Source organism: Aquimarina algiphila (genome assembly GCF_007489275.1).
GTDB classification, from domain to species: Bacteria; Bacteroidota; Bacteroidia; order Flavobacteriales; family Flavobacteriaceae; genus Aquimarina; species Aquimarina algiphila.
The window spans coordinates 1-115,343 of record NZ_VLNR01000001.1; the positions used below are offsets into that span (position 1 = coordinate 1).

General features: G+C 31.9%; 103 protein-coding genes, 1 other RNA gene and 3 pseudogenes. 55 read left to right on the plus strand and 52 right to left on the minus strand.

Features of this window, described 5'->3' with window-relative positions; translation table 11 throughout:
* Positions 1-75 precede the first annotated feature (75 nt).
* From FOF46_RS00005 to FOF46_RS00025, 5 genes and pseudogenes are all read left to right on the plus strand, one after another.
* Positions 76-849 (plus strand): annotated as a pseudogene (locus FOF46_RS00005) (IS982 family transposase); the annotation flags it as partial.
* 7 nt (positions 850-856) lie between these two features.
* Positions 857-1,189, plus strand: a pseudogene (locus tag FOF46_RS00010) (transposase); the annotation flags it as partial.
* Between the two features lie 18 nt (positions 1,190-1,207).
* A pseudogene (locus FOF46_RS32425) lies at positions 1,208-1,354 on the plus strand (IS982 family transposase); the annotation flags it as partial.
* Positions 1,355-1,635: 281 nt separating this feature from the next.
* Positions 1,636-1,911 (plus strand): hypothetical protein, encoded by a 276-nt coding sequence (locus FOF46_RS00020; RefSeq protein WP_143915036.1) that lies wholly within the window; start codon positions 1,636-1,638, stop codon positions 1,909-1,911.
* Positions 1,912-1,914: 3 nt separating this feature from the next.
* Entirely contained in the window at positions 1,915-2,790 is an 876-nt protein-coding gene (locus FOF46_RS00025) for a hypothetical protein (protein WP_143915037.1), read from the plus strand.
* Between the two features lie 15 nt (positions 2,791-2,805).
* On the opposite strand, the gene FOF46_RS00030 is transcribed toward FOF46_RS00025, so the two are convergent.
* Positions 2,806-3,912: a hypothetical protein gene (locus FOF46_RS00030; RefSeq protein WP_143915038.1), complete on the minus strand. Its 1,107-nt coding sequence runs from the start codon at positions 3,910-3,912 to the stop codon at positions 2,806-2,808.
* Positions 3,913-4,035: 123 nt separating this feature from the next.
* Between FOF46_RS00030 and FOF46_RS00035 the strand changes: the two genes are divergently transcribed.
* Positions 4,036-5,298 carry a hypothetical protein gene (locus FOF46_RS00035; RefSeq protein WP_143915039.1) on the plus strand — a complete coding sequence of 421 codons (1,263 nt, stop codon included), beginning with the start codon at positions 4,036-4,038 and terminating at the stop codon, positions 5,296-5,298.
* 11 nt (positions 5,299-5,309) lie between these two features.
* Here the strand turns inward: FOF46_RS00035 and FOF46_RS00040 are convergent, their stop codons facing one another.
* On the minus strand, positions 5,310-5,879 hold the full coding sequence (locus tag FOF46_RS00040; RefSeq protein WP_143915040.1) for a hypothetical protein: 570 nt from the start codon (positions 5,877-5,879) through the stop codon (positions 5,310-5,312).
* Between the two features lie 152 nt (positions 5,880-6,031).
* Positions 6,032-6,376: a hypothetical protein gene (locus tag FOF46_RS00045; protein WP_143915041.1), complete on the minus strand. Its 345-nt coding sequence runs from the start codon at positions 6,374-6,376 to the stop codon at positions 6,032-6,034.
* Between the two features lie 100 nt (positions 6,377-6,476).
* On the opposite strand from FOF46_RS00045, the gene FOF46_RS00050 reads away from it, so the two are divergent.
* The gene (locus tag FOF46_RS00050; RefSeq protein WP_109437422.1) at positions 6,477-6,701 is read left to right on the plus strand and encodes a hypothetical protein; all 225 of its coding nucleotides are present in this window, start codon (positions 6,477-6,479) and stop codon (positions 6,699-6,701) included.
* 188 nt (positions 6,702-6,889) lie between these two features.
* Here the strand turns inward: FOF46_RS00050 and FOF46_RS00055 are convergent, their stop codons facing one another.
* Complete coding sequence (locus FOF46_RS00055; protein WP_167571708.1) at positions 6,890-8,212, minus strand: S41 family peptidase; 1,323 nt, start codon at positions 8,210-8,212, stop codon at positions 6,890-6,892.
* A gap of 134 nt (positions 8,213-8,346) precedes the next feature.
* Entirely contained in the window at positions 8,347-9,135 is a 789-nt protein-coding gene (locus tag FOF46_RS00060) for a helix-turn-helix transcriptional regulator (RefSeq protein WP_109437424.1), read from the minus strand.
* A 183-nt stretch (positions 9,136-9,318) separates the two neighbouring features.
* On the opposite strand from FOF46_RS00060, the gene FOF46_RS00065 reads away from it, so the two are divergent.
* Both FOF46_RS00065 and FOF46_RS00070 read left to right on the plus strand, forming a co-directional pair.
* Complete coding sequence (locus FOF46_RS00065; RefSeq protein ID WP_143915043.1) at positions 9,319-10,431, plus strand: hypothetical protein; 1,113 nt, start codon at positions 9,319-9,321, stop codon at positions 10,429-10,431.
* Positions 10,432-10,443: 12 nt separating this feature from the next.
* Complete coding sequence (locus FOF46_RS00070) at positions 10,444-11,508, plus strand: Ig-like domain-containing domain (RefSeq protein ID WP_143915044.1); 1,065 nt, start codon at positions 10,444-10,446, stop codon at positions 11,506-11,508.
* A gap of 21 nt (positions 11,509-11,529) precedes the next feature.
* Here FOF46_RS00070 and FOF46_RS00075 read toward each other — a convergent pair whose 3' ends face one another.
* The 3 genes from FOF46_RS00075 to FOF46_RS00085 are packed head-to-tail and all read right to left on the minus strand — an operon-like array spanning position 11,530 to position 14,627.
* Complete coding sequence (locus FOF46_RS00075) at positions 11,530-12,939, minus strand: leucine-rich repeat domain-containing protein (protein ID WP_143915045.1); 1,410 nt, start codon at positions 12,937-12,939, stop codon at positions 11,530-11,532.
* Positions 12,936-13,649: a LytR/AlgR family response regulator transcription factor gene (locus FOF46_RS00080; protein ID WP_143915046.1), complete on the minus strand. Its 714-nt coding sequence runs from the start codon at positions 13,647-13,649 to the stop codon at positions 12,936-12,938. The genes FOF46_RS00075 and FOF46_RS00080 overlap by 4 nt, the downstream gene beginning before the upstream one ends.
* Positions 13,650-14,627, minus strand: a complete 978-nt coding sequence (locus FOF46_RS00085) for a sensor histidine kinase (protein ID WP_109437429.1) — start codon at positions 14,625-14,627, stop codon at positions 13,650-13,652.
* 227 nt (positions 14,628-14,854) lie between these two features.
* Here FOF46_RS00085 and FOF46_RS00090 point away from each other — a divergent pair, with 227 nt between their 5' ends.
* The 3 genes from FOF46_RS00090 to FOF46_RS00100 are packed head-to-tail and all read left to right on the plus strand — an operon-like array spanning position 14,855 to position 18,626.
* Positions 14,855-16,177, plus strand: coding sequence for a serine hydrolase domain-containing protein (locus FOF46_RS00090; RefSeq protein WP_143915047.1), 1,323 nt, complete (start codon positions 14,855-14,857; stop codon positions 16,175-16,177).
* A gap of 33 nt (positions 16,178-16,210) precedes the next feature.
* A complete protein-coding gene (locus FOF46_RS00095; RefSeq protein WP_143915048.1) occupies positions 16,211-17,071 on the plus strand; it encodes an ABC transporter ATP-binding protein in 861 nt (286 codons plus the stop codon).
* Between the two features lie 7 nt (positions 17,072-17,078).
* Entirely contained in the window at positions 17,079-18,626 is a 1,548-nt protein-coding gene (locus FOF46_RS00100) for an ABC transporter permease (RefSeq protein ID WP_143915049.1), read from the plus strand.
* Between the two features lie 80 nt (positions 18,627-18,706).
* On the opposite strand, the gene FOF46_RS00105 is transcribed toward FOF46_RS00100, so the two are convergent.
* The gene (locus tag FOF46_RS00105; RefSeq protein ID WP_143915050.1) at positions 18,707-21,931 is read right to left on the minus strand and encodes a M14 family zinc carboxypeptidase; all 3,225 of its coding nucleotides are present in this window, start codon (positions 21,929-21,931) and stop codon (positions 18,707-18,709) included.
* A gap of 188 nt (positions 21,932-22,119) precedes the next feature.
* Positions 22,120-22,884, minus strand: coding sequence for an SDR family NAD(P)-dependent oxidoreductase (locus FOF46_RS00110; RefSeq protein WP_235010990.1), 765 nt, complete (start codon positions 22,882-22,884; stop codon positions 22,120-22,122).
* 287 nt (positions 22,885-23,171) lie between these two features.
* Here FOF46_RS00110 and FOF46_RS00115 point away from each other — a divergent pair, with 287 nt between their 5' ends.
* The gene (locus FOF46_RS00115; protein WP_143915051.1) at positions 23,172-24,695 is read left to right on the plus strand and encodes an aldehyde dehydrogenase family protein; all 1,524 of its coding nucleotides are present in this window, start codon (positions 23,172-23,174) and stop codon (positions 24,693-24,695) included.
* An 11-nt stretch (positions 24,696-24,706) separates the two neighbouring features.
* The gene (locus FOF46_RS00120; RefSeq protein WP_143915052.1) at positions 24,707-25,075 is read left to right on the plus strand and encodes a DUF779 domain-containing protein; all 369 of its coding nucleotides are present in this window, start codon (positions 24,707-24,709) and stop codon (positions 25,073-25,075) included.
* Here FOF46_RS00120 and FOF46_RS00125 read toward each other — a convergent pair.
* Positions 25,064-26,062 (minus strand): YceI family protein, encoded by a 999-nt coding sequence (locus FOF46_RS00125; RefSeq protein WP_143915053.1) that lies wholly within the window; start codon positions 26,060-26,062, stop codon positions 25,064-25,066. The two genes, FOF46_RS00120 and FOF46_RS00125, sit on opposite strands and share 12 nt — an antisense overlap.
* A 114-nt stretch (positions 26,063-26,176) precedes the next feature.
* On the opposite strand from FOF46_RS00125, the gene FOF46_RS00130 reads away from it, so the two are divergent.
* The gene (locus FOF46_RS00130; protein WP_109437438.1) at positions 26,177-27,061 is read left to right on the plus strand and encodes a winged helix-turn-helix domain-containing protein; all 885 of its coding nucleotides are present in this window, start codon (positions 26,177-26,179) and stop codon (positions 27,059-27,061) included.
* Positions 27,062-27,068: 7 nt separating this feature from the next.
* Here FOF46_RS00130 and FOF46_RS00135 read toward each other — a convergent pair whose 3' ends face one another.
* The 3 genes from FOF46_RS00135 to FOF46_RS00145 all read right to left on the minus strand — a co-directional run bounded on the left by FOF46_RS00135 (position 27,069) and on the right by FOF46_RS00145 (position 29,132).
* Positions 27,069-27,722, minus strand: coding sequence for a class I SAM-dependent methyltransferase (locus tag FOF46_RS00135; RefSeq protein WP_235010991.1), 654 nt, complete (start codon positions 27,720-27,722; stop codon positions 27,069-27,071).
* 143 nt (positions 27,723-27,865) lie between these two features.
* Complete coding sequence (locus FOF46_RS00140) at positions 27,866-28,264, minus strand: cupin domain-containing protein (RefSeq protein ID WP_109437439.1); 399 nt, start codon at positions 28,262-28,264, stop codon at positions 27,866-27,868.
* 22 nt (positions 28,265-28,286) lie between these two features.
* Positions 28,287-29,132: a sterol desaturase family protein gene (locus FOF46_RS00145; protein WP_143915129.1), complete on the minus strand. Its 846-nt coding sequence runs from the start codon at positions 29,130-29,132 to the stop codon at positions 28,287-28,289.
* A 182-nt stretch (positions 29,133-29,314) separates the two neighbouring features.
* Here FOF46_RS00145 and FOF46_RS00150 point away from each other — a divergent pair, with 182 nt between their 5' ends.
* Together FOF46_RS00150 and FOF46_RS00155 are read left to right on the plus strand one after the other, a co-directional pair.
* Positions 29,315-29,743, plus strand: coding sequence for an SRPBCC family protein (locus FOF46_RS00150; RefSeq protein WP_143915054.1), 429 nt, complete (start codon positions 29,315-29,317; stop codon positions 29,741-29,743).
* Positions 29,733-30,056: an ArsR/SmtB family transcription factor gene (locus FOF46_RS00155; protein ID WP_109437441.1), complete on the plus strand. Its 324-nt coding sequence runs from the start codon at positions 29,733-29,735 to the stop codon at positions 30,054-30,056. The genes FOF46_RS00150 and FOF46_RS00155 overlap by 11 nt, the downstream gene beginning before the upstream one ends.
* Before the next feature lie 8 nt (positions 30,057-30,064).
* On the opposite strand, the gene FOF46_RS00160 is transcribed toward FOF46_RS00155, so the two are convergent.
* The gene (locus tag FOF46_RS00160; protein WP_143915055.1) at positions 30,065-30,478 is read right to left on the minus strand and encodes a hypothetical protein; all 414 of its coding nucleotides are present in this window, start codon (positions 30,476-30,478) and stop codon (positions 30,065-30,067) included.
* A gap of 232 nt (positions 30,479-30,710) precedes the next feature.
* Between FOF46_RS00160 and FOF46_RS00165 the strand changes: the two genes are divergently transcribed.
* A complete protein-coding gene (locus tag FOF46_RS00165) occupies positions 30,711-31,139 on the plus strand; it encodes a hypothetical protein (protein ID WP_143915056.1) in 429 nt (142 codons plus the stop codon).
* Positions 31,140-31,332: 193 nt separating this feature from the next.
* The gene (locus tag FOF46_RS00170) at positions 31,333-32,511 is read left to right on the plus strand and encodes a M12 family metallopeptidase (protein WP_143915057.1); all 1,179 of its coding nucleotides are present in this window, start codon (positions 31,333-31,335) and stop codon (positions 32,509-32,511) included.
* A gap of 71 nt (positions 32,512-32,582) precedes the next feature.
* Here FOF46_RS00170 and FOF46_RS00175 read toward each other — a convergent pair whose 3' ends face one another.
* The 3 genes from FOF46_RS00175 to FOF46_RS00185 all read right to left on the minus strand — a co-directional run bounded on the left by FOF46_RS00175 (position 32,583) and on the right by FOF46_RS00185 (position 34,484).
* Positions 32,583-33,194: a hypothetical protein gene (locus FOF46_RS00175; RefSeq protein WP_143915058.1), complete on the minus strand. Its 612-nt coding sequence runs from the start codon at positions 33,192-33,194 to the stop codon at positions 32,583-32,585.
* Between the two features lie 5 nt (positions 33,195-33,199).
* Positions 33,200-33,688: an RNA polymerase sigma factor gene (locus tag FOF46_RS00180; protein ID WP_143915059.1), complete on the minus strand. Its 489-nt coding sequence runs from the start codon at positions 33,686-33,688 to the stop codon at positions 33,200-33,202.
* Between the two features lie 148 nt (positions 33,689-33,836).
* Positions 33,837-34,484 (minus strand): hypothetical protein, encoded by a 648-nt coding sequence (locus tag FOF46_RS00185; protein ID WP_143915060.1) that lies wholly within the window; start codon positions 34,482-34,484, stop codon positions 33,837-33,839.
* A gap of 572 nt (positions 34,485-35,056) precedes the next feature.
* Between FOF46_RS00185 and FOF46_RS00190 the strand changes: the two genes are divergently transcribed.
* Positions 35,057-36,313, plus strand: coding sequence for a response regulator (locus tag FOF46_RS00190; protein WP_143915061.1), 1,257 nt, complete (start codon positions 35,057-35,059; stop codon positions 36,311-36,313).
* Here FOF46_RS00190 and FOF46_RS00195 read toward each other — a convergent pair.
* Positions 36,306-37,271 carry a peptidoglycan DD-metalloendopeptidase family protein gene (locus tag FOF46_RS00195; protein ID WP_244299548.1) on the minus strand — a complete coding sequence of 322 codons (966 nt, stop codon included), beginning with the start codon at positions 37,269-37,271 and terminating at the stop codon, positions 36,306-36,308. The two genes, FOF46_RS00190 and FOF46_RS00195, sit on opposite strands and share 8 nt — an antisense overlap.
* Before the next feature lie 330 nt (positions 37,272-37,601).
* On the opposite strand from FOF46_RS00195, the gene FOF46_RS00200 reads away from it, so the two are divergent.
* Together FOF46_RS00200 and FOF46_RS00205 are read left to right on the plus strand one after the other, a co-directional pair.
* Positions 37,602-38,435 (plus strand): OmpA/MotB family protein, encoded by an 834-nt coding sequence (locus tag FOF46_RS00200; RefSeq protein WP_143915062.1) that lies wholly within the window; start codon positions 37,602-37,604, stop codon positions 38,433-38,435.
* A gap of 149 nt (positions 38,436-38,584) precedes the next feature.
* Positions 38,585-38,995, plus strand: a complete 411-nt coding sequence (locus tag FOF46_RS00205) for a DUF2541 family protein (RefSeq protein WP_109437451.1) — start codon at positions 38,585-38,587, stop codon at positions 38,993-38,995.
* 60 nt (positions 38,996-39,055) lie between these two features.
* Here the strand turns inward: FOF46_RS00205 and FOF46_RS00210 are convergent, their stop codons facing one another.
* On the minus strand, positions 39,056-40,270 hold the full coding sequence (locus FOF46_RS00210) for a class I SAM-dependent rRNA methyltransferase (protein ID WP_109437452.1): 1,215 nt from the start codon (positions 40,268-40,270) through the stop codon (positions 39,056-39,058).
* Between the two features lie 307 nt (positions 40,271-40,577).
* On the minus strand, positions 40,578-40,757 hold the full coding sequence (locus FOF46_RS00215; protein WP_143915063.1) for a hypothetical protein: 180 nt from the start codon (positions 40,755-40,757) through the stop codon (positions 40,578-40,580).
* A 632-nt stretch (positions 40,758-41,389) separates the two neighbouring features.
* On the opposite strand from FOF46_RS00215, the gene FOF46_RS00220 reads away from it, so the two are divergent.
* The 3 genes from FOF46_RS00220 to FOF46_RS00230 all read left to right on the plus strand — a co-directional run bounded on the left by FOF46_RS00220 (position 41,390) and on the right by FOF46_RS00230 (position 43,161).
* Positions 41,390-41,689, plus strand: a complete 300-nt coding sequence (locus FOF46_RS00220) for an ArsR/SmtB family transcription factor (protein WP_244299545.1) — start codon at positions 41,390-41,392, stop codon at positions 41,687-41,689.
* A gap of 68 nt (positions 41,690-41,757) precedes the next feature.
* Positions 41,758-42,357 (plus strand): short chain dehydrogenase, encoded by a 600-nt coding sequence (locus FOF46_RS00225; protein WP_143915064.1) that lies wholly within the window; start codon positions 41,758-41,760, stop codon positions 42,355-42,357.
* A gap of 18 nt (positions 42,358-42,375) precedes the next feature.
* A complete protein-coding gene (locus FOF46_RS00230) occupies positions 42,376-43,161 on the plus strand; it encodes a PhzF family phenazine biosynthesis protein (RefSeq protein ID WP_143915065.1) in 786 nt (261 codons plus the stop codon).
* Positions 43,162-43,193: 32 nt separating this feature from the next.
* Here FOF46_RS00230 and FOF46_RS00235 read toward each other — a convergent pair whose 3' ends face one another.
* Positions 43,194-44,711: a DEAD/DEAH box helicase gene (locus tag FOF46_RS00235; RefSeq protein WP_109437457.1), complete on the minus strand. Its 1,518-nt coding sequence runs from the start codon at positions 44,709-44,711 to the stop codon at positions 43,194-43,196.
* A gap of 176 nt (positions 44,712-44,887) precedes the next feature.
* On the opposite strand from FOF46_RS00235, the gene FOF46_RS00240 reads away from it, so the two are divergent.
* The 5 genes from FOF46_RS00240 to lpdA all read left to right on the plus strand — a co-directional run bounded on the left by FOF46_RS00240 (position 44,888) and on the right by lpdA (position 48,793).
* The gene (locus tag FOF46_RS00240; protein WP_143915066.1) at positions 44,888-45,757 is read left to right on the plus strand and encodes an alpha/beta fold hydrolase; all 870 of its coding nucleotides are present in this window, start codon (positions 44,888-44,890) and stop codon (positions 45,755-45,757) included.
* 74 nt (positions 45,758-45,831) lie between these two features.
* On the plus strand, positions 45,832-46,323 hold the full coding sequence (gene msrB, locus FOF46_RS00245) for a peptide-methionine (R)-S-oxide reductase MsrB (RefSeq protein WP_143915067.1): 492 nt from the start codon (positions 45,832-45,834) through the stop codon (positions 46,321-46,323).
* Positions 46,320-46,715, plus strand: coding sequence for a peptide-methionine (R)-S-oxide reductase MsrB (msrB, locus tag FOF46_RS00250; protein ID WP_109437460.1), 396 nt, complete (start codon positions 46,320-46,322; stop codon positions 46,713-46,715). The genes msrB (FOF46_RS00245) and msrB (FOF46_RS00250) overlap by 4 nt, the downstream gene beginning before the upstream one ends.
* Positions 46,716-46,743: 28 nt before the next feature.
* The gene (locus tag FOF46_RS00255; RefSeq protein ID WP_143915068.1) at positions 46,744-47,220 is read left to right on the plus strand and encodes a hypothetical protein; all 477 of its coding nucleotides are present in this window, start codon (positions 46,744-46,746) and stop codon (positions 47,218-47,220) included.
* A 181-nt stretch (positions 47,221-47,401) separates the two neighbouring features.
* Positions 47,402-48,793, plus strand: a complete 1,392-nt coding sequence (lpdA, locus tag FOF46_RS00260) for a dihydrolipoyl dehydrogenase (RefSeq protein WP_109437462.1) — start codon at positions 47,402-47,404, stop codon at positions 48,791-48,793.
* A gap of 75 nt (positions 48,794-48,868) precedes the next feature.
* On the opposite strand, the gene aroQ is transcribed toward lpdA, so the two are convergent.
* The 3 genes from aroQ to FOF46_RS00275 form a co-directional block, all read right to left on the minus strand.
* Entirely contained in the window at positions 48,869-49,279 is a 411-nt protein-coding gene (aroQ, locus tag FOF46_RS00265; RefSeq protein ID WP_109437463.1) for a type II 3-dehydroquinate dehydratase, read from the minus strand.
* Between the two features lies 1 nt (position 49,280).
* Positions 49,281-49,907: a porin family protein gene (locus FOF46_RS00270; protein ID WP_143915069.1), complete on the minus strand. Its 627-nt coding sequence runs from the start codon at positions 49,905-49,907 to the stop codon at positions 49,281-49,283.
* Positions 49,908-50,070: 163 nt separating this feature from the next.
* Positions 50,071-50,664: a porin family protein gene (locus tag FOF46_RS00275; RefSeq protein WP_109437465.1), complete on the minus strand. Its 594-nt coding sequence runs from the start codon at positions 50,662-50,664 to the stop codon at positions 50,071-50,073.
* Between the two features lie 333 nt (positions 50,665-50,997).
* Here FOF46_RS00275 and FOF46_RS00280 point away from each other — a divergent pair, with 333 nt between their 5' ends.
* From FOF46_RS00280 to FOF46_RS00290, 3 genes are read left to right on the plus strand one after another with little or no spacing between them, the layout of a single operon-like run.
* Positions 50,998-51,894, plus strand: a complete 897-nt coding sequence (locus FOF46_RS00280) for a site-specific tyrosine recombinase (protein ID WP_109437855.1) — start codon at positions 50,998-51,000, stop codon at positions 51,892-51,894.
* Positions 51,894-52,850: a hypothetical protein gene (locus FOF46_RS00285; protein ID WP_143915070.1), complete on the plus strand. Its 957-nt coding sequence runs from the start codon at positions 51,894-51,896 to the stop codon at positions 52,848-52,850. The genes FOF46_RS00280 and FOF46_RS00285 overlap by 1 nt, the downstream gene beginning before the upstream one ends.
* Positions 52,843-53,787, plus strand: a complete 945-nt coding sequence (locus FOF46_RS00290) for a leucine-rich repeat domain-containing protein (RefSeq protein WP_143915071.1) — start codon at positions 52,843-52,845, stop codon at positions 53,785-53,787. The genes FOF46_RS00285 and FOF46_RS00290 overlap by 8 nt, the downstream gene beginning before the upstream one ends.
* A gap of 81 nt (positions 53,788-53,868) precedes the next feature.
* Here FOF46_RS00290 and FOF46_RS00295 read toward each other — a convergent pair whose 3' ends face one another.
* Both FOF46_RS00295 and FOF46_RS00300 read right to left on the minus strand, forming a co-directional pair.
* On the minus strand, positions 53,869-54,750 hold the full coding sequence (locus FOF46_RS00295; RefSeq protein ID WP_143915072.1) for an anti-sigma factor: 882 nt from the start codon (positions 54,748-54,750) through the stop codon (positions 53,869-53,871).
* A gap of 126 nt (positions 54,751-54,876) precedes the next feature.
* Positions 54,877-56,409: an NAD(P)H-hydrate dehydratase gene (locus tag FOF46_RS00300; protein WP_143915073.1), complete on the minus strand. Its 1,533-nt coding sequence runs from the start codon at positions 56,407-56,409 to the stop codon at positions 54,877-54,879.
* 406 nt (positions 56,410-56,815) lie between these two features.
* Between FOF46_RS00300 and thrA the strand changes: the two genes are divergently transcribed.
* Genes thrA through thrC form a run of 4 tightly spaced genes read left to right on the plus strand, consistent with a single transcriptional unit; the run spans position 56,816 to position 61,868 of the window.
* Positions 56,816-59,260, plus strand: coding sequence for a bifunctional aspartate kinase/homoserine dehydrogenase I (gene thrA, locus FOF46_RS00305; protein ID WP_143915074.1), 2,445 nt, complete (start codon positions 56,816-56,818; stop codon positions 59,258-59,260).
* A 4-nt stretch (positions 59,261-59,264) separates the two neighbouring features.
* Positions 59,265-60,197, plus strand: coding sequence for a homoserine kinase (locus FOF46_RS00310; protein WP_109437856.1), 933 nt, complete (start codon positions 59,265-59,267; stop codon positions 60,195-60,197).
* Positions 60,194-60,556: a RidA family protein gene (locus tag FOF46_RS00315; protein ID WP_109437471.1), complete on the plus strand. Its 363-nt coding sequence runs from the start codon at positions 60,194-60,196 to the stop codon at positions 60,554-60,556. Before FOF46_RS00310 ends, FOF46_RS00315 begins: the two co-directional genes overlap by 4 nt.
* A gap of 22 nt (positions 60,557-60,578) precedes the next feature.
* The gene (gene thrC, locus FOF46_RS00320; RefSeq protein ID WP_143915075.1) at positions 60,579-61,868 is read left to right on the plus strand and encodes a threonine synthase; all 1,290 of its coding nucleotides are present in this window, start codon (positions 60,579-60,581) and stop codon (positions 61,866-61,868) included.
* Between the two features lie 41 nt (positions 61,869-61,909).
* Here thrC and FOF46_RS00325 read toward each other — a convergent pair whose 3' ends face one another.
* Positions 61,910-62,794 (minus strand): M28 family metallopeptidase, encoded by an 885-nt coding sequence (locus tag FOF46_RS00325; protein ID WP_109437473.1) that lies wholly within the window; start codon positions 62,792-62,794, stop codon positions 61,910-61,912.
* A 97-nt stretch (positions 62,795-62,891) separates the two neighbouring features.
* Here FOF46_RS00325 and FOF46_RS00330 point away from each other — a divergent pair, with 97 nt between their 5' ends.
* The 4 genes from FOF46_RS00330 to FOF46_RS00345 all read left to right on the plus strand — a co-directional run bounded on the left by FOF46_RS00330 (position 62,892) and on the right by FOF46_RS00345 (position 66,635).
* On the plus strand, positions 62,892-63,479 hold the full coding sequence (locus tag FOF46_RS00330) for a hypothetical protein (protein WP_143915076.1): 588 nt from the start codon (positions 62,892-62,894) through the stop codon (positions 63,477-63,479).
* A gap of 92 nt (positions 63,480-63,571) precedes the next feature.
* Positions 63,572-64,603, plus strand: coding sequence for a glutathione synthase (gshB, locus tag FOF46_RS00335; RefSeq protein ID WP_109437475.1), 1,032 nt, complete (start codon positions 63,572-63,574; stop codon positions 64,601-64,603).
* The gene (locus tag FOF46_RS00340; protein ID WP_143915077.1) at positions 64,596-65,426 is read left to right on the plus strand and encodes an N-formylglutamate amidohydrolase; all 831 of its coding nucleotides are present in this window, start codon (positions 64,596-64,598) and stop codon (positions 65,424-65,426) included. The genes gshB and FOF46_RS00340 overlap by 8 nt, the downstream gene beginning before the upstream one ends.
* A gap of 51 nt (positions 65,427-65,477) precedes the next feature.
* Positions 65,478-66,635 carry a peptidase MATCAP family protein gene (locus FOF46_RS00345; RefSeq protein ID WP_109437477.1) on the plus strand — a complete coding sequence of 386 codons (1,158 nt, stop codon included), beginning with the start codon at positions 65,478-65,480 and terminating at the stop codon, positions 66,633-66,635.
* A gap of 5 nt (positions 66,636-66,640) precedes the next feature.
* Here the strand turns inward: FOF46_RS00345 and FOF46_RS00350 are convergent, their stop codons facing one another.
* From FOF46_RS00350 to FOF46_RS00395, 10 genes are all read right to left on the minus strand, one after another.
* Positions 66,641-67,219, minus strand: a complete 579-nt coding sequence (locus FOF46_RS00350) for an NUDIX domain-containing protein (protein WP_109437478.1) — start codon at positions 67,217-67,219, stop codon at positions 66,641-66,643.
* Positions 67,220-67,361: 142 nt separating this feature from the next.
* Positions 67,362-68,663, minus strand: coding sequence for a M20/M25/M40 family metallo-hydrolase (locus FOF46_RS00355; protein ID WP_143915078.1), 1,302 nt, complete (start codon positions 68,661-68,663; stop codon positions 67,362-67,364).
* Positions 68,664-68,739: 76 nt separating this feature from the next.
* Positions 68,740-69,888 carry a hypothetical protein gene (locus tag FOF46_RS00360; RefSeq protein WP_208746735.1) on the minus strand — a complete coding sequence of 383 codons (1,149 nt, stop codon included), beginning with the start codon at positions 69,886-69,888 and terminating at the stop codon, positions 68,740-68,742.
* Between the two features lie 393 nt (positions 69,889-70,281).
* A complete protein-coding gene (locus FOF46_RS00365) occupies positions 70,282-71,736 on the minus strand; it encodes a hypothetical protein (RefSeq protein ID WP_143915080.1) in 1,455 nt (484 codons plus the stop codon).
* A gap of 94 nt (positions 71,737-71,830) precedes the next feature.
* On the minus strand, positions 71,831-73,270 hold the full coding sequence (locus tag FOF46_RS00370; RefSeq protein WP_143915081.1) for an IPT/TIG domain-containing protein: 1,440 nt from the start codon (positions 73,268-73,270) through the stop codon (positions 71,831-71,833).
* 45 nt (positions 73,271-73,315) lie between these two features.
* Positions 73,316-74,479, minus strand: coding sequence for a hypothetical protein (locus FOF46_RS00375; RefSeq protein WP_143915082.1), 1,164 nt, complete (start codon positions 74,477-74,479; stop codon positions 73,316-73,318).
* A gap of 17 nt (positions 74,480-74,496) precedes the next feature.
* Complete coding sequence (locus FOF46_RS00380; RefSeq protein WP_109437484.1) at positions 74,497-76,083, minus strand: SusD/RagB family nutrient-binding outer membrane lipoprotein; 1,587 nt, start codon at positions 76,081-76,083, stop codon at positions 74,497-74,499.
* 17 nt (positions 76,084-76,100) lie between these two features.
* Positions 76,101-79,565: a SusC/RagA family TonB-linked outer membrane protein gene (locus tag FOF46_RS00385; protein WP_109437485.1), complete on the minus strand. Its 3,465-nt coding sequence runs from the start codon at positions 79,563-79,565 to the stop codon at positions 76,101-76,103.
* A gap of 87 nt (positions 79,566-79,652) precedes the next feature.
* Complete coding sequence (locus FOF46_RS00390) at positions 79,653-80,630, minus strand: FecR family protein (RefSeq protein ID WP_109437486.1); 978 nt, start codon at positions 80,628-80,630, stop codon at positions 79,653-79,655.
* A gap of 80 nt (positions 80,631-80,710) precedes the next feature.
* On the minus strand, positions 80,711-81,283 hold the full coding sequence (locus FOF46_RS00395) for an RNA polymerase sigma-70 factor (RefSeq protein ID WP_143915083.1): 573 nt from the start codon (positions 81,281-81,283) through the stop codon (positions 80,711-80,713).
* Between the two features lie 334 nt (positions 81,284-81,617).
* Here FOF46_RS00395 and gcvT point away from each other — a divergent pair, with 334 nt between their 5' ends.
* From gcvT to FOF46_RS00410, 3 genes are all read left to right on the plus strand, one after another.
* Positions 81,618-82,700, plus strand: coding sequence for a glycine cleavage system aminomethyltransferase GcvT (gcvT, locus tag FOF46_RS00400; protein ID WP_143915084.1), 1,083 nt, complete (start codon positions 81,618-81,620; stop codon positions 82,698-82,700).
* A gap of 82 nt (positions 82,701-82,782) precedes the next feature.
* Positions 82,783-83,598: a sugar nucleotide-binding protein gene (locus FOF46_RS00405; RefSeq protein WP_109437489.1), complete on the plus strand. Its 816-nt coding sequence runs from the start codon at positions 82,783-82,785 to the stop codon at positions 83,596-83,598.
* 58 nt (positions 83,599-83,656) lie between these two features.
* Entirely contained in the window at positions 83,657-84,070 is a 414-nt protein-coding gene (locus tag FOF46_RS00410) for a thiol-disulfide oxidoreductase DCC family protein (RefSeq protein WP_143915085.1), read from the plus strand.
* A gap of 22 nt (positions 84,071-84,092) precedes the next feature.
* On the opposite strand, the gene FOF46_RS00415 is transcribed toward FOF46_RS00410, so the two are convergent.
* The gene (locus FOF46_RS00415; RefSeq protein WP_143915086.1) at positions 84,093-84,281 is read right to left on the minus strand and encodes a hypothetical protein; all 189 of its coding nucleotides are present in this window, start codon (positions 84,279-84,281) and stop codon (positions 84,093-84,095) included.
* 240 nt (positions 84,282-84,521) lie between these two features.
* Between FOF46_RS00415 and FOF46_RS00420 the strand changes: the two genes are divergently transcribed.
* Positions 84,522-86,396 carry a mucoidy inhibitor MuiA family protein gene (locus FOF46_RS00420; RefSeq protein WP_143915087.1) on the plus strand — a complete coding sequence of 625 codons (1,875 nt, stop codon included), beginning with the start codon at positions 84,522-84,524 and terminating at the stop codon, positions 86,394-86,396.
* Here the strand turns inward: FOF46_RS00420 and FOF46_RS00425 are convergent.
* Positions 86,393-86,800, minus strand: a complete 408-nt coding sequence (locus tag FOF46_RS00425; RefSeq protein WP_109437493.1) for a hypothetical protein — start codon at positions 86,798-86,800, stop codon at positions 86,393-86,395. The two genes, FOF46_RS00420 and FOF46_RS00425, sit on opposite strands and share 4 nt — an antisense overlap.
* 151 nt (positions 86,801-86,951) lie before the next feature.
* Between FOF46_RS00425 and FOF46_RS00430 the strand changes: the two genes are divergently transcribed.
* Entirely contained in the window at positions 86,952-87,548 is a 597-nt protein-coding gene (locus FOF46_RS00430; protein ID WP_200825135.1) for a serine protease, read from the plus strand.
* A gap of 18 nt (positions 87,549-87,566) precedes the next feature.
* Here the strand turns inward: FOF46_RS00430 and FOF46_RS00435 are convergent, their stop codons facing one another.
* Positions 87,567-89,012 carry a pyridoxal phosphate-dependent decarboxylase family protein gene (locus FOF46_RS00435; protein WP_143915088.1) on the minus strand — a complete coding sequence of 482 codons (1,446 nt, stop codon included), beginning with the start codon at positions 89,010-89,012 and terminating at the stop codon, positions 87,567-87,569.
* Between the two features lie 116 nt (positions 89,013-89,128).
* On the opposite strand from FOF46_RS00435, the gene FOF46_RS00440 reads away from it, so the two are divergent.
* Positions 89,129-90,010, plus strand: a complete 882-nt coding sequence (locus FOF46_RS00440; RefSeq protein WP_143915089.1) for a LysR substrate-binding domain-containing protein — start codon at positions 89,129-89,131, stop codon at positions 90,008-90,010.
* Here the strand turns inward: FOF46_RS00440 and FOF46_RS00445 are convergent, their stop codons facing one another.
* Positions 90,011-91,339 (minus strand): dicarboxylate/amino acid:cation symporter, encoded by a 1,329-nt coding sequence (locus tag FOF46_RS00445; RefSeq protein ID WP_109437496.1) that lies wholly within the window; start codon positions 91,337-91,339, stop codon positions 90,011-90,013.
* A gap of 111 nt (positions 91,340-91,450) precedes the next feature.
* The gene (gene aroC / locus FOF46_RS00450; protein WP_143915090.1) at positions 91,451-92,515 is read right to left on the minus strand and encodes a chorismate synthase; all 1,065 of its coding nucleotides are present in this window, start codon (positions 92,513-92,515) and stop codon (positions 91,451-91,453) included.
* A gap of 236 nt (positions 92,516-92,751) precedes the next feature.
* Here aroC and FOF46_RS31260 point away from each other — a divergent pair, with 236 nt between their 5' ends.
* Positions 92,752-92,892, plus strand: coding sequence for a hypothetical protein (locus FOF46_RS31260; protein WP_160114265.1), 141 nt, complete (start codon positions 92,752-92,754; stop codon positions 92,890-92,892).
* Positions 92,893-93,176: 284 nt separating this feature from the next.
* On the opposite strand, the gene FOF46_RS00455 is transcribed toward FOF46_RS31260, so the two are convergent.
* The 4 genes from FOF46_RS00455 to FOF46_RS00470 all read right to left on the minus strand — a co-directional run bounded on the left by FOF46_RS00455 (position 93,177) and on the right by FOF46_RS00470 (position 101,732).
* Positions 93,177-94,520 carry a GntP family permease gene (locus FOF46_RS00455; RefSeq protein WP_143915091.1) on the minus strand — a complete coding sequence of 448 codons (1,344 nt, stop codon included), beginning with the start codon at positions 94,518-94,520 and terminating at the stop codon, positions 93,177-93,179.
* Between the two features lie 5 nt (positions 94,521-94,525).
* Positions 94,526-96,445: an NADP-dependent phosphogluconate dehydrogenase gene (gene gndA, locus FOF46_RS00460; RefSeq protein ID WP_143915092.1), complete on the minus strand. Its 1,920-nt coding sequence runs from the start codon at positions 96,443-96,445 to the stop codon at positions 94,526-94,528.
* A 6-nt stretch (positions 96,446-96,451) separates the two neighbouring features.
* Complete coding sequence (gene bglX / locus FOF46_RS00465) at positions 96,452-98,719, minus strand: beta-glucosidase BglX (protein ID WP_143915093.1); 2,268 nt, start codon at positions 98,717-98,719, stop codon at positions 96,452-96,454.
* 295 nt (positions 98,720-99,014) lie between these two features.
* Positions 99,015-101,732, minus strand: a complete 2,718-nt coding sequence (locus FOF46_RS00470; RefSeq protein WP_143915094.1) for a carbohydrate-binding protein — start codon at positions 101,730-101,732, stop codon at positions 99,015-99,017.
* A gap of 293 nt (positions 101,733-102,025) precedes the next feature.
* Between FOF46_RS00470 and FOF46_RS00475 the strand changes: the two genes are divergently transcribed.
* Together FOF46_RS00475 and FOF46_RS00480 are read left to right on the plus strand one after the other, a co-directional pair.
* Positions 102,026-102,877, plus strand: coding sequence for a UDP-2,3-diacylglucosamine diphosphatase (locus FOF46_RS00475; protein ID WP_109437503.1), 852 nt, complete (start codon positions 102,026-102,028; stop codon positions 102,875-102,877).
* A gap of 133 nt (positions 102,878-103,010) precedes the next feature.
* Positions 103,011-103,595, plus strand: a complete 585-nt coding sequence (locus FOF46_RS00480) for a MiaE family protein (RefSeq protein WP_109437504.1) — start codon at positions 103,011-103,013, stop codon at positions 103,593-103,595.
* Between the two features lie 53 nt (positions 103,596-103,648).
* Here FOF46_RS00480 and FOF46_RS00485 read toward each other — a convergent pair whose 3' ends face one another.
* From FOF46_RS00485 to FOF46_RS00495, 3 genes are all read right to left on the minus strand, one after another.
* Positions 103,649-105,313 carry a serine hydrolase gene (locus FOF46_RS00485; RefSeq protein WP_143915095.1) on the minus strand — a complete coding sequence of 555 codons (1,665 nt, stop codon included), beginning with the start codon at positions 105,311-105,313 and terminating at the stop codon, positions 103,649-103,651.
* Positions 105,314-105,427: 114 nt separating this feature from the next.
* A complete protein-coding gene (locus FOF46_RS00490; RefSeq protein ID WP_143915096.1) occupies positions 105,428-108,349 on the minus strand; it encodes an FAD-binding and (Fe-S)-binding domain-containing protein in 2,922 nt (973 codons plus the stop codon).
* Positions 108,342-108,824, minus strand: coding sequence for an Lrp/AsnC family transcriptional regulator (locus FOF46_RS00495; RefSeq protein ID WP_109437507.1), 483 nt, complete (start codon positions 108,822-108,824; stop codon positions 108,342-108,344). The genes FOF46_RS00490 and FOF46_RS00495 overlap by 8 nt, the downstream gene beginning before the upstream one ends.
* A gap of 162 nt (positions 108,825-108,986) precedes the next feature.
* Here FOF46_RS00495 and FOF46_RS00500 point away from each other — a divergent pair, with 162 nt between their 5' ends.
* The gene (locus tag FOF46_RS00500; RefSeq protein WP_143915097.1) at positions 108,987-109,799 is read left to right on the plus strand and encodes a DUF1338 domain-containing protein; all 813 of its coding nucleotides are present in this window, start codon (positions 108,987-108,989) and stop codon (positions 109,797-109,799) included.
* A gap of 92 nt (positions 109,800-109,891) precedes the next feature.
* On the plus strand, positions 109,892-110,380 hold the full coding sequence (locus FOF46_RS00505; RefSeq protein ID WP_109437509.1) for a hypothetical protein: 489 nt from the start codon (positions 109,892-109,894) through the stop codon (positions 110,378-110,380).
* A 37-nt stretch (positions 110,381-110,417) separates the two neighbouring features.
* On the opposite strand, the gene bshA is transcribed toward FOF46_RS00505, so the two are convergent.
* Together bshA and rnpB are read right to left on the minus strand one after the other, a co-directional pair.
* A complete protein-coding gene (gene bshA / locus FOF46_RS00510; protein ID WP_109437510.1) occupies positions 110,418-111,545 on the minus strand; it encodes an N-acetyl-alpha-D-glucosaminyl L-malate synthase BshA in 1,128 nt (375 codons plus the stop codon).
* A 266-nt stretch (positions 111,546-111,811) separates the two neighbouring features.
* Positions 111,812-112,131: RNase P RNA component class A (rnpB, locus tag FOF46_RS00515), an RNA gene on the minus strand.
* Between the two features lie 127 nt (positions 112,132-112,258).
* Here rnpB and FOF46_RS00520 point away from each other — a divergent pair.
* The 3 genes from FOF46_RS00520 (at position 112,259) to FOF46_RS00530 (ending at position 115,287) form a co-directional block, all read left to right on the plus strand.
* On the plus strand, positions 112,259-114,055 hold the full coding sequence (locus FOF46_RS00520; protein WP_109437511.1) for a DNA polymerase III subunit gamma/tau: 1,797 nt from the start codon (positions 112,259-112,261) through the stop codon (positions 114,053-114,055).
* Positions 114,056-114,391: 336 nt separating this feature from the next.
* Entirely contained in the window at positions 114,392-114,583 is a 192-nt protein-coding gene (locus FOF46_RS00525) for a hypothetical protein (protein ID WP_109437512.1), read from the plus strand.
* 122 nt (positions 114,584-114,705) lie between these two features.
* Positions 114,706-115,287, plus strand: a complete 582-nt coding sequence (locus FOF46_RS00530; protein ID WP_143915098.1) for a MiaE family protein — start codon at positions 114,706-114,708, stop codon at positions 115,285-115,287.
* Positions 115,288-115,343: the final 56 nt, after the last annotated feature.

Below are 115,343 nucleotides of genomic sequence, written 5' to 3' on the forward strand. Positions count from 1 at the left end.
ACCCGTTGTGCATTTAGAAAAAGTTGCGCAAACTGCTAAAAGGCAGTAAATTGTAGTTACGACACTATAATTCATATGCACAACTTTCAAGCAAATTACGATAAAATACTCAAGGTTTTAAAAGGATTAGATTCAAAAATGGATTATTTACATCAAATACGTAAACCTAAATTGAGAGATAAAGAACTCATAGCTATTGATTTAACTTCAGAATATATGAGTATTGATAGTGAATGTCAACTTTTTAGAATATTGCCATCTAATTTATCTGCCAAAATCGAGCGAAGTGTTTACAATAGAAGAAAACGAAAATTATTTTGCTTTAGAGAATCACTTCGCAAAGAATTGGTGTTCACATTGAATCAGTTTGAACATTGTTATATTGTTGATAGCATGCCTTTGGAAGTCTGCAAATTATCAAGGAGTTCCAGAAGTAAAATCTGTAAAGAGCAAAATTATAGCTTACCTGAAAAAGGGTATTGTGCTAGCCAATCAAGCCATTATTATGGATACAAACTTCACGCTGTTTGTTCTGCACAAGGTGTTATAGAAAGTATGGACATTAGTCCTGCTTCTGTACACGATATCAATTATTTAAAAGACATAAAACATCAACTCAAGGATTGTTTACTGCTTGGTGATAGAGGGTATTTATCAGCAGAATATCAACTAAATCTATTTGAATCTCATAATATTAGGCTTAAAACTCCGATGCGTAAGAATCAAATTAATTACAAAGAACAACCCTATATTTTCAAGAAATCTAGAAAACGTATTGAAACATTGTTTTCTCAACTCTGTGATCAATTTATGATTCGAAGAAATTATGCGAAATCTTTTGAGGGATTTNCTCAAGGATTGTTTACTGCTTGGTGATAGAGGGTATTTATCAGCAGAATATCAACTAAATCTATTTGAATCTCATAATATTAGGCTTAAAACTCCGATGCGTAAGAATCAAATTAATTACAAAGAACAACCCTATATTTTCAAGAAATCTAGAAAACGTATTGAAACATTGTTTTCTCAACTCTGTGATCAATTTATGATTCGAAGAAATTATGCGAAATCTTTTGAGGGATTTAAAAATAGAATCTTATCAAAGATCACAGCAATGACCATTATTCAATATATCAATAGGTTTGAATTCAACAGAAATATAAACAACCTAAAAATTAATATTAACTAAATGCACAACGGGTTANAATTTATGATTCGAAGAAATTATGCGAAATCTTTTGAGTGATTTAAAAATAGAATCTTATCAAAGATCACAGCAATGACCATTATTCAATATATCAATAGGTTTGAATTCAACAGAAATATAAACAACCTAAAAATTAATATTAACTAAATGCACAACGGGTTAATATAAATATAGTATAGGATACTATTCGTTTTGATTGATTCATCTTGTATAAAATTAATATGATTACTTACTTTTATTGCGAATTCGCATTGATTTGACAAAGTGTTGTTAAAAAAGGTTACAAAATTGTTATTTAACACTTCGATAAATACATTATTTGTATTAATATGTATACCTTAAATATTCTCAACTCTTCAATAATACTAAGGGTTGATATATAAAAGTCATTTGCAAATGTTACTTTTGAAATATTAAAGAATAGCATTATGAAAAAGCCAACTCAATCAGAAATTTTTACAGATGTTAAAGACTTTGTTTCTAAATTCTCAAGGTTTCCTGTTCATAAATTGAAGGACAATTTTATATTAAAAAGTCACCCACTTAAAATGAATAATCCACAACTAATTAGTATGGCATTGGCACTAAGAGGGTATGTTAAAAATTTTGAACCTAATGCTACAATTTTAGCAACAGAAATAAAGAAAAGTAATTTAACCGTTGCTCTACTTTGTAATTTGATCAATAACAAAATAAACCACTAGGTTATGAAAAGTTATTTTATTCCAATTGTAGTAGTATTATGTGTATGTATTATTCCTGCGGACCTCCTTTCTCAAGATGATACTAAAAATTGGTTAGAGCGAAATAATATTAGCATTAGAAAAACTTTTGATGGTTCTGTTAATGAATATAAACCTGCTACGTTTAGTTTCTTTGAGAATCATAAATCAGATAATGATTTTATAAATGTAGATTTAGCTATTAAATTTGGCGAAATCGAGTTACTGGAACATACAAATTCTGTTTTATTGCTATATCCGGTAATAGAATGGCATAAGTCTTCTAATGAGGATAATGAAAATGATAAACTAAGTGCTGGTATTAATGCAGAGTATTATTTTGGTCAAAGTTTTACACTAAAACCTTATCTGTTATCCAATTTTGCATTTAAACGTAATCTTTTGGAAGATCATAATGAGCTAAGGTATGTGGGACAATTGTCATTTATTGGTGACCCAGAATATTCATATTTACCCGGAGTTACATGGCGTTTTAAAAATGATGAAGTAGATTATAAAGGGTTATACTTTCCATATTTTGGTTATGAATACAATGAAGTCCCTGATCTGGTTTCACAAGGAAAAACGGAAACATTCTCTGCCTTATTTGCACGATTATTTGTAGAATACTGGGCTTTACCACAATCTATACAGCTTATTTTTGACGGAACTTATAGAGGAGTTTTGGGCGATAGTTCTACCATAAAAAAAGAGCTTCCTTTAGTAAATCTTTCATTTAATTATTATCCAGGAAAACAGGAACATATCAGTATAGGTGTTACTTATAGAAATGGATATGCTCCTGATTTAAAATATGCCAAAATAGAAACTACCGCCATTAGTCTTAATGTGAAGTTTTAAATATAAAAATGAGTTTTATTTAATTGTAACCCCTTTTGGATTAGAGAATTTACCGGTAACTAACCAACCTCCAAAATCTTCAGATACCGCTAACAGCAGTGTATTTTCTCCTTTTTTTAGATCCAAATATATTGCATCAAACAATCCAACAGTTCCTAAATATCGATAGTCTCTGGATCTCCATCTATTGGTTCCTTTATAAATAGCATTATTATTCAAAATAGCAACCACCCTATCACTATATCCAAATTCAAATAATTTTACCTGGTCCTTATCCGATGTAAAGGTAATTTTTGCAAAAACAGTATTTCTCGGAGTTCCATCTCTTAAAATTACCTCTCTTGCAATATTAGCAGCGGTACCTTCTTCTACCTGAATCATTTTACCCCACTTTCTGGACTTAACAACCTTTGTTAAATTCGTAATATCATCTAACTGCTTTTCTTCAAAAATATCAGAAACTTGCCATTCTGGAACTAACCCTTCTATTGGTTTTCTTTTTATTGGTTTAAAATCTACAATGTCATATTCATTTTTATTAATTGTAAAATTTGCATAGTGCATAGCCGAAGCTCCTCCCCCCCCTATAGCAATTTCTCCTTCACGGGGTTCACGAATCAAATCCCAAGATAGATTCGGTTTTTTTGCATAATCCAAATATATCTGAGCTCTACGACCGTTAACTACTAGTTTTACATGTGTCCAACCGTCATAATTATAGTCATAGGGAAAAGAATATCTCGGTCCAAAATAGAGTTGCCAAGGCGAAACCCCATTAATAACTGGGGTAGCTTGATTTGCATCGGGTTTTCCTGGCAAATGAGCTCGTAGATAAAAAGATTCCATATTAGATCTATCTACTGCCCTAAAGCGAACTCCTGGGAACCCCTGACGTTCTGTGAGATACACATCAAATTCTATAGTCCCATTTAAAAATTTGGTGTCCTTGAGGTATGCTAAACCACGTTGAATATAAATAGCGTCTTTGCCTTTAAAATTCTCTAAGACATAAGACTGAGCATTAATTTCCCAATGTGTTGTATCAATAGGGATAATATTTTGTGATTTTGTAGTGTGAATACAAAGTGTGCTCAATAAAACGAAAGTGAATACCTTGATCATTAGATTTAATTTTTTGATTGAACTCAAAGTTCTAACCTATTACCAAATAAAGCAGAAACAAGTTCATTCAAATCGATTCAATGTTGTTCAAGTCGTATTTTTTGATGATTTTTGTTAGAGATTATGAATACATATCCAGAATATAAATTAGTACAGAAATGTCTCCTCGAAATTGAAGAAAATCTCGAATGGGGAAGTTCTGATGTTTGGCATAATGATGTATTTATTGAATTAAGCGAAACTATCCAACAACATACTCAAGTTCTTTTAAGTCCTACTACATTAAAACGAATTTGGGGTAAAGTGAGCTACAAAAGCGCACCTAGTATTAGTACCTTAAATACCCTTTCACAATTTGCCGGATATCTAAACTGGAGGGATTTTAAACATAAGAATGAAAGTCAAAAATCCTCATGGTTAGAAAAAAAAGTCTTGCAAAATATGGGGATTATTGCAACATCTGCGGCGGTTTTGACAATTGTATTTATTTCTTTTTATTCTATGATTGGATCTAATCAGAATACATCGAAAACAATTGACTTCACAAAAGTTGAATTTAGTAGCCGCCCCATAACTGATGGCTTACCTAACTCTGTAGTTTTTGATTTTAATTTAAATCATATTACATCAGACAGCATCTATATTCAACAGTTTTGGGATGTCACCAAGACTATTAAAATAAATCCAAAACAAGATCAGGCAACAGGAATCTATTACTACCCTGGTTATTTTGGGGCAAAACTTCTAGTTGATGGTAAAATTATAAAAGAACATGATTTATTTATTACCTCTCCTGGTTGGATTGGTACAATAGATTACAAGCCTGTTCCTAAATATATACAAAGTGATAATCTGTTTCATAGTAATTTGTCTTTTCCGAAATCTATTATTAAAGAAATTACAACCAGTACAGAACCTATTGTTTCTTCTTTTCATTTGGTAAAAGATTTTAAAGGTTCTTCTGGAGATAACTTATCTATAAAAACTTCAGTACGAAATGTATATAACGAAAAGTGGGCCATTTGTCAATCTTTAAAAATTGTAATTCTTGGAACGAACGGTGCTCTAGTCATCCCTTTTTCAATACCAGGATGTGTTTCTGATATCAACCTTATGCTTAATGATTTATACTTAAAAGGTAAGGAAAATGATCTTTCTGCGTTTGGCGTCGATTTATCAGAATTTAGAACAATACATATAGATATAAAAGAAAAACACGTAACTGTGTTAATAGACAATAAAAAAATCTATTCTGGACAGTATAATAAATCTATGGGGAATATTGTTGGTCTTCGATATCGGTTTTTGGGAGCTGGAGAAGTAGCTCATTTGAATGTAACAGAAAAACTCAATGAAGAAGTAATTCTTGATGAAAATTTTAAATAGTTAGATTACATTTATTTTTCTTTCCAACCCCAAGGTGCCTCGGGATTTTTGACTGGTTTTGTAATATCCATTACTACTCTAAAAACTCTTGGTGTTCCTAATCTTCTCAAATTATATGTGAATTTTGTATCATCTATAGTTATCCACCAAACATTTGTTGAAGCTTTAGGAATCATTTTTTGCGTGTCTTTATCTGCAGGAAATATCTGTATATCCTTTTGTCCAGGATTCGTTGTTATACCTCCATACTGAGTGATCTTATCTTCGGTACCATCTTGATGTCTATGATCATGTTTCAGCATAATTCGATCATTAATATGAGTTAATACCCAAGTTCTGGATTTATCTTCTCCTACAAAAAACGGTATTTTAATTACATCATTACTACATTGACGCACATGCATTATTAATTTTTTTCCTCCAAACTGGTCATCCTCTGCTGGTAATTCTAGAATGCCTTCAAATGATTTTCCACATAAATTCTGTAAAGAATTCCAAAATTGTTGAGAAGGATTATCATCCTGTGCTGTTAATGACATTAAACAACTTAAAAAAAGAAAAACAGAGAATACTTTAGACATATCAATACTAATTTGCAATAGTTAAGAAAGGTATAAACTTCTTTTTGAATTTAATCTAGAATTGTTAATGATAATTTTAGAAATATAAAAAAGGACCGTAATGTACGATCCTTTTTTATAAGTATAGGTAAGTTCAGGGTATTGATTAAATTTTATTCTCCTGCTAATATCACATAAGAGTTGGTAACGGGAGATATGCTATATTCTTTAACATTTTTAATATCCTTCAAATGTTTGTCAGCTTCTTTAAAAGCTGTTTCTAACGCACTTAATTTAGAATTTTTATTAACAACAATGGTCTTAGATAATACATTACCATTAGTATACTCTATTGTGATTCTCCATTTCTTTAAAGAATGCGCATTTTTATTTTGAGAAGCATCTTCTTTTTTACGCTCAATTTTATCTTTCTTTTTTAATGAGATAGGATCTGTTATCGATGGGGTTGCATTTCCTATAGATACACAAAATACTACAGTTGCCAATAAGAGTTTCATAGTTTGATGATTTTGAATTTGTATTTCACGAATATACAAACATTATTTTAATAATCAAATATTTTTTTAATAAAAATTTATTTGATTAATCAAACATTATATGTATGTTTGTTTTATGGTTAATAGAAAATTAAAAAAGCTCCTTAAAAAAAGTAAAGGAGCTAAAACGGTATATGGTATTTCAAAAGTTCTGGGAGTAAGTCCGCAGGCCGGAGATTATGTCGTTAAGCGAAAAGATCTATTAAAAGACTTTGAACGGTTAAAGAAAATAGCCGATTATATGGGAGTGGAAATAAAAGATATTATAGATTATAAAGAGAAATAAGTAAACTCTCTTACTTTTATAGCTTGATCACTAAAAATAGGCTTGAAGTTTTACTCCAAAAACAAAACCAGATCATTTCTAAGAGTTAATCTTATAGGATATTGGCTCCTTTAAAATTATCTTTTCTTAGAAATGATCTGGTAGATCATCTTTCAAAAGGTATGCTTTAAATAATTAGTATCTAATTATTAATGTGCTACAACTTTTGCTGTAATTTTTTTTAGCATTGCTCGAGCATTATCTCCAACACCTCCATCAGGATCCATTTTTATGGCTTTATTATAATACTCGATTGCTTTTTCCTTATTCTCTAAATTTAAGTAACTTTCTGCAAGACTATCCCAAGCATTTGCAGAATCTGGAAACAGAAGGGTGTTTGATTTAAAAATAACCTGAGCTATTTGTGTTTTCTTACTTTGCATGTATTCGTATCCAAGTTCATTAATACTTCCTTCTCCAAGTATATTGGCTTTTACCAACAACTCAAGTTGTTTATGTACTTTATTTTTATCTGCTTCTTCTCCGTTTTTATCTTTTAAAGCAGTAAGTGCCTTTTCTAATGGTACAAAAAGAGAATTCTTATACTTTGAAGCTTCTTCTATTGCCAATTCCTTTGCTTTTTCCAGAGCATCATCAGCAACCATTTTAATATCTGGTTGTACACCAACTCCCTCCCAATTTGTTTTTGTAACTGTATTAATAGTTCTTGCAAAAGGTATCCCTATTCCAAAACCATGATCCAAAGGAAAATATCGTGTAGGGTGAGCCCCTCCTCCTGTGACTTCCCCAATTATAGTAGCTCTACTTCTACTTTGCATGGTATATGAAAAATCTTCTGCCCCAGAAAATGTGGATGTACTAGTTAGTATATACACCGGTACTTTAGGTCTTTTTGTTCCATTTACATCCACAACCCATAATTCTTCGGTATGATTTTGTGCACGAGAATATATAGAATTAAGTAATACTTTTTCATTAAAAAAGTAACTGGATAGATAGTTAACAGTGGTTGGATGTCCTCCTCCGTTTCTTCTCATGTCAATAATAATAGCATCCGCAATTTGCATCTCTTTCATAACAAGGTCTATCTTTGCCAGATGTTCTTCAGAACCACCAAAAAATGCCAAATCTATATAACCAATATTAGATTTCAAAAGTTGAAATCCTCGTAACATTGGAGATCTATACCTGGCTAGATTTGCTGTAATTGATCTTTCTTTTTTCTTTTTTACTTGATCTTTTCTAGGGGCCGAAAAACGAAGATGTTTATCTTTTGTAATCTTTTGCAATTCTAAGGTAAGTGCTTTTGCTAAATCAGCGGGAGATTTTTCATCAAAGAAACCTTTTTTCATTAATACATCAAGGTGCGCATTTGTTTCTTTTGCTTTATCCAAAAAGATATAATTCTTTTCTAATAATTCTTGTGCCTGTTTTATAATATCATTATTATGATACTGAGAAAAGGAAGGCGTTAAAATGAAAAGAAATGCGATTACTATTATACTTTTCATAAAGACTGCTTGTTTCATGATTATTGAATGACTTAATTAATTATATGAATAATGTAATACACTACTAGTTATGTAAATTAATGAAGAAAAAAGCTTAAAAAATAGGATGAAATTAACCTAGAAGAAATAATCTATTATATTTTTCTAAATTCATAAGGTCTAAAACCTGTGTTGAGCTTAAATATCTTCGAAAAATGGCTCTGATCAGAAAAACCGCATAAAAAAGTAATTTCTGTGAGAGACTTATTACTATGCTTTAAAAATAAAATGGCTTTTTCTATTTTGATTCTGCGCATATACTCTCCAAGCGTACAATTAAAGTATTTGGAAAAATATCTTGAAATCGTAACAGGATGTATATGAAGCTCCTGAGATAATTCTTCGAGTGTTATAAACTCATTCCAACGATCACATAATAACTCTCTAATAACATCTACCCAGGGAGGTTTGCAGTCAGTTGCTTTATTATAACCCGAAAACAAGGTAAGTAATGACGAATGAACAGATACTGAAGAAGAGATATCATTAACTCGTAGTTCTTTATATATCTTTAATAATTCAAACTGAACCTCTGTATTTTTAAGTATTGATGTTTTAAAATCAGAAGTTGAAAGTTCATTTTGCATAAAGAATAGATCATCTATTTCTATATTAAGATTCTCAGAAGGAAATGCGGTATGCCGATTACGATGTATTTCTTCTTTATCATATAATATGATACTTCCTGGCAGTACCTGAATATCTTTTCCTTTTCTAGATTCTAAGTTACCCCCTTGTAAAACTAAGGAAAGATGATACTTTTCATGAGAATGCCAATCTTCTGATACTGGTTGATGATATTTAACCATAGAAATATCATAATTATCAAAAGAAAACTGTTCTGTTGTTTTACCTAAAAACTCTTTAGTTTTTAATGAGATCATGACATGTTATCAAATTAGAAATCCAGCAAATACTCTTAAATATAAAGATAATTTTTGCGCAAATATAATGCCACTAAAAAATGCTCAAAAAATACTCTTAATCATATTAGCAATTCTTTAACTGTAGACATACTACTTTTTCTTTACTTTTAAAAACATCGATCATTCTATAAATCGCACACCATGAAAACATTAGTAACATTCATCATCACTTTGATTCTATTTTTTTTGACCATCACCGGTAACGCAAATTCTTCTTTAAAAGCTAATTTTACTACCGGTAATCCTGAGATTAAATCAATTAATTCTATGACCTTCGGACCCAAAGGCATATTATTTATTGGGGATAGTAAATCTGCACAAATAGTTGCAATTGACGTAAGTTCACATCCAAAAGTTGATAATAGTAAGGTAAAAATAGACCTTTTGGATCAACTTATTGCTGATATGTTAGGTACTACAACAGACCAAATACAAATTACTGATATGGCTGTTAATCCTGAGAATAATAATATTTATTTATCTGTACATCATGGTTCTGGAACTGCTATATTATTTAAGGTAGATAATAATAAATTAAAACCAGTATCTCTAGATAATATTTCTCATAGCAAAACTTCTTTACTTGATCCAATCGCAATGGATGCAAAAGACAAACGAGGTCGAGAACTTCGTAAGTGGGCGGTAGCAGATATGCAATATACTTCTGGAAAAATTATGTTATCTGGTTTAAGTAATAAAGAATTTGGATCCACTTTTCGGTCAATCGATTTTCCGTTTACTAAAGAACAGAATTACAGCTCTCTAGAAATTTATCATGCTGCACATGGTAAATATGAAACACATGCTCCTATAAAAGCATTTGTTCCTACTAAGATAAAAGGGAGTTCTCATATTATTGCTGGATATACATGTACCCCATTGGTCATATTTCCTACAGATCAAATCAAACCAGGTGTTCATAACAAAGGAAGAACTGTCGCAGAACTCGGCAGTGGAAACAGTCCTGTAGATATGATTGAAGTGGAAAATGAAGGGAAACGATATTTACTTATTGCCAATAGTAATAGACCTCTAATGAAAATGGAATTTTCTGATTTAGAAGCTTATGAAGGTTCTCTCACTACTCCTGTTATCAAAAAAGGAGCTGCTGTAGGTGTTGATTATGTAAATTTACCTTTTGTAAATGTCCAACAATTAGATAACTACGGACCATCTGGTTTCTTAATCGTACAACGAGAATCGAATGGAAATTTAGCTTTAAAACAAGGACGTACCTGGTGGATCGAGAAATAATACTAACAAGCCATGCATAACAAGTTTAAAAGCATTGTTAGTGTCATATTTATATCGTTTTATTTTGTTTTGGGGATGTTCTCGCAGACATCTCCAAGGTTTAGCTTTGGCAAAACCCGTCTTACTATAACAGATGAGTTTAACCTTTCTAATAATCTTAAGGTGTATAGAGGCCAAATTTCTGAAGAAGAACTTGATCGTACACATCCCATACTGGGTACAATACAGATAGATGAGCTAGAACTTCATTTTACACCATTGGTGCCTTTTGGATGGAATCAGGAGTATACCTTTATATATAACAATACCATAGAATATTTTACTTTAGAGATACCTGAAGCGTATAATTATCTTGCGGTAGAAGCGATTTATCCTTCTGCAAAATCACTCCCTTCGAACCTGTTAAAGTGGTATGTACAATTTTCTCATCCCGTTAATGAAGTTCATGTGTACGATTATATTCGTTTTATAAATAATCAGGGAGATACATTATCCAGGACTACTTTATCTCTTGAAAATGCTCTTATTAGTGAAGACGGAAAACTGTTAACTGTCTGGATAGAGCCCGGGCGACAAAAACGTGATTTAATTCCTAACAAACAATTAGGGCCAGTATTCGAAAACGATGCTATGTATCAATTAATCGTATTAAAAAACATAAAGGACCGACAAGGTGTTTCCATGCAAAAAGATTTTACTCATTTGTTTAAAATTACTTATGCAGATCGAATACAGCCCAGTATGGGTTCTTTCAAAATTTTACCTCCAGAAAACAATGATGATTTGGTTATTTTTCTTGGTGAATCCATGGACTATGGTAGTACCCTAAATAGCATGAAAATTATTAATGCTGAAAAACAAGAAATCTATGGAGAATGGCAACTAACAAACAATGAATCAACATTAATTTTTACTCCAAAACATCCATGGAAAAAAGGGCAATATCAAGTTTTGATTGATTCTCGCCTAGAAGATCTGGCAGGAAACAACCTAAATAGATTATTTGATAGTGGAGTTAGTATTTTAGATAAAAAGCAACTTTGCGATGAATATAAACTAGAATTTAGTATTAAATAAAAGGTGGGCTTTGATCTCGATTTAAAAATAAATCTTACAAGATTCTGGCAATAATTGTTTTATTTTCTGTTTCTCTTCTTCTGTAAGCTTATTATGAGTTATCTCTAGTCTTTTTAAATTCACTAAATGTTTAATCGTCTCTGGTAAATTTCTTAATTTATTTTTGTTAAGAATTAATACCTCTAAATTTTTTAAATTACCTATTAAATATGGAATGTTACTTAAGTTATTTTTACTTAGATCTAGTTCTTCTAACATCTCCATATCTTTTATAACTTCTGGAAAAACATCTAATTTTGTATCTGATAAATATATCTCCTCAAGTTTCGTTAGGTTTGTTAAAGATTGTGGTAAACTTTTTATACTATTTTCATTAAGCATCAAAAACTCCAAATTTTTTAGCTGACTAACTGCATTAGGAAAACTATCTAATTTTATATCCAATACATATAATTTCTTTAGTTTAGTGAGCTTTGCTAATGATTGTGGTAAAGTTTTTATCTTATTTTGATTGAGAACCAGAGTTTCTAAATTTTCTAACGTACTCACTACTTCTGGAAATTCTTTTAATTTATTTCTTTCTAAACCTATTGATTTTAAATTTGTTAGATTTTCAATAAATTCAGGAACAGTCTTTAGCCCTAACCCTCCAATACTAAGTGATTGCAAGGTTTTTAAATCTCCAATTACGGTAGGCAAAGCATCGAACTTATTATCTATTAAATATAGTCTTTTGAGACTGGTCAGATTTTTAAACGAATCCGGTAAATCGCGAAGCTTATTTTTATAAAGTTCGAGCATTTCCAGATTTTTTAAATTACCAATAGATTCTGGTAATCTTTTTAATTTATTTTTGTTCACCCTTAACATCTCTAATTCTGTAAGTTTCCCTATAGATTCAGGAAGATAAGTCAGTTTATTATTATGAAATTCTAACCAATATAAATGATTCAAACCCCCAATCTCTTTTGGTACATGGGTTATATTGTTATTTGCAAGATCAAGTGTTCTCAATTCTTTTAATCTCATCAAATATGATATTTCTTTTATTTTACCATGTGTAATTCTTAAATCTTTTAATTTGATGAGTTTAGTAAATGACTGCGGTATTTCTTTAAGGTTAGTTTCATAAATAAAGAATATTTCTAAATTGGTTAGCTCCCCTATTGATTCTGGTAATTCGCTAAGTTGGTTTCTAAATATTTTTAGATCTTTTAAATTGCTAAAAACTCCTATAGAATCTGGTATTACTGAGGGTTCCCATTTATCAAAACTTAAAGATTCAATATTTTCTTTATTCTCAAAAGCTCTTATTATATAACTAGGGTAAGTATCTTTTTGAGCATTAATATTAGAATACCCAAATAGTATTATTAAAATAGAAATCAATACCGTTTTTGTTATTTTTAAAAGATGTAATAATAAGATCATATCCCGTCTATTTTATCTAGTACTAGTTTTCTATATGATTTTCCTATAGGTAAAACCTTAGTACTATTAAGTATAAGTTGATTCCCTTCTATCAATTTTAATTCGTTGAAATTAATCACAAAAGATTTATGAATTCTAATAAAATTCTCTTTCGGGAGTTTCTCATAAAAATCAGATAATGTATTAGGGGTTAACACCATAGTATCAGTAAAAATCTTAATATAATTTCCATAAGCTTCTATATATTGAATGTCCTCAAAACGTATTTTTATGAGTCTCTTGTCACTTTTTACAAAAATAGCTTTAGGTAGTTCCTCTTTCTCTGAAATGATTTTTACATCATTTTCTACAGTATTCTTTTTTTGAGTTTTTAGTACTGCCTGTATAAAACGTTCTAATGAGAAAGGTTTTAACAAATAATCAGTTACCGATAATTCAAATCCCTCTAAAGCAAATTCTGGATACGCTGTTGTAATAATGACTTCTGGACGGTCTATCATCGTTTTCAATAAACTCAATCCTGATAATTTTGGCATATTAATATCCAAAAATAAAATATCTACCATTTGTTTCTGCAATAACTCCATTACCTCAAAAGCATCTTTACAAGATGCTATTAATTCCAAATTTGGGACTTGTCCAATATAATTTTCTAAGATCTGACGAGCAATAGGCTCATCATCTGCGATAATACATTTTAATAATTTCATTTAAAGTTGTAATGTTAATTGGACATTATATTCTTCCTCTCCTTCATTTATGTCAAGTATATACCTGTCTTGGTATATTAAATTCAAACGTTTTTTTGCATTTTCCAAACCGATTCCGCTTTTTCCTTGTTCTAAATCAGACTCAAGATTTTCAGATGTATCGATAGTATTTTTACAAATAAACATTAATTCCCTTTCATTAAGTTGCAAGTCAATCATTACTCTATTTTCATCTTTTTTAGAAACTCCCAAATGTTTAAATGCATTCTCTACAAATACTATTAATAGCATTGGGGCTATATATAAAGCTCCCGTATCAGAAGGAACATTTAGAACTATATTTGTTTTGTCTTCTAAACGTATCCGTTCTAAAGATATATAGTTTTGCAGATATTGAATTTCTTTTTGTAAAGGAACTACTTGTTCTTTAGTATCATATAAACTATACCTGAGTAAGTCTGATAATTTGAGCATCAAATCAGGTAATTTATTAGAATTTACTACAGATAATCCATACAAATTATTTAAAGTATTAAACAAAAAATGAGGATTTAATTGTGCCTTAAGTAATTTTAATTCAGCATCTTTTATCTCTTGTCTACGTATAAAACTGTCTTTAGCAATTTTTATAGCAGTGCTAAAAAGCAATGCCAAAATCATAACTGAAAATAGATTGTATAGCATACGCCATTCAAACTTTTCAAAATAATTACTCATAAAATATACAGCAATACTACTAAAAACAAATGCATTTAAACAGAACAACAATATTCCCAATAGTTTATTTTTTCTGTTAAACAAAGGAACTATTTTGAGATTGTTTATATATACTGGGAAAATCAAAAACAGTACAGCAAAAACAGCCGTAAGAAGTCTATTTTCTGCTTGTATAGACATCGCGAGTATTAACATGATAAAAATCCATACGACTATATTTTGTACAAATTTGTTATCTATAAATCGATCTAGTTTAGACATGTTTTTTATTTAATTGCTCCCAAAAATACTAGAAAATGTTTCGAAAACACTTATATTAATGATGAAAGGAAGTCTTTTCCTTGTGAACATATCTAATTTGCTGATTAAGGTCACTATCGAGATTTTACTCCTATTAATCATCAAAATCAATCCATTGGTCACTCTTTATTTTTTATGTATGGTTTTAACATGACTTTTGAAATGTATTAATTCAAAAATCAATCATTATGAAAACCATCCAAAATTTAATATTATATGTTATCCTTGCTTGTTTAGCCATATTCAATGCTATATCCGCTCAAGAACAAACCTTATCATCTATTACAAATAAATATACCACAAAACTTAAACAAGAAAACAAAGGGGTGGGAATTCTGATTAAAAAAAATAACAATACAGAAACGACAAGTCTAGGAAATTTTGATCTAAATGGTAATACCGTTTTTAATGTGGGGAGTGCTACAAAAACGTTTACCGCAATACTAATGCTACAAGAGGAGGAAAAAGGAACATTACAACTTACAGACAGTATTGGTGCTTATCTCTCTCCTATTAAAAATGTTGATGGTTCGCTTACCATTGAATCATTATTGAAACACCAAAGTGGTCTTGGTGAAATTGTTGGTAGAGATACTCGAGTGTATTTTTATGCTACCAAGGACTCTGTTTATCGTAAAAATGTATTAAATAAATTTCCAAAAAGTGATCCGTCAATGGTTGGTCATTATTCATATTGTAACTCTAACTATATTCTCCTTGGAAAAATTATAGAAAAAGTAACAGATAAGGACTACTTTGATTTATTAAGGGAGCGAATTTTTATTCCATTACAAATGGATGATTCTTATCCTTATGTCTCTAAAACAATTAAAAATCTAGCTCGACCATACGATAAAAACAAGGACGTATATGAGCTTTTGGATTATCGTTTTTTTGCTGATTATGCATTCTCTGCCGGAAGTATTGCTTCTACCCTTTTTGACATGGAAAAATTCTATACTGGTCTATTTGAAACTGAAATCCTTCTAAAAAAAGAAACCGTAAATAAAATGCTTCCTTCTGCAGAAGAAAAATATGGACTAGGGCTAATGTCCTATACTCATGATAACACAATACATTATGGTCATGGAGGAAATAACATTGGATACGCTTTTAGAAACACATATGATCCAACAACCAAAAACTTGGTCCTATTATTTAGTAACAATCGTAGTATTCCCTTCAAAGCATCCATACAAAAGGATATGTTAGATTATTCTAATAGTAAAAAAGTAACTACATCATTAAATCAAAATATAGTTGCTGATTTTAAAGATTTTGTGGGAGAATATAATCTGGTTGAAGCCAATGCAAAATTGGAGATCGTTGCAGAAAATAATGAAATGTACATGCTCATTCAAGGCCAAAAAGTCCTTCTGGCCTATGAAGATATTAATACACTATATGATGTCAAAGTCGGTGTGAGATTACAAAGAAAACCAACAGATAAAAGCATCATCACCTTTAGACAAGATAGTTTTAAAGCAGAATTAAAAAGAGTAACCAAATAGTACATCTACACATTAACCTTAAAAATAGCAAAGATGAAATTAGATATACAAAACGTATCCAAAAAATACAGCGGAAAAAAATACGGATTAAAAGATTACAGCCTTAGTATTGAAAAAGGAATTCTAGGACTATTAGGTCCTAATGGAGCAGGAAAATCCACGTTACTAAAAATGATTGCGACCATAAGTAAACCTACTAACGGGGCTATACATTTAAACAAAAACAATATTATTAAAGATCCAAACTATATGCATAAACAATTAGGGTATCTTCCGCAGGATTTTGGAGTATATCCAAACTTGAATGCTTATGAATTTCTTGAGTATATGGCCGCATTAAAAGGTATTGGAGGTACACAATTAAAACAAAGGATTGCTCTTTTATTAGAGGGATTAAATTTAACAGAAGTTGCAAAAAAACCTATAGGAAATTATTCTGGAGGTATGAAACAACGTATCGGAATTGCACAAGCATTGCTCAATCATCCTAAAATAGTATTATTTGATGAGCCTACTGTTGGTTTGGATCCAGAAGAACGTGTACGTTTTAGAAATCTAATCTCAGAATTAGCAAATGACTGTATCGTTATTCTGTCCTCTCATATTGTTTCTGATATTGATACCATTGCAGACGAAGTTGCAATAATGAAAGATGGGCAACTACTTACCAAAGCATCCCAAAATACAATTGTTGATTCGATTAAAGACAAAGTATATGAAACTACTATTACCAAAGAAGCAATATCTGGTTTTAGTGCTAACCATGTAATCTTAAATACAATTCGCAAAAAGGAAAATATTATCGTGCGTTATATTTCCGAGGAAAACCCAAAAGATAGCAAACTATGTCAAGCAACCCTTGAAGATGCGTATCTATACCTAACTAAAAGATAATAAAGACATGAAAAAGTTTATAATCTTACTAAAATCTGACTATCTGCAACGAACGCGTAGTTATCCATTCCTAATTACATTATGTATTAGTTTAGCCATAGCGTATACTTTTATTCCACCTCCTGATGCTACGTATTCTACCATACGTATTGGTGATTATCAAGGTTACTATAACTCAGAATGGATCGGCTATGTAACCGCTATAATGACAAGCATCTTTCTTTCTCTAGTAGGATTTTATTTGGTTAATAGTGGAATTAAAAAAGATATATCCAGTAAAATAGGACAAATTATAGCAACTACTAAGATTTCTAATTTTCAATACCTATTATCTAAAGCCATTGGAAACTTTTTAATCCTGTCTACAATCGCGTTCATTATATTTATAATGAGTATTTTACTTTTTTTTATATACAGTACTGGTTACCCTTTTAAAATACTCCAGTTTATTATTCCTTACGCCGTTATAGTACTACCTTCGTTACTCTTTATTTCTGTACTAGCAGTTTTCTTTGAAGTTTTTTTAGGACGTATTCCCGTACTACAAAATATACTATTTTTCTTTCTTTTTTCACTAATACTGGTTAATGACAATTTCGGAACCAAAGAATTTGGATGGGATATCTTTGGCACCAGAATTATTCTGGACCAAATGGAAGAATCAGTGCGGGAAATTTCAAATATAGAGAATACATCAGGGTTATCTATTGGATATGCTTTGGGAAATATTTCAAAAACCAAATACTTTCCTTTTGAAGGAATTCATTTTCCCGGATCATTTCTTCTAAGCCGATTGGCATGGATGGGATTAGGTCTGTTTTTATTAGGTTTTGCTTCTATATTTTTTCATAGATTCAAAATTAAAGAACGTTTTCAACCCAAAAAGATAGAAAATGTATTAAAAACTGTGATTAAAAGTGATATTAATATTTCGAAACTACCAAAAATTGAAAAGTCTTTCATGGTTTTACCATTAATAAAAACCGAATTTGTATTGCTTGTAAGAAGCGGACATAAATGGTTATGGGTACTTAACATCATAGGAGTGTTATCGCTTTGTTTTGCTCCTCTATCTGTCGCACATCAAATCATATTACCTATACTTTGGTTTCTTCAGGTAAGCAGATGGTCTTCTTTAGTAACCAAAGAAAAAAACTTTAATACACACTTCTTTACTTTTGCTTCGTACCGACCACTTAGAAGACTTCTTCTATCTCAAGTGATATCAGGGATTTTATTAGCGCTTTTATTAGCCACGCCATTGCTGGTAAGGTATTTGATACTGCTTGATTTTGCTCATATTACAACGATTTTATTAGGAGGTGTATTTATTGTTTCTCTTGCAGTTGTATTAGGAATTTTAAGTAATGGAAAAAAATTATTCGAAATCATATTTTTTATGCTTACTTATACCAACATTAATGCTATACCATTTACAGATTACTATGGAGGATTACATCATCACCATGCATATCTTATGGCAATAACCATAGTCTCAGCTTTTCTATTAATCGTGAGTTATACTATTAGAAGTATAGAGCTAAAAAAAATATAAATAGTGATACTAAGAAAATTAAAAAGCTTCCGAAACATATGCTTTCGGAAGCTTTTGATATTATGTATATATATTTAAAATTATTTATGAATGATAAATCTTTTTGCAATAGTCTTTTGACCTGTATTTACTTCTAAGATATACATTCCTTCAGGTAAATTTGTCACATTAATACTGTCTTCTGATAACTTATCCCTCATCACAGTTTGACCAATATAATTTACAATTCTAAACGCTACATCTTTCTGATCTATACCTTTTATAAATAGTACACCTTGCTCTATCGGATTTGGATACAAAAACATATCATTCATTCCTAATTGAGTAAGGTTATTCTCTTTAGAAAGGGTTGACGTACCAATATTTATTGTATAGTCTTCTACTTCTCCATAGGTAAATGTATCACAAGCTCCTGAAGCTGTACTATATTTCATAGATACTCTCATTCTGGTATTACCCGAAGAAGCAGTATTAGGAACATCAAAATTAAAGGATTGATTAGCACTACTATTTGATGAATTCGAGACTATCTGTTCTGTAGTATCAAAAACACCATCTTGATTATAGTCTATCCAAACACTAAAATGTTCTCGATATGCTGTATTAGCAAATCCTGCACTTAATATAATGGTATTGGCTCCATAACCAATTGATCCTACCAAGCTTGTAAAATCTCCATAACCTCCATTGGCCACAGTTGAATTTGCAATACCTCCTATTTCAACATAGTCAATATATTCAAAGCTGACATTAGTTCCTGTAGAAGTACAATACGTAATTGTGGTTTCTACTGTGGTCACGTTAATAATATCACTTGATGAAGAAGTATTTCCTGCAGCGTCTCTGGCTTTAACTGAAAAAGTATATGCAGTGTTTGGTGATAAACCTGATACCACATGACTGGTTCCTGTAACCGTAGTAATGAGTGTTGTTCCTTGATATATTTCATATCCGGAAACTCCAATATTATCTGTAGATGCATTCCAGGAAAGGCTTACAGTAGTTCCTGTAATTGCTCCTGCAGTAAGTGATGTTGGTGTTGAAGGTGACTCAGTATCTGGTGCAGAAGATCGTATCACAAGGTTATCTATAGCCATATCACTTCTGAAACTTGATCCTGTAGTTCCTTTAAATTGTAATTTGATAACCGATCCGGCATAAACAGACAAATCAACTGATGCTTGATTCCAGGTATTTCCCGCATCTCCACTTTTTGTCCAGATTGAAGTATAATTAACACCATCATCTGTACTTGCTAAAACCTCCATGCTTCCCATATTAGATCCATACATATGATATCCAAATTCTAAAGAAACACCCGAAAGTGAAGTCAAATCAATACAAGGACTTGTAAGAAGTGCTATCTTATTATTAGAATTACCAGAAGCCTCTGTATACAGATAAAAAGAACCATCTTGTGCTGCAGAAGGACCTGTTGAAGATGAAGGTGTACCTCCAGAATCACGGGTCCAATCAATACCATCTCCAGTTTCATTGATCCATACTCCTATACCAGTTTCAAAACTCTCATTATAAGGAAAATTACTTATTCCTGTACAAGGTTGTGCGTCTGTAGTTGTAAAATTAATTAATGTTCCGTACGGAGAACTGGCTCCGCCTGCACAGTTACTTCTTACTTGCGCTTCATAAGCAGTAGAAAGTGTTAATCCTGTAATATTAATTGTATTCGTATCAGATGATAAAGTTGTCCAGTTTGTAGTTCCGGTCTCACGATATCTCACATCAAAAGTAGCTCCAGAATTAGCACTCCAACTTAGCGTAGCTGTTGTGGTTTGAATATTTGAAGCAACTAATCCAGTAGGTGCCACTCCCCCAATTGGTGTTAATTGAACATCTTTAATGACTGTAGCATAATCTGCTACGGTAACACCAGTTAATGTAACCGATTCATAGCATTCTGCTTCATATAAAATATCATATGTCCCCGCTTTTATTGGTCTATAATAATCTCCTTCTGGCAGTTCTGTAGGTACCCATGATTCATAACTCTCACGTCCTATTACAGTTACTTTTGCTTCGATAGGCTGGTTAGTAACGGCATCAGTAACCACGCCGTGTATCCCATAATTTACCTGTTTTAAAAATGCAATAAGAGCATCTCGATTATAATTCCAAAAATTTACCAACTGACTAGCAGCCGGGGTTTTATTATCTGATAACTCAACGGTTACTTCTCTTCCTTTATGATTATAAATCTGATAATCTTGTCTTCCTCCTTGTACTTCATACCAGGCAAAACCATTGGTAATTCCGTTATTCAAAGCATCAAAATATCCAGCAGGGCTATTAGCTTGACATAAATCTCTATATTCTTCAGAAACATGAATAAAATAATCCTGATCAGGGTGAGCTCCTGCATACGTATCCCAAGGATAATTAATCAATTCTATTCCCCCATGAAAATTAGCAGATAATACAAAATGTTTGGATGCGGCAAAATTCATGAAAGCAAGTGTTTCTATTTGATGTACATTACCATCCGGATTCACTCCATCATCTGGATCAGGATAATTTCTATTTAGATCCACATTATTTGCATTTCCTCTAGTTGCATTTGCTACAGATGTGTTATTTGGACTATTTCTATAGGTCCCATCTGGATTTGCTAATGGATTAATCCAAACTTCGTTATTATCAAGAAGATCTTTAATTTCTGCATGTTTTGGATGACTTGTATCCTTGTATGCATCAAGTAAATAATCAATTAGATTTAGCATCATTGGATATCCAGCAATTTCATCTCCATGCATAGAGGATGTATACATTACCCTTGGTTCTTGTTCATTAAGATCAACATTATCAGATAATTTTACAAATAATATGGATTTATCTCCTTCTGTTGTGGCTCCAATATTTTCTACTTTACACATAGAAGGATTATCGGTTGCAAACTCATTCATCATAGTTACATAATCAGCATATGTTGGATATGCTGTAAGCGGATAACTAGTTGCTTTCACTGCAAGATCAGAAGTCATTAATCTTTCTCCAACAATATTATCTTCTGTAGTAAGGGTAAAATTTATTTCTTTCTTTAAAAATGAAGAAAACTGATTTTTATTGGCCATTACTTTTACAATATTGTTAGCATCATCATAATGTACAATAGATAGTTCTTTGGTAATTGTGCTTAATTCTGCTTTGTTTTTTACTTCAAAGCTAAAAATTACTTCCCCCTTAATAGTAAGGTATTCGTTGGCGAGTTCTTTGTTACTTTTTTGTGCAACAAGAGAGATGCTCATGGTGCATGACACCAAAAGCACTAATAAGAATGTGTTTTTCATCGGTTTTAAGAGTGATTTAAATTGAGTTAATTATTGATTTAATAAAATGCGTAATAAATTGGTAATCTAAAGATACTATAAATTCAATAACAATTCAATAGAAACACCGATATCAAAGGAGTAATCACTCTTAAAACCAGCATTTTAGGATGTATTTATATTCTTTTTCTTTATTAAAACAACTGGACCTATCTAATATGGCTTCCTGCATTCATATCAATGGTTGCACCTGTGGCATGATCCATTAACCCCGAACACATCAATCCAATCAATGGGGTTAGATCTTTTGGTTTTGTAAGTTCATTAAGTGCAATTTCATTCAGAACCTTTTGTTCACCATGATTTGCAATAAAGTTTTCAGCCATTTGTGTACGTGTAAATCCGGGAGCAATAATAAAGGATTTAATGTTTTGTTTCCCAAAAGATCGAGCAATACTTCTGGCTAAGGAAACCATTCCTCCTTTGGAGGCTGCATATGCTAAGTATTCTTCTGTTTCTCCTCTAAATACTGCTCTACTTGCTATATATATAAATCTTCCTTCTCCATTTTTAATGAAGTGATCTATGCCTAATTTAGTAAGCAGCCCTACAGAGTTTAGATTAACATCCATAGTTTTTTTCCAGACCGAAAACCAATCCTTAGCATTCTTTTGAATAGAATGAGGTAGAAACACTGCCGCATTTAGTATAATAACATCAATTTTTCCAAATTCATGGCAAACATCATCAAAAAGTTTATAGATATCTTCTTCTATAGAAATATCAGCTCCAAAAGTTTTTGATCCTGTATGAGGATATAAGCTAACCAGCGTTTCGGCAGCTTTTTTATTCGTATTGAAATGTACAGCCACTCTTGCTCCCATTTTCATTAAAAACTCAGCTCCTTCTTTTCCTATTCCATTAGAAGCTCCGGTAACTAGAATAGTTTTTCCTTTCAAATCAATGTCTATCATTATCATATATGCTTTAGCTTGAATATAAAAATAAGGTAATTGTATAAAATTATTATAAAAGAGTAGTGTAATAATGTATCAACTAAAGGCAATAAAACACCTGTAAGTTTTACGTTCTGTTACTTAGTAATTCTTTTAAAAATATACAACAAAATATTAACGACAACTCGTTAAGCAGATTAATAAAAATACCGTATATTTAAGGATAGACCTCTTCTTGTCAACAAGTTACACCTTTAGACAAAATACACACATTTTTATTACTTAAAAACCTTAATTCTTAAATTATGAGTATCTCACAAGCATCTCCTAAAAGTAAAATGGAAAAACCCAACTTTAAAAGTCAATATGAAAATTATATTGGCGGAAAATGGGTAGCACCCGTAAAAGGGCAATATTTTGACAACATCTCTCCCGTTGATGGAACTAGTTTTACAAAAATAGCTCGTTCTACCAGTGAAGATATTGAACTGGCAATTGATGCTGCATGGTCTGCAGCTCCAGAATGGAATAACTCTTCAGTAACCTATCGTAGTAATTGTTTATTAAAAATTGCGTCAATATTAGAAGAAAATCTTGAAGTATTAGCTCGTGCAGAAACCTGGGATAATGGAAAAGCAATACGAGAAACATTGGCAGCTGATTTACCTTTGGCAATAGATCATTTTAGGTATTTTGCTGGTGTAATTCGTGCAGAAGAAGGTTCTGTAAGTGAATTAGATTCAAGTACAGTAAGTCTAAATGTTCAGGAACCTCTGGGAGTTGTTGGTCAGATAATACCGTGGAATTTTCCAATATTAATGGCAACATGGAAAGTTGCCCCTGCTTTGGCAGCAGGGAATTGTATTGTTCTTAAACCTGCAGAGCAAACTCCGGTTGGTATTATGCTTTTAATGGAACTAATTGAAGGTGTGTTGCCTGATGGCGTACTTAATGTAGTTAATGGATTTGGAGCTGAAGCTGGTAAACCTTTAGCGTCAAGCCCTCGTATAAATAAAGTAGCATTTACGGGTGAAACCACAACTGGACAACTAATAATGCAGTATGCTTCTAAAAACATTACTCCTGTTACTTTAGAACTTGGAGGAAAATCACCAAATATCTTTTTTGAAAGTATTATGGATGCTGATGATGATTTCTTTGATAAGGCGATTGAAGGTGCGGTTATGTTTGCCCTTAATCAAGGAGAGGTATGCACATGTCCATCCAGAATTCTAATACAGGAAAATATATATGACAAGTTTATAGAACGAGTAATAGAACGTACAGAAGCTATTAAACTAGGACATCCACTAGATCCTCAAACTATGATGGGGGCACAAGCGTCTAATGATCAATTTGAAAAAGTCCTTAATTATATAAATATTGGAAAAGACGAAGGTTGTGAAGTATTGACGGGTGGAGAATCTGCTTATATTGAAGGGCTGGAACATGGATATTATGTAAAACCTACATTACTAAAAGGTAATAATAAAATGCGTGTATTCCAGGAAGAGATTTTTGGTCCTGTAGCATGTGTAACTACGTTCAAAAATGAAGCAGAAGCAATTGAAATTGCAAATGATACACTCTATGGATTAGGTGCTGGAGTTTGGACAAGAGATACACATCAGGCTTATCAAATTTCTAGAGCTGTAAAAGCCGGACGTGTTTGGGTGAATTGCTACCATACATATCCTGCACATGCTCCTTTTGGAGGATATAAGAAATCTGGTATTGGACGAGAAAACCATAAAATGATGCTTAATCATTATCGTCAAACCAAAAATATGTTGATCTCTTATGATAAAAAAGCGATGGGCTTTTTCTAAAATTAGATAATATGATTTTACGTGTTAAGATTACCGATGCAGCAAAAGCTGTAATCGACACCCTTAGTACAGAACATGGAGAGTTAATGTTCCATCAGAGCGGAGGATGCTGTGATGGATCATCTCCTATGTTTTTCCCTAAGGGCGAATTAATGATTAATGAAACCGATGTATTACTTGGAGTAATTCATGGGTGTGATTTTTATATGTCTAGCGATCAATTTGAATACTGGAAACATACGCAACTTACAATAGATGTTATACCTGGCAGAGGAGCTAGCTTTTCTCTTGAAATTCCTATGGGAATAAGATTCGTAACAAAATCCCGAATCTTCACAGAAACTGAAATAAAAAAATTAGAGCCAGTTTTAACAGGATGACTTACCTGTTTCTGAATATAAAACCACATCGAATTCTATATCATCTGATATCATTTGATCAGTGAGGTGAATATGAAACCTTCCTGATGCATGGTTTATATCCCATCTGGTACGATTTATACTAAATTTAGATTTCAATATAGTTTGATTATTCTTATTTTCAATTTCTGCAATAAAATTAACTGGTTGCTTAATACCTTTTATGGTTAAGTTCGCTGTAATGTTAACTTTTGAACTAGTAATATATTCAATACCAATGATTTTTAATTTTGATATTGGATAAACATGTACTTCAAAAAAATCAGAATTTTTTAAGTGATCCACCAACATCTCGTTGTACTTACCATCAGTATTCACAATTGAATTCATATCAATGTAAAATTCTCCTCCAATGATTCTGTTATTTTCTGTGTAAAATTCTCCTTCTTTCAATTTTATTGTACCAAAATGATCTCCTGTTTTCAAAGCATAAAAGCCTCTCCAATTAATTGTACTGGCAACTGTATCAATAAAAACTTTGTTTTCTGCGACAAACTTATTTTTTTGTACGATATCTATTAATTCTACCTCATATACTAATGTTGAATCCGGATGAGGAAAAGTTATATTCCCCATTCTCTTACTGAGTTCTGGTGGAACAATTAATTTTCTAACCTCTCCTACTTTCATCCCCAATACTCCTTCATCAAGCCCCTTAATAACCTGATTACCTCCTACCAAAATTTTAATTGGGTTTGGCAAATTTCTAGAAGAAAAAACCAAAGAACCATTTATATATTTTGTAGTTTCATGAATATGTATTTCCTGTCCTTTTTGTACGACTCCTCCACTACCTTCTTTTAGAATTTTATATTGTAAACCAGAAGATGTTGTAATCATTCTTTTATTATCATCTGTATTATTGCCACATGATGTTACTATGACTAATAAACTTATCATAAGTAGTGCTATAAAATTCTTTATGTATTTTTTATGGGTTACTTTCATTTTTATGTTATTTTGTTTGAAGTTATTAATGAAAGTTAAATATAGAATTGGAGCTACCTTAAGCTTTTAAAAGGATTGTAAAAAAGTGTAACTTAAATGTAAAATTGATACTAATTGAAGTTTTTTAGCTATAATATCAAACAAAATCATAGAAAATTATTTGGGTTATTATTCATAATTTTTGGATCGTTAATTTTATCTGGTTTTTATCAAAAAGAAAACCCTTCTTATTTTTCTGAAAGAGTCAAAATTGCTTTGCGAGATATTGGTAATACATTATTACTTGCTGAGAATGATTCTACTTCTCTTATATTACCTGTAAAAGAGGTTAAGGATTATGAATATATTGTTTCTTTTCAAAACGAATTATATATCGAACCTGATGTTTTAGTTCATTCTATCAAATCCACTTTTAGTGCTTCTAACTTACCAGAAGATTATATAATTGAGGTAATTGATTGTAGTATCAAAGAGGTTGCTTATAGCTATCAAATTATGGGGCCAAAGGAAAATGATATTATTCCATGTTCTGGAAGAACACTACCTTCTAGTTGTTATAAAATACGGGTCCTTTTTTTAATAAAAGAATCCGCATCTGGTTCTAAAATATATCCAATTTCTGCTTTAGTACTTCTTTTGGTATCACTTTCAACAGGATTTATATTTTTTAGAAAAAAGAAGAATAATTCCATAAATGCTACAACCGGCATAGAATTAGGGAAATTTAAATTCTATTATGAACTACAGTTATTAAAAATAGAAAAAAGCCAAATAAACTTAACTTCTAAAGAGTCTGAAATTTTAAAGATCTTTAGCCAAAATCCTAATCAACTTATTAAAAGAGAACGATTGATTAAAGAAGTCTGGGAAGATCATGGGATAGTTGTTGGCCGTAGTCTGGATATGTTTATTTCTAAACTAAGAAAAAAACTAAATACAGATCCGTCTGTAAAAATAATCAATGTTCATGGGGTCGGATATAAAATTGAAATCTCATAATCTTCATTTAACGCACTATCCCGACTAGTATCCACATTTTTTTATTCGATTCATTTTTCCAATTCCCAAAATCTTTAATTTCTTTAGAAATTGAAAAACCAGCCTTTTCTAATTCAGATTTTACAAATCTTAAAGATATTGTATGTTCATCCGTTTGTTCTTCTCTGGATTTATTACGAACATGGCTTTTAAATTTTTCCAAAATCATAATACGTCCATCTGGTTTAAGTGATGTTTTAATATGATCTAGCACCTTCATATAATCATCGATTTCATGATAGGTATCCATAACAATAACTACATCCAATGATTGTTTAGGTAATTTTGGATTATCATAATCACCCAATATTGTTTTTACATTAGTAATTTTTCTTTCCTCCAGATGTTTGTCCAATTGTTCTAATCGATCTTTTCTGACATCTACAGCATAAACTTTACCCGCTTTATTAACTTGTTTAGACAAGTGAATGGTAAGATATCCTTCATGAGAACCAATATCTGCTACGACACTTCCTGTTGTTACTCCTGTTAATTTTAATAATTCTGGTACGTTCATCCACGTATCTCTCTCTTCCCAATCTTTTTGTTTATACTGAGCAGAACATAGGTCCATTCCCAAAACTAAAATTGAAAATATCAAAAATCGCATAGATCGTTTCATAATCATCACTTTTACAGTATTTAAGTATTCAAAATACCTCTAAATAACGTTGAAACTATCTATTTTATGAAAAGTTTGTGTTTTAGAAGAAAAATATGATCAGGAATATTTTACTTAAGGTTATTATGATATGATGTCTCTATTTACTCTATAAAGACCCTGTCTTTTCCCTTGAATTCTGGAGTTTGAATTGAAATAACTTTCAAAGGGGTTTCAGAAATCACCTTAACCGCATGAATTGTCTTTTCTGGTATAGTTATCCAATCTCCAGCCTGCACAACAATTTCTTCCTTATTTAACCAGACATTAGCCTTCCCTTCAAGTATAAAAACTTGTTCGGTATGTTTCAAATGTTGATGTGGTTTTACTTCGTTTTTAATCCATATGACAAAGGTAGAAGTATGAGGATCAGTAAATATTTTTTTAACCAATACATTTTCAAACTCTTTGTCTGGTTTAATATCGTATGCCGAAAATTTACCCTGAGACCAAAGTATGGTGGTTGAAATTAAAAAAAAGAATATCACGCATAACTCTTTCATAAATAGTAAATTGAAAACCAAATTAAGAATTGCTTTTTTTAACTTTTTTCACTGTAGGTGGTCTATATCCCAAAAAGGGGAGTTTTAAGAGTTTTCCTATATTTGAATTAGCGTCTACATCAGGATAAGTATCTACTCCATAAATCAAATCATCTTTTCTTATTTTGGCAAATGTTCCAAAAATTCTATCCCAAATAGAAAAAATATTCCCATAGTTTGTATCTGTATATGGAAGTACGTAATGATGGTGTACTTTATGCATATCAGGAGAAACGATAACCCAGCTTATGATATCATCAACTTTTTTAGGTAACGATATATTGGCATGATTAAATTGAGATAATACAACTGATAGAGATTGATATAACATGATTATCCCTACAGGAGCTCCCACTATAAGTACAGCAAGCGTAGTGAATACAAAACGAATAATACTTTCTCCTGGATGATGTCTATTTGCTGTTGTGGTATCTACATGATGATCTGTATGATGAACCAAATGGAACATCCATAATGGTTTTACCATATGTTCTACATAATGAGCTAACCATGCACCTATAAGATCCAATAAAGCTACACCCAGTAATACAGAAGCCCAAAGAGGTAAACCTAACCATTGAATCACTCCAAATTTATTTGCAACTGTCCAATCACTGGTTTTTAATAGAATAAAAGCTAAAACAAAATTTATAACGATGGTGGTTAACGTAAAGAAAATATTAGGCCAGGCATGCTTAAACTTCTTATACCTAAATTTAAATAATGGCACGGCATATTCAACTAACCAGAAAAATGTAATTCCTCCTACCAATATTAAACTGCGATGTGACGAAGGTATCGTTTCGAAATAATTCATTATACTTTCCATAGCTACAAAATATTCCATTTTTAATAAATTACCAATAGTTTTGAAATAAATATGGAATGAAAACAGACCATTTGCGCAACCAAAAAGTTGCGTATTTAAAAAATATCTTTATATTTGCAACTATATAGTTGCGCATTGATATCATTTTGCTATACATTGTTTAATCAATAAAAATAATTAAGATGAAAGATGTAATTCGTAAAGAACATATACTTAATCATTCTATAGATAATGTTTGGAATGCTATTACCAAACAAGAACAAATTTCTAACTGGTTTATTGAAGCCGATTTTAAAGCAGAACCAGGTTATAAATACACTTTTACAGCTCCCGAGGAGCAAAACTGTTCCCAAATTACCGGAGAAGTAAAGAAAGCTAACCCCTATACTCTTATTTATACCTGGATTGTGGCTGAAACCAATATTGAAACTACTGTAAAATGGGAACTCGAGAAAACCGAAGAAGGTACAAAGTTATTGCTTGAGCATTCTGGAATTTCAAATTACTTGGGAGAAAATGCCGTTACAATGTTTACTAGTTTTAATGGAGGTTGGGATAACTGTATTTCTGGCCTATCAAAATATTTAAAACAAGATGTCCATGCAAGATAAAATCACTAAGATATTAAAAGCTATAGCTGATCCTACCAGACGTGAAATTTTTCATGCTCTGGTAGTAGCTGCTACTGCCCTGCCTATTACTCAAATATCAGGGCAATTCAATATTAGTCGCCAGGGAGTTACCAAGCATTTAAAAACTTTAGAAGATGCTAACTTGATTAGAATAAAAACAAAAGGTAGAGAGCGTTTTTGTTATGCAAATACGAACCCTCTTAAAGAAGTAAATCAATGGTTAAAATTTTACGAGAAATTCTGGGATGGTGCATTAGATAACTTAAGTAGTTATTTAGATAAAAACGCTTAAACAGGTATTTATTTCTCTTGCGTTTCCAGCTCAAGACACTTCTTAACCGAAGCTACTGCCATTTCAAGTGTTTCAAATATCATTATCTTATCATGATAAAATATTCTTTCTATTTTTACGCTAATTTCTTGTGCAGTAGTATATGCAACAACCACAAATACTGCAAGATTTGGAAACACCTCCCTTATTTTCATATAATCCGTAGGTTTTAAAGAGTATGAATTTATTCTATGAGAAATGTAACCAAAAGGACGGTTACCAAAATGTAAATTTGTTAGCAGAGAGAGTTCGGTTGCTTTTTCGTGATTAAAACATATACCTTCTGCGACTTCAATAATTAGATAATTCTCAAAAAAAAAGACCTCACCCATATCAAGGCTATATTTCTGAATAAGCCTTTCTTTCATTAATGGTTTCAACATATTCATTACTAGGTTTAAGAGCAAAATGAGTTCGTTGTTCGAAGGCGCGAATCTAGTTAAAAACTCATTACGATTGTAGATTTTATAATTTTGATAACATTTAATACTAAAACCCATAAACTTCTTGAACCAAATCTCAAAAAATCAATTATGACCAGTGTTTTCTCAAATTTGTAATTCACACAGTTTCTGATTACATTGTTACAAACAAACAACTTAATATCAATGAATTATGAAAACAATAAACAAACCACCCGTATGGTTCTGGATAATTGCTGTTGTGGCTCTTATATGGAATATTATGGGAGTCATGGCCTATATTAGTCAAGCATATATGACACAAGAAGCGTTAAAGGCATTGCCAGAAGCTGACCAGAATTTTTATAATAATACACCCGCTTGGGTAACAGCAGCATTTGCTATTGCCGTATTTGCTGGTGCTCTGGGGTGTATAGCACTATTGATTAAGAAAAAATGGGCTTCTACCCTACTTATTTTATCCCTCATTGGCGTCCTTGCTCAAACGACTTATAATTTCTTTTTACAAGATTTTATACCATTATCCGGGGCACGAATCATTATGCCTATTATCGTTGTAGTTGTTGCACTCTTTTTAGTGTGGTTTTCTAAAAATTCTACATCAAAGGGCTGGATTTCCTAATTAGTTAAGAATATATTAGTGCCATTCACAACCTGAATCATGATCATAGATTCAGGTTTTTTAATTTCAATACCTTCATTTTTTAAGAAACTTTAACAATTTTTTTAACATCATCTTAAACACTAATATGAGTTTTTGACTAGTTAACCTACTTGTAAAACTATTAATTGTCATAAACTCAAAATCAAACTTAATGAAAACAAAGACAGTATTAAATGGATTAAAAATTGGTGTTCTTGCCATTGCCCTATCATTTATTTCTTGCGAAAAAAATGAAGAATTTGATCAGTCAACAGACCCCACTAGTCAAGAAGAACAAACTATAGAAAAGTTTTTCTTAGGAGAACGTGTTCGTGTGAAAAAAGAAAATGATGGCACGTTTAGCCTTCAAGGAACTGATGTTAGATTATTCGAAGATCAATTAAGTGATACAGCTATCCCTGTTTCTAACACAGAAGAACCTACTGATGAAGTAAATGCAAAGCTTGGACTTGGAGGTGGTGTACGTAAATGGACTAATAATACCATTGTTTATGTTATCCAAAATGGATTAAACCAATTTGTTAGAGACGAGCTTCAAAAATCTATGGATGAATGGACTAGTAAAACAAATGTTCGTTTTAAAGAACGTACCAATGAGTCTAATTATGTAACAATCAGCAGTAATGGTAGAGATTGTAATTGTGGGGTTGCTACATTAGGGATGAATGGTTCTAGAGGTTTTATTCGTTTAGGATCGAGAACTAGTGCCGTCGTAACTATCCATGAAATCGGACATACCTTAGGGTATATCCATGAGCAAAATCGTTCTGATAGAGATAATCATATTATTATCAACTTCAATAATATTCAGGATGGTGCAGAAGATCAGTTTTTCAAAAGTAATTCTGCAACTCTAATTACCAGAGATTTTGACATTAATTCTACTATGATGTACGGAAGCTATACATTTAGTAAAAATGGTCAACCTACAATAACAGATCTAAATGGTAACGTTTTACCTAGAAGAAGAGCTGCAATTTCTCCTTTGGATATCCAAGGAACCAATAATGCATATCCAGGTGATGGAGGTGGTGGAGGAAATCCATCTGTAAATCCTTGCGAAGGCATTGCCGCATGGGTAAGAGGTCAGAGCTATTCTGTTGGCGATAAAGTTACCTACAGAGGTTTCTTATACGAAAGAGATTTTACAAGATGGAATAGAATTGCAGAATGTACTGACACACCGGTAAGTGCAGATATTTGTGAAGGTGTTTCAGAATACAATAGAAATAATAATTATTCTGCAGGAGATAAAGTAACTTATAACGGATTCTTATATACTCTTGGATCTAACGGAAGATGGTCTAACAACGGACGTTGCGGAGCGTAAACATCTGTTTGTTTTAATATTTTTAAAATTTAAAAGGGCTGTAAAAACGGCCCTTTTTATTTTACAATAATTTATTCTTTTTCTTCAAGTTCTTTAATTAGTACCTCTGCAGAATTCATACTTCCAGTATAAGACTTATATACCCATTTTGTAAAAACAAAAAAGAATATAATTGCCAGTGGAATGGCTATTACTATTGGCCAAATAGATTTTGTCTCTGTAAACAAATCTTTACCTTTAATAATTTTTGAAGAAACAGGCATAATAACAAACATGAGTACAAATCCTAAATAGTATCCAAGTTTCATACTTTTTTTAAATCGTTGTTTCCCTTTAGTATATTCAATCAATGTTTCTTTATAGCTATTTCCAGAAATATTAATATTTCGCATTTTACTTATCCATTTTAGAGATAAAACAGGTAATACTAAAAGTGTAACTACTGATATTAATCCAGATACTAATGAATACCAATTATCTAGTTTTTCGAGATTAAATAAGATCAATATTGCAACACTATAGCAAATGACTGCTCCTATTATTTCAGGGTATGCTATTTTATTCAATTTCTTTCTGTACTGCTCTTGTGTCATCATAATAATCATTTTATCCGTTAATTTTTTTTGTTTTTCTATCTGATCACTCATTTGGGACCAAACTGCTTGCATTTCTTCTAATTCCATACCCATTATTTTTTTACAATTTGTGTCTTCAATTTTTGTTTGATTCTCGAAATTCTGGTACCAACATTGCTAGGAGACAAACCTGTTATACTTGCTATTTCCTCGTATTTTTTTCCTTCTAAAAGCAATAACATTAATCCTTTTTCCAATTCATTAAGACCATGTATATGTGCATAAAGAATCTTTAATCGTTCCTCAAATTCTGTATCGTATTGATCTGTTTGTTTCATGATCACCTGATCAATTCCAATCTGATTTCCTTTTCTCTTCTCCTTTTTTAATCTGGTAATTGCAGTATTAAGCCCTACACGATACATCCATGTACTAATTTTTGAATCTCCTCTAAAATTGTCAAATGATTTCCACAACTGATAGACAATCTCCTGATAGAGATCTTTCTGATCTTCATGATTATTAGTATAGATGGTGGTTATTTTAAAAATAACACCTTCATGATCTTTAATAATTTGAGTAAACTCATACTCTTTGGCCATATAAGCTTATGTTTTTCTTATTAGTAACTATTACATAGAAAAAATCACAGCATATTTATAAAAAATTATAAAATAACTACACTTAACATAAAAATACATTGAAAAACAAGTTGCTAAAGAAGAGCATGCAACTTTTAAAAAAACCTGATTATTCTTTTACGACAATTAGAGAAGCCTTAACTCCTTTTGTTAAATTCCATTCATTACTGGTAAGTAAATTTCCTTGATCATCATATAAATGAAATTCTGCAGTATTAGGTCCAGATTCACCCTGATTAAGAGCCTGAATATCGATTTTATTGAACCCTTTGATTAGATCGATTGAAATTCCTTGAAATTTTCCTGAAAGATATGCACTTTGTACGATTACATCATCATTAATAAAAATTCTCACTATATCACCATCAACAAATTGATGATCTCTATACAACAATCTGACAAATTTACCATCACTTTTGAAATCACCAAGATACTGATCACTTTTATATTCTTCCTTTATTTCTTTATCTTTTTTAAACCACTTTGGAGTGCCTTTAATTTCTGGTTTAAAAAAGCCATCATTACCAGTCATATCAAATGTTTGTTTGCGACGGCCATATTCACTCAACTCTTTTGGTGCAGTATACAACGGGATATTACTATTGAAATCTGATTTTGGAAGCCCTGTAGACAAACTGTACTTATCAGTTTTTAAATCACTTTTTGCGTCAATACGTAAAGAGGTAGAACTTTCTACCTGAGCCTGTATCACTCCTGCCATACACAACAAAAAAACTATAATTAGTTTAGCTTTCATATCTTTTCGTACCACGCTTGTTTAATGTAAATATAAAGATTATAGAGGGTTAATAATGTTAATTACTTGCAAAAGTACCCATTATATCCTATAACCAATATATAATAGGACGTTATAAATTTATAATAATTACATTAATCTTCTCTGTAGTTGGCCAAATCAATAACAAATCGTCAATTGTACATGAACAACAATTAATTTATTGTTAATTCAAACACATGATTTATAGTTATTTAAATATATTTTATAACTTAAACTTATAATATTTTGTTTATTATTTACAATCGAAAATTACTCTGAAAGCCAATAACTTACAAGAAGCATTTTAATTAAAAACTGTCAAACTTTGTACCATTTTTTATATTGTTCCAAAAGTTAGATTTTTCGTTACGATTTTAGGAATTGCATATTATAAGATAACTTATTATTTTAATTCAAAAGTGTGTAATTAAACTTCCAATTTTAACGTATGTCATATTATACCCATCTTATTGTAAAAGTTAATTAAAAAAACTGTACTTAAATTTGTAAGATAATCCTTATATCTTTTAATTTGTTTTTAAATATAAAGTATGATATATTATATAATTATCGGTATCCTATTCGCTGTAATTCTTTTTTTATGGTTAAAATACCAAGGAGTCAAAAAAAGGCTGGATGAGAAAAGTAATGAATTGCAATCTTTACTCAATACATCTGAAAAACAAGTTCAATTTCAGCAAGATTTTATTTCTATTCTCAGTCAAGAATTGAGAACTCCTTTGTATGGAATAATGGGGTTGACAAATCTTTTAGCAGAAGAACACCCAGAACTTAAAGACGATAAAAAAATAAAATCGCTGAAGTTTTCCGGAAATTACCTACTTACCTTAATTAATAATATTCTTCAAGTAAGTTTTCTTGATAATGAAGAAGTCACTGTACAAAATACTATATTTAATTTAAAAGACGTTACTCAAAATCTTGTTCAGTCTTTTAGTTATGCGACAGAAAACAGTGATAACATTTTGCACTTTGATTTTGATGCTGAAATAAGCCAAACTGTTAAAGGAGATCCTGCAATTTTGTCCCAGATACTTATGAATCTTGTGAGTAATGCTCTACGATTCACAAAGAATGGAAATGTTTATTTCTCAGTAAGTTTGATTAAGAAAAAAGGGGATGTTTCTACAATTTCTTTTAAAATTACTCATGATGGATATGAGGTATCAAAAGAGGATCAAAAATCAATCTATCAAGAGTTTATTAATGTAGAAAATGAAAAAAAATGGTATTTGGGTACAGGTATAAACTCAAGAATAGTAAACCGACTGGCAGAAGCTGTAAATGCAGAAATAATTATTCAGAATAATTCTCATGTCGGATCAGAATATGTATTTGTGATTGATTTTAAAACACAACAAGTCAAGGAAGAACAGGCCCATCAAAATTCTGTTTTTGAGGTCAATTCTGGCACAAAATTCAAAGCTCTAATTGTAGATGACAATAAATTAAACCTATTAGTAGCAGATAAAATGTTATCAAAAGAGCAATTTGATTGTACAACTATTGATAATGGCTTTGATGCTATTAAATTGGCAAAAGAAAATGTGTATGATGTCATTTTAATGGACATTAACATGCCCAAGCTTAATGGTATTGGAACAACAAAAAGAATAAGAGAATTTGATTTAAAAACACCTATTATTGCTCTAACAGCAGTAGACGTAACCCAATTAAATAGACAAATCATTCAAGCAGGACTAAATGATTACATTTTAAAACCTTATAACAAAAATCATTTATTAGAAATGATTCATAAACATATTGAGAATTCAGTACTTAGTTGATAATTATCTGTTGTCCGATTTTTAGTACTGTATTATATTTTATAGAATTAGTTTTACAGATTTCGGAAACAGCTAATCCATGTCTATTGGCAATTCTATGAAGGGTATCCCCTTTTTTTACCGTATAAATCTTTTTTTGTTGCTCTTCGAATACTGTAATATCATCAATGGATTTATGAATTACTATTTTACTCTTCCTTGTTGATCTATGAAATCTTGGTGTTGCCCATTTTCTAGTTACAAAAAGTACATCTGATCTTATTTTAGTATCAGTTGTAAACTCAAATAAATATTCTGGATTAATACTTTTCCCATGATATCTTACTTCTAAATGTAAATGACTACCTCTTGCGTTTCCTGTCACTCCTCCTTTTCCTATAGCATTACCTTTTTTTATTTCGTCATTCTCCTTGACTAATGTTTTTGATAAATGTGCATATACCGATTCTAAGCCATTGTAATGTCTAACTATAACCGTATTTCCATGCCCTCCATGATATCCTACATACCTAACTTTACCATCTAGTATAGATCTTACACTGTCTCCAGTTTGAAGATCAATATCTATACCTTGATGAGGCCTTCCTCTTCTCCACCCATAACGAGAAGTAACCACCATCTTACGGGTAACCGGTGATGAAAAATTAGTATCATGAAAAGTCAATTGAAAAGGAAAAGACAATGATTCATCCCAGTATGGGTTAAATCGTTGATTATCCCATTTAGCATTAAATTCTTCTTTATTTTTTACTCCTAAATCTCTTGAAAGTAATTCATTATTAGAAGAAACTATATTATTGGGATATATAGGTAGGTAGATTATATCTCCTTGAAAAATTAGTTTTTTATGATCTACTGGTACTTTTTCTTTTGTTTCAATAATTTCCTGAGCAGATATCATAGAAAAAGATAATAGAATCAGGAAACCAAATACAAGCCTCTTTTTAATTAAAAACATCAATTACAATACATTTTACAAATTAAAATAGATTTCAGGCTTTAAATTCTTCTACAATATAACTGTAAAAATAATACGTTATTACAACAAATCAATATTTTATTTAATAGAAAATTTGATTTACAATATGATATCATAGATACAAATTTGAAAATCAAACACTTAAAAAATATCTAGATATAGAACTTCCGTAAGAGTGTTACGGGATAATATTGTTTGTCAAAATTATTAACATATTTTAAGAAATTCATATGAAAACATTAATATCTGCAAAAGCAATAAATGCAGTTAGCGGTAGTTAATTAAACACTAATTATTAATTAAATAACCATGAAAAGATCATTCACATTAATTGCGTTATCTGGAGTTTTAGTTATGACATCCTGTGTATCTAAAAAGAAGTATGTTGCTCTTGAACAAGAATTACAAGACACACGTAGTACTTTACAGAAAACTGCAGTAGAAAAGGAAGAATTAGAAGAAAAATTTGCAAAGATTGAGTCCAGAGTGGCTGATTATAATGCTAAAATTAATTCTTTGAAAGAATCAAATGATGAGAAAATGGTGATGGTAGATGGGATTGCGGCTATTTCTAATAAAACAAAGGAAAGTATGAAAGCAACTTTAGCCAATGTTGATCAACAAAAACTACAAGGAGCTACATCTTTAAAAGATTCAATGAATCTAGCAGTTTCTTACAATTTAAAAAGTAATCTATCTGATAACTTGAAAGAAGATGACGATATTTCTATAAACGTAGACAATACTGTTGTTATGATATCTATTTCAGATAAAATGCTTTTTAACAGTGGTAGCTACCGCATAAGCAATAAAGCTGATGAAGTATTACAAAAATTAGCAGATGTTATTAACTCTGAGCCAAGTTTAGAAGTTATGGTTGAAGGACACACTGATCCTAGAACCATAAGTAATGCTGTAATACAAGATAATTGGGATTTAAGTGTAAAAAGAGCTACATCAATTATCAGAAAACTACAAACATCTTATAATGTTGATCCTTCAAAATTAATTGCATCAGGAAGAAGCAGTTATAAACCTTTAGTAGAAAACGATTCTAAAGAAAATATGGCTATCAACAGACGTACTAGGATAGTTTTATTACCAAATATGGATAAGTTTTTTGCAATGCTATCCTCTAACTAACTATTATCGATATTAACCACTCTTATTGAAAGCGGGATGAATTATAATAATTCATCCCGCTTTCATTTTGAAATACTTTTTATTCTTTATGAAATTAAACCTTTTTGTAATTAAAGTGTTTTAATTACAAATCAAAACATTCATAAACTATGAAACATACAGCCACACAAAAAATTCACCATTCTTTATTATTATTATTTATCTTACTGATAACCAGTAGTTTTTCTTCAAATATTGCTAACTGGGAATATTTAGGCTCCAAAATAGTTAATTACAAATTAGATAAAGATATTATAAAAGTAACGGCCAAAGAAGGAGCGTTTAAAAAACTTAAAATAAAAATCACAGGAGGCTCTATTAATATGCACAGAATGGTTGTTCAATATGGTAATGGAGAAAAAGATGTGATCCAATTAAGATATAACTTTTCTCGTAGAAGTGCAACAAGAGTCATCGATTTAAAAGGAAACAAAAGAATTATAAGAGATATTACATTTTTCTATGACACCAAAAATTCATCAAGAAAAAAAGCAAAAATCCATGTGTTCGGAAGGCATTAAAAATAATCAAAGTAGTACCTTCCCTTCTACATTGTTAGGAGAGAAAGGTTACCATTGTAGTTAATGTACTCTATAATATCCACATTTAAGATATGCACCTTCTGCAAAAATTATAGGATGATCAATATCATGAGTTGTTTTTTCTAAAACTTCAAAAGTTCTGCCAGTACTTAAAATGTTATCCTCAGAGATTTTAAAAAAATCTTCTTTTATAACTCTCGAAGAACAAGAAGCTAATACTAACAATCCATTTTTAACTACTAATTGAGCTCCTAACCTAGCAAGTCGAGCATAGCTAGTTTTTGCTTTATCAATTTCATTTTCTCGTTTTGCAAACGAAGGTGGATCAATGACCACAATGTCAAACTTTTTATTTGTATTTATCAGATTTTGTAGTCCTTCAAAAGCATCGGCTACAATAATATTATGTTTTCCACTACATGTATTAAGGTTGACATTTTCTTTGGCCATATTTAAGGCATGCTTGCTAATATCAAGACTCACAACTTCATTAGCTCCACCGGCTAATGCATGCACAGAAAAGCCACCTGCATAAGAAAACACATCTAACACTGTTTTTTCTTTGGCTAACTCCCCTACTCTTTTTCGATTATGGCGATGATCCAGAAAATATCCAGTTTTGTGTCCTTTAATTACATTTGCTGAGAACAACACTCCATGTTCTCTAAAAACAACAACATCCTCTTCTAAAACCCCATAGATTACCCGACCATCTTTTAGATCATATAATTCGCCTTTAGATTGTAACAATCTGCTTAAACGTAGCACAACAGTAATACAACAGCTTATTGCAACCAAATGTTCCACAATGTAATTCAAATACGGAAACCAAATTTGTGAATATAACTTAATTACCAATACCCCATCATACACATCTGCAATACATCCCGGAAGATGATCATTTTCTCCAAATAACAGTCTATAACTATTTGTATCGGTTTCAAGTAAAGGTTTTCTTAATTCATATGCTTTTAAAATAATTGCTTCAAACCATTCTTTATTAATTTTGACTGGTTTCCCATAGTGTAAAAGCTTAACTCGTATTGGAGAATATGGATCGTACAACCCACAAGCCAAAAAAGTATTCTTTTTATTATCATAAACAACCACCAAATCTCCTGGATTACCCTCTTTATTTTGTTTAATAATACTATCTTCAAAAATCCAAGGATGCCTTCTTTTGACCATTTTCTCTGCAGAAGGCCTTAGTTTTATAGCAATTGTTTTTACGGGTATATTTGGAATAATATTCATCTTTTGCAAGATTAGTAATTATTTTTCTCTAATGATGTAATCTACCTCTTTATTTAATCAAAAAGTGGTTTAAGACCTGTGTGTATGCTTTATCAAATACAGTATGTCGATAGCAACAAAAAATCATTCATGTCTACAGATATCTCCTTGGGTAAAATATCTTAAAGAAACACAATTAGTATGGAGCTCTGTATACACAACCAACTTACTATTATTCTTAGTAATAATTTATGGCTAACAAATCATCAAATAAAAAAAGAGACTGTTAATTAACAGTCTCTTTTTCAAATCTTTTTTTGAGCAATGGTTAATACCACAGACAACCACCTGACCCTCCAATACCTATACACCTACCTGCATCGCAAATAGCCGCACCTGGTGCAAGTTCACAACAAAATATACCCCTCTGTTCACAAGCATAACGTGCTGCTCCAGAAATCTTACTTTGTTCTTCTTTACTTAGAGTTTTGATACCGTCTAAATTCAAAAGAATTTTCATTTGTGTAAATATATATGGTTAATTAAGGTCTATCGAATATTGATAATAGAAACTAGACAAATCTGTAAGTTTAATTTTAACATTAAAATATACTTACTTTCTTCTGTTACAAAGTCATTAAAATTATCAATTTATATTTATGATAAAAATAAGACAATTACTAGATATTCAAATACAGGAAAAACTCAAAATATATACTGTTTTAATACTAAAAACCGTAAAAACAAAAAGCACTCATCCCAAGAAATATCAGGATAAGCGCTCTCATCTATGTCGTTCGAACTTTTATTTTGTGTCAATAAAGAACAATGTATTTTTTTGAAACCTAGTAATTTTTTTTTGAAAAGCACCTATCCCAAGAAGTATTAAGATAAGCGCCTAACAGCTATTGTTAAAACTAATTTACTTTTATTCAATAAATTACAATTTCTTTATTACTTATATTTACTAGACGAGCATTATGAAATTTTGTTACAGATAAAATTATTTTTTTTTATAAAACACTAAAAAATAGAATTTTAAAATACATAAAAGTACCCTGTAATAGCAGCGATAATTGTTTCCAATCACTTAACATATTTATAAAATTAAATATGTATATTTGTAAAATGAATAATCAAATGATTCTTGAGATAAATAAAGCCTTAGCAAATTCGACTCGGTTGGATATACTTAAATGGTTGAAAGATCCTGAAGCAAATTTTCCACCCCATATAGAACTAGGACATTTTAACGATGGTGTCTGTGGACAAAATATTAAAGATAAGTCGGGATTATCACAACCAACAATATCTCACTACCTTACAGGGATGAGAAAGGCCGGATTACTTATAGCAACAAGGCATGGAAAATGGACGTACTTTAAAAGGAACGAAAAAGTAATAAAAGAGTTCTTAGAAATTATGAATAAAGAATTGTAAAAATTTAGTATAACATATTTACAAAATTAAATATATAATTATAAAAATATATAAATTAAAAATCAAATATGAAAGTTTTAGTAATCGGTTCAAGTGGCACTATAGGTTCAGCTATATATAAAAGACTGGTAAGTCAGAGTCATGAAGTATATGGAGCCAATAGAGGTAGTACTGACTACCCTATCGATATTACAGATGTGAATTCTATTAAACATCTATTCAAAAAACTCCCAAAATTAGATGCTGTAATTAATGCCGCAGGGACGGCATCATGGAAACATTTTTCTGATCTTAAAGAAGAAGATTATTATGTAGGAATAAAAAGTAAACTAATGGGACAGGTAAATTTAGTACACATAGCAAAAAACTATTTAAAAGATAATGCTTCCATTACATTAACAACTGGTATCCTTGCAGAACATTATGAGCCTAATGCCGTAGGACTTTCTCTTGTAAATGGTGCAATACATAGTTTTGTAAATGCAGCCTCTAATGAACTTGATCGAGGTATCAGGCTCAATGTCGCAGCTCCTGGTGCAATTGCAGGTGATTTTCCTGAAAACAAAAAATTTGCTGGGTATTTCCCGGTAAATATTGAAGATGTAGTTAATGTATATACAGAAATATTAACTAGTGATACTACTGGCATGATTTATAAAAAATATTAACTCATTTAAAATAAAACAATGAAAATACCCATATATCAGGTAGATGCTTTTACCAAAACTTTATTTGGAGGTAACCCAGCTGCTATCTGTCATTTGCCATATTGGCTTGATGATAAAACGTTATTAAATATTGCAATAGAAAACAACTTGGCAGAAACAGGATATTTTGTAAAAAAAGATGATATTTATGAAATAAGATGGTTTATGCCATATGAAGAAATTGATTTATGTGGACATGCCACATTAGCATCTGCTTATATCATTTTTAATTATCTGGATACATCTATAGATGAAGTTACATTTTCTTCAAAAAGTGGAATACTTAAGGCAAAAAAAGAAGATAATGGGTCAATCACTTTAGATTTTCCTTCTAGGATGCCTGCACCAATTGAAATTCCAAAAGAAGTATATGATGCATTTAAAGTAAAACCTATTGCGACTTATGCAGCAAGAGATTTAATTATTACACTTTCTTCTGAGAAAGAAATATTAAACGCTTCGCCAAACCTAGAAGCACTTAAAGGACTTCCATATTTATGCACTATAATTACTGCTAAAGGTAAAAATGTTGATTTTGTATCTCGCGTTTTTGATGCCAATCCAGAAGCACATCCTGAAGATCCTGTAACAGGCTCAGCCCATGCTTCTCTTGTTCCTTTTTGGGCAGAAAAATTAAATAAAAAACATCTCTTTGCAGAACAATTATCAGCAAGAAGAGGGCAATTAGAATGTAGAATTGAAGGAGATCGTGTTTTTCTAAGCGGGTATTCTGTACTTTATTTGGTTGGGGAGATAGAAATATAAACACATTATCTAACCTAAGATTAATCAATTGTTTAATCCATAAATAATTGATTAATTTTGGATCTCAGTTTTCGTTTATAATCCTCTTCCAACCAATCCCGATAGTTTTTGGTACTTTTACTAATACAATAAGAATATCGACGTACCCTATATTCTATATCCTGATCCAAAAGTTTGCTCAAAATTCGAGCATCAAAAACATCTTCACTATTCTGAACACACATTTTTGCATGTTGCTCTATGGATTTTTCAAGAACGGTAAGACTTCTCAATCCAAAACGTTTTGTTTTTGCGTATTCTTCTTCAATATCAAAATCAATATCTTCAGAATTTGAAAATTCTTTTCTTAAATCTTCAGGAAGTACATATTTAAAATTACGTTCAATCTCTTCATCCCCCACTAGATTATCATAATAAAAATCAGGAGACCTAAATATAGATTGCCAATCCACATCAGAATTCCATAAACCAAATCTCGCCGTGTTATTGCCCAAATCCAGTATAGAAAATTCTTGTTTGGTTGGCAGAATCCTGGATCCTCTACCAATCATTTGGAAATACAATGTAAGTGATTTTGTTGCCCGATTAAGTATAATACATTCTACTGTAGGCTCATCAAAACCCGTAGTAAGAATACTAACCGAAGTAAGTATAGCATCTTTAGTATTTTTAAACCATGCTAAAATATCTTCTCTTTCTTGTTTACTATTCGTATTATCCAAATGGCGAATAGCATATCCTGCTTTTTTAAAGGTCTCATACACATAAATGGATGTATTGATCCCATTATTAAAAATCAGTGTCTTTTTACCTTTTGCTCTTTCTTCATATGAATACAACAATTTATCTTGCATTAACATATTTGTATACAACTCTTCTGATGATTTTACAGTATAATCACCGTTCATTCCTATCTTAAGAGACCCTAAACCTACATCGTAGGTATATATAACAGGAGTTGCTAAAAATCCGCTATTTATCAATGAACTAATTGTATCTCCAACAATCAATTCATTATAATTATCTTTCATGGGAAGCTTCATATTAGAACTAAGCGGTGTAGCAGTTACTCCCAGGATAAAACAATTTTTAAAAAAACGAAAGAGCTTTCTAAATGAGTTATAATGTGCCTCATCAATAATAACCATTCCAATATTATCGAGTTCTAAATGATCTTCATTTAATCTATTATTCAGTGTCTCGACCATAGCAACAAAGCACATATACTCGTTTTGATCATCGAGTTGCTTTACCGAGCTATTTATAATTTTATTTTTAACTCCAAATTCGGTAAGCATTTTAGAGGTTTGACCACAAAGCTCTATACGGTGTGTAAGAACAACTACTTTTTTTCTGGAAGACTCAATATACCTTCTTACTATTTCAGAAAATATAACAGTTTTTCCCCCTCCTGTTGGAAGTTGATATAATAGATTATATTTTTCTGGAAACTCTTGTAAGCGACTAAATATCTTGTCTATATCCCGTTTCTGGTAATCATATAGTACTTTTTGTTCTTTTTTACCTATCCCTGTGGGTTGTAATCCCATGTAGCCCTCTATTAAAAAATAAGCTACAAAATTAAATACTTTAAAAGGTTATATAAAGGAATTAGAGAAATATATTTGTTCACTCATTTTTTTTAGAATGTTAATTAATCATAATTGTTTAACTGAAAGAGGTTTCTTGTTTTAATTTTAACATTTATAAAAGCGAAATAGTTATAATGAATAAAGAGGATAAAGATTTAATTCCCGTTCAAACCCTTCTAATTCCCAAATCTATTTTATATACAGGGAAAATTCTAAATTGGATCTCCCCCCTTTTAGCCTCGAGATTTGCAGCTAGAATATTTTTGACACCATTTGGCTATAAAATCCCTGAAAGGGAAAAGAAAATGTATGCTACAAGCAAAAAAGAGCAAATCTTTATTAAAAAAATTAATAGAGAGGTTATGGTATATACTTATGGTGATTCAAAAAAGAAAATTCTTCTTGTACATGGTTGGTCAGGAAGTGGTACACAACTTTCGAAAATAGCTGATGCCTTAATAGCAAAAGGATATAGCACCATAAGCTTTGATGCTCCGGCTCATGGAGATTCTCCTGGAAAAAGAACAATGTTACCCCATTTTATAGAAACGATTTATCAGTTAGAAGAAATGTACGGTCCTTTTGAAGCAGCAATTGGGCATTCTTTAGGAGGAATGTCACTCCTAAGAGCTACAAAATATGGTTTACAAATTAAAAAATTGGTAATTATAGGTACTGCAAATAGTATTACTGCTATCACCAAAAACTTTGCTAAAAATCTACAATTAAATAGTAAAGTAGCTCGTTTACTTAAGGCATATTTTGATAAAAGATATGGGGAGGATCTTGACAATTATTCTGGTGCAGTTTCTGCTTTAGGCGTTAAAATCCCCACATTAGTAATACATGATAAAAATGATGTAGATATTCATTATAGTGCAGCTTATGAAATCAATGATAACCTGACAAATGGTAAGCTACTGATAACTGAACAATTAGGTCATAGAAAAATTTTAGGTACTCTAGAAGTTATCTCCAAAATCGAAAATTTTATTTTGGAATAGTTGTTGATACGTTATTCATAGAGTATTTGTACGACTATTAATTAAAACTTTATTTAACTTTATTCAAAAAAAACATGAAACGTTTAATTTTAATATGTTTAGGAGTTCTAACAATTAGCTGTACAAGTAATGCTCAACAAAAAACAGTTAAGGAAAAAAAGACATATTCAGTTAGTAAGACTAATGCCGAATGGAAAAAAATCTTAACCTCTGACCAATATTATATTCTCAGACAAGCAGGAACAGAAAGACCTTTCTCTAGTCCACTAAATAAGTTGTATGCAAAAGGTACATTTCATTGCGCGGCTTGCAACACTCCATTATACGAGAGTGAACATAAATTTGATAGTGGTACTGGTTGGCCAAGTTTTGATCGTGCTGTAGAAGGTAGTGTCGATAAAGATGTTGATCATAAATTAGGATATGCAAGATCAGAACTGTTATGTGGAACTTGTGGAGGACACTTAGGCCATGTATTTAATGATGGCCCAAGAGAAACTACAGGAATGAGACATTGTATAAATGGAGATGCTTTAATTTTTACACCAAAAGAATCGAAGAAATGAGTAAATATCCTATACAGAAATCTGAAGCTGAATGGAAGACAGAACTTACAGAAGAACAATATAGAGTATTAAGACAAAAAGGAACAGAAAGACCATTTACAGGAGAGTTCAATATGCATTTTGATAAAGGTACATATGAATGTATGGCATGTCATGTTGCTTTATTTGATAGCACTACAAAATTTGATTCTGGATGTGGATGGCCCAGTTTTGATGAAGCCATAGAAGGGAGTATCGAATATGTTAGAGATACCTCGCATGGTATGATAAGAACAGAAATATTGTGCGCAAACTGCGGTAGTCATCTCGGTCATGTGTTTGACGACGGCCCTACAGCAAGTGGTCAGCGATATTGCGTAAACTCGGTAAGTATAGACTTTGATAAAAAATAAATTTACAACAAATAAATATTTAGAATTCATGAAGAAAATTTTCACATTACTTTGTATAACTACGTTTATGTTAACATCTTGTTCTAATGACGATGATACAGATTTTGATACTATTGGGCAATCATTTGAAGTTGACAATGTAGATTTTATAGGACCAGAATTTGCTGTTAATATCCCATTTCCTGCTGGTGTCGAAGTATTTGATGCAGATGTAGTATTAGTATATCGTCTAGAAGAAGTTGTTAATGGTAATGATGTTTGGGAGCCTTTACCTACTCCACTAATTATCTTGGATAGTGGAGGTGAATTGACCTATAGGTTTAATTTCACACTAAATGATGTGGATATTTTATTAGATACTCCAGACATTGGCCTTGTTGGCACAAATTTTACAGATAATCAAGTATTTAGAATTGTAATAGTTCCATCTAGATTTGCTCAAGATTCAAAAATAGATTTTTCAGACATTAACGCTGTGCAATCTGCACTTAAACTTGATTTTTAAAGAGAGTTTCAATTATAATTAATACTATTATTATAGAAAGTATTAAAAATTAACACTATCCTTTGGGTAGTGTTTTTTTTATACTCCTTAATGATATAATTCATATTCTTATGGAATGCTTAAATCCTTTTTTGGTTAGCCGAATTATCCTTAAATTCGTGACTTCAAAAAATCGACATTTATGAGCACATATGATATCATCGTTTTAGGGAGTGGTCCCGGCGGGTATGTAACCGCAATTCGAGCTTCACAATTGGGTCTTAAAACCGCAATAATAGAAAAAGAAAGTTTAGGAGGAGTTTGCTTAAACTGGGGATGTATCCCTACAAAGGCATTACTAAAAAGTGCACAGGTATTCGAATACCTTAAGCACGCTTCAGATTATGGACTTACTGTAGATAAGTTTGATAAAGATTTTGATGCTGTTGTAAAGCGTAGCCGTGGAGTTGCTGATGGAATGAGCAAAGGTGTTCAGTTTCTGATGAAAAAGAATAAAATCGATGTTATTAATGGTTTCGGAAAACTAAAAGCTAGCAATAAAATTGAAGTTACTGATACTGATGGTAAAACTTCAGAATATGAAGCAAAACATATTGTTATTGCTACCGGTGCCAGATCAAGAGAACTACCAAATTTACCACAAGATGGTAAAAAAGTAATTGGTTATAGAGAAGCAATGACTCTAGAATCTCAGCCAAAGAAAATGATCGTTGTTGGATCTGGTGCTATCGGAGTAGAGTTTGCACATTTTTATAACGCTATGGGAACTGAAGTTACTATTGTAGAATTCCTTCCTACTCTTGTCCCTCTAGAAGATGAAGAAGTATCTAAGCAGTTTGAACGAAACTTCAAAAAAGCTGGTATTAAGGTAATGACAAATTCTTCTGTAGAAAGTGTAGATACTAGTGGTGATGGTGTAAAAGCTACAGTAAAAACTAAAAAAGGAGAAGAAGTTCTTGAAGCAGATATTGTATTATCTGCTGTAGGAATCAAAACCAATATAGAAAATATAGGATTAGAAGAATTAGGTATTGCAACTGATAGAGATAAAATAGTTGTAAACGATTGGTATCAAACCAATATCCCGGGAGTTTACGCAATTGGAGATGTTGTACATGGACCAGCATTGGCTCACGTAGCATCTGCCGAAGGGATTACATGTGTAGAAAAAATTGCAGGAATGCATGTTGAAGCAATTGATTATGGAAATATCCCTGGATGTACATATGCCTCGCCAGAAATTGCGAGTGTGGGAATGACAGAAAAACAAGCTAAAGAAGCTGGTTATGAATTAAAAATAGGTAAATTTCCTTTCTCTGCATCTGGAAAAGCAAGTGCTGCCGGAACTAAAGACGGTTTTGTCAAAGTAATATTTGATGCTAAATATGGTGAGTGGCTAGGATGCCACATGATTGGAGCAGGTGTTACTGATATGATCGCTGAAGCCGTTTTAGGTAGAAAATTAGAAACGACAGGACATGAAGTACTAAAAGCAATCCACCCTCACCCAACAATGAGTGAAGCTGTAATGGAAGCTGTGGCTGATGCTTATGGTGAAGTAATCCATCTATAAAAAGGAAAAATAAACATAAAAAAAACACCTTACGATCAGTAAGGTGTTTTTTTATTCTGTATACAATCTTGTTAATTAAAAACTTTGTAGAGCTAACTCATAGCTTTGCAAGCCAAAACCTAAAATAACGCCTTTTGCATTTGGAGAAATATAGGACTGATGTCTAAATTCTTCTCTTCCAAATGTATTAGAAATATGAACTTCTACCACAGGAGTTGATATTGCTTTTATAGCATCTCCAATCCCTATAGAAGTATGGGTATAAGCTCCTGCATTAAGAACAACACCATCAAATAGGTCATCTGCTTCCTGTATTTTAGTGATTAATTCTCCTTCGATATTAGATTGAAAATAAGTTAATTCTATTGAAGAAAACTGCTCTTGTAATTGAACAAAAAATTGATCAAACGTTTGACTACCATATATTCCCGGTTCTCTCTTCCCTAGAAGATTTAAATTAGGGCCATTTAATATTAAAATCTTCATATTACTGATCGTTCTGTCTTCTGTTATTTTTAGTTTTAAATAAATACCCTACCGATATTTGACCTACAGCATTCTTATTATCAATATCTACCCCTTCTATATCAACAATATTTGTTAATCCCAGGTTATAACGTACTTGAAAAAACAAACCGCTCTCTAGTTTATAACCTGCTCCAAATCCCCAACTAAAATCAAAATTAGAAAAGGAATCAAAGAATTCATCAGGAGTATCTTCTGCAGATTCACTAGCATTGGCTAATGTGGCCAATTGAGGACCTGTTTCCAAGCTAAATTTATCTGTAAAATAGACCTTGGCAACAACAGGTAGTGCTAAATAATTTAAACTAATTTTATTCTCCTCCCCTGCTTCATCAAATGTATACCCTTGTGCAGAGTACAAAACTTCTGCCTGTATAAAAAATCGACGAGTAATAGGAAACTCTATCACTGCTCCCAAATGAACGCGTATTCTAGCATCAGTATCTTCTGCATCTCCCGTAATGTTTGCATAATTTCCTCCAAACTTAAATCCGGCACGTGTATACAATGCCTCACCTTCATCCTGGCTATATAATGAAGAGGTAATAACCATTAAGATGGTTGTGATTAAAAAAAAATTATTTCTCATTCGTCTTATTTAAATTGTAATATAATAAAATAGGCTTATCTATTCTATATCTAAATACTATTAACTATTCAAAAGTAGTTTTATTTTTTAGAATCCAGAAACTACAAACAAAAAAGCATCCTAAAATATCAGGATGCTTTTATTTATTTTTAATTATACTATATTAGAACTTATACCCTACAGAAAGTTGGATTACCGAGTTTTTTTGTTTTACATCATCAGAACTTTCAGTATCATTAATATTAGATAAACCCAAATTATAACGACCATCAAAAAATAATCCCATATCCAATTGATATCCTAGACCAAAATTTAGTCCAAAATCAATTCCTTTAATTGCATCATCAATATCATTGTCTTCATCGACTCCAGGCCCTTCAACTTTGGCCTTGGCAGAAGTTAGAAATCCAATTTGAGGCCCTGCCTGAAGGCTAAATCCTTGAGCCACATAATACTTTGCCATTAATGGAATATTAATGTAATTTATTTTTGTAGTAGTTTCTAAATTACCAACATCTAATTTAGCCCCTTGAGAAGAATATAATAATTCAGGTTGAAAGGCAAATTTCTCTGAAATTGGAATTTCAACTAATGCTCCAATATGGAAACCAGTTCTCCCATCAACACCATCTGTTCCATCTCCAGAAATATTAGCAAAGTTAACACCTGCTTTTGCTCCAAATCTAATTGATTCCTCCTGTGCAGTAGCCACCAAACTAAGAGAAGCTAAAACTGCAAATAACATAAGTTTTTTCATAATGTAATTGATTTTGTAAATTCAACGGTAAAACTAACCCTTTTACCGATTTAACAATACAACAAATGGTTTTTAAATTATGTCGTAATAACACTCCTCTTTCCAAGTTATTCAAAATAAAACTATGACATTACAAAAAAACGATAATGGTGATTTTTAAATTTACAAACACAAAAAATACTGATGCATATCTTATTATAAAATAATGATATAGAAGGTAACTTTCAATTTAACATTGAATATGCTTTATTTTTATAATAAAATCATCAATTTTTTATACTATTAAACTGTTTCAGGTATTTTGGGATGGTTTTCTTTTTTATATTAGAGGCAATGAAATGGAATCATGCCATAAAAGATTACGAACACTACTTAAAAATAGAAAGAGGACTTTCTGAAAACTCTATTATTAATTATACTCTAGATATACAAAGACTTTTAAAATATCTTGAAGAGCAAAATATAGAATCTACTCCCCTTTCTATAGAAAAAGAAATACTACAACAATTTGTCTTTGAGACAGCAAAATTGGTAAATGCTCGTTCACAATCAAGGATTATTTCGGGATTAAAAAGCTTTTTTAATTACTTAGTATTTGAAGATTATAGGGATTCCAATCCTATGGAACTTATAGAGTCTCCAAAAATAGGCAGAAAGCTACCTGATACATTATCTTTAGAAGAAATAGATCTTATCATTAATCAAATAGATCTAAGCACGCCAGAAGGAGAACGTAACAGGGCTATTATAGAAACTTTATATGGATGTGGATTAAGAGTAAGTGAACTTACAGAATTAAAATTGTCTAGTTTGTTTTTTGATGAAGGATATATAAGTGTTACCGGTAAAGGTAATAAACAAAGGTTTGTACCTATAGGTGAAGTAACTCAAAAATATATTAATCTATACACCACACAAATAAGAAATCATATCGATATCAAAAAAGGATTTGAAGATACATTATTTTTAAATCGAAGAGGTAGACAACTTACTCGAGCTATGATTTTTACCATTACAAAACGTCTAGTTGAAAAAGCAGGAATACATAAACAAGTTAGTCCACATACATTTAGACATTCATTTGCTACTCACTTGTTGGAGAATGGTGCAGATTTAAGAGCAATACAAATGATGTTAGGTCACGAAAGTATTACAACTACAGAAATATATATGCATATAGACAGAAGTCATTTAAGCGAAGTAATACATTCATTTCACCCAAGGAGATAATGAATACATATATAGCAAGGATATTGATTTTTCTATGTATATTCTTAAACTGTTCGCTCTTATTTTCACAAAGAATAGATGCAGATGGAGGTATTCTTTTGAAAGCCGAAATTACCCTGGGAAATCAGAATCAATGGTTGAAAGTGGGTGTTTTTGGATTTGGAACTTTGAATTATGGAGATCTTTCTCTGGAAAGTGGAATATCATTTGCGTCTTATCAATTTAGGAAACGACATACTATAAAATTGAATGGTCTAGCTTATTCATATGAATTCTTTGCCTTAGGAGGAATTGGCAAAAACAGTAATTTATTGGGCTCTTCAATATCAAACATGAATAACGCTATTATATTTAACCCTCTTGGGAAAGGAGGTTTTAATGGGCTAGGGTTTGGGTTTGGTAAAGATCACTTACCAAAAAAATTAAAAACATATGGACTAAAACGTGGAGCATTATTTATGAGGTTTAGTAATGCTAACCATAACATACATCTTACTTTTTTGAATGATTTTAGAATTGGTTGGTTTAGTGGAGCTGGAACAGATTATGGAGTTACTGGTTCTCTCGATATTGGTTTTACTAAGATTGAGGATAACAAAACTATTTACCAACTTGGTTTTGGAGTTGATCTATTTACATCAAGACCAAATTACAGCAAATCTCCCAGAAACCCTATAAATTCAGATGATGGACGTAAAAACGTATGGTTTACCTTAGGTCCTTATGAAGATTTATTTTATGGAAATCTATATGGTTATGGTACTTATCAGAACGATACATATAGTATTCATACAAGATTAGGTATGAATAGTCAAAAAGCAGGGGCTTATATTCAAAATATACTACATGATGGTATTGGTTTAAATCCTCGTTTTCCATGGAAAGTAGAAACAGCAGATAAGCTATATCTCGAAGTTACAGGAAATACATTTTATAAATCCACTACAGATGACTAATAAATGGAACATTATATCAGTACTCCTTATAATATTACTATACAGTAGTTGTAATACTTATACTACTTACTACAGTAAAACTTATACTTCGACTCCAAACCGTAATAAATCAAAAGTTCATAGACTTGATTTTAGTAATAAAAACGTCGAATCTTTAGCAGAATATATTGTAAAAAACAAGAATCTTAAAATGCTAAATCTTAGTAATACTAAGATTTCAAATTTAGATAATATATTTATACAATTAGGAAAACACACTCAAATAGAAATACTAATACTAGATAGTTTAGATATATCAAGACTGCCAAAATCGATCAAAACATTATCCCACTTAAAACAATTATCCTTATCCTATAATCCAAAACTAAACCTTGAAGATACGTTTTCTAAAATTTCGGATCTACCTATTGAGTTTCTAAATCTTAAAGGAAATAATATCGCCAAACTTCCTGATAATACAACTTCATTACATCATATAAAAGATCTTAATTTATCATACAATATATTATCAGAAAAGCATAATTATACACTTTTGGGTGAATTACCTAATCTTTATTCATTATGGATTGATCATAACAATCTCGATCAATTACCAGAAACGATTGGTGCATTAGATCAAGTTCGTTTCTTATATATTGATCACAACAATCTAAATGTATTACCTAATAGTATCTCTGCAATGAAAAAAACATGGGTAATACACGCAGGATATAATCAATTCACCGAACTACCTTCTGCCTTTACAAAAATGAAATCTCTATTTATGGTTCATATCAACAATAATAATATAAAAAGTATCTCAGAAGCTTATGAAAAAGAAAAATACCCATTAGCTGGTTTGATTCTGGATAATAACCCACTTCTTGATTCTGAAAAGGAAAAAGGAAAAAAACTCTTTAAAGGATTCTTTTTACTCTCTTTTGAACAAAACCAATAAAGATTTAAAAAAAATTTATACAATAAAAAACTCTTACTATATAAGTAAGAGTTTTTATCATTTTTATAACTATATAATGTCTTAATTTGGTCTAGTCACTCTTCCTGAAGGGACTGCTGTATTTGAAGTCATCGTTACAGGATTTGCAGGACCTGTTGTAATCCCTGCTGTTGCACTAAGAGGTTCTATAAAAAAAGGATTAGAATCATTATCCTGAAAAGGCTCAACAGTAATAAATACTCTTTTACCAGTAACTGCCGCAGGAAATGTAATTCCTGATAATGAAACCTGACTTGGAATAACTAGAAAATCTTCACCAGGAAAACTAGGAACATCACCTCCAGAACCTTTAAATAAATTTCCATCATCTGTAGCGTTAACATCAGAAAAAGTTCCTGTAGATACAATTTTATTTCCAAAATCAACCCAACCTTCATATTTCCATCCACTTGCTAAAGTAGGAAGCGAAAGACCAGCTGCATTTGCACCATTCATAAACCAAACCCCAAACTCATCATTACCATTATCTACGCCTCCAGCATTATCTGTAGGAGTCGCTAAAAAAAACTGCCCAGAAGCAGCAGACAGATCAGCCACAACAGTCTGAAAAGTAAGTGGTGCCGCAGTACCACTAAAATTACCAGTTAATATTTTAGCATCTGAAGGTCCATTATCAATATCTCCGGCAGGTTCTATAGTAATTACAAATTGATTAGCGGCCGCAGCATCTTCTGCAAATACATCCAGATTAACTATGCCAGAAGGGTCTGTAAATTTTGCTGTGGGTATCGTCTGCCCATTTACAATAAGCCAACCTTGATAAGAACTTCCTCCTGTAAGAGGTTGTAATCCAATAGTTTCTAATTGCAAAGTAGTTACTGGAGGTCCGTCATCATCACTAGAACACGAAGTGAATAATACCCCTAAAATAAGAGTCGCTAAAACTAAAATTTTTCTTGTCATCATTTTGCTTTTATATTATTATTCAAATGTAAATACATTACAATAAAATTAACTCTAAAACACTCACAAAATTGTATAAAAAACTATATTATTTCAATGTAAAATAATAAACCTTTATACTCCAAATTATTCTACTTGACCTTCTGCTTCTGGTCTTTTAAACAACTCAAGAAACGCAGCACCAATGTAAGAGGTAATATCACTTGCCAATAAACCTTCGAAACTAGTCTGTTGAATCGCTATATCCGCAGAGCTTCCATGTAAATATGTTCCAAAAACAGCTGCATGAAGAGGTTCGTATCCTTGGGATAATAAACCCGTAATTATTCCTGTAAGTACATCTCCGCTTCCAGCAGTTGCCATTCCTGGGTTTCCCGTAGTATTTACATATAGTTGGTTGTCATAAATGGTTATAGAATTAGCACCTTTAATAACAACAATACAATCGTATTCCTTTGAGAATGCTTTTGTTTTTTCAATCTTATCAAAATCATCTTTCCATTCTCCAATTAATCGTTGTAATTCTTTTGGATGTGGTGTTAAAATGGTTTTCTCTGGTAGGTTTTCAAAAAATTGAAGATGTTTTGACAAAATATTAATACCATCAGCATCCATCACTAGCCTGGATTGGTTATGTTTTAAGAATTTTTCAAACGCTTTTACGGTCTTCTCATTTGTCCCCATCCCAATACCAATACCAATAGCTGTTGGCTTAAAGTCAAGATGAATCTCTGCCAATTCATCATCATCATCTGTAATGACCATCGCTTCTGGAACTGAAGATTGCATAACTTCATATCCGCACTCTGGTAGATATGCAGAGACCAAACCAGCACCAATTCTTAATGCAGATCTTGTAGCTAATACTACGCTCCCAATTTTTCCATAACTCCCTCCAATAATTACACAATGTCCAAAGGTTCCTTTATGGCTAAATTTATGCCTTGGTCGATATAATGGAAGTACTTCATTTTTGCTAATTAATATGCCAACACCAGGGCTTTGAGTTAAAAAATTACGATCCAGACCTATATCTATTACTTCCAAATCTTGTGTATACATACCTGTTTGAGGTAAAAAGAAAACTAGTTTTGGTAATTGAAAAGTAACCGTAGTATTTGCATAAATGACCGCCTCAGAATCATCCGGAGCTTTATCAACATATAATCCTGATGGAATATCAATAGAAAGTGTAAAACACCTAAAAGTATTGAGATGCTTAATTAATTGAGCTACCCAAGAAACTAAAGGTCTGTTAAGACCAATACCAAAAATAGCATCAATAATCATATCCTCTCTACTAACTGTAGGAAAATCTTCTTTAGATTTAAGTTGTATAGGCCACGAAGATGTAATCTCTTTTAATCGATCATAATTAACCAAAAAATCTTTGGATCTGTTCTCACTGAAATTAACAATATAGGTTTTAATATTATAACCATGTTCTAATAATAATCGTGAAACAACCAACCCATCGCCTCCATTATTTCCAATACCGCAAAAAACATGAATTAAAACTGGAGCCCCTTGTAATCGATTATGAATTAAATTAAAAACTTGCTGAGCCGCTTGTTCCATTAATTCTAATGATGTAATGTTTTTGGATTGCATAGTAGCTTCATCCGCCATGCGCATTTGTTGCGCAGAAAATATCTTCATAAAGTTAAATTTTTACAATTGTTTCTATTGTTTACAAATATGATCTTAATTAGATCTATTTCATTTATTTTTTTGGGAATTTTATAATGAAACAAGTCATTAATTATTGAAATAACAAAAGTTTAAGAATACTGTTAATTTAATTTTCTCTAAAAGTAAAAAATTATACATTTGAACTCACAAAGCAAAGCAAATTAATGTTTAGTACCATTATCATATCGGCTTTATTAATAACCTTAGGAACAACACTAGTATCTAAGGCTTCTTCTATTACACGTACTACTACAATTACTATTACCCTTAGGGGTTAATTCATTTATATAGTATCGCCAGAACATGTACATAATTCATAAGAATGAATTATCAGACATAAGCTTTTATTATTAATTCAACTAAAAAATATATTATGAACGTTCTAAAATTTGGAGGTTCTTCTGTTGCAAATGCAACTACAATAGAAAGCGTAATAGATATTGTAAGGCAACAGTCAGAAAAGCAATCTTTATATGTTGTTGTTTCTGCAATGGGCGGAGTTACTGATTTATTGTTACAAGCCGGCGAAGAGGCTTCTAACAATAATGAAGATTACAAAAAGACATTAGTAGAAATCGAGAAAAAGCATCTTGAAGCTGTAAAAAGCCTCATTCCTGTAATCTCGCAAAGTGCCATAATTAGTAAAGTCAAATCACAGCTTAACACTTTGGAGTCTTTATGTGAAGGAGTGTATTTATTAAGTGAATTATCTCCAAAAACCGCTGCTGTAATTGCCAGTTTTGGAGAAATACTTTCTTCTTACATCATAGTAGAAGCTGCAAAAGTAAAAGGCTTAGATATCATCCTAAAAGATTCACGAGAATTAATTGTTAAAACCATTAATTCAAAAGTTACTATTGACTATAAAGAAACTAATGATAATATTAAAGAGTTTGCAGATCATAATACACATAAAGTAAGTCTTTTTCCGGGTTTTGTCGCTAGAACAAAGGATGGGGAACCTACCACACTAGGTAGAGGAGGTTCTGATTTTACCGCAGCTATTCTCGCAGCTGCTACTAATGCAGATGAGTTACAAATATGGACAGATGTGAGTGGTATGTATACCGCTAATCCCAAATTGGTAAAACAAGCCAAACCTGTGCATCATATCTCATATCAGGAAGCAATGGAGCTTTCACATTTTGGTGCTAAAGTAATCTATCCTCCCACTATACACCCTGTATTAGAAAAAGATATTCCGATACTGATAAAAAATACATTTAAACCCGAAGATCAAGGAACGCTCGTTACTAGAAAAGTAAATGATCGCAAAAGACCTGTTACAGGGATTAGTCATATTGATAGCATATCCATTATTTCATTAGAAGGAAGTGGTATGGTAGGAATACCAGGGTTTTCAAAACGTTTATTCGAAACTCTTTTTCTTGAAAATATAAATGTTATTTTGATAACTCAAGCTTCATCCGAGCATTCTATATGTCTTGCAATAGAAGCTACTGATGCAAGAAAAGCAAAAGAAGTACTCGATACCACATTCGAATTTGAAATCTCCAAACATAAATTAGATCCAGTGAAGATTGAGGATGATGTAGCGATTATAGCTCTGGTAGGTGACAATATGTATCATCATCAAGGACTAAGCGGAAAAATGTTTAGTACTTTAGGAAAAAACAATGTTAATATTAGAGCCATTGCTCAAGGTGCTTCAGAAAAAAACATCTCTGTGGTTATAGAGAAAAAAGATATTAAGAAGGCATTAAACACATTACATGAACGATTCTTCGAAGTAAAAACCAAACAATTAAACCTCTTTATTACCGGTGTCGGAAATGTTGGGAGTAAATTAATAGAACAACTTGAACAACAAAAAAGCTATCTAAAAGACAAATTAAGGTTAAAGATAAGAGTAGTTGCTATTTCGAATTCCCGGAAAATGATCTTTGATGAACATGGAATTGGTTTAGATTCATGGGTTCAAAAATTGGAAAAAGGAGAAAAAGCAGATGCAAGAGAATTTTTTGCCAAAGCCAAAGAGATGAATTTAAGAAACTCTATTTTTGTTGATAATACTGCTAATCCAGATATTGCCAAAATATATAAACATTATCTCGCAGAGAGTATGGCTGTAGTTACCTGTAATAAAATTGCATGTGCAGATGAATATACTAACTATGAGGAATTACAAAATTTATCAAGAAAATTTAACGCTTCTTTTTTATACGAAACCAATGTTGGTGCTGGTTTACCAATAATTGGCACACTAAATAATTTAATTGCATCTGGAGATAATATTCATAAAATTCAGGCAGTATTATCTGGTAGTCTTAATTTTGTCTTTAATAATTATAAAGAAGGTGTTACTTTTCATGACATTGTAAAACAAGCACAACAGCAAGGATACACAGAACCTGATCCTAAAATAGATTTAAGCGGAATCGATGTTGCCCGTAAAATTCTCATTCTTGCTCGCGAAAGTGGAAAGGTAATGGAATTAGAAAATATCGAAAATGAAGCATTTCTTCCAAAGGAAAGTTTAGAGACTATGAGTGTAGACGCCTTTCTGCAATCTGTAGAACAAAATGAAAAGCATTTTAAAGAAATTTTGGACAGTGCAAACAAAAAGGGATGTCGTCTAAAATATGTTGCACAATATGAAGAAGGCGAAGCCAAGGTAGGATTACAATTTATACCATCTGATCATCCTTTTTATAATCTTGAAGGAAGTGATAACATCGTACTCTTTTACACAGATCGATACCCTAAACAACCATTAATAGTAAAGGGTGCTGGTGCTGGAGCCGAAGTAACTGCCTCAGGTATATTTGCAGATATTATTAGAATTGGTAAAAAATAATAATATGAAAAGTATTAGAATATTTACTCCTGCCACCGTCGCAAATCTTTCTTGTGGATTCGATGTATTAGGATGTTGTTTAGACACGGTTGGTGATGAAATGTTAATCTCACTTACTTCTGAGCCTGGAATAAGAATTACCAAAATTGAAGGTGCAGATCTTCCTATGGAAACAGATAAAAATGTAGCCGGTGTAGCCGTTCAGGCATTACTTCTTGATTACAAAAAAGATTTAGGGGTAACGATAGAAATATATAAAAAAATTAAAGCCGGAAGTGGAATTGGTAGTAGTGCTGCAAGTAGTGCTGGTGCAGTTTGGGCAGTAAATCATCTATTAGGAAACCCTTATACACCTCAGGAATTAGTAAAATTTGCCATGGAAGGAGAAAAACTGGCCAGTGGTAATGCCCATGCTGATAATGTAGCTCCTGCTCTACTTGGAGGGTTCACCTTGGTACGTAGTTATAATCCACTTGATGTAATAAAGTTACATTCTCCTAAAGATCTTGTGATGACCGTAATTCATCCACAAATAGAAGTAAAAACATCAGATTCAAGATCAGTGATTAAGCATAATGTATCTTTGCAACAAGCGATTCATCAATGGGGAAACGTTGGTGGATTGGTAGCTGGTTTATTTACCGAAGATTATAATCTGATAGGTAGAAGTTTAGAAGATGTAATTATAGAACCTCTGAGATCAATTCTAATCCCTGAATTTAAAAATGTAAAGAATGCAGCAATTGAAAAAGGAGCTCTAGGATGTGGAATTTCTGGATCCGGCCCTTCTATTTTTGCATTAAGTAAAGGACTAAAGATTGCAACAGATGTAGCTGAAGCAATAAGAGTAGTTTATGCAAAAACGGGACTTGAATTTGATATTCATATATCACAAATAAATAGTAACGGAGTCAAAATAATCGAAGAAATCCAATGAAAGAAATCAAAAAAATATCAACAGGAGCACCTTGGGAGGACATTGTAGGGTACTCTAGAGCCATAAAAATTGGAGATGTAATCGAAATTTCTGGTACTACCGCAAAAGGTGCAAATGAATACGAACAAACTCTTGCTATTATCAAAATTGCAGAAAAAGCATTAAAAGAGTTTGGTGCAGATTTAAGTAATGTAATAAGAACAAGAATGTACTGTACAGATATCTCCCAATGGGAAGAGATTGGTAAAGCACATGGAGAGTTTTTTAGCAAAACAAGACCCGTGACCACAATGGTAGAAGTTTCAAAGTTAATTTCTCCAGATATCTTAGTAGAAATAGAATTCTCTGCAATTCTCTAACTTCAGTAAAGAATATAAAATAATGCAATACTATAGTTTACATAAAGACTCACCAAAAGTACCATTCTCAGAAGCGGTAATAAAAGGATTAGCTCCTGATCGTGGTTTATATTTTCCAGAATCCATTCAATCTTTATCTACATCTTTTTTTGAAAATATTGAAGAACTAGATAATGTAGAAATTGCTTTTCAAGCCATCCAACAATTCATTGGTGAAGAAATACCAGAGGTAGAATTAAGAGATATTCTTACAGATGTTTTAAGTTTTGATTTCCCTGTAGTTGAAATTGAAGATAATCTAGGAACACTAGAATTGTTTCATGGTCCAACAATGGCTTTTAAAGATGTAGGAGCCCGCTTTATGGCAAGATGTATGGGATATTTTAATCGAGCTAATGAAAATCATGTAACTGTTTTAGTAGCTACATCGGGAGATACAGGTGGTGCTGTAGCCAATGGTTTTCTAGGGGTAAAAGGTGTAGATGTGGTAATTTTATATCCAAAAGGAAAAGTAAGTGAAATACAAGAAAAGCAATTAACAACTCTGGGGCAAAATATAACAGCTTTAGAAATCGACGGTGTTTTTGATGATTGTCAGGATATGGTAAAAACCGCGTTCTTAGACACTGACATTACTTCTTATAAACAACTGACTTCTGCTAATTCTATTAATGTTGCCAGATGGCTTCCTCAATTATTTTATTTCTTATTTGCATACAAACAGGTAAAAAGTAAAGGAAAAGATATTGTATTCTCTGTTCCTAGTGGGAACTTTGGAAATATCTGTGCAGGAATTGTTGCTCAAAAACTTGGATTACCTGTAAAACACTTTATAGCATCTACTAATGTTAATGATACAGTAGTTCGTTATCTAGAAACTTCAGAATATGATCCAAAACCTTCTAAAGCTACAATTTCTAATGCCATGGATGTTGGAAACCCAAGTAATTTTATAAGAATACAACAACTTTTTGATAACGATTTCTCTATTCTAAAAAACAATTTTTCTGCATATAGCTTTGATGATCAACAGACCAAAAAAGCAATGGGAAAAATCTATAAAAAATCAAATTATGTAGCCGACCCTCATGGCGCTGTTGGTTATTTAGGGCTACAAAAACAAGGATTAAAATCTACCGAGTATGGTATATTTCTGGAAACTGCACATCCCGTCAAGTTTCTTGACGTAGTCGAGGACACTCTAAACATTAAGGTAGAAATACCTTCGCAAATTCAAAAAGTAATGAATAAGGAAAAGCATAGTATTCCGATAAAGAGCTATGAAGCATTAAAGGAGTTCTTATTACAATAAGAACTCCTTTAATTATATTATTAATACAATCCAGATATATTCTATTCCTCTGCTAAAGATTTCATCACCTTATACACAATGTTTGTTGTAGATGCTAGGTATTTAAAGTTTACCGTTGTGTATTTATCTTCACTTTGGCGAACAAAAGGTGAGTTATCAGCATTTCTTAATTCTGCTGTAAGTGTAACCGTTTCATATCCAAAATTTGCAAAAAATCTACTCTCTGGAGTAGCTACAGTTCTTTTATAAATAGGAACGGGAGATTCTAATCTATATCTAGATTCTAAACTCAAACTTGAAGCCAATAGTTCTATAGCTCTATCCTCATCATTATCCCATCCCATATAATCAGACCTATGCATAGAGTGAATATTATACCCTTCTTCTTTAAGCTTTTTTGTAAACATTCTGGTTCCAACCATATTACTTTTCCAATGGTCAAAAAACACAACCATAAAATTTTTGTTACGTTCTTTTAATTCTCCCAATTTTTTTGCGACATAAAAAGCAATAGCTGCACCCGTAGCATTATGAACAGCTCCAGGGCTATTTTCTACAGTATCAAAGTGAGCTGCTATTACAACAAATTCATTACTGCCATTGGTAGCCGGAATTTCTGCATATATATTTACTCCATTAAAAAGATTTCCTTTTTTATCTTTAACATTATAAGGGTGCTTTTGAGGCTTAAGTCCAATATCTTTTAAAGAATTGAATAAAAAATCAGCAGAAGCTTTCCTTTCAGAAGTACTAAATCTACTTTTTAATTTCTTTTTTCCTTTAATAGGTTCATGTCCCGTAAGTTTTGCAACTATCGTTCTTTCGACATTAATAATCTCGGCTTCGATTCGGTCTTGTTCAGTTTGAGCTGGGGCTATCTGAATTGCGAAAACGAATACTAGTAAAAATATTCTATATAAATTCATTTTGTAGGGTTTGTATTCTATTCCAATTAACACAAATTTAAGAAAAATTTGTCATTAAACAATTTCGTACTTTTAGTGCTTAAATTAATACTTTAATATGTCTTTTGCAAAAACCATACCTTTTATTATAATAACGTCACTTTTTATACAATGTGGCAATGATACTTCAAAAAAGACTCCTTTACTCTTTCCAGAGCATTGGAGAAGCGAAGTTATTGAATTTCCTTTAGAATTTGCACCTTCTTTACAATATTCGGGTACAGAGTATATCTGTTTTTCTCCAGGATGGGGAAAACAAGGAGCTCCAGATTATTTTTCATGTGCATTTTTGTGGGTTATAGATCAAGATCCCAAATTGTCTCCCAAAAAACTTGAAACTGCAATGGAGACATATTTTGATGGATTAATGAGTACCGTTTCCAAATCAGATCAAAATTCTACTCAGAAAAATATCACGTCTAAAGCTTTTTTTGAAAATGTCAACGAAGGTGTATATGTTGGAAAAATATTAACCTATGATGCCTTTACTACCAAAAAAGAAGTATCTCTTAATATAATTGTAAATAATAGTTTCTGTAATGCACAAAACAAACATCTCATACTATTTACTATTTCTCCTCAAGCTCCAGACCATCAAATTTGGAAGAAGATGAAAAAGTTAAGTATTGATATGGAATGTGAATAAACAATTGTATTTCAGGAGCCAAATTTTATTTTAAGTTTTTTATAGATTTTCACATAAAAAACGTAAATTTTGCTTTTCAAAAATCATCAGTAATGAATGTTTGTTTCTTAATGTACCCTTGGGAAGAAATCGATCCTGAAAAGGATACTTCTCTTACTCTAATTCATGAATGTGTAAAAAGAGGGCATGGAGTAGCTATAGCCACTCCATCTAACCTTACCATTCGTGATAGTGTTACTTTTTCTTTTTGCAAAGTAATTAATAGGCCAGAAAAAGTATCTTCATCTATGAAATCTTTTTATACAAAAACATCTTTTAGAGATGAAATGCTCCCACTAGCTGGGTTTGATGTCCTCATATTACGTAGTAATCCTCCTTTGGACATGATTATGCTTAACTTTTTGGACTCTGTAAAAGATGACGTATTTATTATGAATGATATTGATGGGATACGCAGGTCGAATAATAAATTATATACTGCTGCCTTCGATGATATTGAAACACATTTTATACCGAACACTCATGTAACCAAAAATAAAGATTACCTGATTAAAATGATCAAAGAATCCGAATGTGATAAGATGATCTTAAAGCCTTTAAATGGTTTTGGTGGTTCTGGTGTAATCTTAATAGAGAAAAGGGCAATGACCAGTATACGGTCCTTATTGGATTTTTATATTGATAACAAGGATGGGTCTACTAATTATGTTATTCTACAGGATTATATAGAAGGCGCTGATCAAGGAGATGTTCGTATTTTAATTCTTAATGGAAAACCAATAGGCGCCATGCGCAGAATCCCAGGTATAGATGATCATAGATCAAATGTCACCGCTGGAGGGTCTGTAGTAAAGCATTCACTTACCAAACAAGAAAAAGAATTATGTCGTAAAATTGGTCCCAAACTAGTAAAAGATGGACTTTATTTTGTTGGAATCGATGTTATAAATGGAATGTTGGTCGAAGTCAATGTAATGAGTCCTGGAGGAATTACATATATTAATAAAAAATATAAAGTAAAATTACAGGAAAAAGTAATTGATTTTATAGAAGACAAGGTTATACAACGTGTCAACCGATTTGATAGAAAAGCAAAACTTAGAAAAACAGTAGACGATGCTTAAGCTTTCTGTAAGAGAAATAATTGCTAAGATCGAAACCGAAGAACCCTTTCATGCTGTAGCCGAAGATTATTCTTTTACTCTAAAAATAGATTCCTATACATATTATATCTGTGGTGCCATACATGATGGCCATCAGTTTCGTAAAGCACTATGGAAAAAGTGTTTACATAGCGAATATGACAGATGGTATGAAGAAGATCCTGCAACCAAACAGATGATACAAGATCATCCAATAGTCATTGCCGGATGTGATTCGCGATTTGAATATGATCTTAATAGAGCCCCAGATCATGCCATATACGAAGATGCATGGGGCAAAAAACTCTGGAAAACACCTTTATCGTCAGAAGAAAAAAACCATTCATTAGAAAAACATCATAATTTTTATAAAGTAGTCCATGCTTTAATTTCAAAAGTTGAATCAAAATATGGTGCTGCAATTGTATATGACTTACATTCTTATAATTGGAGGCGTTGGGATCGAGAAGTCCCTGTAGTTAATTTAGGCACTACAAATATCAATAATGATCTATATTCTTCCTTTATAGAATCATGGTGCACTACTTTGTCTACCATCGTATTACCTAATTTTATAAAAACCAGTGCCGCTATTAATGATACATTTCAAGGTAACGGATATTTTTTAAAATACATTACAGAACATTTTAAAAACACACTTGTATTAGCTACAGAATTTTCCAAAATTTATTGTCATGAATTAGAATACATAATGTATCCAGAGGTTATTCATGCAATTCAAGAAGGTTTAAAAAAACGACTTCCAGAACATGCTAAAACATTTTACAATCAATTTATTGGTTAATCTCCCTTTTTTGCAGTTAGTTTGTGCTTTCTATTATAAAATGATAAGAATATGATCGAAGATGCAGTAGAAACATATAGCGACCTTTTTGATATTGATCAAAATCTAGATCGACTTGTAAAAAATATAGAACTTCTTAATTACTTGAATCCTCTTAATATAGAGCAAGAAAAAAAGAATTTTTTTGCTTGTAAATACAGGTTCAATCCCAAATTCAACTACCGGAAAATAAAATTTAATCCCTACAAAATGCAGCGATTATTTTTTAGTCAAAGGCTTGAACGTATAGAAGATGAAGAAATAAGAAAATTATATCAAAACATAATTTATGAATATTCTGGATTGATACAATGTATAGAAACGATCGGTAAAGGGAAGAACTTTTATTATAATTCTCTAAAAGTTTTTGGAACTCCTAAAGAACGTGATGTTGAAAATGCCCGTTTTATTCTTCATTTTGAGGATGAAAACAATACAAATACAACAATAAATAAACATACAGCATCAGATGCCGAAGCATATTTCATAGCATTCGGGAAACGATATAATTTTGATTTCAACATCAAGAAATCTACAAATATCTCGGCAGCTGCTATGGTACTTAATGCTTCGGAAACATTACTATTAAAGAAAAATCACATGTTTAGTGACAATGACTTAATGGTATTAGCTAATCATGAAATAGGAGTACATATGGTTACTACTTTTAATGGTAAAAGTCAACCATTAAAAATATTTTCTAATGGTTATGTTAACAATACAGAAACTCAAGAAGGTTTGGCCGTTTTTAGTGAATACATGTCTGGTTGTCTGACCTTAAAACGAATGAAAGAATTGGCATATAGAGTTATTGCTGCGGATAGCCTAATTAAAGGATATGATTTTAAAGATACTTTTGATCTTTTATATAGTCAATACAAATTAGATCGGGAAGCTGCCTGGCAAATTACCTTGAGAGTGCATCGAGGAGGAGGATTTACAAAGGATTATCTATATCTAACCGGGTTAAAGAAAATATACGACTATTATTATGCTAATAAGGACATGAATATTTTATTAACTGGTAAAGTTACTTTAGAAGACACGGAATCTATTATCAAACTTCAACAATTAGGTTTAGCCCATAAAAGTAAACACATTACTGATTCTTTTAGCGAAAATTTAAATACAAATACTAAATTAGATTTTATCCTAAGAAACTTAAAATAATAGCTCTAAAATTTTTCTGTTTTATGTATCATAAACCATTGCAAAGCAATGATAGATTTTGCATCATTGATAATTTTAGATTCTAATAATGTTTTTATTTCTGAAATTGAGATTTTACAGAGTTGAATATCTTCATCTTCTTCTTCAACACCTCCTCCTTTACTTATTTGATCCCTTTCAAAAACTTCTCCATAATATAAATACATTCGTTCTGAAGAAACTCCCGGAGTAGCATAAAATGTAGAAATATGTTCTAGTTTATGAACTTTATAGCCTGTCTCCTCTTCTACTTCTCTTATTGCACAATCTTTTGCATCTTCATTTTCTTCTATTCCCCCTGCTGGAATCTCTAACAACCACCCATTATCGTTTTTTATTGTAGGATATCTAAACTGATTAATAAACAACACTTTATCAGTATCTTTTTCATATAATAATACTGCCACACAATCCCCTTTATCCATCATTTCGCGCACATAATTGATAGGTGTGTTCTGGTTAAAACGATCGTGAATAACAGAGGCTTTTCTAATTTTTAAAAAACCGTCATAAACGAGGTCTTCACTTAGTATCTTATATTCCATACAAATAAAAATAGGGATTATTTTGAGTGATTTTTCAAAATAACCCCTAAAATTTTGTAAACATCAATATTGATTTCAGAACCTACAATAATGCTGGGTAACGATCGTAGTAATCTGGAGTAATACTATACTATACTACATTTCAATTTACAATACCAGCTTCTGCTATAGTAATCAACATCGCAAGCTTTATATTTCTGGTTGCTTCAGGTGTATTTGTCCATTTTTCATCTAATGCATGCGCTCTACTTCCTTTCCCTCCTCGACTTAAAGTTACTGCTGGAATATTTTTTGCTATCGGAATATTGCTATTAGTTGATCCTGTTCTTAATTTAGGAACAATACCCAGGAATAAAGCTGATGCCAATGATTTTTGTGTCAAAGGTGTATTTATATCTAATATCCCCGATGGACGATCACCAATAGATTTCATTTCCAAGGTTACTTTATCTTTGATCTCCGTACTGTTATAAGCTGTTTCTGCTTTTTTCATACATTTTTTAAAAATACTATCTATTTCTAATAATCTTTTTGGGCTTAATGAACGCATATCTATTTCTGCCCAAGATTCAAAAGGTATAGAATTTACAGATGTCCCCCCTCCTATTCTACCAACATTAAATGAAGTTTTAGGGCCTTTAATTGCGGTATACTTTGTAGCTTCTTCTACAAACATTGTAATTGCTTTCCCTAAGGCGTGATGAGGATTTGCTAATCCAAAAGCTCCCCACGAATGTCCTCCTTTTCCTCTGAAAATTGCTTTATATCTTTTAGAACCTAATCCCCCATTAATAATACGCCCCGAGCTTCCCCCATCAATAGAAATCCATGAATCAATCTTAATGTCTGATGCATCACTAAATAAATGTTTTACTCCCCTTAGGTCTCCTAAACCTTCTTCCCCTACCGTACCAACAAAAACAACATCAGCATCAGTAACAATTGAAGCCGTATTCATCCCTTTTAAAACTGCCAATAACATAGCCATGCCTCTTGTGTTATCACCAATTCCCGGTGCAGTATATGTCTGCCCATCTATTTTTACAGTTACATCCGTTTCTTCAGGAAAAACTGTATCTATGTGAGCATCGAGTACAACAGTTTTATTTCTTTTTTTCCCTTTTCGTAATGCCAATACATTACCTTCTGTATCAATCCAAACGCTATCAATACCGATATCAACAAACATCTCCATAAACTTTTTTGCCCTTTTAGTTTCTTTAAATGGAGGAGCGGGAATCTCTGTTAGTGTTATCATGTTTTTGATCGTTTCGGCATCAGAATCATCAATAGTTTTCATAGCTAATTGAACTCCTTTATTAGCGGCCAATTTCTTGATTTCTTTGGTGTATTTTTTATTGGAAACAGTTGCTTTTTGTGCTTGGGTTACATTTCCTAAAAGAATAATAGTCCCCAGAACAACTTTAAATAATCTTGTATACATTGTATTTATAATTAATATTTATAACTGATTAAAACAGGTCATTTTCTTAATAAATCTTAAACCTTATTTTTTGTATTTATTTCCTAAAAGCATAAAAACGTCCCAATTCTGATTGAAACATTTCTCTAGAATTATGTCCTGCCCCTGGTACAATTTTCATCGTTTGCGTATTTTCTATACTATCACCATAAAAATCCTTTAGATAATCATAGTAAATCATTCCTCTTTCTAATCGATGATTTCCTTGTAATAAAGCTCCGCAAGAAGTATCCAAACTCGAACTACTTGTATTATTATCTTGAGCTCCCAATAAATAAACCACTTTTCGTTTATAAAACTGTTCTTTAATTTTGTTAGCGCCGATAGCACTTAAATAATTAGGTAAATCATCTAATCCATATTTATAATCATTATATGCGCTGCATGTTATAGTGGGAACTTTGTATGATGGTGATCCATCAACTTTACGTTTTTTATTGAGATATACATATGAACTAGGGTTATTAACAATAAATCGAACATTTATACGCTCATCGTTTAAACTTTGATAAATTGGTGTAGCAGCTGCATATCTATTTAAAAATTGACCTCCTGCAGAGTGACCAGAAAGAATAATATTTCTAAGATTAGGATAATTATGCTTTAGTTTAACTATTAATGAATCCATTATTGAAAATGAAGAAATACGATCTGATCTAGGGTTTTGTTCTTCATCTTTAGATAAAAAACCTATTTTCCAACCACCAGAACTCCAATATAAATGTTCGCTATCTAATCCATGCAAGTTAATATCTGACTCTGCTAGAAATTGAGGAGATATAATTAGAAGTGTATCCAATTGTGAGCTTTCCATTTGAGCAGCGGCTAACATTCGTTTATAATAGGTATCAGCATTTCGATCTTGACCATGTAATGCTACTACTGCACGAGTTATCATTGGGTTTTCATCATCAATCGAAGCTACATTTGCATAGTAAGGAATTTTAAAAGTATTTTTATTTTTAAGCACAGTAAGCTTTTTATTTCCAATCTTATCATCTGGGTCTTTATCATCTGCTCTTATAGCCTCACATTCTTTCCTTTCGGCAGTCACATATTGCTCAGTAAAATAAAGAAGTTTAGTTTCATGAATGGTTTCTCTTATGTTTTCTGAATCCCTGCTACAACCATAAAAACAACTTATAATTATTCCTAAGAATATATACGTCAAACAGTTTATTTTCATTGTAATTTTGTATTCATTGTTATCCCTTATTATCTACTCATATAAATCTTCAAAGTTCAGTTTTCCTTGAACTTATAGATATACATATCTGATCTATATTTCATGAATATTGAAGAAGAAATTATTCTATATTAAGTAACAATATCATCGTTTTGGATCACATAAAATGAATCCGATAATTTGATGACCTTATCGGATTCATTTATGGCTAGCTAACTCAAGTAAATTGATTTTAAGTGTATCAAAGAAATCTATTGACTCCTTCTAAATTCATGTTATTGTTTGAAAAATTGAGTAATTCATCATACATGTTTTATGGTTAATTGCTGGTTCTGGAATAGAAAACTAACCGAAAACAAAATTTCTTTATAACATCAATTCGATTTTCTTTGTTTAATTTCTAAACGTATTCTTTCTACCTCTTTCTGATTTGTACATCCCTTCGCTACTATGTCCAACTCCAATTACAACTCCCATTTTTTGAGTATCCATAATAGAAGGTCCATAATAATCTAATAAATGGTCAAAATAATTATGAGCTCTGTCAAAGCGGTTTTTACCCTGAAGTTGTGCTTCACAGATATTAGAAGTATCTATATCTGTATCTACATCATTTTGACCTACTAAATATGTGACTTTCCTTTGAGGTAATCTATTTCGAATGACGTTTTCTCCAATTGCATCTAAGTATGTGGGTAAGTCATCTAAGCCAAACCTATATTCATTATACTCAGGACATTGTCCGATAATGACACCAGAAGGAACTTCAAATGTATTTTCTGTACCCGGGACTTTACGTTTATTATCCATATAAACATATGTTTTAGGATTGTTTACAATAAAGCTAACATCAACTCCTCTGGCATTTAATTCGTCTGGTATCGGTGATCCAGCAGCATATCTATTTATATATTGTCCTCCCGCAGAATGCCCTGTTAATACAATAGTTTTAAGATTTGGATATTCTGATAATTTTATCATTAATGAATCCATAAATGTAAAAGAAGAAACACGCTCCGTTCGCGGATTAGTGGTTTCATCAAGAGAAGTATTCCCTATACGCCAATTACCGCTCCAATAAGAATGTTCTGAATCCAAAGTATATTGATCAATTTCTTCTTCTCCAATAAATTGTGGTGATACTACAAGTAATGTGTCCAAATTATTAGACTCCATTTCTGCTGTCTCCATCATTCTTGTATAATGCTTACCAGCAGTATGCTCTGATCCATGAAGTACGATTATTGCCCTTCTAATTGCATCATTATTAACATCCCTTATATCTTCTCTATTCGAAAAATATGGGATTTTAACTTTTGATGTTCCAGAAACTATGGAGAATTTTTTTTCTCCAATAAAAGGTGCCTCTGATACTATCGAAGAATTATCAGTTCCCAAAGTAATATTAATTGAACTACCAAAATTCGAAGAGTTTCCAATGGTAATACCTTCTTTTGGTTGCAATTCGATACTTAAAGATCTAGGTTGGATTGCATCTTCATTATCATTAACTCTTTGAAGTAAAACAACATTAGAAATTGCTTTACCTTTTCTGATTATAAATGAACCTGTCTTTGGCAGAATAAAATCTGCTCCTTCGACTGCATTATTTTCACTTGGGTAATTAACAGTATATAGAACTTCTATATCTTTATCTGTTTCAGGACCTTCATATCTCAATTCAACACTTACTGGTTCTGACTTTGATCGATCAACACTTATATCCTCAATGTTAAAATAAACGAAAGCTTCACCTGATCCTGTGGAATTTGTATCATCATCATTTTCACAACCAGATAAAAAGATTGTCAAAAAAAAGATTAAAGTATATTTTATTATATTTTTCATAGTTTATTTAATAAACATTCAAATTTTTAATTCTGCATAAATCAATTATAAATGATTTAGCAATATGAAATATGATATTTTAAATTATGTGATATTAATTAAGATAAACTATATTTAATACACATACACCGTCACCACTCTCAAACGTTTCTGCCTCGCGGCCAACATTATTTGCTGTGGCACCGGCTGAAACTCCCGTAGCCTGTAAGATAAAATTCATACTATTACCATCGGCCCAATCTCCTCTATTCACAATTTCCTGAACAATGCTAGAAATATCAACAGTCTTCTGGTTTGGACCTGTTTCAGAACCTGTCCATTCTGGAATATTCCATACCTCACTAGCACTAGTCAAAACTCGACCTGAAACACTATTAGCTGGAGTTATATCGTCATAAGCAGCAGCATTACCCACATTTTCTCCGAAAATCGTCATTTCTGTAGGATCTGCCCCTGGTGTACTATCGGCTACAAATTGAATACTTGCTGAAGCTATTGTAACTCCCGCAGGAATAGTAATACTGTTAAATCTTAATCCTATTTTTTGTAACCCTAAATCTGGTGTACCAGAAGTATCAAACTCTCCTAATTCGAGATCAGAACTATCTAATGTCATTCTTCCATCTGCTGCTTCTTCAACATCATCATTACCATCATTAATAGGAATAATTAGTGAAACAGAATCAATAGTAAAGTCAGTATCTGTAATCGCTAATAAACCTTCAACTTCTACAGCAATCGGACCGGTAGTCGCTGCAGCAGGTACTATTACTTTAAGTTCTGTAGTCGTTGCCGAATTTACAGTAGCTAATGAGCCATTAAAACTTACTCTATTTTTATCCACTTCGGGACTAAAATTAGTTCCTATAATCGTAACTACTGCTCCTGGAATACCGACAGTAGGATCAAATGAAATTATTGTAGGTGTGATAGTAAAAGTAACGCTACCCACTTGTCCAAATACTTCTACAGTAAGTGGCCCTGTAGTAGCTCCATCTGGAATAATAACAGTTATTTCTGTTGAAGAAGCGGTAGTAACTTCTGCCGTAACACCATTAAATTGTACAATATTATCTGTAACGGTTGCTCCAAAATTATTACCCCTAATAGTGATTGTTTCTCCGACTGCAGCACCGGTAGTACTTAAATCTGTAATTGCAGGTGCTCCAACAACATTAAAAACAGGGCCTTCAACATTAATTTGTCCTTTTTTCACAGAAATAGGACCTGTTGTAGCCCCTTCGGGTACAGTTACCGTTAATGTTGTATCTGTAGCAACTGATACTATCGCAAGGATTCCTCCGTTAAAACTAACTTTATTATTCGCAGGAACACGACTAAAATTAGTTCCATTAATTACTACTGTTGTACCAATATCGGATAACATAGGTTCAATCGCCGTGATAGTTTGGGCAGGTTCTGGTTCTGGTATAACCCTAAAATCTTCATCTTCGCATGAGATAATACCTATTAGTATCGTTACCATTATGGTTACAACAATCGATACTTTTGGAAATCTATATTGTTTTTTCATTTTTATATTTTTAAGTGTTTCGATAGAAACAATTCTATTAAAATCTTATCCTGGTATGTATACTAACATTTGGTCAAAATAAGTGTCTTCTGAACCACCGTCAACGGCTATTTCTACAGTTAAAGTATAAGCCACAACATCTGTTAAAAAACCTGAATCAATAAGGTTCCATCTATCTAGTCCATCATTTACTACCAATCCATTTATATCCAAAAGCACTAAGGTTTCCATTGAACCATCCGCTCTTTCGACAATAGCTGTAGCTCTAATAAAATCATCACTTTCACGATTATTACCTCCTATTGGAAAATATTGTATCTGGATACCTGTCGTTGGATGTTGTGTAGCATCTACAGTAACTCTATCAAACTCTATTCTAATAGTACCATCGATATCTTCTACCTGGTAGGCTTGATCTCCATCCAAGAATGAACCTCCAGTTGGACCAGGATCATTACTAATACCTATTTGCTCAGAAGTAAATCCTGGACTGCTAACTGTAGTGTTTGGATCTTCAAAAAATGATCTAAAACCAATTTCATCATCTATCCCTGTACCTACTGCTGTATGTTGTACATGACGTTCACCGGGATTATTCAATAACTCTCCTACAGCAACAGCATCAGTTCTTGTATATCGATCATCTGTACCAAAAGGTTCTTCAAAAGAAGTTCCTCTTAGTTTTAATGGTGGCGGTACAAACAAGGATAGTCCAAAATTTATAGCTTGATTAAACGCTGGGTTATCAAACAACTCAGTACCCGAATCACCACCATCATTACTATTCGTTTCACTATCAAAATCTATTCTAGCTCCATCAAAAACTCCATTTGTTGTAGTAATAACAGCAACAAAATTCAAAGGAATTGCAATATCAAGATCGTCTTTGGTTAAATTCAATGCCGTAAGAATCTCTTGGCCAGAAAAAGTAAGTGTATTTGGGAAAGAAGTAAGTGTAATAAATTTATCTACCGTAATATCACCATAAGTCATCCTTAAATCATAAGAAATAATATTATTATTGGGATCTTCAACACCATTAGAAAACACAAGGTCTTCAAATTCTAAAACATTAAGTCTAAAAGAATCAGGTACCTGATCCCATACAACCAAACCACCTCTTGTGAAATTGTCTTCCAGAATATCACTGGAGTCGTTACAAGATATTCCTAATATCAGTAACGCTAATAATACATTTATTTTTTTCATTACTTGAAGTCTTTTTATTATCTAATAAAGCCAACAGGATTCTTATCCCAGAATACCTGAGTGGTAATTGGGCGCTGACTTAATTGGTTATTATTATTTATAGCATCTTCTGGTATAGAAAATGATCTTGGGAACGGTGTATTAGGATCAAAAATTGGTGCGGTAAATACTGATGGTAAGCCTGTTCTTCTGTAACCGTTATACGACTCTGTTGAGTTTCCATAAGAGGCTAAGTAATATTCTTTTAATATAATATCCAACTTCCCTTGATTGTCTGCAGCTGCAAAAGCAGTCATTACCTCTAAAACATAAGCATCTACATCTGCTGATGTTGCGGCAAATGTAGAACCTGAAGCTGCATTGGCAAAATTAAGTACTTTGTCCATTGATTTTCTAATCCCTGATTCTAACAATGCTGCAGAGTCATCACTTGTTGTTAATGTCAAAGCCGCTTCTGCTCTTAAGAAATCGACAAAAGAAGATAATAATATCGGTAATATACCTGCTCCTAATTGATTTTGTGCTGCTATTGCAAATTCTGGAGCGCTTGGGTTATCTTCGTCAAATGCTCCACCAACGGGATACAAACCATATGTAGCTCTCAAATTACGATCAGCTCCAGTAGATCTTGTATCTCCATGGTCTCTTCCGTAATATGCATTGCCCAGGTAACAAAAATTAAAAATACTAGACCCTACACAACCTAATAATGTATCAGAAGGATCGGTATTACTTTGACGGTATACATAATAACGCAGACGTGGGTCAGAAATACTTTTATCGTTTAAAAGTAAATTTAAAAATGAGTTCCCCAAAAATGTACTAAATCCTTCTGGACGATAGGAAATATTATAATCTGGATGACGACTATTTGGATCTGAAGCTGAAGTACCATATTGAAATTGAAAATCATCGTCTGATGTAATAAAATCATCTTCGGCTAATAATACATTAATCCTATCTCTATCACCTATATTTAGCAACATTTTGAGTTTTAAGGATTTTGCTAGTCTGATCCACTTTTCTGCATCTCCATCATAATATAAATCATTAGTGGGAGCTAAAGTAGAATTTGCTAAATCATCAATAGCTATATCCAAACGGTCTAATAATGTTGCATAAATCATTGCATCATCATCTGGCTTTGGATTTAAAATTTGTTCATCTCCACGATTAGCTTCTGAGAATGGAATATCTCCTAAATAATCTACCATAGTTACTGTGGCATAAGCTGTTAATATAGTAGCCATCCCTCTATGGTATAACAAACTCTCATCGTTTTCTGCTAAATCAAATATTATATTTGCATCTTCGAGAAATGCATAATAATTAGTGTATTCGCTATTTAAGGAAGCTTGATTTGATACATCAGAATAGGTTTCGTTTAAAACCGTATATCGCATAACTTCATCGGTAGTACGGTTTAAATCTTGTAAAAGATCAGCTACTTCTTTCTGCACATTGTTCAACAAGAAATTTGGATCTGCTTGGTCTGGTGTAAGAAGATTAGGATTCTCTTGTAAATCATCCCCAAAGTCTCCCAATTCACAAGACGCAAATAGTATTATACTTAATAAGTATATTAATATTTTTATTTTTTTCATCTTAATTGAATTTATAATTAGAAATTAACTGATATCGAAAAAGAATATCTTTTTGTCGTTGGTGTAGATAGACCTGTAGTCTCTGGATCAAAATTTATCCCTTCTGGAAATCCTGGAGCACTAAAGAAAAGATTTCTTCCACTTAACGTAATATCCATACTTTCAAAAGGTAGTTTATTAAACGTGCCTTTATTAAAGTTATAAGACAATGAAACTTCTCGTATTCTAAATACAGAATCATCAAAAGTTAGATTTTCATCAGCTTCATAAAAATTGTTAAACACTGCATTATTTCCAGTAAGCTGAGTGCTATTAGGTATTGTGTTTCCATTAGCATCTAATAATGGTAACCCTGTAGAAAGATCGCCATAAACACCTGGGATTAAGAAGCTACCTTCTCTATTTTCTGTATCAGTAGTAACCCCTCTTTCTAATAAGTTTTCAAATACCGCAGAACTACGATCTCCGCCATGTGTATACTCTAACTGTGTTGACAGTGTGAAATTTTTATAATTAAATGTATTGATTGATGTTGCTCTAAAATCTGGTACAGAATTTCCGATAATCTCATCTTGTAACCCTACATCATCACTGGTAATTAATCGTCCGGTCGTAGGATCAATTAAAGCATTTCCTTCAGCATCGCGAACGACATAAGATCCTAAAAAAACACCTAATTCTTCACCTTCAATAAGGTTATCTCTACGAGTTATATCACCAGGAAGATCTACAACAACAGATTTAAAAGTGGTAAATGTATTTCTAAGCGTCCAATTAAAATCAGAGTTTTTAAATAATCGAACACCTAAATCTATTTCTAATCCTTCTGTATCTACCCTACCCGCATTAATAACTGTTTCTTCAAAACCTGTTGCTGGTGCAATATTAGTTTCAAAAATTTGATTATCTGAAATACGAGAATATACAGAAGCCTGTAAAGTAACTACATTATTAAAAAAGTTACCTTCTAACCCTAATTCAAATTCTCTATGCAATTCTGGCTTTAAATTTGGATTTGCCAATTCACCAAATAATGAATTGGTGACAATAAGCGCATTATTAATATCACTAAACTCTCTTGGGTCTGATGATAGACTTGGTCTTGTATTGTATAAACCAGGATAACCAGAAGAAGTAGCATATGCTCCTCTAATTTTCAAATAATCCACAAAACTTTCTCCAAACTCAAAAGCCGATGTTGGTATAAAGGATATTGAAACTCCTGGATAAAATAAATTTTGATTTTCACGTTCAACAGTGGATCCTTTATCTAATCTTCCTGATAAATTAAGGTATAAAAAACCATTATAATCAAATTCAAACTGACCAAAAACTCCGAGAAGGTTACGTTTGGTAATATCAAAATCTCCTTCACCTGGCACTCTAAAATTATTTGGCCTTAACACACCAAATACTATTTGATCGGTATATTCAGAATCCTGAGATCTAAACGTTTCATATCTAGAATTAATCCCTAACTGTGATTCGAAGCCTATTGCGTCTGAAATTCTATAATTAGATTCAAAAATAATAGTATTATCAACATCAAATTCTGTATTAGATGTAAGATCCAAAGTTCCCAAAGTTGCGGTTGCACCGATCCCCCCTCTATTTCTAAAGTCTAAAACATCTGAAGTTTCTATTTGAAGACCTCCTCTATATTTTAAACTGTGATGTGCATTGAATTTATATGCTAGGTTTAAGGTACCATTTATTCTACGTACATTTCTCTCTCTTCCTGTATTTGCTATAGTCCATAGTGGATTCTCACGATCTGCCCTATAATATACATTTCCTCCTGTCACAGGGTCTTGAAATGGTAAATTCTGTATATCCAAACTTCTTGGAATTACATATAAATTCTCTAATATATCCTCACCATCTGCATCATCACTATCTACAGAACTATAGGAATTTCTATTTCGCGAACTATAAGATAAAGAAGAAGATAACTTCAGTTTATCCGTTAATTGAGAAGTTCCACCTACGCTAATATTAAATCTTTTGAAGTCATTATTCCCAAGAATACCACCCTCTGTGGTATATCCCATAGAGAAGTTTAGGGACGTTCTTTCGCCTGTTGCTTCTAAGTTGACAGATGTTATTTGTCCTATTCCTGTACTAAAAAAGTCATTTACATTATTTCGTGCAGCTTCAAAAGGTACTACAGCATCTGCAAATTGTGGAAAATTTGGATTTCCTGCTAGTGGATGTGGCACCACATCAATATCTGTAAAGCGTGCTCCGTTACTACCAACATTACCAATAGTACCATTGTCTGTTACAAGGTTATTACCTACACCAAAGGTATTTTGAAAATCTGGTAATGAAGCAACATTATTCGTATAAGTTGTCTGAGAAATTTTTGCTGTAAAACCTTTTTCTCCTATTTTGGCGGCACCTGTAGTGGTTTCAACCAGAATCACACCGTTTCTACCCTGACTACCATATAATACAGCTGCATTTAAGCCCTTAAGAACTGTAATGTTTTTAATATTATTTGGGTCGATATCCAGAAGATTTCCAGAAAACGGAACGTTATCTACAACAATTAAGGCACCATTACCTTCTGTTAAAGATAATGAACCTCTAATGACAATACCTGCTGCTGCACCACTACTTCCATCATTTGGAGATATTAAAACTCCAGATATTTTACCTTGTAAGGTTCTTGCTATATCCGCTTCAGGACGGTTTTCGGTTTCTTCTGTCTCTACCTTAGAAATAGCATATCCCAGTGCTTTTCTTGATTTTGAAATACCTTGAGCAACCACAATTACTTCCTCTAATGTACTTACGTCCTCTTGTAAGATAACATTTAACGCATTATTTGTTATGACAATTTCTTTAGATTGAAAGCCAACATAAGAAAATGTTAAAACGTCTCCCTGCTCTGCTGCGATTTCATAATTACCATCAAAGTCTGTTAATGTACCTGTATTTGTTCCTTTTATTAATACGTTCACTCCGGGTAAAGGAATACCGTCAGCAGCATTCACAGTTCCTCTTACCATATTTTGTACTACTTCATTCTTTTTATCGATCTTCGTTTTGCCCTTACTTTTTGTAGTATTAGATTTTTCTTCCATAAAATCTAAGAGATTCTTTATGGATTCTTCTGAAGTTTTAACATATCTAGGAAATAAGACAATTTGATTTTTATATACTCTAAAATTAATATTGGTCCTATTAAATAGTCCATTTAATACTTTTTTTACTTTCTCATTATTTGCTTTTAAAGAAACTTTTTTTGAAATATCGATAAGATTATTATTATAAAAGAAGCGATATTCACTTTTTTCTTCTATTTCTTCAATAGCCATTTGTAATGTTGCTTCTTCTAAAGAAATAGATATATTCTGAGAATATGTATTAAATGAAAATAGCTTCGAAATAGTAATACAGATAAGTAACGAATATATTTTCATAATTCTTATTAGATGTTTTCTTGATAAGAAAACATCTGAAAGGTTTTTTTTCATAGTTTTGTATGATTTTAATTATTCTAATTCGTGAGTCTAATTAAATGATTATAAGAAGAGAGTGTTCCAGCACTCTCTTCTGTACTTTTATTCTGAGTTAAGCATAATTTTATTATTTAAGTATTTATAATTTATAGGTGATGAAATTTTGAGAAGATCTAAAACCTCTTCTAATTCAAGGTTATCGAACTCTCCTGTATATTTATATTGTAAAAGAGAATCAGATGTAATTACAAATTCTACATTATATTTTCTGTTTAAGTCTAATACTACTTGTTTTAAAGGAGTTTTATCAAAAATTAATTTTCCTTCTTGCCAGGCCACTATATTTTTAGAATCAACTTTATCGACTTTGATATCACTTTTTTTCTTATCAAAAGTTGCTCTTTCTGATGGCTCTAAAACAATGGGGGTTATTTGTTCTTTCTGTAGAACTTCTACTTTACCTGTTACTAATGTAGTTTCTATCTTCTCATCTTTTGGATAAGACTTAACATTAAATGATGTTCCTAAAACTCTTACTTTCAGGTGTTCTGTTTGTACAATAAAGGGTTTACTCTCGTCTCTTTGAATATCAAAAAAAGCTTCACCTATCAAGGTTACTTTTCTCACATCATCATCAAACTCTTCAGGATATTTTAAGCTACTATCAGCGTTTAATGTAATAGATGATCCATCTGGTAATATCACCGTTTTATGATCTCCATGACCTGTAGTTACAGTTTTAGTATCAAATCTTAAAAACTCTGTAGTATCAACGATCAAATCATTATCAGGAAATGATGTCAAAGTATACCATACCATAAGTGGTATTATTATAGACGCAATTGCAGAAATATAATAACGTCTTCTTTTCTTTTTGGTTTGTTTAGAAGAAAAACGATGATATACTGTATCGATATCAACATTCTCTGATTCATCAAGAGTAGAAGCAATGTATTCTGCCTTTATTATATTAAAGCGCTTTTGATGATTTACATCTTCTCGAATCCAATTGATAATAATTCTTTTTTCTTTTGGATCAGATTCTCCCTTTATATACTTTATGAGATCTTTTTCTTGCATTAAATTATAGTCTTATACTTATAAAGACGTATAAAATTACTTTACCCCCCAAAAAGTTTTTTATTTTTTTAAGAAAAGTATTAAAAAAAAGATAGGAATTCTCTTAAATGCAGCCTCATATGCTTGATTGCTCTAGAGATGTGGTTTTCTACAGTTTTTACAGAAATATCTAATTCATTTGATATTTCTTTATTTTTTAAACCTTCAATTCGGCTTTTAATAAAAACTTTTTTACATTTCTCTGGAAGCAATTCTATACTAAGTTGTATTTTTCGTGCTAATTCTTTTTCTATAATAGAAGAGGCATTTTTATCTGCCAATGCATTATGATTTATAAATGCTTCAAGCTGTACTATATTATTGGAAGAGCTAAGTTTATGTTTCTTTGATCTCAAATAATCAAGGCAAGAATTTTTTGTAATTTTAAATAGGTATCCATTAATATTAGTAGAAATATTTTTTCTTTTTTTCCAGGTTTTTAAAAAAACATCTTGTACAATTTCTTCTGCATCTTCGGTACTGGAAATATAATTCTTAGCCACATATAGTAATTTACTATAATATAGCTCAAAAAGAATTTTGAAGGCTTCTTCATTTCCTTCATTTATATTCTTAATTAAAAAACTATCAGTTATTTGTGATTCCCTATTCACCTCTACCTTAATTCCACTATAAAGGTAAATATTTTTTTAACGTGATCACAACAAATGATTAACATTAAAAATTTCGTTTTAAAAAAATGATGTTTATCTATTGTTAAAGTATTAAAAATTATATATCGTTATTAAAATTACTTTTATCATGAAAAGAATTGATTCTTAAGGAGATTTTAGTACTATTCTTATATATAAAACAAATAGTATAATATTTAATAATAAATATATCATCAAACTGATAATTTATCAGGATTATAACAAAAAAGCATTGTATACCTACACAAAGTTTTTTACTTTCGGCGTCAATTTGATAACACTAAATCATTGCATTATGCAAAATACTGCTTTAACAGAAACTCACATTGCTTTAGGGGCTAAAATTGTTCCTTTTGCAGGTTTTAATATGCCTGTATCTTATGAAGGGGTCAACATAGAACACGAAACAGTTCGTAAAGATGTTGGCGTTTTTGATGTATCTCATATGGGAGAGTTCTTAATCACCGGTGCGAACGCCCTAGATTTGATTCAGAAAGTAACTTCTAATGACGCTTCTAAACTAGTTGATGGAAAAGCTCAATATAGTTGTTTCCCAAATGATAAAGGAGGAATTGTAGATGATTTGATTGTGTACAAAATTGCAGATGAAAAATATCTTTTGGTCGTTAATGCTTCTAATATTAAAAAAGACTGGGATTGGATTAGTAGCCATAATACTATGAATGCAGACATGCGTGATTTATCTGATGACTATTCTTTATTGGCAATACAAGGTCCAAAAGCTGCTGCTGCAATGCAACCATTAACTTCTGTTGATCTGGAAACAATGAAATTTTACACTTTTGAAGTAGCTGATTTTGCAGGAATTGAAAATGTTATTATTTCGGCAACAGGGTATACTGGTAGTGGAGGTTTTGAAATTTATTGCAAAAACTCTGAAGTTCAGCAGATATGGGATAAGGTGCTTGAAACAGGGGCTGACTTTGGTATTAAACCTATCGGATTAGCTGCAAGAGATACATTAAGATTAGAAATGGGATATTGCCTTTATGGAAATGATATAAATGACTCAACTTCTCCTATAGAAGCCGGACTTGGTTGGATTACTAAATTTTCAAAAGATTTTATTAATGCAGAATCTATTGCTAAAGAAAAAGAACGTGGAGCAGAACGAAAATTAGTAGGTTTTGAATTAAATGAACGTGGTATTCCTCGTCATGACTATGACATCGTAGATGATAATGGTAATAAAATAGGTATTGTGACCTCTGGTACTATGTCTCCTTCTTTAGGAAAAGGAATTGGACTAGGATATGTGTCCGCTATTTTTGCAACGCCTGGAAGTAAAATTAATATCCAGGTTCGCAAAAAAGCTATTCCCGCAACCGTAGTAAAATTACCTTTTTATAAAGGGTAATATAACAATAAACAATAGTATAATTAAGTTTCAAGGTTACACAGTAGTAATATTTGAAACTTAATTTTTTTATAATAGGATTTTGAAAAGAATTTTGATCGTAGGTGCCAGTGGTTTTATAGGAAATGCTCTTTATAAAGAGCTAAATTCCTATTTTGATACCTATGGTACATATCGTACTGACAACGCATTCTTTGAAAAGAACAATAAGTTCTTTCAATATGATATGGAACTTGAAGATATTTCCATTCTATTAGATAACTTAAAGCCAACTTATATTATCACTACACTTAGAGGTAATTTTAACTCACAATTAGATGCACATCAACGTATAATTGGATGGATACAAAAACATAAATGCAAGCTTATTTTTATGTCTAGTGCCAATGTATTTGATTCCTTTAGTAACTACCCATCTTATGAATATGATAAAACATTAAGCGATAGTGTTTTTGGAAGATTTAAAATTAAAATTGAAAATGCTTTAATGCGATTACCAACAAATAAGTATGTAATTGCAAGGGTTCCCATGGTTTTTGGGTCTGGTACTCCTAGGGTTCAGGAATTAAAAACATTGCATGATTTAGCCGCACCGATAGAAGTTTTTCCAAACGTAATTATTAATGTGACCTCTATATCAAAACTGACGCAACAAATACATTACATTATTAATCGTAGTAAGAAAGGTATTTTTCATTTGGGCAGTAATGACCTGATCTACCATCTTGATCTCATCAAAGAAATCTGCGATATACTACAACTTGATGATCCTGCTTATAAACAAGTTTATGATTCTAATAACGATCGTTATCTAGCTGTACTACCTAAAGACAACAAGCTTCCCAAAAATCTTCAGATAACAACACAACAAGTTATCAATTCTGTTATCGCCAAGTGATTCTTAATGAATTCATAATACCATATTTCTTATCCATAATTCGTATTATCTTTGTCATATGATTAAAGAAGATAAAAAAATCATATTATTTGATGGCGTATGTAACCTCTGCAATAGTGCTATAAACTTTATTATTAAGCGCGATAAAAAAGATATATTCAGGTATGCATCTCTACAGAGCGAAATTGGTAAAAAACTAATTCTGGAAAGAAACATAGACACTTCTTCATTAGATTCTATTTTATTGATTGAACCAAAAGTCGCCTATTATCATAAATCAACAGCCGCTTTACATATTGCAAAGCAGCTGTCTGGTCTTTATCCCTTACTTTCTGTTTTCCTTATTTTACCTAAATTCTTTAGAGACTGGATTTACAATATTATTGCCAAAAACAGATATAAATGGTTTGGCAAAAAAGAAAGTTGTATGATTCCAACCCCAAAACTTAAAGCTCTTTTTATTGATCAATAACAATTGAATCGTTTTCTGCTCTTCATTTAGTCTTTGGTACAACCACCCTTGAAGAGTTATCTACTTGATTACCTGAGTCAAACTCAGTCTGATGTTTTTTACGCAATTCGTTGGATTGAGCGTCTAACTTATTAACATTGTCTATATGCACAATACTAAGGCATATAACAGCAAAAGTAATAAGCACTATGGGTAGTAAAAGCCGTTTCATATTGTAAGTGTTTTTAGTGTGAAAAATTGATATACCAAAAGTATAGATAAGAATAATACCTTGTAAGGGGACTTTAACTAAAAGTGATCAGGGGAAAATCCCCCTATTTAAATATTAGAATTGGTTTTATAATTCTAAAATATAGATTTCACTAACTCAAAATATCGGTTCACTCAATTAAGGTTTTACAAAAAACACTAACAATCTATATTCGTTTTTATAACTAAAAACTATAAAATTATGAGAACCTATACGCTATTATTCTTATTGTTTTCATTCCTTGTATCTGCTAATAATGAAAAGAAGACAGTATCTACAATTGAAGAAGTAACAGTATACCTTACGGGCGCACAAATAAAAAGAACTACCTCTGTAAATATAAAACCGGGAATCAATGATATCATATTGCATGATCTATCTCCTTCAATTGACGAAAATAGCATTCAAATATCAGGGTTAAAAAACAATTCTATAGTATCAATAAATTTCAACATTAATTATCTCGAAAGGAAACAACAATCTGAAGAACTAAAATCTTTGAAAAATAAACTTCAAAAATTACTATTAGAGAGAAGTAACAATGATAATATCATTTCTGGGCTACAAAAAGAACAAAAAGTACTAGACAATAATCAACAGATCAGTGGTAACAACACAACCCTTTCTTTAGAAACGGTAAAACAAATTTCTACGTATTATAGAGAAAGATCTGTTATTATAAAGAATGATATATATACCATTACACAAAAATTAAATGACTTACATAAAAATATTGATGCCATCAGAAATGAAATAAATACACTTGATGATCATACCAAAGAAGAACGTGGTGAAATTAAACTAAAACTTGATGCTACCACTGCGTCTAATCTAATACTAGAAATACGATATAATGTTAATAATGCAGGCTGGTTTCCATTATATGATATCAAATCAAAAAATGTTGAATCTCCACTTAACATAGCATATAAAGCAAATGTATATCAACAAACCGGAACAGATTGGAAAAATGCAAATATCATCTTGTCTACTGGTGATCCTAATACCAATAATCTTAAACCTGATCTAACTACAAAGTATTTAAACTTTACTTATGGCAATTATAGAAGAAACAATACTGTTAATAGGCATGGCTATAAATATAACCCAACAATAAGGCGAGTAACCGGAATTATTAGTGATTCTAATGGCCAACCACTTCCTGGGGTAAATATTATAGAAAAAGGAACCACAAATGGTGTTCAAACGGATTTTGATGGTCGGTACTCTATAAATATCCAAGGAGGAAGAGAACTTTCTTTTTCTTACATAGGATTTAATAGCGCAACTATTCCTATTTATTCCTCATCAATAAATCAAAAATTAGAAGAAGATGTATCAGCATTAGAAGAAGTTGTTGTTACTTCATATGGATCATCTTCTCTCGCAGGAAGAGTATCTGGTGTTAAAGCAAAAAGGATGCAAGAAAAAAAAGAATATAACCGAGTGGTTGAAACTAAAGAAGAAGGGATTACAAATACTAAATTCAAAATTAAAAATAAATACACGATCAACTCTAATGCAGAGGTTACCGTAATTGAGATTGATAATTTTGATATGAAAGCAGATTACAAGTATTATGTAGCACCAGAACTTGATGAAAATGCATTTCTGACTGCAAAACTAGGAAACTGGGAACAATTTAACTTATTAGCGGGAGAAGCCAATATTTACTTTGAAGGTAGCTTTGCAGGAAAAACAAATATCGATCCTCTAGCAACAACAGACAGTCTCACAATATCCTTAGGTGTTGATCCAAATATCATTGTGAAAAGAGAACAACTTAATAATTTTAAAAGTAAATCCTTTACAGGAAGTAATAGAATTATAAATCGTGGGTATAAAATCAGTATTAAAAATAACAAGAAAAATAAAATCCATATTACGTTACAGGATCGTATTCCTATTTCTCAGAACAAAGAAATCAAAATAGACGATATTAACACTAGTGCTTTAGGATATGATACTAAAACCGGTATCATAACTTGGGAACTAAATATCCCTTCAAATCAAAAAGAAGAAAAACAGTTTTCTTATCAAGTAAAGTACCCAAAAAACAAACGAATTAATCTTTAACGCTGAAATGTATATCGAAAACCATCTCTAAATTGTTCATCAATGGTAAATTCATTATTGGTAAGTTCAAAATTGCCTAAGTTTCTATCATTGATGATCAATTCTTCGTTTCCGTTAATTGTAACCATAGAAAAATTATAAGTACCTGTTGGCAATATATCATTAATCGCATCATTCATATTATTATTTGTGATTACGACATTTTTATTAGTCTCATTAAAATTCCAAATGATTATACCTTTATCAAGATTTTCATTAATTCCGATAAAACCTCCCGAGACATTGATCAAATTCCATTCACCTCCCAAACCTGAAGAATTAAGATCTGGATTAGTAACTACATCATCATCTCCACTGCATCCAATTATCAGTATAGAAGTAAAGAAATAAATAAAATATTTCATGACCTATAGATTTGGTTAAATCTTATATATCTAATAGATGAATAGCTTTTATATTTGGTTGCGTAAAGAAAATGTTAAAAATCATAATATCTTTCGCTATCCTTATAGAGTGAATTACTTTAGTTTTTTAAAAAAAATAAAATCTTTCACAATGAAACAATTTTCTTTATTTGTCATTTCTCTCCTATTCTTTTCAATAACATTACATGCTCAGGATACAACCACTACAAACCTTCCTTATGCAGAAATACCGGATTATCCAGAAACCTATACTGCTGGTTCTGTTGCTGCGAGATTAATTGATGGGTTAGGTTTTAGATATTATTGGGCTACTGAAGGATTACGTGACGAAGATTTACAATACAAACCAAGTGAGAAAGGAAGAAGATGTGAAGAGACCATTGATCATATTTATGATTTATCTAGAGTAATTGTTAATGCGACTACAAAAACAATAAACGACCCTACCATAGAACAACCAGAAATGAATTATGCTGAGAAACGTAAAAAAACTCTTGAAAATTTCAAAAAAGCGCGTAATATATTACTAAAAAGCAATGATTTAACGGATTTTAAGGTTGTTTTCAAAGGGAAAGAAAAAAATACAGAATTCCCATTCTGGAATAACATCAATGGCCCTATTGCTGATGCAATATGGCATACGGGACAAGTAGTTTTACTAAGAAGAGCGTCTGGAAATCCTTTTAATTCTAAGGTAAGTGTATTAACCGGAAAAGTAAGATCATAACCAGAATTTCTATAGTAACTACGCTATAGTTGCTGCGATAGTTTCTATTTCATCCAAAAGAGAGATTAAGTCCTTTTCTTTTGTTAGTGGATTCATGATCGTCGTTCTAAGATATAATTCTTCTTTTATTCTAGTTTGCACAATATAAAACTTTCCTGAAGCGATTAAACGTTTTCGGATATCTGCATTAAGAGAATTAATATCCCTACCCATCATTACTTTGGTATATCTAAAATTAATGATATTCGCCTCTGGTATTAGCGCCAATTCAAAATCAAGGCGATCGTTAATCGTTTTTGAAAAAACCGAAGCAAGATGGTACAAAGTATCAACATTTTTTTCAAATATTTCTTCTCCATGTGCTTTTAGTATGGCATAAACTTTTATGGACATCATAAATTTTGTACACTCAAAAGTTCTCTTTCCAGAATTATACCATTCTCTGGTATCTTGTGAATCCCATAAATATTGAGCTTTTTGTGCAAAAGTTTGATAAGCATCTTCTGCTTTCTTAAAAATTAATCCGGTATTTAAAGCAAGAGTCATTAGCATTTTATGAAAATCAATAACAACAGAATCTGCACGTTCAATTCCGTTTACCAAATATTTATATTGCTTTGAAAACACCACTCCGCCTCCATGAGCACCATCCACATGAAACCATAAATTCTGTTTTTCTGCAAAATCTGCAAGATAATTTAAATTATCGTATGACCCGGTAGCTGTGGAGCATGCACAACCAATAAGGGCAATAACATAAAAACCATCTGCTTTGGCTTTACTATAATATTCATCAAGTATATTTGTGTCTATTTTGAAATCAGAATCAACGGGTACTTTTATAATCCCATCATTTCCTAAACCTAAAATTCTAGCAGCTCTATCAATACAATAATGTGCTTCTTCAGAAACTAATACTGCTAGTTTTTCTTGATGTCCATGTTCCCAAACAGCAGTTGGTGCTTTAGCTTTACGTGCAGCCAATAAAGCAGTAAGGTTGGCTAAAGTACCACCAGAAGTAAGAAACCCAGAAGCATCAGAACTATACCCAATTCTTTTAGCCACTAAATCTGTAACAATTTTTTCGATTGCATTACCTGCCATTCCCATTTCATATACTCCAGTACCATTATTTAACACATCAGACATCAGTCCAGCCAAACCAGAAATTAATGCAGGAACAGCAACCTGATGACCAATATATTTTGGATGATGCACACTTATAGAATGTTCAAGAATATTACTGAATACATCAATCATTCCAGTATCCGAAGAAAAATCTTGTTTCCAGAATAATAATTCATCCTCTGGCTCTCTATACGTGAGAACAGGTTGGTCCTCGTCTGTCTGAACTTTTTCTATATGGTCAGCAATTAAATCGATCATCTCATGTCCTATCTTTCTAAAATCAGAAGGATCATAAGCTTTTTCCAATGTGTCTAGGTTTGGTATCGTGTTTTGCATTCTATCACTAATATTATACTATGAATTATCCAAATGTTGAAACACATCAAAATTAATCATCTATATTTATAATAAAAAATACTTAATTTTGATTAACTAATAACAAAAATGCATTAATGAATATCCAGCAACTAGAAAATGTACTGTTGTTATCCGAAAAATTGAACTTTACCAGAGCTGCAGAGGAATTGAATATTGTACAGCCTGCATTGAGCAGACAAATAAAGCAATTAGAAGATCAAATCGGTGCAGTATTGTTTAAAAGAAATAAACGTAATGTAGAGCTCACTGCTGCTGGATATTATTTTATAGCAGAAGCCAAAAAACTACTTATTCAATTAGAAAGGGTTAAAAAACAAACAGTCCAAATTCACAATGGTCAGGCAGGAGAAATTAAAATAGGTTTTACTCATTCAATAATGCAAACCATCTTACCAGAAATCCTAAAAACTGTTCATCAAAGAATACCTGGAATAAAAGCGGTATTAAGAGAAATGAACAATCGGGATCAATATCTGGCTCTACAGCAAAATGAATTAGACATTGGTTTCGCAACAAATCCAATGGTCCCCTTCAATTTGAAAAGCAAAGTATTACATATCGATAATTTCGTAATATTATTACCAGAAAATCATCCTATAAATCAGGATAATTATAGTGATTTTTCTGTCTTTTCCAATGAAGAATTCATTTTTCCATCTGTTGCAGATGGCCCAAATTATGTACACATATTAGAATCCATATGTATTGATGCAGGGTTTGTTCCAAAAATTATTCATGAAACAGATTCTGCCAGTACAAGTTTTAGACTTGTAGAAGCCGGTTTAGGAATTTCTCTAGAGCCTATTTCTTCATTGTATGGTCATGAGTTTCCAATACAAAATATTGAATTGAAAAATATAAAACAAAAAGCAAAACTCACTATGATGTGGAATCCCGAACGAGAAAAAGATTATCCATTACTATTTGAGCTTCTTAGGAATTGGAAAGTAGAATAATTACTTTACATCATCATAATGATCATCCCATTCTTTTACCTTTGGTTCTCCTAATTTCCCAACAGATTTAGCTACAATCATAGATACAGTTGCATCACCTGTAACATTGATAGTTGTTCTCAACATGTCTAACGGTCTATCTACAGCAAATATCAGTGCTAATCCAATTGGCAATTTATCAGAAGGAAAGCCTATGGCTTCCAAAACAATTACTAACATTACCATTCCTGCACCAGGAACAGCGGCAGATCCTATTGATGCTAATAAAGCAGTTAATACAATTGTAATTTGATTACTAAATGTTAATCCTTCTGGCCAAAGAACTTGCATAATGAATACAGATGCAACGGCTTGATACAAACTAGTTCCGTCCATATTAATAGTCGCTCCTACAGGAAGTACAAAACTAGATACTTCTTTATCCACTCCTATATGTTCTTCTACTCTTTCCATGGTTACAGGAAGTGTCGCTGCACTAGAACTAGTAGAAAATGCTAGTAATTGTGCAGGGCTAATTTGTTTAAGAAACCATAACGGAGATTTCTTAGTTATAACTGCCACCAGAATACAGTAAAATAGGATCATCAAGGCCAGACCAAATACTACAACACCTGCATACCTTAATAACGCAAATAAAATATCAGGATCATCAGAGGTAACAACTACATTAGCTAACAAAGCAAAAACAGCAAATGGTGCGGAAAGCATAATTAAATCGACCATTTTTAACACCACATCATTCAAACTATCAAAAAACTTTTTAAGAGGCTCTGATTGAGATGGTTTTATAAGTAACATACTAATACCCAAGAAAATTGCAAAAAATATAACCTGTAACATCATTTTGTTATCACTCATGGCTTTAACCGCATTTTGCGGAACCATATCCACAACAAACTGTAAAGGACCACTTTCTTTTTGTTTGCTTGCTTCAGCGATACGCTCAGAAATCTTAGCATTACCAGCATATTCTGCAGTTAATTTTTCTATGGTTTCAGGAGTAATTCCATTTCCTGGTTTAAATACGTTTACCATTAATAAACCAATGGTTATTGCAATAACAGTTGTTAAAATATAAATAACAATTGTTCTTCCTCCTATTAATTTAAATTTAGAAATGTCTTTTAGGTCTGAAATTCCTTTAATTAAAGAAGCCAAAATTAACGGAACCGCGATTAGCTTTAATAGATTTACAAAAATAGTTCCTAAAGGTGCAATCCAATCTCCTGTAAATCCTTTCCCCCATGAGAAGGTAGTCATTAAAAATCCGAATAATATCCCTAATATCATTCCGATCATGATTTGCCAGTGCAATGCGATTTTTTTCATGTGAGTATTTTAATATATAAGCAAAATAGCGTCGAAGATATAAATTAAAAACAAAAAAACGGCAACCAAAATAAGATTACCGTAAATTATTAACTTATCTTTTATTATTTCCTATTTCTTGATTGTACGGTTCATTAGCCAATAATCTACAAGTACCAAAGCTGCCATTGCTTCTACTATAGGAACTGCTCTGGGCACAACACAGGGATCATGTCTTCCTTTACCTTGCATGTTTACCATATTTCCATCTTTATCAATGGTTTCCTGATCTTGCATTATTGTAGCTACAGGTTTAAAAGCTACATTAAAGTAGATATCCATTCCGTTAGAAATCCCACCCTGTATTCCTCCTGATAGATTGGTCTTAGTTGTTCCGTCTGTATTAAAAAGATCATTATGCTGGCTTCCTTTTAATTCTGCTCCGGCAAAACCGCTTCCATACTCAAAACCTTTTACTGCATTAATAGAAAGCATAGCTTTTCCTAATTCTGCATGTAATTTATCAAAAACAGGTTCTCCAAGTCCAATAGGAACACCAGAAATTGCGCAACTCACAATTCCCCCAACGGTATCTCCTTCTTTTCTAATCTGTTTGATATAGTTTTCCATTTCGTTTGCCATTTTAGGATCCGGACAACGAACAATATTACTTTCGGTTAATGAAAAATCTAATTCGGTATGACTCTTTTCTAGTTTTATAGCACCAACTCCACTTACATAAGCATTAATCTTAATTTCAGACAATACCTGTTTAGCTATAGCCCCTACCACTACTCTACTGGCAGTCTCACGAGCCGAAGAACGTCCTCCTCCTCTATAATCTCTGATACCATATTTTTGATCATAGGTATAGTCTGCATGAGAAGGTCGATATGAGTCTTTTATATGCGAATAGTCTTTGGACTTCTGATTTGCGTTTTTAATAGCAAAACCTATAGGGGTTCCGGTAGTTATCCCTTCAAAAATACCAGAAAAAAACTCTACAGTATCAGGCTCTTTACGCTGTGTAACGATAGCTGATTGTCCTGGTTTACGGCGATCTAATTCTGCCTGAATTGCTTCTAAATCTAATGCAACACCAGCAGGACATCCATCAATGATTCCTCCTATTGCCACTCCGTGTGATTCTCCAAATGTAGTTACCTTAAAAAGGTTTCCAAATGTATTTCCAGCCATTACAATAATTTTGCACAAAAGTAATTTTTAATCTTTAAAAAAGCAGTAGTAATATGATATAAAAAAGAGGGTTTCGGTTATGAAAATTCAATGAAAATCAATTTTATAACAAAAAGTTAAAAAATACGTCTAGATATACTTTCACTGAAAACAGGGGGTTTCAATGCAAAAAAGCTTTATAAATTGGTTACTAAGAATATAAAACAATAATTTTTAAACCATTAAATCATTTTATTATGCTAGAAAATTTGTTAAAACTAGAAAACATCCAAGTTTTAGAAAAAAGAGAACAATTATTTACTATTAAAGGCGGAGGTGATGGTGCCAGATTATGCCATGGTATTGTAGGTACTTCAACATGTCATGACGACAAATAATTGAAATATACATTGAATACCAAAGAACATAAAACAATAATTCTTAAACCATTAAATCATTTTATTATGCTAGAAAATTTGTTAAAATTAGAAAACATACAAGTTTTAGAAAGAAGAGAACAATTATTTACTATTAAAGGGGGAGCACTTTGCACGGATGAAATAGATCAAGGCATTGTTAACTGTCACTCTGATGTATAAATAATTAATTGCTTGGTTAACTGATTTAAGACCATGGCAGAAATTCTGCTGTGGTCTTATTTATTAGAATAAGATTTTAAGAACTAAAATACATACCACAATAACAACGACATGACCAATCCCGTACATGCGATTAATGTAGTCATTACCGTCCAGGAACGAAATGTCTGTTTTTCGGTTAAACCAAGATATTGGCCAACTAACCAAAATCCACTATCATTTACATGAGACAATATAGTCGCCCCAGAAGCTATTGAAATCACAAAAAGTGCAATTTGAGCAGCACTAAATTCACCGGCCAGAATTATAGGCGATGCTATTCCTGCGGCTGCAATCATAGCTGTGGTTGCAGATCCTTGAAGTACACGTATCAAAGCTGCTACTATAAAAGCAAATAACAAAGGATGTATAAATGAACCTTGCAGCGAAGAAGCTAACATCTCCCCTGCTTTTGTGTCTACTAAAATTTGCTTAAAAGCTCCTCCTGCTCCGGTAAGTAATATAATTGCCCCTGCAGGTTGAAAAGATTTCATAGATAGTTTTAACAATTCATCTCTTCCTGTTCCCCTTCTAATACCTAAAATATACCAGGCAAGAAGATTAGCAATAATTAAAGCTGTAAAAGGGTGTCCTAATAAAGCAATGGTATAAGTTATAGATTCTGGTAAAAAATTCTCACCCATCCAATCTCCAAGAAAAACAGTCTTTAAAACAATTAATAGAATGGGCAATGCTATAATTGCAATAATGGTGATCGGATTAGGGTATTTTTTATCTTCCAGAATATCTATTCCTTGTTCTGGTATCGAAATACTAATTTTCTTAGCTATATATTTTGCAAAAATAGGTCCACTAACAATTGCTGCAGGAATCCCTGTAATAAAACCTAAAATAATTACCCATCCCAAATTCGCTCCCAGAATATCTGCGACCGCAACTGGTCCTGGAGTTGGTGGAATAAAGCTATGTGTAATAGCCAAGCCTGCAAGTAAAGGTATTGCGTATAACAAAACTGATTTTTTTGTATTTCTGGCAATAGCAAAAACTACAGGAACTAAAATAATAAATGCAACATCAAAAAATACTGGAATAGCAATAATAAAACCAGTAATCATCATCGCCCAGGATGCATTTTTTTCTCCTGCAAGCTTCAATATGTATTTTGCTAAACCTTGAGCTCCTCCAGAATGTTCTAGTAGCCCCCCAAATAAAGCTCCCAGACCAACTACTGTAGCCACAAACCCTAACGTTCCTCCCATTCCATTTTTTATACTATCGAGAATCATTTCTGGTGATAAACCAGCAACAATACCCACAAGTATACACACAATCAAAAGCGCAATAAACGCTTGTGTTTTTAATTTCAGAATCATAAAAAGCAGAGCAGAAATACCTACACCTACGGCGATCAACAATTGATATTCCATATCTATTAATTTTTCCAGTTTGTGTGAAAATATTGAGTTAATGGAGCATCAACCCTCTGGTATGTATGCGCTCCAAAATAATCACGTTGTGCTTGTATCATATTTGCAGAGGATTGTTTGGATGTATATGTCAAAAAATAGTTTGTGGCTGCAGACATCACAGGTAGAGAATATCCTGACCTCATCGCTATAGAAACTATATCTGTTAATGTAGTAATATCTGTTTTAAGAATTTCAACAATTTCTGGAAATAAAAGCAATGAAATAGAATCACTATCTTTAAATAAGACTGATATCTGTTCCATTAAATCACTACGAATAATACATCCATTAGTCCATATTCTTGCAATTTCTGATAAATTAAGATTCCATTGATACTCTTGAGATGCTTGTGAGATAAGATCAAATCCTATAGCATGATTAATTATACTTGTAGCATAAAATGCTTTTTCTAAAGTATTTAGAAACTCTTCGTCATCAATACCTGTAGATGGTTTGAGATTATAAATTTCTGAAGCAATTTCACGTTCTGATTTCATTCCAGAAAGGTTTCTTGCCATAACCGCTTCAGAAATGGTTGATATTGGCATTCCTATCTCCAAAGCTGATACGGTTGACCATCCACCTGTTCCTTTTTGTCCGGCTTTATCTAGAATTTTATCTATTAAAAATTCTTTCCCTTCTTTTTTACGCAGAATATCTGCTGTAATTTCTAAAAGGAAACTATCTTTTTTATTCGTTCTCCAGGATTCGAAAATACCACTAATCTGTTCTGGACTCTTATTTCCATAAAACCTTAAAAAATGATAGATTTCTGATAACAACTGCATTTCTGCATATTCAATTCCGTTATGAATCATTTTCACATAATGTCCAGCCCCTTCTGGACCTACATAAGTACAACATGAATTATTATTTTTATCTCTGGCTGCAATAGCTTCTAAAAATTTTCCAGAACGTATATATGCTTCCTTCGATCCCCCAGGCATAATAGATGGACCTTTAAGTGCTCCTTCTTCTCCTCCGGAAACGCCAGTACCAAGAAAATGTATTCCAGACCTGGATACTAGTTGTTCTCTTTCCAAAGTTTTTTTATAATGAGAATTCCCTCCATCAATTAGGCAATCGCCTTTTGACAATAATGGTAGTATCGATTCTATAACCATGTCTATTGGTTTTCCTGCATTAACCATAATCATGATTGTACGAGGTTTTTCCAATGAATTTACAAAAGATGATAAATCATCAAATCCAAGAACATTTACATCCTTTGATTGTTCATCTACAAAGTGTTTGGCAATATCGACTTCTTTATTTTCTACCTGACGATTATAAACAGATAAACTAAAGCCTCGGGATAGTATATTTTTAGCAAGACTTTTCCCCATGACTCCGAGTCCAATAAGTCCAAGCTCTGATTGTGATATATTCAATTCTAATTTTATTTGAGTAATACTATTTTCTATACTTTGTTCTACATTGATACAAATTCCTTGTTTTGGCTTTTCTAAAGTATCAAATTGTGACACCAACAATTCTTGTTTAAAAAAATGCCCTTGTCTAGCTTCCAAACGCCTTAAAATAACATCATACGAAGCTTCTAAAAAAATCCACTTTATGTATTTATGATCAACAGATTGTAGCGTATTTCTATATTCTCTTTTTAATGCAGAACATGCTAGCACTGCTCCTTTTCCTTTATTCCAATCTATTATCTGATCTGCTAAAATTTGCAACCATGGAGCTCTATCATTATCATCTAGAGGAATGCCATCAGACATCTTTTTAATATTTTCATCAGGATGAAAATTATCTGCGTCATAAAAAGGGATGTTTAATATTGTTGCTAGCTCTTTCCCCAAAGTTGTTTTTCCACACCCAGAGACTCCAAAAACGATATATACTTCTTTCAAATCGACTTTCACAAATAGTTATTCTATAATAAATTCTAACTCATGTGTATTATCTAGAGCATGTTGTGCAACCCATAATTTGAATTTACCAGGTTCTGTAATCCATTTTTTGTCTAATCCATAAAATGAAATATCATCTTTTGTAAATACAAAATCAATAATTTTGGAGGTCCCAGGCTCAAGTTCTACTTTCTTAAAACGCATGAGTTCTTTTACAGGTCTTGTAATACTCCCTACCATATCTCTAAAATACAACTGTACCACTTCTGTTGCTTTTACATTTCCGGTATTTGTAATTTTTGCATTTACTATGATGGGACCATTTTCTTTGGTTTCATTGGATAAAATTTTAACATCTGAGTATTTAAAATTACTGTAGGTAAGACCATATCCAAATGGGTATTGGGGTAAATATCCTACATCCAGATAATGTGATGTATTCCCTAATGAACTTTGCCATGCTCCAATAGGTATAGAATCCATTTGAACAAACTCTTCAGGAATCGTAGGGCGTCCTGTATTTTTATGATTATAATGAATTGGTATTTGACCTACTTCTTTAGGCCAGGTTATCGGTAATCGTCCTGACGGTGAGGTTTTTCCTGTAAGTATATCTAGTATTGCAGGACCTCCCATTGTTCCTGGATGCCAAGCAAATAATATCGCATCTACTTTATCAATAATATTACCTAATGTAATGGGTCTACCCGCCATCAATACCAATACTATTGGTTTTCCGGTTTTATGAAGTTCATAAATTAATTGTTCTTGTTCTCCCGGGAGATTTAAGTTTGCTCTACTATGAGCTTCTCCAGACAATATAGCTTCTTCACCTCCAAAAAACACTATAACATCAGAGTTTTGAGCAATTTTGACAGCATCATTAAACCCTTTATTAGATTTATCTCTACTATATGATAACCCTTCACTATATAAAATTGGGTTCTTATGATTTTCTTTAAAAGATGTCAATGGGGTAACCGTATGTGTTTTCTCTCCATCAAAAGTCCATGTCCCCAATTGATCATGTGGGGCATCTGCCAAAGGGCCAATAATAGCAAGGCTTTTTTTAGTATCCAAAGGTAAAATTTGATTCTCATTTTTTAGTAACACCATACTTTTTTCTGCCGCTTCTTTGGCTGCGTCCAGATGATCTTTGGCATACAACACATCAGATTCAGGTTTGAAGTATGGATTATCAAATAGTCCTAATCTAAATTTAATTCTTAGAATATTTCGAACCATTTCGTCCAATTTATCTTCAGAGAACTTTCCTACTTCTATTAAATCCTTCATATTATCCTGATATGAAGTACTTGTCATTTCCATATCCAACATTGCATTTGCTGCTTTTTCTGCTGCCCCTGCCTCATCTTCTGCGAATCCGTGAGGAATCATTTCGATAATAGAATTCCAATCGCTTACTACAAACCCATCAAAATTCCATTGATCACGCAATACTTCTTTCAAAAGGTATTCATTTCCAGAAGCTGGAATCCCATTAACCTCATTAAAACCCGTCATTAAAGTTGCTACGTTGGTTTTAACAGCCTTTTTAAATGGTTTTAAGTATGAGTTATGTAAGGAAAATTCATTAATATTTGCTGTGTTATAGTCACGTCCTCCTTCGGCGGCTCCATACCCTACAAAATGTTTTGCACAAGCAGCCAGACTCGTCGATGATGAAAGATCATCTCCTTGAAAACCTTTAATATAAGCTTCTCCCATAATACTTGTTAAATATGGATCTTCTCCTGCCGATTCTGCAATACGTCCCCATCTAGGATCTCTGGATATATCTAACATCGGTGCAAATGTCCAACGTATCCCATATGTAGAAGCTTCAATAGCAGATATTCTAGCTCCTTTTTGTACTAAGTTTGGATCGAATGAAGCTGCTTGACCTAATGGAATCGGAAATATGGTTTTAAAACCATGAATAACATCTCTTGCAAATATTAAAGGGATTTTATTCGGACTCTCCTCCATAGCTATTCGCTGTAATTCTTTGGCATCATCTTTATTCATGATATTTAGAAAGGAACCTATCTCTCCTCTTTTTACCGCATCTTTAAGTTCTACAGGCAACTCTTTTACTCTACTTGATTTTCCACGTTGAGCGGTTTGACCTATCTTCTCTTCTAATGTCATTTTTAAAAGAATACTATCAATCTTAGACTCTATAGTATCTACTTCGGATATAAAAGTGTTTTTAGGAGATGGTTCATTAGTACAACTTGATAATAAGTAGCAAAAGATACATGCTAAAGCGAGGTAATTTTTCATATATATTTAATTCTATCCAATAATTTCACATTAAATAATTCGGTTAAATGTAATAATTTTTTTTCGTATACCGTATACGAAGTAATAAATCGCATGATCTTAACGACTAAATCACAAGATAATAGAGAAGAATAAACTCGCTACATAGACAGATTATACAAGAAATTTTAAAATTTTATTGACAGTTATATTACTACATGTAGTAGTACAAATAATTAACCCCGGAAATATATCCCGGGGTTTTCAAATGTTATTAACTTGGTATACTAATAAATGATCTAAATCAGTTCATTTACTATTTCTTTGAGAACCTCAACACTTTCTTATTCTGGTTTTCTTTTATGATCACAAAATACATCCCAGATTTAAGATCAGATACATTTAACTCTCTTGCGTTTTTCTCTGACTTCATTTTAACTCTAACCAGTTTACCTGAAATATCTGAAATAGTTACTGTAGCATTTTTGGAAACTCCTGAAAGTTGTATAATATCTTTAGCTGGATTGGGAAATAACAATGCTTTTTGGCCAAATGAATTTACATCATTTATTCCTGATTTGCTTGATTGATATGTAACAACCAATTGTGGAGCAGTTGATCCTGAGTTTTCTTTAGCTGCAAATGCAAAATCATTCCCTGAGGTTGCGCTAAGTACTAGAGATAAAGAATTTCCTGAAATCGAACTCGTCTGCAAATCAACTGTTTCTGTTTGACCTATTGTATATGTTTTATTTATAGATCCCAATAAAGTTCCTGAGGCGGGTTTATTATTATTAGACAAATTGATTTCGTTCCAGTTATTAGAATTCCCTAAATTAACATTAAGATTTCCATTACCCGCATCTCCTGTAACAGTAAACCTTAATTTAGCATCTGTTATGGTACCATTAATTCCTGAAAGGTCATACATTAAATATCCAACTCTTTTTCCTTTTTCAATTCTAACAATAGTATTATTATAGTTACTGCCTCCTTGAAGATATGTATCATTTATAGGTGCTAAAGTTATTGTTTCTGGCGTAGTAGAATTTCCTCCCGAAGTCGTTCCGGTTGACGTCACTAATGCAGTTGTTCCTGGAGTTCCCCCACTACACAATGCTCGGAATACAAAGTCATATGAAGTATCTGCCTGTAAATTACTCATCGTAACTGTTGTACTACCTGCAGCGGCAGCAGCAAAACCAACACCTCCTGTATTGATATCTCCATTAAATCCGCCTTGTGGGAATGCTCTTAATTCAAATGTTCTTGTATCATTGGTAGTATTATCAAATGAAAAAGTCACAGAATTATTTGTAACACTTGATACAGCTAACCCAGAAGGAGCTACACTACAATCAGCAGAACCTACAGGAGTATTTAGACTCAATACTGCTCTATCAAAATTAAACAAGAAACCTGTAGAACCGGTATAAGTAAAACGGATTTTTTGAACACCTGATGCCAAATTAAGGTTTCCAGAAACAGGAGTGTTATAGTTATGCCACTCATTATTTACAGGGACAGTTAATGTTGCCAAATTATTCCCTCCAACAGAGGCTACAATATTTCCTCCAACACCATTTGAAGACACAAAGGCTTCTAATTTGTAAGAACCAGCAGTAGCTACATTAATATCATATTCTGTATAATTATTATTTTTAATAAACCCTAAATTTTGACCACCTCCTGGTGTATTTTCAGTTTTTACTTCTCCATTTTTAATTATAAATTTTTCAGCTTGAATAGTTCCCGGGATTGCTATTGATGTTGGATTAGGGGGTGTTACAGATCCATCAGTTTTTGCTATTACTTGTGCATTAGAACCTCCTACCGGACGAATATCGGCTACTACAGTATAATTACCCGCAGGAAGAGAGCTATTTACGGTAGCTACATATTGGTTTTTGCCAAATCCTTCTAGAGCACTTATCTTTTTTGAAAATACTTCATTCTGATTAGCATCGTATACATGAATTACTAAATCACGATCCAGATTCGCTTTATACACATAAGATACAGTTACTTTTTTATTTGCTATATCTACTACCGGAGTATTACTCCACTTGATCTCTTCTTCAAATATTGCTGGTTTTGTAGGTCTATTAGCTGTATTTTGAAACTCTGGATCAAAAATAGGAATCAACCTATACGAACGAATCCAGTCATAGTATGAAGTATTAATAGCATTATTGGCTAATTGAGCATTACTAGGATATGGTTTTGCCCAATTATATGTTTCTGTTACCATATTAATTCCCATTGGTTTAGAAAATGGTGAATCTACTACATCTCTTCTTACATTAACCGTACCCGCAAAATTATCGTCTACATAAAAATCAACCACTTTATCATTTCTCCAATAGCAACCATAGGTATGAAAATCTTCCCAGGATTCACTTCCAACCAGATCAGCATTAGCTTGTTGTCCGTTTCCTTCTACTGCATTATTACCAGCAGAATAAAACTTTTCTGGAGCGCCATTACAATCGACATAACGATAATGTGTATTAAAGTTCATTTGTGTTCTAAATTTAGAGCCTCCATTAAAACTTCCTCCAATGCTTTCACAAATATCAAGTTCCTGGCTCCATTTATCTTTTGCACAATCACCACTTAGTTTAGTCGGTCCTATAATGTTTCTTTTGGGGTTTGACATCCAAAATGTAGTCGACATTGCAATTCTTGAAGCTTTAAACTTACACTCATAATAACCAAAGTATGCCGTTTTTTCTAGAGATTGAACAGCACCTCCTCCTATAGTATACGGTCCATCCGGAGTGGCAAGTTTTTTATTTCGTATTTGCATGTTCCCTCCTTGTACGGATATCGTTGAGGGGTCAAATTTTGCAGGAGCACGTCCTTTCCAGCCTTGAAAAGAATCTCTCCATTTAGAACGATCTAGTTCTGTACCATTAAATTCATCAGAATATTGATCCCAAAGCACCCATCGATACCCATTTTTGGGTTCTGGGGGTTGCGCATACGATAACGTGATGCTGAATAAAAATAAAATTAAAAATACATTTTTCATGATTTAAGTTTTAAGAGTTTATGTTTTGTATTCATGAAATTAACGTATCTATTACATTTATTATTTTCTCAATGCCATTTAAAAACATATTTATAAATTAAGTTCAACATTAGACACGTAACACTTACTTAAAACAATTCTATAAATCTGTTAAAAATCTTTGTGGAATAGTTAAATTTTAATGTTTTAATAACAAATCAACAAAATGATTAAATTCAGATAACAATAACCTCATCATTAGATAATTATATTATAAAACAGGTACACTTAATTTGTGAAACTATATCATTTCTATGAAAAAGCGTACTGTAGAACTTGTTGTAATTTCGGACATTCATCTTGGCACTTACGGTTGTCACGCCAAAGAACTTCTTAATTATCTAAATAGTATAAAACCTAAGACACTTATTTTAAATGGTGATATTATAGATATCTGGCAATTCAGGAAACGTTACTTCCCAAAACCTCACCTTAAGGTCATTAAAAAGATCATCTCATTTGCTTCAAAAGGCACCGAAGTAATATATATCACTGGTAATCATGATGAAATGCTACGTAAGTTTAGTGATACAGAAATGGGTAATTTTAAATTAGTGGATAAACTCGTTTTAGAGTTAAATGGCAAAAAAGCCTGGTTTTTTCATGGTGATGTATTTGACGCTTCTATCCAGAATGCTAAGTGGTTAGCAAAACTGGGAGGTTGGGGATATGATATACTTATTGTTTTCAATCAATTGATTAATTGGTTTTTAATACGCTTTGGAAAAGAAAAATTCTCTCTATCAAAAAAAATTAAAAACAGCGTAAAAAAAGCCGTTAAATATATTAATGATTTTGAGGATGTTGCTGCCGAACTCGCTGTTAAAAACGAATATCAATATGTAGTTTGTGGACATATTCATCAACCACAAATGAGAGAATATTCAAATAAAAACGGATCTTGTTTTTATCTAAATTCTGGAGATTGGATAGAGAACCTCACTTCATTAGAGTATCATGAAAAGGAATGGAAATTGATTCATTATGAAAATGAAAAAATGGAAGGTTTTGCAGAAGTTATTGAAGAAACTGAAAACCTAAAAATAGATCCAGAAGAACTACAAGCTTCTTTTATGATACAAAATTTTATTACTAAAAAATCCTAGACTATTTTTTTATATCCATATCTACCCAAGTATTCATTATTACATTTAATCATTAATTCGATATTCTATTACAATAAAAGAAGATCAGTAATCTGTACCTTTGTTATGATTTATAATCATCAAAAAAACATATATGCTCGGTTTAAAATTAGCAACAGATCCACGTTGGGCTGCTCTGGTAGAATCAAATATCGAAGAAATCCTTACTGATCATGCTTGGTGTGAACAAAAAGCTGCTACCAATGCTATCACTATAATTACACTAAATTCTGAACATGAAGATTTAGTTACAGATTTATTAATCCTTGCTCAGGAAGAATTAGAGCACTTTCAAATGGTTCATGAACTTATAAAGAAACGTGGTTATAAACTTGGTCGTGAACGTAAAGATAGTTATGTGAATGAACTATTTAAACACAAGGTAAAGCAAGGAGGAAGTCGTCAACAGGGGTTAGTAAGTAGGTTACTCTTTTCTGCAATGATTGAGGCACGTAGTTGTGAGCGATTCAAACTTCTTTCTGAAAAAATAAAAGACCCCGAATTGTCTAAGTTTTACCATGACCTTATGGTAAGCGAAGCAGGACATTATACTACATTTATTGGTTTTGCTCGTAAATACGGTGAGGGTATTGATGTAGATAAACAGTGGCAAGATTTGTTAGAGTTCGAAGGAAAGCTTATTCAAAATTACGGTAAAAAAGAAACTATACATGGATAACTATATGACTACTTATCCATCATGTATAGTTTCTTTATAGTATTAATTCGCTTTTATTCTATTTTCTTAGCGGGCATTTGTCTTCCTCCCTGGTTTAATGTTAAGCTATCTACTTTTCCTTCCTCATTTTTACTAAAAACAATTTCTGCAGGGACAACTTTTAAGAAAAATCGCAGTTCTGTTTCAGCAAAAATTTCAAATTTAGGTTGCCCTGTGGCTTGAGCAAAAATTGAATCCCCTTCTACAGTTACATTTATAATAAATGATGGTTGTAATTCATATTTCCCTATGTATTTTTTCAGAATATCAGATGATACTTTTATAGTTTTTTTCTCTGCCGGAGGGGCTTTATCAATTCCTTTTCCTGTAAAGCTTTCTTCTCCAGATTTAAATATAGTTTGTCGTCTCCCATCTTTTGTCATAGAAAAAGTATACGATATGGTACCTTCATCAAATATAAATGAACCGTCCTTCATAGGATATATTTTAAACTCTCTAGAGTCTTCGCCCTCTCTTAAACTATAAAGCTGACCATCTCTTAAAGTAACATGTCTAATTACATTTTCTTCGAATTGATATGCTCCTACCCATTTTTTTAATTTATCCTCTGATAAAGTAATTGCATCTTTTTTATTAGGGATAGGCTTTCCAATAACAACAGCTGCTACCCTTCTAGTAATATCAGATACTCTTTTACAATTGCAATTGGTTAACCCTACAACATATACATTTTCATCCTCAAGAAAAATACCATTTGTAGTGTATCCAAAAATACCTCCACTATGCGCATATCCTTTTGATCCCTGTATAGTCATTTTTCCCCATCCGTAACCATAATTAATCTCCTCTCCATTGTTAAGCGTAGAGCCATTAATAGCTTTTTCTAAACTTGTTCTTTTAATAAAAGTATTGGCGCTAATAGCATTCTGCCATTTTAATAAATCGTCTACAGTAGACATTAGCGAACCCGCTACATAAGGTAACGTCAAGCTAAGATAATCTGCATTCACATACCCTTCATCTTTCTGTTGATACCCATATGCTCTATTTTTAATAAGCTCTTTCATACTTCCATAATAAGAAGAATTCATGCTTATTTTTTTAAAAATATTCTTTTCTATAAAATTCTCATACGTATCTCCTGTAATCACCTCTATTATATATCCTAATAATATATATCCAGAATTATTATAGAGGAATTTTTCTCCCGGATCAAAATCCATAGGTTCGTTTTTAAAAACATTGATAAGTTCTTTTGGAGTCATGTCATTTCTAGCTAACTTCATAAAACTTTCCATTCCTGTGTAACTTTTTATACCAGAAGTATGGTTTAATAAGTGATGAATCGTAATGATTTTATCATTTGTAGGGTAATCCGGAATATACTTTGTGATTTTATCTTCTATCTTTAACTTTCCTTGTTCTTCTAGCATTAAGATAGCTACTGCTGTAAATTGTTTAGTTATAGATCCTATCTCGAATACATTTTCGGGTTTTAAATCGACATCTAGCTCCAGATTTGCTTTCCCATAAGCTTTTCGAAATATTGGTTTCCCGTCTTTTGCTACTAATATTGAAATTCCGGGTTCATCTACAGTATACATAGAAGAAACAATATCATCTATTTCTTTTTCCAGGTCTTGGGCTTCTATCATTAAACAGGCAAAAAGAAAAAAAGGTATTAACAGAAAAATTCTAAATTTTTGAGATGATTTCATGTTGGTATGGTTTTGATTGAGAACTCATTTTCTTATATGACTATCAAACAGCAAATTGGTTACCAAAATTCTATATAATTCTTAAGCTATATACTTAATTGTATAGAAACAACACTAAATCAAAGCTTCTCTTAAAATAGTTACAGGATGAAAAGCCGTACGACTTGTCCCATCTTTTATCTGATGTCTGCAACTTGTCCCAACCGCAGCAATAATAGTATCTTCTTTAGCTTTGCGTACTGCAGGAAATAAAGTTTGTTCTCCTACTTGCATACTGATATCGTAGTGCTCTTTTTCATATCCAAAAGATCCTGCCATTCCGCAACAACCAGAAGGAATAATGGTCACCTTAAAATTTTCAGGCAGATTAAGATATGCAAACGTTGTTTGAATAGTGGATAATGCTTTTTGATGACAATGTCCGTGTAATTTGATTGTTTTACTCTCTGAAGTAAATTGTACTGAAGTTATATTTCCTTTTTGAATTTCTGAATTCAAAAATTCATCAATTAGAAATGTATTTTTTGAAAGAGATGTTGCTTTCTTTTTATCATCTGCTATTCTTGGGTATTCATCTCTAAAAGTAAGAATTGCAGAAGGCTCTAATCCTATTAAAGCGGTATCATTGGTGATCAAATTATCAAATACCCTTGTATTGTGGTTTGCTAAATCCTTTGCATATTTTAATAATCCCTTTGAAATAAAGGTTCGTCCACTTTCTTTATGATCAATTACCTTAACACCATAATTCAACTTTACTAATAACTCTATCGCATCTATTCCGATAAGTGTGTCTAGATGATTCGTGAATTCATCTATAAAAAAGTATACTGTTTTTATAGGTTGTATGGGTTGTATCTTATTTATATTGTTATTACACCAATTACGAAGTGATTGTTTGCTTAATAAAGGTAAATCTCTATTTTTAGCAATACCCAATGAAGATTTTAAAATTCTGGAAGTAAATTTATTTTTAAAAAAGAAATTTGTCATTCCGGGAGCAATTCTTCCCAAATCATTTAAGCGATTATTATTCGCAAAAAGTTTCGTTCGCAATGATACTCCATTTTTCTTTTGATATTGATATTCAAACTCGGCTTTTAATGTTGCAACATCTACATTAGATGGGCATTCACTAGAACAACCTTTACAACTTAAACACAAATCAAAGACTTCTTTTAATTCTTTGTGATTAAATTTATTTACTTCTGAACTATTGGTCAGAAATTCCCGAAGTGTATTCGCTCTGCCTCTAGTGGTATCTTTTTCGTTTTTTGTTGCTCTATAGCTCGGGCACATTGTACCTCCTGATTCTACTGATTTACGACAATCCCCACTACCGTTACATTTTTCGGCGGCACGCAAAATCCCCATAGAGTCACTAAAATCAAATATGGTATTAATTTCTGGTTCCTCCCTATCAATTTCATATCTCAGTTTTTGATCCATGGGATATGCATTCACTATTTTACCAGGATTAAAAATATAGCTTGGATCAAAAGCTTCTTTAATGCGTTCTATAATTTTATAATTTTTCTCACCAATCATAAATGGTATGTACTCTGCTCTTACTATACCATCTCCATGCTCACCGCTCATAGAACCATTATACTTTTTAACCAAAGTAGCTACATCATCTGTGATTTTCTTAAACAACGTTACATCCTCTCGTTTTTTAAGATCCAGAATTGGTCTAAGATGAATTTCTCCTGCTCCGGCATGCGCGTAATACACTGCCTCTTGATTATATGACGTCATCAAAGTTGTAAATTCAGAAATATAATTTGCTAAATCAGGAATAGCAACCGCAGTATCCTCTATGCATGCTACTGCCTTCTTATCACCAACTATATTTCCTAATAAGCCTAATCCAGCTTTACGAAGCTCTAATGCCTGATCTATCTCAGTACCATGTAAAACCGGATTTACATAACTTAATCCTGATTTTGTAAGAGTCTCTAATAATTGTACTTTCTGTTTTTCTAGATCTTCTTTATCAATTGCTCTAAGTTCTAACATCAAAATAGCCTCAGGATCATCTACTATAAAAAATCGATTCTTGAGTTGTTCTATATTGTTTTTTGTACAATCCAGAATGGTCTTATCCATCATTTCACAGGTATATAGAGAATGCTCCATTACCGGTACTACAGCATTCATACAATCATTGATTGTTTTAAAATGTGCAGCAATCATTAATGATTCATCAGGAGGCAATTCATCGAGTTGTAAAGTGATTTGTGTAGTAAATGCCAACGTTCCTTCACTTCCTGAAAGTAATTTACACAAATTAATAGGTGTTGTATCTCTAGAAAACACTTCAGAATTAATCAATTCATCTATTGCATATCCTGTATTACGTCTATGTATTTCAGGTTTAGGGAAATTAGCTATAATCTCTTCTTGAGCAGCTTTGGGTGAGAGTTCTTTATAAATACTTTGATATATTTTTCCTTCTAAAGTGTCAATATTTCTTTTTGTATTAAATTCTTCTATAGAAATTTCAGAAAATACAGCCTCACTTCCATCAGATAAAACCGTATGTAATTCTAATACCTTGTCTCTGGTAACCCCATATTGTATAGAAGTAGTACCACTACTATTATTCCCAACCATTCCTCCTATCATACATCTATTAGATGTAGATGTATTAGGCCCAAAGAATAACCCATATGGTTTCAAAAATCGATTTAGGTCATCACGAATGACACCAGGCTGAACGGTTACCGTCTTTTTTAATCTGTCAATAGAAATTATTTCTGTAAAATGTTTAGATACATCAACCACAATACCATCTCCTACGCATTGGCCTGCAAGAGAAGTTCCTGCTGTTCTGGGAATAAGACCAATCTTATGTTCTAAAGCAAAAGCGATAATATTCTTTATATCACTAATCGATTTGGGAAAGGTAACCCCCAAAGGAACTCTTCTGTATACAGAGGCATCTGTTGCATACAAAGACCTGGTAAGTTTATCGTATTGCATTTCGCCATCTAATCTTTTTTGCAAAGATGCTAGTATGTTATGATCAATCATAAGTTTTATTCTTTCCTAAAGAATTTAAAGAAACCGGCCTTCTAAAATTAGTATCAAAACAAATAAAACTATCTGTTCCTGCAACTCCATCAATCTGATGCACTTGCTCATATAAAATTTTTCGTAAATGATGATTATCTATAGCAAAAATAAGAATGAAAATTGCATAATGGCCAGAAACGTAGTTACATTCTAATATTTCTGGAATCTTTTTTAATCCTTCAACAACTTGTTCTGCATATCGTGCCTCTCGTAAGCGAATACCAACATAAGATTTAGTATTAAATCCTATATGCTTTTCATCCACAACAAACTCCGCTTTTCTTATAACTCCTTTTTTTGTTAATTTTTTAATTCGTTGATGAACTAAAGAATTTGAGATTTTCAGATTTTCAGCAATCTGTGAAAATGGTTTTCGAGCATCTTCACGTATTTGTAATAGTATTTGTTGGTCTATATAATCAAAATGGTTCATAATGACTTAAAAATTAAAAGATCTAAAGTAAAACACATAATAAGAGCAATCTCCATTAACAATATTGACACAAAACATCATTAATAAAAACTAAAATTAATTTATTTACACCTAATTATAGTCAAAACTAATAATTTTGCATTAAATAAAAACATAATCAAGATGAATTCAACTATTTTTTTTGAAGAACTCTGGAAACAGTACATTGCAAAGACTCCCTCTGCACAAAAAGTTAAATCCTTATTTGAAAACGAGGGTAATACTGTTTTTAACGATCACATTGCCATACGAACTTTTAATGACCCTAGAGTCAATATAGATGTTCTGGCCAAGCCTTTTATCGAAATGGGATATGAACCAAAAGGTGAATATCACTTTGAAGCTAAAAAATTATATGCGAAACATTTTGAGCATAAGGATAATTCTGACGCACCAAAAATTTTTATTAGTGAATTACTTTTGGAAGAATTCTCTATAGAATTAATTGATATTGTACAAAACATACTAAACCAAGTAGATCATCAAATATTTAAACAAAAAGACCTGATCCTAAAAGGTAGAGTTTGGCAAACTCCTTCTTTTGAAACTTACCAAAAACTTCTTTCAGCATCCGAATATGCTGCATGGATGTATGTCAATGGATTCTGTTCTAATCACTTTACTGTAGATGTTAATAAATTAAATACTTTTGACAACTTAGAATCTGTGAATGAATTTCTCAAGAAAAATGGTTTTGAAATGAATACTTCTGGAGGTGAAATAAAAGGATCCGCTACCCAGTTTTTGGAACAATCAAGTATTCTTGCCGATACTGTAGAGGTTCGTTTTGAAGAAGATGTTAAGAAAATTACAACATGCTATTATGAGTTTTCTTATCGATATAAAAAAGAAGATAACACTATATTTACTGGCTTTGTAGCAAATTCTGCTGATAAAATTTTTGAAAGCACAGATATGCAGCTACAAGAAAATTAGATTAATATTAACAAAAATTTAAGTTTTCTACTTACAGAATAGAGGAATTGTGACGTTATATTCGGGGACTAAATATAAAACCCAATTTTACTATGACAAAACGAATTTTAATTTTCGCAGCATTTTTATTAGGTACTATATGTACTATGCAATCACAAGAAATTTCTAAAAATGCTCTTGGTGTAAGACTTGGAGATAATGATGGATTTGGAGCTGAAGTTTCTTACCAAAGAGCACTAAACAATGGTAACCGATTAGAATTTGATCTAGGATGGAGAGATTTTGATGCAGGTAATGCCATTAAACTAGCAGCACTATACCAATGGGTTTTTAATCTAGATAAAGGATTTAATTGGTATGTTGGTCCAGGTGGAGGAATTGGTATTATTGATTTTGATAACGATTTCCCTGGAGATAACGATAGTGATAGTTATTTCTTTCTCGCAGGAGATATAGGTATAGAATATAATTTTGATATTCCTATACTTATCTCTTTAGATTTACGACCAGAAATTGGTTTTGGAGATTATAATGATGATTTAGATTTTGATATTGGACTTGGTATCCGTTATCAGTTTTAATCTACTCACTCATTGAAAAAATAATATTTGATCGTTCCTAAGGTATTGCCAATGCACCTTCGTATAAAGCAATATATTTAGGAACGATTGTATTTACATCAAACTTTTCTGCTTCTTTATATGCATTCTGTTTAAAGATTTCTAATGTAATATCATCTTTCAGAATACGAATTGCATTTTCTGACATTTCTTTTACATCCCCTACTTTACTAAGATATCCAGATACTCCTTGACTATTTACTTCTGGAATTCCTCCAGCATTACTTGATATTACAGGTACTTTATTCATCATAGCCTCTAACGCCGCTAATCCAAAACTTTCTCGTTCTGAAGGTAATAGAAACAAATCCGAAAAACATAATATCTTATCTATTTCATTACTATTTCCTAAGAAAATTACTTTATCCTTTATGCCGAGTTCTTTACATTTTTTCTCGGCTGGTTTACGTTCTGGTCCTTCTCCTACCATTAGTAATTTAGCGGGTATTTCTTTTTGAATATTATAAAAGATATCGACAATATCTGAAATACGCTTTACAGCTCTAAAATTACTTATATGAGTTACAATACGCTCTTCTGGACTTGCCATTAGTTCTCGTTGACAATCTGTAAAACTGGTTTTCTTTTGACTCAAATCAATAAAATTAGGGACTACTTCAATATTTTTTGTAATATCAAATAAACGTAAAGTATCTTCTTTTAAATTTTGAGAAACCGAAGTCACAATGTCACTATTATTGATACTAAAAGTTACTGCAGGTTTATAAAAAGGATGATTTCCTACCAGAGTAATATCAGTACCATGTAGTGTCGTAACCATAGGAATGTGTATTCCTTCCTCTTCTAACATTTTCTTTGCCATATACCCTGCATAAGCATGAGGAATAGCATAATGTACATGCAATACATCTATTTCATATTTCTTAATGGTATCTACCAATTTACTTGATAGTGCCAATTCATAAGGTTGATAGTGAAAAAGAGGATATGTTGGTACATTTACCTCATGAAAATGAATATTTGGATTTAAAAGATTTAAACGAACAGGCTGTTTGTAAGTAATAAAATGGACTTCGTGATCTAGTTTTGCCAAGGCAATTCCCAATTCTGTAGCAACTACTCCACTACCTCCAAAGGTAGGATAACAAACAATAGCAATTTTCATTTAAATAATTTTTCTTGTGGCACAAGGTACAAGAAAATTAGTATTGCCAATTGTTAAAGTAGTTTTAAAAAAACTATTCGATATTTGTCAAAATTATTTTACCTGTACCGATTTTAGTCACCAAAAATGATGTGTTTTCTAAAACGTGAGATTCAGATATTCTGAGAATGCCCTTTTGTGAATTATGTTAGTATTTCTTAGTAGCACAAAAAATTAAAGTGAATTTTATGTATAAAATCACTATCATACTACTACAATAATATTAATAAAAAAGCAGATCATAAGCCGGATTCTGTTTCCTCGCCGAAACGAATATCCTTATCATTTATCTAGACTAACAATTACTTATTAGCTCAAACCGCCTACCCTCTAACATTGGGCGCACAACCCTCAAAAGCTAGTTTACATGGCGTTGCACCGTATAGAGTTTACCTGGTTTCACTACAGCATTACCTGTACATACTTTCTGTTGCACTTGTCCTCTTCTGATTACTCAGAATGACGGGAGTTACCCGCTATACTGTGCTATGGTGTCCGGACTTTCCTCTCTCCGTCAAAAACGGACAGCGATAAGGTGATCTGCTTTGTGCAAAAGTATTATAATTCTCTATTTAGAATTCAGATTTCGGGATTATTTTTTGGCTGTTAATAACTAAATATAAAAAGCGAAAACTAAAATTTATTATTTGTATTCAATTTTTAACTTTGTATCGATGGAGCATTTTATAGTATCAGCACGCAAATACAGACCCCAAACATTTAAAGATGTTGTTGGGCAGCAAGCTATTACTAATACTTTACTTAATGCGATTAACAATAACCACCTTGCTCAGGCTTTGTTGTTTACCGGCCCTCGAGGTGTAGGAAAAACATCTTGTGCCAGAATTCTTGCAAAAACTATTAATCAAGATGGTAATGAACACCCTGATGAGGATTTTGCTTTTAATATTTTTGAACTTGATGCGGCTTCAAACAATTCTGTGGATGATATTCGAAGTCTTATAGATCAGGTTCGAATCCCACCACAAGTAGGAAAATACAAAGTATATATAATAGATGAGGTTCATATGCTTTCTCAAGCAGCTTTTAATGCTTTTCTAAAAACATTAGAGGAGCCTCCAAAACATGCAATATTTATTCTTGCGACCACAGAAAAACATAAAATAATACCTACAATATTATCTCGCTGTCAGATATTTGATTTTAAACGTATTACCGTTACTGATGCTAAAAATCATCTAATGCAAGTAGCAAGCCAAGAGGGGATTACCGCTGATGAAGATGCTTTACAGATTATCGCCCAAAAAGCAGACGGTGCTATGCGAGACGCTTTATCTATTTTTGATAGAGTAGTCAGTTTTAGTGGTAAAAATTTAACCAGACAAGCGGTTACAGAAAATCTTAATGTTTTAGACTATGAAACATACTTTAAAACAACAGATTTAATACTTCAGAATGATATCCCACAATTATTAGTGGAGTTTAATGAAATTCTGGCTCAAGGTTTTGATGGGCATCATTTTATTGCAGGTCTTGCTTCACATTTTAGAGATATATTGGTTTGTAAAAACCCTGCCACAATCCCATTGCTGGAAGTCGGAAATCAAACCAAAGCAAAATATCAGGAACAATCACAAAAGGCTCCTCACGATTTTCTTATTAAAGGTATTGAACTTGCCAATGATTGCGATTTAAAATATAAAACCAGTCGTAATCAAAGACTACTGGTTGAATTATGTTTAATGCAGCTTGCCTCTATCCTTCTTCAGGATGGAGAAAAAAAAAATGACCAACCCTACATAATTCCACCCTCATACTTTAAAGAAAAAGGAATAACTCCTGTTAAGATTTCTTCTGAAGCAAAAGAAAAAGCTATTGAAAATGTTGAAGCACAAAAAACAGAAGATAAATTAGAAACTACCACCAACAAAATCAATGATACTACAAAAAGTGAGGAATCTTCTATCCATGAGGAAAACAGTTTTGAAAACACTTCTGTAATAGAAACTTCAAAAGTTATAGAAAAGAAACCTCCAACTATTAATAGAGAACGAAGAACTTCTGGATTATCTCTAAGCAGCATACGAAAGAAAAAAGAACACGAAGAAAGTAAAGAAGAAAAAGTTGTTGATCCAAAGAATCTCCCTTCTTCTCCTTTTACAGAAGCACAAATGCAAGATGGATGGATCGAATATGGTAAAATGCAAGACAAAAAAGGAGAACGGATTATTGGTTCTATGTTTGCCATGAACATCCCTACTCTAGAGGATAATAAAATTAAGTTAGAACTCCCTAATCAATCCATGAAAGTTGACCTTGAAGCTGCTCAATCCGGATTGTTACAATACTTATATAGAAAACTTGATAATTACAGTATTGAACTTAATATTACGGTCAATGAAGAAGCTTCAAAAAAGTACGCTTTTACTCCTCAGGATAAGTACGAGAAACTAAGAGAAAAGAATCCACTAATTGATAAATTACGCTCTTCTTTTGATTTGGATATTTAATATTTTCATTTCTATAACAATTTTCTTTCTTCATATAAATAATAACTCCATTATATCTTTCCTTTAAGAAATAGTAATCCCCTGAATATAGGGGTAATTTTCACTGAAAACAGTGTATAGCTAAACCGTTATACATTCTATATTTACATTACACAGTATCATAAACTAAGGGATTAAATTATGATTTTGTTTAATCAATAAATGCTTTTGGAATACTTAACCATGAATATGACAATAGAGGTCTGTAAAAGACCATATAATATTCTTGCAAGAGTAGACACAAATAGTGAGTGTCTTTAAACGTTCACTGCAAATCTAATTTTCAAAATTACAATTATGTTAAAAAGCATTTTAAATCTTAATAATGTAAAAACATTATCAAAGCAACAACAAGAAGAAGTTAAAGGAGCTGCTTTCGTAAGACCAACATGCAGTCAAAATGGTAGTCAATGCACACAATCAGATCAATATGGTATATATACTGATTACGGGCGTTGTCAACGCAGTGGGATTTGTTTTTGGTCTTAGTTTAAAATAAAAACGCATAAAAGAGGCTGCTTATAAGTATTTAGGCAGCCTCACTTGTATAAACATTCATATTAGATTTCTTTTGGTTAATTTTGCAATACTTTACCATATAACAAAATACTATGCTTGGTTTAAAACTCCCCACAGATCCTAGATGGGTTAATATCGTTGAAAAAAACATTGAAGAAATTCTTACAGATCATGCCTACTGTGAGCAAAAAGCAACATCTACTGCAATATCACTTATTGTAAGTTTTCCAGAGTACACAGAATTGGTTCAGGAAATGACCAAATTGGTAAAAGAAGAGATCAGTCATTTTAAAATGGTTCATGACAAAATTATTGAACGAGGATGGATTTTAGGAAGGGATCGAAAAGATGATTATGTCTTGCAATTGGTTACTTTTTTTCCAAAAGGAGGAAGTAGAACCACACAATTAGTACATAGATTACTTTATGCAGCACTTATTGAGGCCAGAAGTTGCGAACGTTTCAAACTTCTCTCTGAAGAATTAGAAGATCCAGAATTAGCAAAATTTTATAAAGACCTCATGGTTAGTGAAGCCAATCATTACACTATGTTTTTAAGTTTCGCTCGTCAGTATGGAGAACGTAATGAGGTTGATAAAAAATGGGAAGAATTGCTTGTTTATGAAGCAGAAATCATGAAATCCCTTGGCAATAAAGAAACTATCCATGGATAAAATATTTCAAAAGCTGTTGTTTTTTTAAAACAACAGCTTTTGATTGGTTTATTAAT

Coding starts and splice junctions, on each gene's coding strand:
- FOF46_RS00070 (WP_143915044.1), top strand. CDS start 10,444: ATGCATAACAAGTTTAAAAGCATTGTTAGTGTCATATTTATATCGTTT.
- FOF46_RS00175 (WP_143915058.1), bottom strand. CDS start 33,194: ATGGAATTAGAAGAAATGCAAGCAGTTTGGTCCCAAATGAGTGATCAG.
- lpdA (WP_109437462.1), top strand. CDS start 47,402: ATGAGCACATATGATATCATCGTTTTAGGGAGTGGTCCCGGCGGGTAT.
- FOF46_RS00485 (WP_143915095.1), bottom strand. CDS start 105,313: ATGAAATCATCTCAAAAATTTAGAATTTTTCTGTTAATACCTTTTTTT.
- FOF46_RS00315 (WP_109437471.1), top strand. CDS start 60,194: ATGAAAGAAATCAAAAAAATATCAACAGGAGCACCTTGGGAGGACATT.
- FOF46_RS00195 (WP_244299548.1), bottom strand. CDS start 37,271: ATGTTTTTAATTAAAAAGAGGCTTGTATTTGGTTTCCTGATTCTATTA.
- aroC (WP_143915090.1), bottom strand. CDS start 92,515: ATGGCTGGAAATACATTTGGAAACCTTTTTAAGGTAACTACATTTGGA.
- FOF46_RS00380 (WP_109437484.1), bottom strand. CDS start 76,083: ATGAAAAAAATAAAAATATTAATATACTTATTAAGTATAATACTATTT.
- FOF46_RS00285 (WP_143915070.1), top strand. CDS start 51,894: ATGAATACATATATAGCAAGGATATTGATTTTTCTATGTATATTCTTA.
- FOF46_RS00345 (WP_109437477.1), top strand. CDS start 65,478: ATGATCGAAGATGCAGTAGAAACATATAGCGACCTTTTTGATATTGAT.
- FOF46_RS00350 (WP_109437478.1), bottom strand. CDS start 67,219: ATGGAATATAAGATACTAAGTGAAGACCTCGTTTATGACGGTTTTTTA.
- FOF46_RS00120 (WP_143915052.1), top strand. CDS start 24,707: ATGATTTTACGTGTTAAGATTACCGATGCAGCAAAAGCTGTAATCGAC.
- FOF46_RS00520 (WP_109437511.1), top strand. CDS start 112,259: ATGGAGCATTTTATAGTATCAGCACGCAAATACAGACCCCAAACATTT.
- FOF46_RS00475 (WP_109437503.1), top strand. CDS start 102,026: ATGAAAAAGCGTACTGTAGAACTTGTTGTAATTTCGGACATTCATCTT.
- FOF46_RS00090 (WP_143915047.1), top strand. CDS start 14,855: ATGAAAACCATCCAAAATTTAATATTATATGTTATCCTTGCTTGTTTA.
- FOF46_RS00530 (WP_143915098.1), top strand. CDS start 114,706: ATGCTTGGTTTAAAACTCCCCACAGATCCTAGATGGGTTAATATCGTT.
- FOF46_RS00220 (WP_244299545.1), top strand. CDS start 41,390: ATGATTCTTGAGATAAATAAAGCCTTAGCAAATTCGACTCGGTTGGAT.
- FOF46_RS00480 (WP_109437504.1), top strand. CDS start 103,011: ATGCTCGGTTTAAAATTAGCAACAGATCCACGTTGGGCTGCTCTGGTA.
- FOF46_RS00170 (WP_143915057.1), top strand. CDS start 31,333: ATGAAAACAAAGACAGTATTAAATGGATTAAAAATTGGTGTTCTTGCC.
- FOF46_RS00420 (WP_143915087.1), top strand. CDS start 84,522: ATGAGAACCTATACGCTATTATTCTTATTGTTTTCATTCCTTGTATCT.
- FOF46_RS00025 (WP_143915037.1), top strand. CDS start 1,915: ATGAAAAGTTATTTTATTCCAATTGTAGTAGTATTATGTGTATGTATT.
- FOF46_RS00150 (WP_143915054.1), top strand. CDS start 29,315: ATGAAAGATGTAATTCGTAAAGAACATATACTTAATCATTCTATAGAT.
- msrB (WP_143915067.1), top strand. CDS start 45,832: ATGAAACGTTTAATTTTAATATGTTTAGGAGTTCTAACAATTAGCTGT.
- FOF46_RS00190 (WP_143915061.1), top strand. CDS start 35,057: ATGATATATTATATAATTATCGGTATCCTATTCGCTGTAATTCTTTTT.
- FOF46_RS00115 (WP_143915051.1), top strand. CDS start 23,172: ATGAGTATCTCACAAGCATCTCCTAAAAGTAAAATGGAAAAACCCAAC.
- FOF46_RS00180 (WP_143915059.1), bottom strand. CDS start 33,688: ATGGCCAAAGAGTATGAGTTTACTCAAATTATTAAAGATCATGAAGGT.
- FOF46_RS00340 (WP_143915077.1), top strand. CDS start 64,596: ATGCTTAAGCTTTCTGTAAGAGAAATAATTGCTAAGATCGAAACCGAA.
- FOF46_RS00030 (WP_143915038.1), bottom strand. CDS start 3,912: ATGATCAAGGTATTCACTTTCGTTTTATTGAGCACACTTTGTATTCAC.
- FOF46_RS31260 (WP_160114265.1), top strand. CDS start 92,752: ATGCTAGAAAATTTGTTAAAACTAGAAAACATCCAAGTTTTAGAAAAA.
- FOF46_RS00065 (WP_143915043.1), top strand. CDS start 9,319: ATGAAAACATTAGTAACATTCATCATCACTTTGATTCTATTTTTTTTG.
- FOF46_RS00500 (WP_143915097.1), top strand. CDS start 108,987: ATGAATTCAACTATTTTTTTTGAAGAACTCTGGAAACAGTACATTGCA.
- FOF46_RS00100 (WP_143915049.1), top strand. CDS start 17,079: ATGAAAAAGTTTATAATCTTACTAAAATCTGACTATCTGCAACGAACG.
- FOF46_RS00275 (WP_109437465.1), bottom strand. CDS start 50,664: ATGAAAAAACTTATGTTATTTGCAGTTTTAGCTTCTCTTAGTTTGGTG.
- thrC (WP_143915075.1), top strand. CDS start 60,579: ATGCAATACTATAGTTTACATAAAGACTCACCAAAAGTACCATTCTCA.
- FOF46_RS00455 (WP_143915091.1), bottom strand. CDS start 94,520: ATGGAATATCAATTGTTGATCGCCGTAGGTGTAGGTATTTCTGCTCTG.
- FOF46_RS00145 (WP_143915129.1), bottom strand. CDS start 29,132: ATGGAAAGTATAATGAATTATTTCGAAACGATACCTTCGTCACATCGC.
- FOF46_RS00370 (WP_143915081.1), bottom strand. CDS start 73,270: ATGAAAAAACAATATAGATTTCCAAAAGTATCGATTGTTGTAACCATA.
- FOF46_RS00490 (WP_143915096.1), bottom strand. CDS start 108,349: ATGATTGATCATAACATACTAGCATCTTTGCAAAAAAGATTAGATGGC.
- FOF46_RS00155 (WP_109437441.1), top strand. CDS start 29,733: ATGCAAGATAAAATCACTAAGATATTAAAAGCTATAGCTGATCCTACC.
- FOF46_RS00280 (WP_109437855.1), top strand. CDS start 50,998: ATGAAATGGAATCATGCCATAAAAGATTACGAACACTACTTAAAAATA.
- aroQ (WP_109437463.1), bottom strand. CDS start 49,279: ATGAAGATTTTAATATTAAATGGCCCTAATTTAAATCTTCTAGGGAAG.
- FOF46_RS00430 (WP_200825135.1), top strand. CDS start 86,952: ATGAAACAATTTTCTTTATTTGTCATTTCTCTCCTATTCTTTTCAATA.
- FOF46_RS00210 (WP_109437452.1), bottom strand. CDS start 40,270: ATGAATATTATTCCAAATATACCCGTAAAAACAATTGCTATAAAACTA.
- FOF46_RS00075 (WP_143915045.1), bottom strand. CDS start 12,939: ATGATCTTATTATTACATCTTTTAAAAATAACAAAAACGGTATTGATT.
- FOF46_RS00095 (WP_143915048.1), top strand. CDS start 16,211: ATGAAATTAGATATACAAAACGTATCCAAAAAATACAGCGGAAAAAAA.
- gshB (WP_109437475.1), top strand. CDS start 63,572: ATGAATGTTTGTTTCTTAATGTACCCTTGGGAAGAAATCGATCCTGAA.
- FOF46_RS00235 (WP_109437457.1), bottom strand. CDS start 44,711: ATGGGATTACAACCCACAGGGATAGGTAAAAAAGAACAAAAAGTACTA.
- FOF46_RS00415 (WP_143915086.1), bottom strand. CDS start 84,281: ATGAAACGGCTTTTACTACCCATAGTGCTTATTACTTTTGCTGTTATA.
- FOF46_RS00505 (WP_109437509.1), top strand. CDS start 109,892: ATGACAAAACGAATTTTAATTTTCGCAGCATTTTTATTAGGTACTATA.
- FOF46_RS00355 (WP_143915078.1), bottom strand. CDS start 68,663: ATGTATACAAGATTATTTAAAGTTGTTCTGGGGACTATTATTCTTTTA.
- FOF46_RS00055 (WP_167571708.1), bottom strand. CDS start 8,212: ATGAAAAGTATAATAGTAATCGCATTTCTTTTCATTTTAACGCCTTCC.
- FOF46_RS00360 (WP_208746735.1), bottom strand. CDS start 69,888: ATGAAAATAAACTGTTTGACGTATATATTCTTAGGAATAATTATAAGT.
- FOF46_RS00045 (WP_143915041.1), bottom strand. CDS start 6,376: ATGAAACTCTTATTGGCAACTGTAGTATTTTGTGTATCTATAGGAAAT.
- FOF46_RS00040 (WP_143915040.1), bottom strand. CDS start 5,879: ATGTCTAAAGTATTCTCTGTTTTTCTTTTTTTAAGTTGTTTAATGTCA.
- FOF46_RS00375 (WP_143915082.1), bottom strand. CDS start 74,479: ATGAAAAAAATAAATGTATTATTAGCGTTACTGATATTAGGAATATCT.
- FOF46_RS00425 (WP_109437493.1), bottom strand. CDS start 86,800: ATGAAATATTTTATTTATTTCTTTACTTCTATACTGATAATTGGATGC.
- FOF46_RS00050 (WP_109437422.1), top strand. CDS start 6,477: ATGTATGTTTGTTTTATGGTTAATAGAAAATTAAAAAAGCTCCTTAAA.
- FOF46_RS00440 (WP_143915089.1), top strand. CDS start 89,129: ATGAATATCCAGCAACTAGAAAATGTACTGTTGTTATCCGAAAAATTG.
- bglX (WP_143915093.1), bottom strand. CDS start 98,719: ATGAAAAATTACCTCGCTTTAGCATGTATCTTTTGCTACTTATTATCA.
- FOF46_RS00160 (WP_143915055.1), bottom strand. CDS start 30,478: ATGTTGAAACCATTAATGAAAGAAAGGCTTATTCAGAAATATAGCCTT.
- FOF46_RS00200 (WP_143915062.1), top strand. CDS start 37,602: ATGAAAAGATCATTCACATTAATTGCGTTATCTGGAGTTTTAGTTATG.
- FOF46_RS00445 (WP_109437496.1), bottom strand. CDS start 91,339: ATGAAAAAAATCGCATTGCACTGGCAAATCATGATCGGAATGATATTA.
- FOF46_RS00295 (WP_143915072.1), bottom strand. CDS start 54,750: ATGACAAGAAAAATTTTAGTTTTAGCGACTCTTATTTTAGGGGTATTA.
- FOF46_RS00525 (WP_109437512.1), top strand. CDS start 114,392: ATGTTAAAAAGCATTTTAAATCTTAATAATGTAAAAACATTATCAAAG.
- FOF46_RS00255 (WP_143915068.1), top strand. CDS start 46,744: ATGAAGAAAATTTTCACATTACTTTGTATAACTACGTTTATGTTAACA.
- FOF46_RS00135 (WP_235010991.1), bottom strand. CDS start 27,722: ATGAAACGATCTATGCGATTTTTGATATTTTCAATTTTAGTTTTGGGA.
- FOF46_RS00390 (WP_109437486.1), bottom strand. CDS start 80,630: ATGCAAGAAAAAGATCTCATAAAGTATATAAAGGGAGAATCTGATCCA.
- FOF46_RS00035 (WP_143915039.1), top strand. CDS start 4,036: ATGAATACATATCCAGAATATAAATTAGTACAGAAATGTCTCCTCGAA.
- thrA (WP_143915074.1), top strand. CDS start 56,816: ATGAACGTTCTAAAATTTGGAGGTTCTTCTGTTGCAAATGCAACTACA.
- FOF46_RS00290 (WP_143915071.1), top strand. CDS start 52,843: ATGACTAATAAATGGAACATTATATCAGTACTCCTTATAATATTACTA.
- FOF46_RS00435 (WP_143915088.1), bottom strand. CDS start 89,012: ATGCAAAACACGATACCAAACCTAGACACATTGGAAAAAGCTTATGAT.
- FOF46_RS00365 (WP_143915080.1), bottom strand. CDS start 71,736: ATGAAAAATATAATAAAATATACTTTAATCTTTTTTTTGACAATCTTT.
- FOF46_RS00300 (WP_143915073.1), bottom strand. CDS start 56,409: ATGAAGATATTTTCTGCGCAACAAATGCGCATGGCGGATGAAGCTACT.
- FOF46_RS00230 (WP_143915065.1), top strand. CDS start 42,376: ATGAAAATACCCATATATCAGGTAGATGCTTTTACCAAAACTTTATTT.
- FOF46_RS00185 (WP_143915060.1), bottom strand. CDS start 34,484: ATGAAAGCTAAACTAATTATAGTTTTTTTGTTGTGTATGGCAGGAGTG.
- FOF46_RS00410 (WP_143915085.1), top strand. CDS start 83,657: ATGATTAAAGAAGATAAAAAAATCATATTATTTGATGGCGTATGTAAC.
- FOF46_RS00330 (WP_143915076.1), top strand. CDS start 62,892: ATGTCTTTTGCAAAAACCATACCTTTTATTATAATAACGTCACTTTTT.
- FOF46_RS00470 (WP_143915094.1), bottom strand. CDS start 101,732: ATGAAAAATGTATTTTTAATTTTATTTTTATTCAGCATCACGTTATCG.
- FOF46_RS00205 (WP_109437451.1), top strand. CDS start 38,585: ATGAAACATACAGCCACACAAAAAATTCACCATTCTTTATTATTATTA.
- FOF46_RS00080 (WP_143915046.1), bottom strand. CDS start 13,649: ATGAAATTATTAAAATGTATTATCGCAGATGATGAGCCTATTGCTCGT.
- FOF46_RS00020 (WP_143915036.1), top strand. CDS start 1,636: ATGAAAAAGCCAACTCAATCAGAAATTTTTACAGATGTTAAAGACTTT.
- gcvT (WP_143915084.1), top strand. CDS start 81,618: ATGCAAAATACTGCTTTAACAGAAACTCACATTGCTTTAGGGGCTAAA.
- FOF46_RS00325 (WP_109437473.1), bottom strand. CDS start 62,794: ATGAATTTATATAGAATATTTTTACTAGTATTCGTTTTCGCAATTCAG.
- FOF46_RS00165 (WP_143915056.1), top strand. CDS start 30,711: ATGAAAACAATAAACAAACCACCCGTATGGTTCTGGATAATTGCTGTT.
- bshA (WP_109437510.1), bottom strand. CDS start 111,545: ATGAAAATTGCTATTGTTTGTTATCCTACCTTTGGAGGTAGTGGAGTA.
- msrB (WP_109437460.1), top strand. CDS start 46,320: ATGAGTAAATATCCTATACAGAAATCTGAAGCTGAATGGAAGACAGAA.
- FOF46_RS00140 (WP_109437439.1), bottom strand. CDS start 28,264: ATGAAAGAGTTATGCGTGATATTCTTTTTTTTAATTTCAACCACCATA.
- FOF46_RS00310 (WP_109437856.1), top strand. CDS start 59,265: ATGAAAAGTATTAGAATATTTACTCCTGCCACCGTCGCAAATCTTTCT.
- FOF46_RS00270 (WP_143915069.1), bottom strand. CDS start 49,907: ATGAGAAATAATTTTTTTTTAATCACAACCATCTTAATGGTTATTACC.
- FOF46_RS00085 (WP_109437429.1), bottom strand. CDS start 14,627: ATGTCTAAACTAGATCGATTTATAGATAACAAATTTGTACAAAATATA.
- FOF46_RS00225 (WP_143915064.1), top strand. CDS start 41,758: ATGAAAGTTTTAGTAATCGGTTCAAGTGGCACTATAGGTTCAGCTATA.
- FOF46_RS00105 (WP_143915050.1), bottom strand. CDS start 21,931: ATGAAAAACACATTCTTATTAGTGCTTTTGGTGTCATGCACCATGAGC.
- FOF46_RS00495 (WP_109437507.1), bottom strand. CDS start 108,824: ATGAACCATTTTGATTATATAGACCAACAAATACTATTACAAATACGT.
- FOF46_RS00060 (WP_109437424.1), bottom strand. CDS start 9,135: ATGATCTCATTAAAAACTAAAGAGTTTTTAGGTAAAACAACAGAACAG.
- FOF46_RS00240 (WP_143915066.1), top strand. CDS start 44,888: ATGAATAAAGAGGATAAAGATTTAATTCCCGTTCAAACCCTTCTAATT.
- FOF46_RS00110 (WP_235010990.1), bottom strand. CDS start 22,884: ATGATAGACATTGATTTGAAAGGAAAAACTATTCTAGTTACCGGAGCT.
- FOF46_RS00385 (WP_109437485.1), bottom strand. CDS start 79,565: ATGAAAAAAAACCTTTCAGATGTTTTCTTATCAAGAAAACATCTAATA.
- FOF46_RS00125 (WP_143915053.1), bottom strand. CDS start 26,062: ATGAAAGTAACCCATAAAAAATACATAAAGAATTTTATAGCACTACTT.